Source organism: Exiguobacterium sp. EA-TM-5 (genome assembly GCF_053878415.1).
In genome coordinates, this window is sequence record NZ_CM132670.1 from 3,018,242 (window position 1) to 3,119,822 (window position 101,581).

Sequence of the window (101,581 nt, forward strand, 5' to 3'; positions counted from 1 at the left end):
TTGTGTTCCTGTTATAAGTAATGCCCCTAAAACAATGGTAGAAATTAGTTTTTTTAGCATATATCGTATTCCTCACTTATGTTTTTTCATATTTTATTATAGTATTCAAGTTTCTTTCATCTCTGAAATAGATTATAGCACCCTAATCATTTCAAAAAAATTTCATTTACATTTCAAATGCAAACGTTTTTTTGTAATATAAACATTTATTTTTTGAAAAGCACAAAAAAAGAACCGTTGCTAAGCAACGATTCTTCACTAATTAAAACATAGTCATCGGGTTTACTGAGTTAGCTGGACCCGTTGCACTATAGCTGTATCCACCAACGTGAATTTCGAAGTGTAAGTGTGGACCAGTTGAATTCCCAGTGCTTCCGCGTAAACCAATTTGTTGACCTTGGCTGACACGTTGACCTGCATGAGCATTTAATGCACTCATGTGCGCATACAATGTCGTATATGTCTTACCGTTCAATTGGTGAGCAATCATGATGTGGTTTCCGTAAGGTCCACCACCTGATGCTGTAATGACTGTTCCCGTTGCAGCTGCCACGATCGGAGTCCCAACTGGACCACCGAAGTCGATCCCGTTATGGAACGTATAACCGTTTTCTCCTCCAGCTGAACCATATCCTTGTGTGACAGCCCCAACTGTTGGGTGAATGAATAGACCACCTGATGCTGGTGCTGGTTTAGGTGTTGCAGGAGCTGACGGTGCTGGAGCAGGTGCAGCTGGTGCTGGTGTAGATGCTTTTGGTGTCGACTGTTTCGTCGAACCAGAAGATTTTGCTGATTGTGCTGCTTTTTCTTGCGCTGCTTGCTGAGCCGCTGCTTCTTTAGCAGCTTGTTGTTCTGCTTCTTTTTGAGCTGCCGCTTGCGCTGCTTCAGCTTTTGCTCGTGCTTTCGCTTCACGTGCTGCTTGTGCTTGACGCTCTTTTTCGATACGTGCTTCACGTTCACGTGCTGCTTTTTCAGCTGCAATCGCTTTTTCTTGAGCGATTAGAATTTGCTGGACTTCTTTTGCATCCATTAATTGTGTTTCGAATTTCTCTTTTTTCTTACGTAGTTCTTTTAAACGTTTGTTCCGCTCTTTTAATTGAGATTCAAGATCCGCTTGCTGACGTTTTAATTCCTGCTTTTCAACGACTAACTGCGCTTTCTTCTCTTTCACTTTTTGTTGCGCATCTGCTAATTGCTTTTGCGTATTTTGGTAATCCGTGATCATTTTATCATCTTGTTTTGAAATGGATTTCCCTGCCATGACACGGCTTACGAGGTCCCCAACGTTTTTAGCACCGAAGATAACTTCTTCCCATTTAATCGAGTTTCCGTCATTCTCTTGCATGACACGAAGACGATCACCTAGAAGTTTTTCTTGGCGTTTTAGTTTCGCTTTATATTTCTCAATTTCTTTTCCAAGTTCAACGATTTCTCGTTCTGTTGCTTTGATTTGACGATCTTTTGTTTCGACGGCAAAGATTTTTTCGTTCAAAGCTTCGTCTAGTCGATTGACTTCTTGTTGTGTTTTAGAGATTTTTTGACCTTCCTGATTAACGGAAGACTCTAAGTTTTTTTGCTTTTTAACATTGTCTTGTTGCTGTTGTTCGTTTTTGGCTTTCTGTTCACTTAAATCATCAGCTGCTGCAAAATGAGGTGCGGATGAAAGAACCAGTGCGGAAACGATAAGCGACGCGAACGTTTTTTTCATGTAGTATTCCCTCTTTTTCTATAATGATATGTTTTATGATTTATCGTAAAAATTTGCGTTAAATTTAAATTCTGTAATAGTTTTTCTTTTTTATAAGAACGTTTTTGATTATAGCATTCATTCCTCTTCCATAATATTTCAGTGATATTTCATTTTAAATAAATCTTTCCCCGACTATGTAATAGAAACATTTGGAAGATATCTCATCGTTGCAACTTTGATTCATTTTTGGGAAACTGAAGCGAATAGAAGGAGGATATCATATGAAATTAGATCATACTGGAATTGCTGTCCGTGACATGCAAGAAGCGATTTCATTCTATACAAAAGTGTTAGGTGGCACATTAACTCATGAATATTCGAATCCCGCTCCTGGTGTTGCTTCTAATATTGCAGTCATTGAGTTTGATGATGCGCATATCGAGTTATTAACACCAACCAGTCAAGATAGTCCGATTGCTCGGTTTTTGAAACAACGCGGAAAAGGTGTCCATCACATTGCTTACCGTGTAGAGGATTTGGATCAAGCTATTCTAGAAGCTAAACAACAAGGTCTAACATTTTTAGAGGATACGTATCGAACAACACCGTTCGGACGACGACTGATTTATATGAATCCTCGTCATTCACACGGTGTCATTACCGAACTTTGTGATTATCCTGAGAATGCATAAAAAATCAGCACTGCGACGTCGCAGTGCTGATTTTTTATGTCCTGATATTAGCCGAGTTTTGCTACGATTTCCCGATTAAATGCCGGAATATCATCTGGTTGACGGCTTGAGACGAAGTTGTCGTCGACAACAACTTCTTCATCCGTAAAGTCTACACCCGCATTTTCTAAATCGATCCGAATCGATTTATAACCTGTCATTTTTCTTCCTTTGACGATTTTTGCGTTAATCATCAACTGTGGTCCATGACAAATTGAGAAGATCGGTTTTTTCGACATATCGAATTCTTCGACGAATGAGACGAAACGATCATCTTCCCGTAGTAAATCCGGTGAGAATCCACCCGGAATCAAGAGCGCATCGTAATCTGCCGCTGAAGTCTCATCAATCGAGAGATCAACGGTGACTTTTGCCTCTTCCTGCTTCCCAACGAGTTCTGCACCTTTTTTGGAGCCAATAACAGTAATCTCGTGTCCTGCTTCTTTTAATGCATTAACCGGTCCTGTGAATTCTACATCTTCAAAATGATCGGCGAGTACAACGGCTACTTTTTTAGACATGTGATTCATCCCCCAAGTTGTTTAATTTAAATCGGATCTTCTCCGCGATCTCGTGGAGAAACCGTATCATCTGGCATTTCATCTTTTCCTTTTAGGATTTCCTTTTGTTGCTCCTCTGTCAGTTTCCGCTCTTTATCAGACAGACGATCCCGTTCATCTTCGAATTCTTCATTTGGACGATCGGTTTCTTTTGGTGCCATCGAAAACCCTCCTCAAGACCCATCACTTATAATGAATCGACGACTTTAACAGAAAGATCGACATCGATATTGCCACGTGTCGCTTTTGAATACGGGCAGAAGTTGTGTGTTTTCTCTAGTAACTCTTCTGCTTCTTCTTGCGATACACCCACGACTTCGACGACGAGTTTCGCTGCAATTTTCACACCGTTATCCGCTTCATCCTGTAAGAGGCTGACTTCTGAATTCGTCCGCGTCTCAACTCGTTTTTTTGCTTGGCGCGCCATCAAGTTGTAGGCACCATCAAAACAAGCGGCATATCCTGCTGCGAATAACTGTTCCGGGTTTGATGTCGGAATGTCTTCTTTGCCTTTTGTTCCTGGCATGACTAAATCGAGATTAATGACGTTATCGTCTGAAGCAACTTTCCCGTCGCGACCACCGACTGCAGATGCACGTGAAGTAAGAATGACGTTTGACATAATAAAAAACCCCTTTTCCTGTTGAATTGAAAAATGCTTTTTTTGCCACATAATCAGTAATACCCGTCACTGACGGAGATAAACACATAGAGTGTCAACTGCTTCAACTGCTCGATTTTGTTGATGGACAAAAAAAGACGATGAACTTCAAGTCCATCGTCTTTTGAATGCTATTTCTTATCCGATATCTTCTGTTTCAATTGCTTCTTGATCAGGCAACTGAAGATAAATTGATTTGACCTGGTGATTATCGACTTCCATCACTTTAATCGTGTACGCCTGATAGCGGAATTCTTGACCGCTCGACACTTCTGTATCCTGTGCCATGACCCAGCCACCAATTGTATCAATGTCTTCCTCTTCAATTCCAAGGTTAAAGCGCTCATTTAAGTCGTCAATCAAGACACGTCCTGAAATCCGATACAACCTCTCATGAATCTGCTCGATATCTGCTTTCTCATCTTTATCGAATTCATCTCGGATTTCTCCAACGATTTCTTCCAATATGTCTTCCATCGTAATCACACCAGCTGTACCACCGTACTCATCAATGACGAGCGCCATTGGCGTCCGCTCCACCTGCATTTTCAACATCGCGTCTTGAAGCGGTGAATACTCAGATACAATCGGCAAGTTGTGGATGTAATAACTTAATGCTTTCCCCTTGTTTGCCATATGATCCGTAAATAACTGCTTTGCATTGATGAAGCCAAGGATTTTATCCTTATCTCCCTCTTCCGCTACTGGATAACGTGTGAACTGATACTCTTCAACAAGGCGAATGATATCCTCCATCGATGCATCGTTCGAAATCGTGATTAAGTCCGTTCGCGGTAACATGATATCTTTTGCGATCCGCTCATCGAACGAGAAGATGTTCTGCATGTAGGAAAGTTCAGTCTGGTTGATTTCTCCACTCTTATAACTCTGTGTCATGATGATTTTAATCTCTTCTTCAGAATGGACTTCTTCGTGTCCCGCTGGCTCGACGCCAAACAAACGAAGAATCACGCGTGCTGAACCATTCAATGTCCAGATGAACGGTTTCATGATTTTACCGAACCAATAAAGTGGTGGCGCGAGTAACATCGTGATCGCTTCCGTTTTTTGAATGGCGAGAGATTTCGGAGCAAGTTCTCCAAGTACGACATGAAGAAACGTTACAATCGAGAATGCAAGAACAAACGAAATGATCGTCGAAACGGAATTCGGGATGTCAATCTCTTCGAACAACATACCGAGAATTGCGCCTACCGTCGATTCTCCTAACCACCCGAGACCAAGCGCTGTCACGGTAATACCAAGTTGACAGGCTGATAAATAATAATCCAAATTCTCAAGTAGCCGCTTCGCCACTTTCGCAGTCTTGCTTCCTTCTGTAATCAACTGATCGATTCGAGACATTCGCATTTTGACGACCGAAAATTCGGCGGCAACAAAAAAAGCCGTCAAGACGATAAGTAGTGCAATGACGAGTAGTCGAATAATGATCGTTGTCGTGTCGAATGTCTCCATTGAGTGTGTACTGTCCAATCGTTTCCCCGAAGAAAGGGGATTCACCTCCATTTAATATAAAGCCAGATGCCGAGGCATCTGGTGGTTTACAGCAAAAAGAAGCTTCAATCTTTCAAAGCTTCCCTACTTTTTCATATTCATACTATAACGGAACTTTCATAAAATGTGTACTTGAAGACATCATTTCAATCCATCATACAACATAGAGAATGAAGATCACGATCATGAGTAACATCGCGATTCCTTTTAATAATGCACTTGATAAAATTCCTAGGACAGTCCCAATTCCGACTGAAACTGAAGTTTGCCATGTCTTTTTACTAATGATTTTCTCCGTTAAGATGGCAAACACGAAGGGGAAAATCAATAATCCGATACCCGGCAATATAAATGGTCCTGCAATCAATCCAACTGTCGTCGCAATCTTAGCTGCTTGTGAGCCTCCCCGCCGATCAACGGTGTAGGCACTGACGAGGTAGTCGAGTGTAAATAAGAGGATGATAAAAATCGCTTGAATCACCCAAAAACTAATCGATAACTCAGAGAAGCCGAATCCAAATCCATAAATCAAAAAGCCCACTACTAAAATTGGTGCACTTGGGATGATCGGATATACGAGACCTACAAAAGCGACTAGAAAACAAACGACGATCAGACTCCATAACAAGATTGTCACTTTCTATCCCTCCCTTCCTGTGAAACTCTTGCCCATTATTACGTCGAAGGTGAGGCAAAGGTTTCATTCAACGCCCGATGTATTTGATTTTGTAGAAAATCGCGATCCCAGTCGTTCATTTTTTCAAAACGTGCTTCCGAACAGATGTATGGAATGAATCGTTGAATCGTCTCACAGTGACTTGGTAACCCATTTTTCTTCATTGTCCCGAGTGACTCGAGCATCGTTGCAAGAACAGAAATATCCTCTGCTCCGTAATGTCGCAGTTGATAAAACGTCGTATATAACAATTGTTGATAAGTTTCCCGGACGATGATATGTTGCTGTTCCTCTCCAACGACTAGTACACCATCCGGTATCACAGCATACTGGCGCATTAAATCACCTATGATCCGAATGGCATGTCTTGCTGTATTCGGATCATTGATTCCTGGAGAGATAGCACGTAATGCAACTTCACTTAACTTTTCAAGAATAAATGCAAAATCCTGTTCTGAAGATTTCGTCGGACCAATCAAGATGTTTCCATCGATATCTTTGCATGTTGCGCGTCCGATGACCTCTCCCTCTGTTACGAAAGAACCGACCGTTCGATGAATATACACGTTTTCTTTCTGATCGAAGGCATCATAATCAACCGCTTGAATATATCCAGTTTGTGTCGCCTGAATACGATGAGGATGATTTATCGTCATCTTCTTTTCTGTAATTCTCTGTTCTCCCGATTCCAAATGCTTGAGTTGACGTTTTAACAATTCATTCCCTTCACTGTGCAATCGATCGAGTAAAGTCGTGACGCGAATCGACTGGCTGACGATATGAATGAATGCGACGAATGCGACGATCGATATCAGCACAACGAGAACGGCTACAGCTGAAGCGACAACGCTCGTCTTTAAAGCCGGACGAAGGAAAAACAACATCGTCATGGAATAACTGACTGCTCCGATGAAAATACCGAAAATGTGTTGCACCTGTCGATTTTCAATGAAGTTAGGTAACGTGCGTGGTGAGAATTGTGATGAATAGGTCGTCAAGACGACAAGAATGGTCGAGAATGTAAATGTCATCATGGCGAGCAGTCCGGTAAAAACCGAACTGTGGATCGTCTGTGCTAAGCCAAGTGTCGTTTGCCACTCTTTTGGAAACCAGTCTGATACATACACATCTAACCACGTCACGACACCCGTCAGTCCTATACCGATAAGTCCGTAAAGTAACGGCCACCACCAATTAATTTCTCGTGATAGGACTTTCAGTTTCTTCAAAATAAAATTCCTCCTCTTTATAGTACTATATTGAATAAATTCCTGATTTAGAGCGCTTTAAAACCCTATTCCATTCATCAGTTTGAGCAATATATTTGGTCGAAGTGCACGGATGTGTTTTACTTCTTTTCATAACGTGAATAACTTAATTGTTATGAAAACGAATGGGAGATGAAATGATATGGCTCAACAAAACGAAGCAACATTGCATACAGATTTCACGAAAATTTATATTGATGGTCAGTGGCGCACAGGCGCAAGTGACAGCAACATGACGAATACGAATCCGTTCACGGGTGAAGAGCTTTTCACGATCTCTGCAGCGAATCAACAAGATTTAGATGATGCGTATGAAGCGGCTCAAGTCGCTCAAAAAGAGTGGGCGAAAGTTCCTGCTTTAAAACGCCAAGGTCTGATCGAAAACTTCTTGAAAGTCTTATACGAAGAAAAAGAAACAATCATCGAATGGTTGATTAAAGAGTCCGGCAGTACACGTATTAAAGCAGAAGGTGAATTCCTTGCTTCTGTCCTGATCGTCAAGGAAGCTGCTACATTCCCACTGCGGATGCACGGTGAAATTCGTCCATCGGTCGTACCAGGTAAAGAAAACCGAATCTACCGTAAAGCACTTGGCGTCATCGGCGTCATCAGTCCATGGAACTTCCCGTTCCATTTAGCTGTTCGTTCGATTGCTACTGCCATTGCCATCGGAAACGCAGTCGTCGTCAAACCGGCTACAGATACACCTGTCTCAGGCGGATTGATTTTTGCTAGCCTGTTCGAAAAAGCCGGATTACCAAAAGGCGTCTTGAATGTCATCGTTGGTCGCGGTTCGGAAATTGGCGACGCGATCGTTGAACATCCTGTACCACGCCTGATTTCATTTACAGGTTCCACTGAAGTTGGTCGTCACATTGGTGAGCTTGCCGGCAAACATTTGAAGAAAACGGCGCTTGAACTTGGCGGAAACAACGTCTTCGTCGTACTTGATGATGCAGACCTCGACCGCGCTGTTGAATCTGCTATCTACAGCAAGTTCTACCACCAAGGTCAAATCTGTATGTCAACGAACCGGATTCTTGTTGCCTCTTCGATTCATGATGAGTTCGTCGAGAAGTACGTTGCTCGTGTAAAAGAATTACAATACGGTGATCCATCACACGACCGGACACAAGTCGGACCGCTCATCAACCAATCACAAGTTGAACGGATTCTTGAAGACCTCGAGAAAACAAAAGCTGCTGGCGCAACCGTTCGTGTTGGTGGAGAAGCTAAAGATAACGTCATCGCACCTACAGTCGTGACAGGCGTTACGAATGATATGCCGCTTGCTAAAAATGAAATCTTCGGACCAGTCGCTGTCATCATCCCGTTCGATACGGATGAAGAAGCACTTGAAATCGCGAACTCACTCCCATACGGATTAAGTGGTGCTGTGCACGGTTCTTCTATTGAACGTGCGACTGCCTTTGCGCTTGAAGTTGAAACAGGTATGATTCACATCAATGACCAATCAGTCAACGATGAGCCACATATGCCATTTGGTGGTGAAAAAGATTCAGGACTTGGTCGCTTCAACGGTGAATGGGTACTTGAAGAATTCTCGACTGTCCAATGGTTGTCTGTCATGCATGATCGCCGTCAATACAAACCTTTCTTCGAATAATATAAGAGTAGGGTTCTCCCCTACTCTACATACTTTTATTAAGGAGTGATTTTATATGCCATTATTACGATTCGACGTTATTGAAGGACGTTCAGAAGAAGAGTTAAAAACCTTACTCGACACCGCACACGATGCAATGGTCGAAGCATTTGATGTCCCAGAACGTGATCGTTATCAAATTGTGCATACGCATAAAGCACATGAGATGGTCATTCAAGATACAGGACTTGGTTTTGAACGGAGTAAAGATATCGTCCTCATCAGTGTGACAAGTAAAACGCGGACGGAAGAGAAAAAACAACGTCTTTATCAATTACTTGCCGAACGTTTGCAAGCAAACTGTGGACTTGCACCGACTGATTTGATGGTTTCGATCGTCGAAAACGATGCTGCAGACTGGAGTTTTGGTCTCGGTGAAGCACAGTTTTTGACAGGCAAACTATAATTTCTCGCAAATAGAACGAAAAAAGGAAGTGTATTACCGATAAGGTTCGGTAGTACATTTCCTTTTTTGCTTACATTTCATTAAATAATCAACGAACATTCATATGATTTATTCCTCAGTCTCCTCCACCTTCTCACGTGGATTTTCTCTCTGTAATGGTGCTTTCCAACTAAACTGATCAGGTTCTGGAACGAAATCGAGACCACCTGGATGAAATGGTTGGCAACGGAGCAAACGACGTGTCGTCAAATAACTGCCTTTTACTGCACCATGACGTTCGATCGCCTCCATCCCGTAATGGGAACATGTTGGATAAAATCGACAGGTAGCTGGTTTCATGGGAGAGATAGCTTTCTGATAAAAGCGAATTCCTCCCATTAAGACACGTTTCATACTGTCCCTTCTTTCGTCTTTTTTTTCTAGTGTAACGCATCTTTCCATCATTTTCAGATGTTCTGCCTTATACTAAAAAGAGAATTAAAAGAAGGATGTGTTGAAATGAAGGCATTAACATTCCATGAATTCGGAACGTCCGATGTACTACGGTTCGAAGACCTGCCAACACCAACAATCACCGAACATGAAGTTCTGATTGAAATGAAAGCGATTGGTCTGAATTTCGCAGATATCTATCGTCGCAAAGGTAACTACCATCTAGAAGGTCAGCCTCCGTATATTTTAGGTTACGAAGGATCAGGCGTCATCACAGCGGTTGGTGCAACTGTTTCTACGTTCTACGTAGGTCAACGCGTTGCTTTTGCGGACGTCCCGCTTGCGAATGCTGAGTACGTAGCAGCACCCGTCGATAAATTGATTCCTCTTCCTGACGGTATCTCATACGAAACAGCTGCGTCTGTCTTATTGCAAGGGTTGACGGCACATTATTTGACCCGCGACAGTTATCGCGTCCAACCAGGAGATACCATCTTAGTACACGCTGCTGCAGGTGGCGTAGGTCAATTATTGACACAGCTTATTCGATTACTCGGTGCAACACCGATTGGGTTGACCTCTTCTTCTGATAAAGCACAGATTGCCAAAACAGCTGGCTGTGAGTCTGTCTATTTGTATTCAGAAAACTGGGTCGAGCAAGTGCTTTCACAAACGTCAGGTAAAGGAGTTGATGTTGTCTACGAATCAATCGGTTCGACATTAATGGATAGTTTCCATGTGACAAAAGTTCATGGAACTGTTGTATTCTATGGTATGGCAGGCGGTGACCCTACTCCTGTCGATCCTCGCTTTTTGATGGACACATCAAAAACATTAACGGGTGGTGATCTTTGGAACGTATTAACATCTTCTGAAGAACGAATCCGTAGATCCGGTGAATTGTTTGATTGGATTTTATCCGGTCACCTCACCCTGTCTTCTCCTACAACATTTGCTTTATCTGATGGAAAATCAGCGCATGACTTTTTAGAAAGTCGACGCAGCACAGGAAAATTACTTTTGCTTCCTTAACTCGTTTTTTTGAGACGACTCCCTGCGAGTCGTCTTTTTTTATGTGAAATCAAGATTATCGATTGCTTTTTTACAATGAAGAGAGTAAAGTAAATCTCATCAAAACCTAAAACTCAAATTAGTTTTGAGTTTTAGAAAGGGGATTTGTATTTATGTTTCGCTCAGAATGGAAGAAATTGAAGAGTCCGATGATGATTGTCGTCATTCTCGCCCTCATCCTCGTGCCATTTCTCTACAACTCCATCTTCTTATCTGCATTCTGGGACCCATACGGTCGGACAGAAGATATTAAGGTCGCTATCGTGAATGAAGACAGTGCGACGAAGTTTAAAGGAGAAAAAGTCGACATCGGGGATCAATTTGTCGATAAACTCAAAAAAAATGATGATTTTGATTGGCAGTTCTTATCTAAGAACAAAGCCGAAAAAGAATTACGTGACGGCAAAATCTATATGACGGTCGTTATTCCGAAGAATTTCTCTAAAAATGCAACGACACTACTCGACGATCATCCGAAGAAAATTGAGTTGGAATACTACTTAAATCCAGCCAAAAACTACTCTGGAACACAAATTTCGAGTACGGCTGCAAAACAATTAAACGAAAAGATCCGAAAATCCGTTACGAAACAATATAGTAGCGCAATCTTCGGTGCCTTAAAGAAAATCGCAAATGGCATGGAAAAGGCATCAGACGGTTCTTCTAAACTTGAGGACGGAAACCATAAAACAGCAGATGGTGCCAAAACGCTGGCAACGAATCTTGGAAAACTCGCGGATGGTAGTCTCACACTGTCCGAAAAACTCGGGGAAGCAAATCAAGGCTCTAAAAAACTCAGTGATGGGGCAACGACACTCGACGAAAAGACCGCCCTCTTCGCTCAAAAAACGGGTGAGTTATCTTCTGGTTTGAACACACTCGATGAAAACGGTGGCAAGTTACAGGCAGGTGCCGCGCAACTCGAAGACGGCGCAACAAAACTCAGTGGTGGCTCAACACAGGTCCGCCAAGGGGCAGAACAACTTGCTGCAGGTACGGCTCAACTCAATGAAAAAATCCCTCAATTGACGGATGGATTAAATCAATTGGACGAAAAGGCACAGGCAGCTAATGCGTTATTAAATCAATTAAATCAAGATGCTGCGCAATCTAAACAAGACTTACGTGCTCGTCGAGAAGCTCTTGAAGCAAATGCCGCTCAACTAAAACAAGTTATTTCCGCTTCTGATCAATTATCAGATGAAGAAAAGCAAAACTTACTAGGCACAATCGGAACTTTAGAAGAAAATATCAAGAATCTCGCTTCACAAGAAGGCGCAATTGATCAGAGTCTTGCTCAAGCTACGGAAGCAACGAAAAAAATCGGTCAACTCGCTGCTGGCGGAAAACAAGTCGAATCAGCTGTATCACAACTAAACGCTGGGCAATTAAAGCTCGTCGATGGTGCGAAACAAGTCGAGTCTGGCGCACAACAATTAGCAAGCGGACAACAGACATTTAATGAAAAACTTGGTCAATATACTGCGGGTGTGCATAAAGCTGCATCAGGCGGCGCACAACTTGCTGACGGTGCAAATCAGCTTTCAGATGGAACGCATCAACTTCAAACAGGTGCTAGCGCGTTAAATAGCGGGTTAGGACAATTGGCATCTGGTTCAACTACGATTACAGACGGAATTGGTAAAACAACCGACGGCGCTTCAAAAATCGCGGATGCCAACACGAAACTCGAAGATGGTGCTAAAACGCTAAAGGATGAGCTCAGCAAAGGAGCTAAAGATGTAACGGTTAAGCCGACAAAAGAACGGGATAATATGCTTGCAGAACCCGTCGTCTTAAAAGAACATGACTATTCGACAGTCAACAACTATGGCTCTGGTTTATCAGCCTATATTCTAAGTATTGCCTTGTTTGCAGGCGCATTGATGTTCTCTTCTGTTTATCAGATTCGTCCAGAACATGGTGAGAGTCTGAGCTGGCGCTTCCTTGTCGGTAAATTATCACTTATCTTACCGATTGGAGCATTGCAAGGTGTCGCAGCGGCTACAGCAATCGTTTATGTCCTTGATGCTGATGTTGCGAGTGTCCCTGCGCTCTATGGATTTGCTGCCTTAACAGGGATGACGTTTATTACAATCCTGTTCACGCTCGCGATGCTCCTCGGTCGCGTCGGACAGTTTATTGCCTTCCTACTACTCCTTCTCCAAATCGGTGGTAGTGGTGGTACGTTCCCAGTCGAAATGACACCAAGCTTCTTCCAATCGATTCACGCATTCTTACCAATGACGTATTCAGTCGGTGGATTCCGTGAAGCTCTTGGACTTGGTGTAACGGATGCCCTCGTTTCAAACAGTCAAGTTCTTGCGATTATCTTAGTCGTCGCCTTGATCATCAGCTTCGTTGGAGGGCTCGGAGCCAAACGGATTCTACTCTCAACGAAAGCGAGACGAAAACAACATGACACAGTCTGATAAAGAAACATTGATACTCGACTCAGCGATGGCTTGCTTTTCAGAACTCGGTTATAAAGGAACGACAATTGAGCGTGTCGCTCGACGCGCTCATGTCGGGAAACCGACTGTCTATCAGCTGTTTGAAAGCAAACTCAACTTATTTGAATCTCTCGTGACACGTGTGCTACAAGAGATGAAAGAAGAAGCGGAACGCGCTTATGTCGAACATGCGACAGTGGAAGAAAATAAACAAGCCATGATCGATGCCATTGTTTATCATCAGCAACAACATTTGTTCATTCTTCAAATCATCGAAGAAACACGTAACTTAAAATTACAAGAGATGCAGGAATTACGAACACGAATCGAACGACATGTCGTCGAATATCTTAAAACGCTACTTGAGACTCGCCTTGGACAAGACGATCGCGACGTACCCGTCGACGTCACGGCCTTTTTGATTTTCCGGACGTACATTGCGTTGATTGCCGAATGGCCATTGATTGCTCGTCCGCTCGAACTCGATACGATTCGTCGTGCCATGTTGCGTATCCTATGAATTAAAAAAACCGCCGATCAGCTGATTGGCGGTTTTTTCGATTCTTGATTCTTTTCTAAATCACGTGCTGTCTGGCTAGATGTGACTGTTTTTTCATCCTTCAGCGTTCCAAACAACCAATCTCCTACTGGATTCGAGACACCGAACCAATAGTGTTCATTTTTGAAATGATGCAACAGATGCGTCTTTTTCATCCATTTTCCAAAACGCGTTCTCGGTTTCAGCGGAACATGCGCCACATAATGCTTCCATTCGTAAACAAGTAACATAACGATCAATCCACTTGCCGCTGCAGCTGTCAAAACGACAGACTGTGTCAAAAGATATGTCAGACCTGTAAAAAATCCGAGATTCGGTAACGAATACCAAATCGGTAAAAATAACAGATGAAGTTCATTTGGATGTGCATGATGATCATAGTGGAGCCGTTTCAACAGTTTTCGTCCAAGCGCATTTTTAGGTGGTGGTAAATGGAACAAAAATCGATGCGTCAAGTATTCACTGAAGCTAAAGACGATTAATCCAAGGAAAAAGAACAGTAGAATCGACCAATGAAATGGTTGAGCAATGGCATAACCGCTTATTCCGATCAGTAGTAAGAGCATGATCAAAATATCTGGAAATAGGAAAAAACGACGATAGATATCTGACATAGATGCCCTCTCCTTTCTTTTTTGTTACTGCGTCTAATCGTACGTTCATGGATTCGTCACGTTTTTCAATTCATGTCATATAATCATTGTCGATCCTTCCCTTATACTAAATAGAGAATGGAGTGATGATCACTTTGAGTTTATCGACCGGAATAATCTTTGTTTTACTCGCTTATACACTTATGGCGCTTTACGACATGTGGCAAGTATATCGGACAACTAGTAAGCTCTGGATATTCGTTTTATTTCTTGCAACACTAATTAGTCTCGTGATTGCCTTTTTTGTGGCCCCTGTCCTTGCACTATTCTTCTACTGGTCACGCCATCCATTGAAACGAAATATCGGTATTGTGCTACTGATCGTTGTAAGTCTCGTATCAATCATGATGAAATTATCGGGTTGATCGACTCCCTTCATGAATGTTTCATGAAGGGTTTTTCATGTTCTACTACCGAAGAAGAGACGGCGCATCAACTCACGTTCCGGCATCTCCGTCGCATTGAGTACATCTAGAAATGGTCGGTCATCATATGGAATTGTCAGGATTTCTGAACGGACTTGATTCTTCTTCCAGTCGATGATTGCTATTGGAGCGATGGCTGTTTCCTGACATCCAAGTGCACCAGGATTGATATAGAGTGTCTGCCCCGTCTCGACTTGTTGCGTTGGATGATGGTGACCAAAACCAATGATTCGCGCCTCATTTTCCGTAAACAAGGCGGATAAGTTTTCTTTTGTTCCCTCTACTGCTGGTTTGAGCGGATCATCACCGATCTTCTTCGTTAGATCCGCATAGGCATAATGCGTCAGATGCATAATTTGTTCTTGATGCGTGATATTTAACACGCGCGGCAAGCTTTCCAGATACTTCTGATTCTCTTGCGTCAATGTGTCCGCGATCCATTGATGATGCTCTTTAGCATGTCGGTAGCTATCGGGATAAACTTCCTCATGGATCAAAGCAAGAACACATTCATCATGGTTCCCGGAAATCGTTTGAATATCTGATCGTTGTCTCAATAAATTGATAACCTCATTGTGTTCTGGTCCGATTCCAACGAGATCGCCAAGACAATATACGGCATCGATATCTGATTGTTGATCGAGGTAAGACAACACGGCACGCAATGCTGCAGCATTCCCGTGAATATCTGTAAAAATCATCACTTTCATGTAAACGCCTCCATTGTTGATAGGTTAGGATTTCCCGGGTGCTATGGTGAATTCCTGTAAGATTTCGGAAAAAATAAATTGTCAGAAAATATTGATTATTGTTTTTGAGCGTGTTAGGCTTAGAAAAATTCACAGAGAGGGGCACGATTTAATGATTTCGACACAACAACCATTTAACCAAGCTGGACGACTGATTATTCTATGCATGAGGGACTGAAAACTTTTCCGATGATGAAACGGAAATGATTTTTGGGCCCTTCTTTCGATGCATCGAATGAGGCGCCCGCACAGAATGAGTGGCGCCTATCCCAAAAACGGATAGGCTTTTTTCATGGCAAAAATAGAGATAGATAGAGAGGATGACAACGTTGAAAGAATATGCGATGGATCGAATGGTAAAAGTATCAGCTGGAATGGCAAATGCCGTTCTTGTAACACTTGGTGTCGGACTCCTGATTGAGACGCTCGGAAATCTTCTACATATCCAAATGTTACTGACGATTGGCGGTGTTGCAAAAGTACTACTCGCTCCAGCACTTGGTGCCGGTATCGCCTTTCAGCTCGGAGGAAACACACTCGTTTTGTTCAGTGCGATGATTGCAGCCACGATTGGTGGTGCCGCCCTTCAATCGACCGCTTCCGGACTTGTTCTTGTTCCCGGGCAGCCCATCAGTGCATTACTCGCTGCTGCAGTGGCTGTATACGTTGGAAAACGTATAACTGGAAAAACGAAATTTGACATGATGGTCATCCCGATGAGTGCCGTCTTAGCTGGTGGTATCACTGGAATCGGGGCTGCTGCCGTCACGACACCACTCCTTACAAAATTCAGCGCCATGATTACAGCGTCGGTCGAGTCGTCTCCTATTGCTACGTCTCTTGTCATTGCACTCATCTTTAGTGTCTTATTGATGTCTCCTGCTTCGTCCGCTGCACTTGCTATCGCTTTACAACTTGATCCTGTGGCGAGTGCCGCTGCACTCATTGGCTGTTCCGCTCAATTTGTCGGCTTTACGTTAATGGCATACCGTCAGACAGATCCAGGTGGTTTGATTGCTTCGTTCTTTGTGACTCCTAAAGTACAGTTCCCGAATATCGTTAAAAATCCACGTCTTGTCGTTGCACCGTTCCTTGCAGCGATGATCTCGGCGCCTGTAGCGACGCTTCTTCTCTCTTTGAAAGTACCGTATGAACTCGCAGGGCTTGGTTTAAATTCGATGATTGCTCCACTCAACATCTTCGTCAATCAAGGACCACAAGCTTTCTTTGTCTTTTTCTTGACGGGTGTTGTCTTACCCGGTGTCTTGACGTTCGTTTTCTATCGATTGACGACTGTCGCAGGGTGGACGAAGCGCGGTGATCTTCATCTCGAGATCCAATAAAAGGATTTACCTATCTTCTAACTATTCCTGATTGATTTCGGGAATAGTTTTTTAACGCAAAAAAAATCGCTCCTTCGAAAAGGAACGATTTCGGTATGATTCTGACTGGGCTCGAACCAGCGACCTCTACCCTGTCAAGGTAGCGCTCTCCCAGCTGAGCTACAGAATCATGCTGTGTTGTTACTGGGTATATTTTTATTATAGCAACATATCGAAAAGTGTAAAGCCTTTTTACAAAAAATTTTTATCTTTTTTTAAAAAGATCTTTTTCAATAAAAACAGTTTTAAAGTTGCGGGTTCTATGAGTGTCCTCTACTATGTAAATAAGCACATATAAATGAAAGGAGCGTTCACATGAACTTTTTAACCCGATTCAGTTTGAAGAACTCGGTTGCTGTCTTCATCATTGCAATCCTATTAATTTTAGGGGGCGTCTATTCCTTCTCACAATTAAAAGTCGATCAGTTCCCGGAAATCGAGTTTCCTCAGATTTCAATCGAAGCGGTTTATCCCGGTGCCTCACCTGACGATGTCGATAAACAAGTCGTCTCAAAGCTTGAAACTTCCCTTAAAGGTATTGAAGGTGCTACCAAGCTGACAAGCTCTTCTTATGAAAGTATTGGTATCTTAAATATCGAATTCCCGTTCGATACTGATATGGATAAGGTCGAACAACAAATCGATGCCGCTATCCAAGATGCAAACCTCCCGGAGGAAGCAACGACGAAATTAAATCGTCTATCATTCGGCTCATTCCCGATCTATAACATCTCCTTCTTTAGTAAGGATGGTAAAGATATCGAGAAAATTCTGAAGGAAGAGATTGAGCCTGAACTAAACAAAATTCCAGGCGTCAACAGCGTCTCCGTTGGTGGTTATAAGGACGATCTCGTTCAAATTACCGTCGATAAGGAGAAAGCGACGAAAGCAGGACTGTCACTTTCGAGTATCAAAGAACAAATCAATGGAAAATATGTCTCGTTCCCATCTGGACAATTATCGGAAAACGACTCGAAGATTCCGATTCGCGTCGAGGAAAAACTAGAAAATCTAGATAAACTAAAAAATCTTCAATTAACACCTGCTGCTGGTGCAACTGGTTCAACTAGTAACAGTCAAACAGGTGGTTCATCGGCTGGCGGTCCGCCGCAAGGTGCAACGCAAGGACCAACAAGTACAACAGGTGGAGCGACTGCAGATCAGGCATCTCAACCTGCAGAACCGATTCGCCTCGAAAATATCGCAAAAATCGAAGCGGTTTCGCAACAAAGCGAAAAAACACGTTACGACTTAAAAGACTCTTTATCGATGGCGATTACGAAAAAACAAGATGCCAATACGGTCGAAATCGCAGATGAAGTCACGAAGATCCTCAATAAATATGACGACCAAGTCGACTATACGATTGGTATCGATTCAGCGAAAGATATCGAGGAGTCCGTTGCGACACTTGTCAAAGAAGGATTACTGGGTGCCCTCTTCGCATCGCTCGCTGTGCTCTTATTCTTACGGAACATCCGTGCGACGATCATCGCTATCGTATCGATTCCGTTATCGTTGCTCATCGCAGCGATCTTCTTGAACTGGCAAGATATCTCATTGAATATCATGACGCTTGGTGGGATGGCTGTTGCAGTCGGTCGTGTCGTCGATGATAGTATCGTCGTCATCGAAAACATCTTCCGGCGCGTTCGAAAATCCGAATCCGGTATGACGGATGAGATCATCGAACAATCGACGAAGGAAATTCTAAAAGCAATTACCTCATCGACGTTGACGACCGTCGTCGTCTTCCTTCCAATCGGATTTGTCGGTGGAATTACTGGTAAGTTCTTCTTACCGTTTGCTTTGACAATCATTTTCTCGTTACTTGCTTCACTACTCGTTGCCATCACGATCGTACCGATTCTCGCGAAGTTTGCTTTCAAGAAGGTACCAGCTGAAGAAAAAGAAGGTGCTCTTCAACGGTGGTACGGTAAGCTGATTGAAAAATCACTCTCGCACAAGGCAATCATCTTGATTGTATCGTTCGTTCTTCTCGGTGGTTCTCTTGCGATCGTACCGCGTCTCGGCTTTACGTTCATTCCGAACGAAGCGTCGAAGACGTTAACGGCATCGCTTGAACTCCCAGCTGCCACATCACTTGAAAAGACAAGTGACGTTTCGTTTGAGATGGAAAAGATGTTCGATAAAGAACAAGCAATTGCTGACGTGACGACTTCTGTTGGTGCCCGTGACTTTACGACAGGCTTACGTCTTGACAATAAAGCAAGCTACTTCCTGAACTTGAAGGACGGCGCAAACGTCGAAAAGACAATCAAGTCACTTGAAACACAGATGGAAGACATCGCTCAAGGTGAAAATGTTGATGTTAAAATTAGTGTGGCTGAGCTATCGACAGGTGGTCCTCCATCGAATAACAACGTCGATGTCGACTTGTTCTCAAACGACCTTGAAGCCCTTCAAGAAGCAGCAAAACTCGTCGAAGATAATATGTCGAAAAACAATGATTTGAAATATATCACAAACAACTTCAGCGAAAAACAAAAGCAGTTCCTCGTTGAAATTGATCCAGAAAAAGCAAGTGATCGTGGACTATCTGGCTTCCAGATTCTCGGTACCGTTAACGATCAAACGAAACCGGTCACAGTTGGTACGCTAAATCTCGATAATAAGGATCAAGATGTACAATTATCTTACGAAGAAGGACTCGTCTCGAAAGAAGATCTCGAAGACGTCCAACTCTTCTCAGCAAACGGTCCTGTCGCTTTAAAAGATGTGGCGAACGTCAATGAAGTTGAGACATTCACATCGATTCAAAAGCTTGACGGAAAAGTCTATGCTCGCGTATCTGGACAAGTCAAAGGAGACGATGTCCAAAACGTATCGAATGCAGTGAAAGCTGACGTCGAAAAAATTGACTTACCAGACGGTGTTTCATTGACGAGTGGTGGCGGAAACGATGATACAATCGAAATCTTCCAATCACTCGGAATCGCAATCGTCGTTGCGATCGGACTCGTATACCTGACAATGTTGATCACATTCGGAAAAGCTCGTATTCCTTTCATCATCTTGTCATCTCTAATTTTCGTTCCAATCGGTTCGCTTGTCACGCTCTTCTTAGCAAAAGAACCGCTATCGGTCAGTGTCATGATTGGTTTCCTCATGTTGATCGGAATTGTTACCACGAACGCAATCGTTCTCGTTGACCGGATTGGTCAAAACGTTGGACGTGGTATGCCAATTCGTGAATCATTGATTGAAGCGGGTAAAACACGATTACGCCCAATTCTGATGACCGCATTTGCAACAATCATGGCATTGGTACCACTCGCATTGACAACTTCTTCAGGAACGTTGATCTCAAAAGGTCTTGCCTTAACGGTTATCGGCGGATTAACGACATCTACGTTGTTGACGCTCATCATCGTTCCAGTCGTCTATGAGTTGTTCTTCTTCAAAAAAGCAAAAAAAGAACGCACAACTAAATAACTGCACATCAAAAGGAGCCGATCGCGATTAAAGCGATCGGCTCCTTTCATTCAATAACGCTTACGATTCTAACTGTTCATCGGTTCGTTCTAATGTACCTTCATGTTGCGCTACTAATCCATCGAGAACGGATGGTTCAAACTCTTCACCAATAGCAATGATTCCTGTTTGTCCAGGTGGAATGACACCGAGTGTTCGTTTGAACGTCTCTTGGATTTCTTGATTTTCCTTCATATCCTTCGAACCACCGATCAGCATACCGGTCATTGAACCAAGCAAGATACCAAACGGTCCTCCTAGGATACCAACTGCCATTCCGATCAGCGAACCCTTGACGGCGCGATTCGATCCGCTTAAATCTGCTGCATCTTCAAATGAAAAAGCACCATTTTCATTCCGTTTAATAACAGCAATCTGTTCAAAATCGACTTGTCCTCGAGCATGATACTTCTTCAACTCACTAAATACTTGATAGGATGTCGCTTCTTCTTTGAACGTAAACGTCATGATATGATGTTTTGCATCTTTTTTTGCCATTCGTTCCACCTCTTTCATCTGAGACGAATAACCGACTAAGTCAACATCCTCTATTTACCATGTTTTTAAGAAGTCGAAACCTTTATTGGTTTCCAAGGTGCGAGGTGGAAGTACTCCTCCATCGTTAGTCCACTAACTTTCAGGCGAGCAGCAAGCGTTGTTCCAACATAACGATAGTGCCAGCTTTCATACGTATAACCCGTCCAAGACTCTTTGCCCGATGGGTAGCGAAGATGGAAACCATACCGGTGAGCATTTGCAAACAACCACTTGGCTTCTTTGGTTTTTGCAAAACTAAACATTGCATATTTTGAAGAGTCTGCTCCTCCGATATCAAAAGCGAGACCTGTTTGGTGTTCGCTTTTCCCAGGTTCTGCACTATAGGTACTCGCCTTCTCATACCCATCACGTGCGACATATTTATCAAACAACGTTTTTTGATAGGTATAGGAGCGATATGTACTAAATGAAACGAGCGTGATCCCCTCTTTTTTAGCGGCTACACGCATTTTCTCAAACGCTGCTCTTGCTTGTTGATTCTCACCAGGAGCGTACGTCGAGCGGAGCGCTAAGTTCTTATTCACGATGAGAGTCTGACCGATACGTTTTCCGCCGATTTGCTCATCCGTGAGGAGATATTTCGTGCTGGCATAACCAATCTTCGTACCATATTGTACTTTTGACCATGTACCGACTTTCGACAGTTCCGTCACATAAATTCCCGTCGAAATAACGGCAATACTCGGTTGTTCCATCGATGCGCCTTGACGTAAATGAAGGGGTGTCTTGGCTTGTCGATAAGAAGATGTCGATGCATCGACTGCTGGTATGTAAGTTGATGTACAAGTTACCGCTGTGGCCAAGGTCATTATAAATATCTGTTTTTTACCCATTTTTTAATTTCCACCCAATCCAATGATATTTATATTCCATATTTTAGATTAATGATACCATTGTTTTTTTAAAACAGGGTTCTTTCAGAATGCTTGTCATGAAAATGAAGTATTTTTGAAGTTTTCCAAATGTAGCTTAAGGACGAATTACAATGGGTAAATAACGATGTATGCGTTTTCGAAACATGATTCTGATGTAGAAAGGAGTAGCGTACGTGTCACTTTGGGAATGGATTTTCAGTATGGGTAGCATCTGCTGGATCGGTGAGATGATTCGTTTTCGGAATCGCTCCGAGTCTAAGTCAGGCGCAGCAGAACAGGTTAGTTTTTATTTGATTTTTCTTGTCCTAAGCGGAACGATCGCCTGCGCTTTCCTCTTTGCAAATGAAACGGTTTCTTCATTCATGCGCATCTCTTCATGCATTTTGTTATGGTGTGGTGTTTCATTACGGCTGTGGGGAATTCTTCACTTAAAACAGCAGTTTACGCGACATGTCGTCGTGGCATCTGGTGATCAGCTCGTCAGTAGCGGTCCCTATCGCTTTTTACGGCACCCGTTATACAGTGGATTGTTGTTGATTACGATGAGCTTTCCCCTTTTCACCGGTCAGTCCGGACTATTCATTCTTTCTGGACTTTTGATGTTCTTTTTCTTGCTCTACCGGATTCGAATCGAGGAAGCGATGTTAACGAAAGGTTTTGGACCTGCCTATACGGTATGGGCCGCAAAACGAAAACGATTGATTCCATTCATCTATTAAAGGAGAAGTGATTCATTTGAAGAAACGCGCAATCGTCATTGGAGCCGGTCTTGCCGGTATGTCTGCTGCCATTCGTTTAGCTGGAGATGGTTATGCAGTCACGATGCTTGAAAAGAATGCGAACGTTGGTGGGAAACTGAATCAACGTAGTGGAAAAGGATTTACTTTCGATACTGGTCCTTCCATCTTAACGATGCCTTGGGTACTGGAACAACTCTTCTCAAGCGTACATCGGAACTTAGATGATTACTTAGAAATCGAACGCATCGAGCCACAATGGCGCACATTTTTTGAGGATGGAACAAAAATCGATGTCAAAGGTGATTTACCTGGAATGCTTGAAGAAGTCGAGCACGTCTCGTCACGTGCTGATTTCGTCGAACTGTTCCGCTACTCAAAGCAAATGTATGATTTGTGCCTCGACAGTTTTTATAAGTACAGCCTTGAAGATTTAAAGGACTTAAAAAAATATCATACAATGTCTGATTTGTTGAAGATGGATCCGATGAATACCGTTGCAACCGGTACGAAAAAACATCTCAATGATCCGTATCTTGAACAACTGTTCAACTATATGGTCATGTATGTTGGTTCCAACCCTTATCAGGCACCTGCAGTCTTCAATCAGATGATTTACGTTCAAATGGGGCTTGGTATCTACTATGTTAAAGGTGGCATGTATCAAATCGCACGTGCCATGAAACGTTTACTCGATGAACTCCGTGTTACGGTCCATCTCAACTCACCAGTGGAACAAATCGTCCTTGAAAATAAAAAAGCCGTTGGTGTCCTATCGAACGGAACCTTCCATGCAGCAGACATCGTCGTCTCAAACCTTGAGGTCATTCCAACTTACGAACGGATCGTACCCGAGAAAAAAGCCCGGAAGCAGGCTAAAAAGTTACAAGCATCGTTCGCACCATCCGTCTCCGGACTCGTATTACTACTCGGTGTGAACCGTGAGTACAGCGGGCTAGCGCATCATAATTTCTTTTTCTCAGAAAATCCAGAGCGTGAATTCGCTCAAATGTTCAAAGAAGGAACACCACCTGAAGATCCGACGATTTATGTCGGTGTTTCCTCGAAATCCGACGCTTCTCAAGCTCCTGAAGGGAAAGATAATTTATTCGTCTTAACACACGTCCCTCCTTTAACACTTCAAAAAGGAGAAGTCGACTGGGATGCCTATCGTGAGGTTGTTCTGGATAAACTGGAACGAATGGGCCTTCACGGTCTTCGGGAATCAATCGAGTTCGAATATCGTTTTACACCGGAAGATTTGAAGGAACTATATGGTCCAAACGGTGGATCGATTTATGGAGTAGCAGCTGATCGAAAGAAAAACGGTGGGTTCAAAATCCCATCGAAGAGTGACTTATATGAAGGACTTTATTTCGTCGGTGGTTCTACACATCCAGGGGGCGGTGTCCCGATGGTTACTTTGTCCGGTCAATTAACAGCGGACTTGATTCGCAAGCATGAAGGCGCTGTTCCTACGACTTAATATTTCTTCAATCAAAAAAGAGATGGAACTGATACAATCATCAGTTCCATCTCTTTTTCACTTCGTATTATTCCAAAGTGGTACGACGCGAATACTCACTTCCCCCCCTGATTCTACCTCCATTCGGCACACGGCCGGCATCGGTAAAGACTTCCAAAACGTGTAATCAAAAGTTGAGTCAAATGTCTCTAAGAGCAACACCATGATATTGCCATGTGTACCAAAGACCAACGTCTCTTCCGGATACTTCTTCACCAGTTCGTCGATGAATTGCCGAATTCGCAGCGCCCCTTCTTCATTCGTCTCGCCACCGTACGGATTTACGTTCGGATGTTTCCATACATACGTGACGGCTTCTTGAAAATCATCCAGTTCCCCTGGCGCTAACAACCGCTCTCGTAACGCTTCTTCCTCGATGATCGATCTTTGACGATCCATAGCAAGCGGCGCAATCGTCTCGATCGCGCGTAGATACGGACTGCTGTAGAACCGGTCAATCGGTATCCCTTGAAACGTCTCAAGTAGACGTTTTGCATCTGCTTGTCCTTTGTCAGAAAGTGGACGTGTCCGTTCCTCTGGTGAGTACGTCGAATGGGCGTGCCTTACAAAATAGAGTGTCGTCATGGTTGAAGCTCCCCCTTATTATTGCATCCAGCGGTAGCCGATGCCGCGAACCGTTTCAAGATGTTGTTCGATCGGAAAATCGGCAACACGCAATTTTTCTCTTAAATGTCTAATATGCGAGTCAATCGTTCGTTCTTCGACAGACGCTTCCACTCCCCATAGCAATGTCGTTAATTGATCGCGTGTCCATATGCGTCTTGGCGAATCCAGAAAAACGCCTAACAACTCGAATTCTGTTTTCGTCAACGAAATTGTTTGTTGTAAGTAGCTACAACGATATCCTTTCCGATCATAGGATAGACCATCATATCGTTGCTGCAATAAAACTTCCATCCGTCCAATCAGCTCCCCTTCTTGAATCGGTTTTGATACGTAATCATTCGCCCCGACTTCTCGCGTCCGGATGATGTCCTCTCGCTGATTTCGTGCCGTTACCATTAAAATCGGAACGTTAGAATGTTCTCGAATGAGACGGCAACATGTCCAACCGTCCATCTCTGGCATAATGACATCGAGTAAAATCAGATCGAATATATTTTGACGACAGAGATCAAACGCTTGTTGCGCAGAATCCACAAGCTGACACGTATATCCATACGGTTGAATGTATAATTTCAGTAGTTCAAGCATTCTCGGTTCATCATCTACGATTAATACATGCGGCATTTTATTTCTCCTTCCACTGCAGTGTAACTTGTGTTCCTTGTCCAAGTTGACTCTTGATGATCAACTCTGCTCCATGTGCCTGCGCAATGGCTTCAACGATCGATAGTCCAATACCTGTTCCTCCATGCTTTCGAGAACGAGACGCTTCCGTTCGATAGAGTCGTTTCGTTACATGAGACAAGGATTCTGCAGCTATCCCTTCTCCTGTATCTTCGATTTGAATGAAAGCACCTGCTTCATTGACACCATAACGAACGATGATTTTCCCAGACGAAGTATGTCGACGCGCATTTTCGATGATATTCATGATCATCTGACGTAGCTGCTGCGCATCACCCATCACTTGTAATCGCTCACCTTCTATCTCGAGCAAAATATTTTCTTGTTCGATGTCCTTACGCACTAACCGGATCACCTGATGAATCAAATCTTCGATATCGATTGGCTTTCGTTCCATCGTAAAAGCATTGGCATCAATCCGCACTAGCCAAAATAATTGTTCGATCCACTCATTCATTTGCTGACTTTCTTCTCGAATGATTGTGATGTAGCGTTGTTGTTCATCCGGCGTCAACGTTTGACGTTCGAGAATATCCGCGTAGCCCTTAATATATGTTAAAGGAGTTCGTAATTCGTGGGATACGCTTGTTAAAAATTCGGAGCGTTCCCGATTCAAAAAATCGAGATCCTGTTTTAATTGTTGAATGGAACGCGCCAATTGTCCCAGTTCATCTTGCCGATCAATCGGCAACTCTCCTCCTTCTCCATCCAAGAGACGCGCCGTCGCGTCTTCCATCTGAATCAACGGACGTGAAATAAGACGGGTCGTCCAAATACTTGCTGCACCTGCTAATAAAAGTGCCAGTAGACCGACTTGGAAAAATTGCTGTTTCAAAGGATCAAGAACGTGATCCACTATTTTTTTAGAAGCGAACATAAACACATGACCACGATGTTCTCCCTCAATGGTAATCGGACTGTCCGTCATTAAAAAATTTCGCATCGTTACGACTTTACCTTGTTGACGATAATCAAAATCTGTATGTTCTAATACACTTTTCATTTCACGCGTTAAAAGACGTGACGCTTCAAGTTGTTTCCCACTCGCATCTGTGATGACTACCGTAAACGACGAGTTTGCTTCCATCATGTTGACATGTTGCATCGTTGCTTGATTATACGAATCGACAAGTACATCACGATGTGTATTTCCGCGGTTCAGCAACCCATCGACTACTTCTTGTGTCCGCGTTTGAGATAACTGATAATACAATGTTCCGAACAGCACACTGCCGCAAATTAAAAATGCCGCAAGAACGATTCCTCCGACCGAGTATGAAATACGACGCATGATGTTTCCTCCTTTTCCTCTCTCATTTAGTATAGCGAAGAAAAGCGTCATGAACGCAGGCGGGCAAAACTGTCACCTCGTCTGCACACGATTTGCACAAATGCTGGGTATAGTAAAAAAGACTTGAGATTTCAGGAGGAATGAAGGATGAAAAAATCATGTACGTTAACAGCTCTCGCTCTTAGTTCCATGCTTTGGCTCGGTGCTTGTGGATCCGATTCAAGTAATGATGGAAGTACGGGTACTTCACATGACATGTCTCACGGAGATATGATGCATTCAAGTGACGGAAAACTCCCATCTGGTTTAAAAGAAGCGAGTAATCCAACTTATCCGAAAGGAAGTGACGTCACGTTGACGACGGATCATATGGACGGTATGAACGGAGCAAAAGCAACCATTGCTGGAGCTTACGATACTGTTGTGTATGCAATCAGTTACAAACCAACCGATGGTGGGAAAACAGTGAAGAATCACAAATGGGTCATTCAAGAAGAACTTGATCCAGTACCAACTAAGCCTTTACAAGTCGGTGACGAAACAACCGTCAAAGCAGATCATATGAAAGGCATGGATGGTGCGAAAGCAACGATTGATGAAGTAAAAGAGACGACAGTCTACATGGTAGACTATACACCGACTGATGGTGGTGATCCGGTCAAGAATCATAAATGGGTCACAGAAGATGAGTTGAAGAAGTAATAAAAAAAGCCCGCTTTTCCATTAAAGGAAAAGCGGGCTTTCGGTATGATTCTGACTGGGCTCGAACCAGCGACCTCTACCCTGTCAAGGTAGCGCTCTCCCAGCTGAGCTACAGAATCATGTTTGCAGTACGTTATGTACTTGCTAGGACATGTATTAATATATCAAGAAACTAAAAGGCTGACAAGTGTTTTTCGAAAAAAAAAAGAAAAAAAGAAAATGGAGGAATCAAACCCCGCTTCCTCCATTTTGAATGACTTATAGGAATGTTGAGACTTGATCGATTGGTAAGCGTAACGCTGGACGTTTTTTCGCATCTTCGACCGCTTTACCTACAGCAATCAACATGACTGGTACGTACCGTGATTCTGTGATAAACGTTTCCGCAAAACGCTGATGATCGAATCCACCCATTGCGAGTGTTGATAATCCACGCGCTTCTGCAGCAAGCATCAACTGCATCGCAGCAAGGCTCGCATTCGACATCGCTGCATCGCGCCCGTATGCTTCGCTTTGGTAAGCACCCTCTACTTGCGCCTTGATTGAATCGAATAAATCCTCTGTCATACCGCCTGCTTCTACTGCTGGACCATAGACTGGATTATAGTTTCGATTCGCTTGAACGTCTCCCAAAATCGCGATGACTACTGAAGCTGAAGTAATAGCTGGCTGATTATAAGCAATCGGCGCAAGTTGTTGTTTTGCTTCTTCTGAATGGAAAACGGTAAAGTGCCAGTGTTGTAGATTCCAAGCACTCGGCGCTGCTGTCGTCCATTCTAATAGTTCTTCTACTTCCTGTTTTGAAAGTTTGAACGTTTCGTCGTAATGACGAACAGAACGTCGTTCAGTTAAGACACGCATTGTATCAAGTGTTGCTTGTGTCATGTATGAATCCCCCTTATCATTATCAGATTACTTAGGTATCGTAGCATGTCTCTTTTTTATTGTCCTGTATCAATACTCGACATTTATAAACTGTTATAAAACAATGATTAACATTAACAAACTGTACTAATACAATAAAAATAAGAAAATTGTCATTGCGTTTTATTTTGAAGGAGGAAAAACACATGGAACAGCCCCTTTATCAAGAAGCATCTGCTGAGTTTTATCGTGAACTTCCCGTAAAGACGTGTGCCCATTGCGGAAAAGAAATGGATGAGCAATGTGAATCCTATCAAACGGAATGCAGTGAATGCGCTGTAACAGAACACTAAAAATACTCGAGACAATCACTTATCAAAGTGGTTGTTTTTTTATTTTAGACAGACTATTTCTAATTAAATTGATATTTTTTAGAAAAATCGATTTTCGTCATCTTTTTGTCATCTGTTTGTTACAAACGAAACAGTCAAAATGTTACATTATCTGTATATGATATTTTTTGACAAAAGGAGCGACAGACAACGATGGATCCATTTACCTCAAGCCACGCTAGCGAACTCGGTCCACGACCGCGTACAAAAAAAAGAAAGTTTCTTCCACGGTTTTTCTTACTTCTCACACTCATCTTTCTTGGAGTTGGAGGATATGTTGCGTACCGATACGTTTTTGCACTTGATCAAAAATCGACCACTGCGGGTCAATCCATCACCGAAGTTCCTGTCGTCAGTATGGAAAAAGCACGTGTGGAAAAATGGAATGGTGTGACGAAAAAAGTCGCCTATTTGACGTTTGAGGATGGTCCATCTGCTTTAACGCCGGATTTACTTCGAACATTAGATCAACTTCATACCCGCGCCACTTTCTTTTATCTCGGAACACAGGTAGATGCTTTCCCGAAAGAAGTCAAAGCTGCTGCTAAAGCTGGTCACTACATCGGATTACATGGTGAAACACATGATTACGATACATTGTACGAAAAAGGTAAGTATGTCTCAGAGATGCAAAGTGTTCAGAACAAGATTCATGCATTGACACAATTAACACCTCATTTGACACGACCACCCTACGGTTCAACACCTGGCATTACGAAAAAGATGGCATCTGACATTCATGCATCAGACTTCCGTGTGTGGGACTGGTCAATCGATTCAATGGATTGGTATTACAAAGATAGTGCAAAAGAAGTAGCGAATACGGTCATTCGACGAGCAGAGCGCCCGTTCGAAATCATTCTCTTGCATGAACAACCACAAGCTATCAAAGCACTTCCGGCCATCGTTGCAGGACTTCAGAAAAAAGGATATCAGTTTGCAATTTATGATGAAGATTTCCACATTCCGTACAACTTCGCGCAATACTCGAATTTATAAGGAGTTACTATTCAGATGAAAAAATCACTCTTAGCGTTGCTGTTTCTATCAAGCTTCGGACTTGTTGCCTGCTCTAACGATTCACCAGCTTCTCTTCATGAAAAGCTAGAACAACAAGTGAAAGATGAGGAAAAAGCATTTACGCTAGCCGATCAACGTGCTCGTAAGGACGAAATTTCAGTTAATACGTACCAAGCCGTTCTTGATGCAGGGGCTGAAGAAATCAAACGCTCCCAAAATGAACGGGAGGAACTAGACGCCTTAAATGATGAACGTCTTGCCTTATTGAACCAAGAAGAAACGATACGTAAAGAAATATACACCGAACTCGACCTTGAAGAACTTAAGGATGTTGTCAGTAAGCTTGATGGAAAAGCAAAAACAGAAGGAACTGCGTTAATAGCAATCATTAAGGCGCGTCAGCAGACATTTCAAACGTTCTCGAAAACGTATCGTCAAGCGATGGACGCCGAAAAGAAAGTGCTTTCACACTTGACGAAAAAACCGGATTTCGTTAAGATTGATGAGTCAACGGCGGATTTAAATCGTTTAACACGGAAAGCTACCGCGTCTTTAAAGAAGTGGAACACGCTGACTGTTCAGTACAACCAAACGAAAACCCGACTGTATCGTTTGCTCGACACATCAACTCAATAAATCACACAGGTTGCAACCAAACCCTGTCCAAAAAACCTGGACAAGGCCCTGTTGCAACCTTTTTTGTGTGGTTTTTATTAAAAATGGAGGGAATTTATTCATGCATCGTTCAAAAGCAACCTTATTCGTTCTGATTGGCGCTATCAGTTATGGTGTCCTCTCAACGATCGTCAAACTCGCTTATGCCGCTGGATTTAACTCAGCAGCCGTTTCAGGTAGTCAATTTTTCTTCGGCTGGCTCATGATTTTCGGACTTGCCTTATTCACGAAAAACCTTCGTCTTGATATCAAGACAGCTGGTCTGCTCATGCTAATCGGTATCTCAAGTGGTACAACCGGTTATCTGTACTATCATAGTCTTCAGACCGTATCCGCATCCGTTGCGATCATTCTCTTATTCCAATTCACTTGGATTGGTGTCATCATCGACGCTCTCGCATTCAAACGTTTACCATCTCGCGCACACTTCCTGTCCGCGATTCTACTGATTGGCGGAGCAATTCTTGCGAGTGCTGCTTACTCGAGCCCCCTCGACCTACGCGGAACGTTGTTTGGTCTTGGAGCGGCTGTTAGTTTCTCGATTTTCCTACTCGCTAGTGGACGCATTGCCAACCATCTCCCCGTCATAAAGAAGAGTTTTTATATGATGACAGGTGGTCTTGCTTTCGTCATGATCATGTACCCACCGACGACGTTCTTATCTTCTACGAATTTCGAAAACGGTCTTCTTCTATATGCGATCCCGCTCGGTCTATTCGCCTTGATTTTGCCACCACTCTTATTTGCCGCTGGTGCGCCTCATCTGTCTCCAGCAAGCGTCTCTTTGCTCGGAGCAGCAGAATTGCCAACAGCTGTCATCTGTTCCGTGTTAATTTTAGGTGAACATCTGATGAGCTCTCAATGGATTGGGATCGTCATCATCTTGATTGGAATCTTTTATCCGATCTATCGCTCGAGCAAAACAGCATCTGTTGTGAACGTACAGCAAAACGACCTTTCCTGAGCTCAGGAGAGGTCGTTTTTTCTTTACTTCTGTCGTTTCATCGCATCCGCAACGAATTCGACATCCGTACCAATAATGATTTGAACACTTGTTGCCCCCATCTTCATGACACCTTTCGCTCCAGCCGCTTTAATCGCTGCTTCGTCAATGATGCTTGGATCTTTGACTTGTAAACGTAAGCGTGTCGCACAATTGTCAATCGATGTGACATTTTCTGTTCCTTGTAATCCAGCAAAAATCTGAGCAGCTTGTTGCTCATATTTATCGTCTGAATCCGTCAGAACGACTCCCGTGTCTGTGACGAGCGATTCATCTTCACGACCTGGTGTCTTCAAATCGAATTTCGTGATCATGAAGTAGAACAGGAAGTAATAGACGACCGCGAACGCGAGACCAACCGGAATGATAAGCAATGGTTTTTTTGCAATACCGAAATTCAAGGCATAATCGATAAAACCAGCTGAGAAGGAGAAGCCGTGTAAAATACCGAGCAAGTTAACGATTGCCATCGATAGACCTGTCAATACAGCATGGATGACATATAAAACAGGTGACAAGAACATGAACGAGAACTCGATTGGTTCCGTGATTCCTGTCAGGAAGGACGTGAGTCCAAGACCAATCATCGCTCCGGCAACCGCTTTTCGATTTTCTTTACGCGCAGCCATGACGATCGCGAAGGCTGCAGCAGGTAACGCAAACATCATGATTGGGAAGAAACCAGCTTGATAAATTCCTGCCGTCGGATCTCCAGCGAAGAAGCGCGCAATGTCTCCGTTCGCAACTGTACCATCTGCTTTTTCATATGAACCGAAGACAAACCAGAAAATATTATTCAAGACGTGGTGTAATCCAACAGGAATCAAGAGACGGTTAAAGAATCCAAACAAAGCAGCGCCTCCTGCACCAAGACCAACCATCCATTCACCAGCACCATTGATGCCTTGCTCGATGAACGGCCAAACATAACCAAAGATGAAAGCAAGCACGAGCATGACTGCTGATGTAATGATCGGAACGAAACGACGACCACCGAAGAAGGCTAACCAATCCGGTAACTTAATGTTATAGAACCGATTATATAGAAGCCCTGCGACGATACCTGCAATGATTCCGCCGAATACCGCCATATTAACGGTCGAACCGAGTGTCGCCTGATTCGCAATCGAACCAAGTGTCGCTCCGTCGACCTTGGTCGAGGAATCATTGACAATCGCAGCGATTGCATCATACTTCGCCTGAATCTGTGCACTCGAATAATCCTTGTTCATCGAGTCGACACCATTCTTTAAGACAAGATACCCAATGGCTCCCGCAAGACCCGCTGCCCCACTTGCATCAATCGATAGACCGATTGCGACACCGATGGCAAATATTAATGGAAGGTTATCAAAAATAGCCCCTCCTGCTGCTACCATCAACGGAATATCCAGCATATCCGCTGAACCTAATCGGAGCACGATTCCCGCAGCCGGCAATACTGCGATTGGTAGCATCAAGGCTTTACCAATTCGTTGTAGAAACTGCAACATACCTTTCACCCTTTCCTGAATAAACGATAATGACAGAACAATGTAAACGCTTTTACGTTTTTTATTATTCCACATAAACAACTAAATGACTAGACCTTTATACAAATTATTTTTATCTTTTTAGTTGATACAAAATTTCATTATAGCAGACACTAAAAACCGGACTAGAATAATTATCTAGTCCGGTCTTATTTATTTAGAACAATCTTAACGACGGTTTGTATCTTCAAAATTCTGTTGGACGTTTCCGACTGTTTTCTTCGCGTCACCTTTTAGTTGATCTTTTTTACCTTCGCGCTCTGTCGATTTATCACCTGTCGCTTTACCGAGTGCTTCTTTTGCTTTACCGGCTACTTTATCGACGATACCATCCACTTTTTTATTGAGACCACTGTTGTTTGACATACTCATTACCCCCATTTAAAAGTTTTTTTTGCGATAGTTGTATGTTCCCTTGTTACTGATTTTCAAACGTTTCTTCAATTAAAATCGACACTTCTCCAAACAAAAACAACAGTGAACGGACTGTCCACTGTTGTTCAATCGAAATCTATCCTAATTACTGAGCGACGGATACACCTAATACTTGTTCAATCCGTTCGAATGCCCAATCCAACTCTTCTTTTGTGATGACGAGAGGTGGTGCAAAACGAATGACTGTCTCGTGCGTCTCTTTACAAAGCAATCCTTTTTCTTTCAACGCTTCACAATATGGTCGCGCTGCTTCTGTCAATTCAACACCAATGAATAATCCGCGACCACGTACTTCTTTAATCATCGGGTTGTTGATTTGTTTCAATTTGTCCATGAAGTACGTACCGAGTTCGAGTGAACGTTCCGGTAGCTTTTCCTCTTCTAACACTTCAAGTGAAGCAATCGAGACGGCACATGCGAGTGGATTACCGCCAAACGTCGACCCGTGTGATCCTGGATTAAAGACAGAAAGGACATCTTTATTTGCAGCAACACATGAAATCGGGAATACGCCACCACCGAGTGCTTTACCGAGAATATACATATCTGGTGTTACTTCATCCCAGTCAGATGCAAACCATTTACCAGAACGACCAAGTCCAGACTGGATCTCATCAGATACAAGAAGTACGTTTTGCGTACGACACACTTCTTGCGCGTCTTTTAAGAAACCATCGTAAGGAATTAAAATCCCCGCTTCTCCTTGAATCGGTTCAAGGATAAAGGCTGCTGTATTTTCAGTGATCGCTTGTTTTAACGCATCGAGATCTCCGTACGGAATCGTCTTGATTCCAGGAAGGAGCGGACCAAATCCCCGTTGATATTCTGCTTCTGTCGACATCGAGACGGCTGTCATCGTCCGACCATGGAAGTTTCCTTCACAAACGATGATTTCAGCATCCCCCGGAATTTGTTTCACTTCATATGCCCAACGACGCGCTGCTTTAACTGCTGTCTCGACTGCTTCTGCACCCGTGTTCATCGGTAGTACCATATCTTTTCCAGTCAATTGCGCTACTTTTTCATAGAAAAAGCCCAGTTGATCATTGTGGAAGGCACGTGACGTCAATGTAATCTTATCTGCCTGACGTTTTAGTGCCTCGATAATCTTCGGATGACGATGCCCTTGGTTAACCGCTGAATAGGCACTCAGCATATCCATATAACGGCGTCCTTCAGGATCCGTGACAAAGACACCTTCTGCTTCTGAGATGACGATCGGGAGTGGATGGTAGTTATGTGCTCCGAACTGTTCTGTCTGTTGAATGATTTTCTCTGTTTGATTCATCGAGATTCCCCCTCATAACTCTTTAGAAAACGCTTTCAATATTATTATAGCAGATTCTTTCACAGAATCTTCATCTAAAAAATGTCTTATCGAAAGGATTCTAGTGCGTAAGAATTGAATATATTGGGAAAAGACAAGACAAGTGAACCGTCATCTCTTTTCATCATAAAGGAGCGTGCGCACGTAATGGACCGTTCGACCATTGATTCCTACGAAGTCGTCATTCAAGAATTTCCTTTACCCGCTTTCATACTCAATACTGATTTGACCATCCGCTCTTGGAATGAGCTTGCCGAAAATCATTGGGGCTGGACACAACAAGAAGTCGTTGGTCAGACTGTTCCACTTCTGGAACGGGAAGACATGGCATTTAGCCAACAGATTTGGCATGCCTTCTTGGAACGCCGTCAATCCGTCCAATTACCGAATGCCTCCTTATTGCATAAAACTGGTACTTCTGTAACGTCAACACTTCTTTTATCCCCTTTGCTTGATGATACAGGAACCGTTATCGCTGCTTTCGCCTGCTGTATCCCTTCGGCTGAGCAGCAAACAAACATGAAACCACTTTTTCAAGGATTGATGGATTTGCGTCATGCATTCGATCAGATCGCTTCTGTCGCTGTCTTCGACGCACGAGGGACGATCACGTACGTCAATGATCAGCTCATCGATGTGACGGGCTATTGCTCTGAGATGCTTCTTGATCAACCTTGGTCTCTTATTTTAGATTCATCTAGTCCTGTTGTTACAGAGATTCGGACACAACTGCGCGAACGCAAAGCTTGGTCTGGGCGCCTTAGTCTCACTTCACAAACAGGCGAACGAAAACATCTACAAGCGACTTTGATTCCAATCTACGATGCAAACGGGATTCGCTTCCAACATCTGTTCATTGGGAATGACATTACGGAAACAACTGCCCTTGAAGAAGAACTTGATTTTTTAGTGCATCATCACGAGATGACACATCTATTGAATAAACGAGGATTTTTGCGTGAAGGTGAAGCATTATTCCAATCTGCTGCTTCGCATGATCCGATTGCACTCATTTTGTTCGATATCGATCGCTTTAAAGTCATCAACGACTCGTTTGGCACACACGTCGGTGATCAACTTCTTCAAGCAATGGCAACTCGTCTTTTACAACATACGACAGATGTACTTGCTTTTCACCCGACGAGTGATCTTTTCGGTGTCTTATTACCTGCACCATCGAGCAACCTACTTTTCCAGTATGCTCGAAAATTACAACAAGCATTGCAACGCCCTTACTACATCAATGGTCACTCGCTCATCGTTTCTTGTACATTCGGCATTACCGTCTATCCATCCGAAGCGAAAACGCTTGAGGACTTATATCGCCGTTCGGAAATGGCTCTGTATGCAGGGAAATCAATTGGTACTGGAACGATTCAGTATTTAACGCATGAGATGGATGCACAATTTACACGAAAAATCCAACTCGAGCGTTCCCTCTTCACCGCACTCGAAGATCAATCTCTTTACCTTGCTTATCAACCAATCATTGAACTTCAAACACAAGTCGTTAAAGGCTTCGAAGCCTTATTACGCTGGAATCACACGGCGCTTGGAAGTATTCCGCCAGATGAGTTTATTCCCCTCGCTGAAGAGGCTTCGTTGATTACACCAATTAACAACTGGGTCATCATTGAAGCATGTGAACAGCTTGCAAAATGGCAACAGACGATGAATCCTGAACTGACGATGGCCATCAATATATCACCGCATCAGTTCCAAAGTGACTCCTTCATTCGGACATTACAGCACATCGTAACAGAACGACTTGCTTCGCCATCTTCGATTACGTTGGAGATGACAGAAAATATCGCGATTCTTCAAACACAACGAACGGTCGAACGCATGCACCTCATTAAATCGCTCGGTTTTCGCTTATCGATCGACGATTTCGGGACCGGTTATTCTTCTTTGCAGTATCTCAGTGCTTTTCCAATCGATGAACTAAAAATTGATAAAGTCTTTATTGATGGACTGGCGACAAACGACCATGCCTTGCTGGATTCTATTATTCAGCTTGGTCACAATCTTGAGTTGAATCTCGTTGCTGAAGGTGTCGAGACTGAACACGCGCTAGCTTATTTAAAAACAACATCTTGTCAGCATATGCAAGGATTCATTTTCTCTGAGCCACTCTCTGTACAAGATGTAGAAACGCGATTTTTAAATCCTTAATCAAAAAGAAGTCACGGTGGAAAAAAACCACCGTGACTTCTTTTCGTATCGTAGCATTTCTTACAACTGGATTTCTCCTACGACCATTCCGTAAACAGCTACTCCTGCTAATACGACAAGGATCATGCTCGCAATCCACTCGTAACGTGACATGCCTGTCCGTTGCTGTTCTCGTTCTGCTAACGCATAAGCGAGAATGCCTGGCGCATAGACCAATGCCGCAATGACGATATACCAAATTCCCGACGCATAAACGAGCCAGATGGAATACGCTGATGCGATAACAGAGAAGAGCAACATTTTTCGATTGTGTTCTTCTCGCGATGTCCGAATGCTGTACAACGCTGATAACAAATACGGTAACAATGCACAAATCCCGGCGATACTCGATAATACAAGATACGTTTGAGCCGAGAAAAGTGCGATACCGGCAACAACTTGTGTTGCAATTTGTGTAATGAGTAATGCGCCGACTGGTGCTCCTTTACGGTTCGTCTTAGCGAATACTTTTGGAAATGCGCCATCTTTTGCAACAAGATATGAAATCTCAGATGCTAAAATCGTCCATCCAAGAAGTGCCCCCGATAGTGAGATGATCAAACCAATCATGATGATTGTCGCGCCCACTGGTCCAATTGCTGCCTCTAGTACATACGCCATCGTTGGTTCCTTCAATCCAGCTAGTTTTTCTTGGCTGAGGACTCCAAGTGACAAGACCGAAATGAGGATGTAGATGACTAAAACGCCAACGAGTCCTGTTACCGTCGCCTTACCGACATCACTCCGATTTTTAGCACGGCTCGATAAAACGACCGCCCCTTCGATGCCGACGAAAGCCCAAAGTGTGACAAGCATCGTTCCTTTTACTTGATCGAAAATCGAACCGAGCTCTGTTCCATCTCCCCAAATATCCAAATTGAACGTCTTTACATTAAAGGCGATGCCAACGAGAAGAATGAAAATCAAGATTGGAACGAGCTTCGCAATCGTCGTAATCAGATTGACGAGTGTCGCTTCCTTAATCCCACTCGAGACAAGCCAGAATAATCCCCAAATGACGACCATACTCATGAGGAGCAGGAATATCCGATTTTCTGCTGCGAAAATCGGGAAGAAATAACTAATCGCATTGAAAACGAGCGTGATATTCGCAACCGTTCCGATCCAGGCTGATACCCAGTATCCCCATGCACTGTTGAAGCCGACAAAACGTCCGAATCCTTCACGTGCGTAAGCGTAAATCCCGCCTTCAAGCTCTGGTTTACTGTTTGCAAGGTGCTGGAAGACCAATGCAAGCATGATCATTCCTATTCCTGTAATACTCCAACCGATGAGGATAGGTCCTGCACTTGCACTTTGGGCCATTGCACCAGGAAGGTTAAAGGCACCTCCACCGACCATTGAACCGATGACCATCGCAGCAAGCGCAAAGAAACCGATTTTTTGCTGATTCATGATGAGACACTTCCTTTTTTCGTATATCTATTACATCTTACGTATATTCATTCGAAAGACACAAAAGTCATTATAACAAACCACCTTCTAAAGTAAAGAAAGGATTTGAGACGAATGAACTGGATTCATGTATTTCAGCTCGAGGACTTCTTAAAACTCCTATTAGCCGCTACACTTGGAATTTTCATCGGATTCGAGCGTGAAATCAAAAATAAACCGGTCGGTATACGCACTAGCCTCGTAATTACCCTCATCAGTTGTCTTTTAACCATCGTCTCCATTAAATCTGTCTTGCTCTATCATGATATGGCGACTCATGTTCAGATGGACCCCATGCGTCTTGTTGCTCAAATCATTACTGGAATCGGCTTCATCGGCGCCGGTGTCATTTTGCGTCGACCTCATGATATCGTCAGCGGACTAACAACAGCCGCCATTATTTGGAGTGCAAGCGGAATTGGAATCGCAGTCGGTGCCGGCTTCATCTGGGAGTCAATTTTTCTCGTTCTCTTCCTCTTTTTCCTATTGGAAGGCTTAACGTGGATGATGCGTCGCATTAATAATAGTCGCTTTGAGGCGAACGTTCTCGTTGCACACCTGTTACTCCCCTCCGGACTTGATCCAAAAGATATCGTTCTTGCCTTGGAGAGAAAAGGTGTACGTATCACGAATATGCGTTTACGTGGAGATCCGGTTCGATTGACTTTACGAATGTATTCCCCGCATGCACTGACCTTATTCCTACTTTATGACTATTTAAAATCACTCGGAATTGAGGATATAGACCTTGATCAGTAAGAATTATCTGAAAATTTATGTTGCATTTTTAATCACTTTCACTTAAATTAACAATATGTTCAAATTTTTCTGAAATATTTAACACTAACTCTCGGGGGGTCATCGTTCCATGAATAAACCATCGAAAATCGCTTTTGCTGGACTTTCTAGCATCGCGCTACTTGCCGTCGCTGCATGCGGGCAAGGAAATGACGAAAACACAAGCGGATCGGATTCAAAAAACAAGAAAAAGGAAGTCACGCTCGTTTCAACGACGGATGTACCTCAGTTAGATCCGACGAAAACGACGGACTCGACTTCCATCATCGTCACGAACAACGTCTTTGAAGGGCTGTATCGTCTAGATGGCGACAACAAACCGACACCTGGTATTGCAGAAAGCGTTGAAGTATCCGATGATAAAAAAACATATACGTTCAAACTGCGTAAAGATGCGAAGTGGTCAGATGGATCAGCCGTCACAGCAGATGATTTCATCTATGCTTGGAAACGTGCACTTGATCCAAAGACAGCAGCAGAATACGCGTACATTTTACAAGATTTAAAAAATGCCAACAAAATCATGGCGGGAGATGCTGAACTCGATGAACTTGGTGTAAAGAAAGTCGACGATCAGACACTCGAAGTACAACTCGAAGCTCCAGCCCCTTACTTCCTTGGTTTGACAAGCTTCCCAACCTATTTGCCATTAAAACAATCATTTGTTGAAGATAAAGGCGATAAGTTTGCAACGAGCGTTGATACAATGGTCTTCAATGGACCTTTCGTTCTCGACAAGTGGCAAGCGAACTCGGGTTGGACGTACAAGAAAAATCCAGATTACTGGGATAAAGCAAGTGTCAAGATGGATCAAATTAACGTTAAAGTCGTTAAAGAAATCTCAACAGGTGTCAACCTCTTCGAATCAAAAGAAGTCGATTTTGCACCGATTACATCTGAGTTTGTCTCGCAATATGAAAAATCAGATGATTACAAAACACGTCCAGATGCTCGAATTAACTTCCTCCGCTTTAACCAGAAGAATAAAGCATTAAAAAACAAAAACATTCGAAAAGCACTTGCACTTGGATTTGAGAAACAAGGGATTGCAGATGTCATCCTAAATGATGGATCAAAACCAGCGAACTTCATCGTTGCGAAAGATTTCACGTTCACACCGGACGGGGAAGACTTCCGTGCGAAGTACCCTGATCTTCAAAGCTATGATGCGGATGAAGCGAAAAAAGCTTGGGATGCTGGCTTGAAGGAACTCGGGGTTAAAACAGTAGAATTCAGTATGCTCTCACGAGATGAAGATGCGTTCAAAAAAGTTTCTGAGTACTTAAAAGGAGACCTCGAGAAACATCTTCCTGGTTTGACGATTAATATTAAACAACAACCATTCAAGAACTTCCTTGACCTTGAATCGAAGGGCGACTATGATATTTCTACTGCCGGATGGGGACCTGACTACCAGGATCCAATGACGTTCCTCGATATGTGGTTGACAGGTGGAAGCTTCAACCGGATGGAATATTCGAACAAAAAATTCGATGATCTCATCAAGGGAGCAAAACAAGAAGCAGATGAAGCAAAACGTTGGTCTGACATGCAAGAAGCTGAAAAAATGCTGTTGACAGAAGACTATGCGATTGCACCAATCTACCAAAAAGGTGAAGCTTACTTGCAACGGACGAACATCGATAAATTATACCGTCACCCATTCGGTGCCGATATGAGCTTTAAATGGATGGAAGTAAAGTAAAACCTTTAAATCAATCATGAACAAGTGGTGGACCTTGTCCGCTACTTGTTTTTTGTTTACAGACGTTCATTTCTAAAAACAACAAAGACCCCTTCTGACGGAGCCATCGGGGGTCTTTACTGTGCGATTTGTTTGTAAAAAGCAATCTCTTCATCTTGTCCTTCTTCCACGGCTCGAAAGAATTCCGCGAAGTATGCATAGAGTACGGTACGTTCTTCATACGTCGGTCTAGCTTGACGAATGACGGAAAATGCAAGATTTCGTAACTGACGCTTCGTCCGTCGATGTGTCGGTAGTGCATGGAACTGACGAGTGAATGAACGATAAACATCTGCAATCAAAGCTTCATGTCCTTCAAAATAGGATTTATCCATTAATCATGATCTCCTTTCTCATGTTGTTGTCCTACTATCTTCTACGGCATTCCGAGATAAAAGTTTCATCTTAAGTGAGATTTCTCACAAATGATATAGAACTTACTATAACAAGCTTTCTAAAATGATTCAACATCCAAACTATTAAGTTTCATTAAGGATTTCCAGCTCTTTTGTAAAGTATCTTATATTGATTCTAACGCACTACAATCGATATAAAAACGGTCTGAGTCCCGGAATGAGACTCAGACTCGCGACGGACATTAATCTGCTTGGACCGAAATATGTTGGAAATGTTTGACGTCGAATAATCCACTGTCGGTCAGTTTCAACTCTGGAATGACGGGCAAACAAAGGAACGACATCGTCAAATACGGATTGAAAGAACGATCGGCTTCTAACACATCGAGCGCATCATTCAACGCTTCGAGTGTATCTCCGACTTCTTGGAACGGACGATTCGTCATCAACCCAGCGATTTCGAGGGGTAACTCAGCAAGGACCTCTTGACCGTTGACAGCAATGACACCGCCACCTGCTTGAACGAGACGTTCTGCAGCGAGTTGCATCTCTTCATCCGATGCGCCGACGATGACGAGATTGTGCGAGTCATGAGCAACGGTCGCGGCAATCGCTCCCCGTTTCATCTTAAAACCTTTGACAATACCGACTGCTGAGAAGGCTGTCCCGTGATGACGTTCAATGACAGCGATCTTCAATAGATCCTGCTCTGGAACAGGGACGAAATGTCCGTCTTGAAGCGGGACGTCAAGAATCAAATGTTCCGTGACGATGCTTTTCGGAATGACTCCAATGACATGGGCACGTGATGATTCAAGCGGAAGTGCAAACACTTCCGGCGTAATCGGTTTCGTATTCAATGTTCCACGTAAGGATTCCGGGACATGCGCACGTCGCACTGGTCGAATCGTCTTCCCTGCTCGCGCGACACAGTTCCCTTGAATATAGACCTCGTCAATCACGACGTCATCTGCATCCGATAGTACAACGAAGTCCGCTCGACGTCCCGGTACGATGGCTCCACGATCGTCCAGACGATACGCATTCGTCGCGTGTAAGGACGCCATTGCATACGCTGTTTCGCGTTTAATTCCATGACGAATCGCATAGCGGATGTTGTAATCAATCGTTCCTTCACGCAATGTATCGTCCAGATGCTTATCATCCGTACAGAAGAGGAAACGACTCGCATTGCTTTCTGTCACGGCATCGAGTACTTCTTTTAAGTTTCGAGCTGCCGAACCTTCGCGTACCTCAACATATAGACCGCGACGTGCTCGGGCAATCGCATCCTCCTTACTGACAGACTCATGATCCGTTCGAATCCCAGCGACACCATAAATATTGATCTCGCGTGGTCCGAGTCCTGCTGCGTGACCATCGACGAGTTTTCCTGCGTCTTCAATTTGTTTGATTTTTTGAAGCATGTCACGATCAGCTCGTTCGACAGCCGGATAATCCATGACTTCTCCTAAACCGTGGACACCAGGATGATCGACGAACGCCGCAAGTGCTTCCGCGTCAAGCGATGCCCCTGCATGTTCAAACGAAGTCGCTGGTACACAGCTCGGTAACATCATGCGGACATCAAGTGCGAGTCCTTCAGCATCATCTAGCATGAAGGATAATCCTTCCACTCCTTTAACGTTTGCGATCTCATGCGGATCCGCGATGATCGTCGTCACTCCTAACGGTAAAATTGCTTGCTCATACTCACTCGGTGGTACCATCGATGATTCAATATGGACATGGGCATCGACGAAACTTGGCGCGATAAAGAGACCCTCTCCCGGACGATTCTCGATTCCTTCGTATCCTTCCCCGACAGCAGCGATATAGCCTGAATCAATCGCTACATCCGCTGTATAGGTCTCACGTGTCATGACATCAATGACTGAAATATTCTGATAGACGACGGCCGCTTTCTCTTTTTTCGCAGCAATCGCTATCAATCGTTCGCGCACTGTTTGTTCCATCCTGTCTCCTCCTGTTGTAAGCGTATTTTTACCATCTTACAATTAGTTTGGAAGCTGTTGCAATTTATTTTTTGTAACGTCAAGATGAAAGAGTATCGATTTAATGTCTGAGGGGGAAAAACGTATGAAGTATCGTGTGGGTTCACTTATTCCAAACGTCGATCCATCTGTTTATTTAGCGGATGGATCAAAGGTCATCGGCGAGGTTTCAATCGGGAAAGACTCATCCGTCTGGTTCAATACAGTCATCCGGGGAGACGAAGGTCCGATTCAAATCGGGGAACGTGTCAACATTCAAGATGGTTCGATGATTCATCAGTATGAAGGGTATCCGACCATCATTGAAGATGAGGTGACGATTGGTCATATGGCGATGATTCATGGCGGAATCATTCGAAAAGGAGCATTGATTGGGATGTCGGCGACGATTCTCGATGAAGCTGAGATCGGAGAAGGTGCATTCGTCGCTGCAGGGAGTCTTGTTCCACCAAAAATGAAAGTGCCAGCAGGAGCGATGGTCATGGGTGTTCCAGCAAAAATCGTACGGGATATCAGTGATCATGATCGCTTTATCATGGAACGCACAGTACGAAAATACGTCAAACGAGGTCAACAATACGCATCGAGTTGCGAGGTCGTTGAAGAGGATTTGACAAGTTTGTGAGAACGTTTACAAAGTTCACGGGTTCTTAACACCTCCCCTCTTCCGTCTTTACAATTCTTTCGTACACTAAGGATGTAAGAGATGAATCAAGACACAGAGAGGGGATTTTATATGATTCCAGTATACGAAGAACGCATCATGTCTGATTTATTTTCATCTACGAATAACCCAAGTTACGGTTTGCCGACGTTACCGGAAACGGAAACAGATTGGTTGACAGTCGAGGTTCAAGCACGTATCGTTAAAGATGCCGAGCACCGCCTTGGAACATTAAACCGAGAGGAAGAACGTGTATGATTCAGCAACGCACTGTTCGCGCTTGGCTCGCTAGTCGCATCAAAAAATAATTTAATCACTTGATTACGTATTTTCCAAAACGATATAGCGCGTCAGCGCGCATTCAAAAAGAGCCGAAGCGGATTCCCGCCTCGGCTCTTACTCATTATTTTGAGATCAATCCTTCTTCAATTAAGAAATCACGCGCAACTTTTTCAGGGCGCTGTTTCTCAACGTCTGCTTTGTAATTCAATTCTTGCATCTTTTCATCCGTAATTTTATCCTTCAATGTATTGAGGACTTTTTTCAGTTCTGGATGCTCTTCGAGTGTTTCTTGACGAACAAGTGGTACTGCATAATATGGTGGGAAGAATTTCTTATCATCTTCTAGTACCGTCAAATCAAATTTTTGCAACAAACCATCTGTTGAGAAACTATCGATGACGTTTGTCCGACCATTCGTCAGTGCTGTATAACGAAGTCCCCCATCTACGGGTTGTACATCTTTGAATTTCATGTCTGGGTACTTTTTCTTTAGACCAAGATAACCGTCTTCACGGTTTGCGAACTCGATTGTTGATCCGAGAATCAAACGATCACTGACTTTTGACATATCGGATACTGTCTTCAAGTCATATTTTTTGATATCTTCTTTTGTCATGGCAAGAGCGTACGTATTATTGAACCCGATTGGGTCAAGAACGTCGACTTGGCTTTTCTCAGGAATCATCTTCCCGACTTTTGCATAGACTGTTTCCGGATCCGTCTCGACTTTTTGCTTCAGAACATCAATCAACAAGGTTCCGGTATACTCGACGTACGCATCAATTTCACCTTTTTCAAGTGCCCCATAAGCGACTTTCGTCCCCCCAAGATTCAACTGACGTTCGACTTGTAAATCTGTCTTATCTTCGATTAAATCTGCTAACATATTTCCGAGAATCAATTGCTCCGTAAAGTTTTTCGACCCGATGACGATCTTATCTTCCTTGAGGAAAGAGTAAGCGACCGTACCACCGATCAATAGGAAGACGATACTCGAAATCGCAATCTTACGTCCAGCTGGCATCGCTTTCCGGCGCTTCCGTGCTTTATTCTTGATTCGACCATCTGCAAGTGGAATCCCGTTCGGTGCCACCGAATATTCAATCCGGCTGACGACAAAGTCGATGACGAGTGCTAAAATACCAGCTGGAATCGCTCCGGCAAGAATCTGATTATTATCGACGGTCTGAATACCCGAGAAGACGAGGTAACCAAGACCACCGGCACCGATGAACGCGGAAATCGTCATTAAACCAACGGCTGTAACAGCGGAAATCCGAATCCCTGCCATCATGATCGGCAAGGCAAGTGGAATCTGGACTTTACTGAGAATTTGACGATCCGTCAAACCAATTCCTTTGGCTGCTTCGAGCGTATCCCCTGGAATACTCGACAGACCGGTATAGGTATTTTTGACGATTGGCAATAGTGAATAGAGTACGACCATGATGATCGCTGGTGTTGATCCGATACCGATGAACGGAATCAAGAAACCGAGTAAAGCAAGACTCGGAACCGCTTGAACAACGCTCGTCAATGCGAGGACCGGCTTTGCAAACTTTTGATAGCGGGTGATTAATATCCCGATTGGAATCCCAAGGACGACAGCGATGACGACGGCAAAGACCGTCAACTGTAAGTGCTCAAGCAATAAGTCACCGATCTGATCGGTGTTGTTTTTTACATAATCAAAGAATCCGTTCATTGGACTTCCTCCTCATGAATGAATTGCTCACTCAGGACGGAAAGTAAGCTACTACGTGTAATCAATCCTCTTAGTTTTCCAGTCGCATCCGTTACCGGAAGATAGCCTGTCTCTTCCTGATTCATGACCTCAAGGACATCGAGTAACGAATCATGTTCATTGACGGCAATGATTTCACCTTCCATGACTTCTTCGATCCGTTGACTCTTATCGGGAATCGTCTGGATGTTCTTCAACTTAATTAGACCTTGTAAGACACGGTCACGATCGGTGATCAACAGGCTGTCGACTTTTCGACCGCGCATGATTTCAATTCCTTGTAGCAACGTTCGTTTGCCACTGATTGAAACCGGATCCTCGATCATGATATCTTCTGCCTTGATGAATTCTGGACTACTCCAGATTTTATTTTTCCCGATGAACGATTCGACATATTCATCTTTTGGATGACGGAGAATCTCTTCTGGCGTATCGAACTGAACGATTTCCCCGTCACGCATGATACATATCCGATCCGCTAACTTGATCGCTTCATCCATATCATGGGTGACGAAAACGATCGTCTTTTTCACTTCTTCTTGTAAGTTAAACAATTCTTCTTGTAGATCGTTACGAGTAACAGGATCAAGTGCACTGAACGGTTCATCCATCAAAATGACATCTGGATCGTTCATCAAAGCTCGCGCGAAACCGACACGCTGTTGCTGCCCACCACTGAGTTCGCTCGGGTATCGATCGATGAATTGCTTTGGATCAAGTCCGACCATCGTCAATAATTGTTCTGTCCGTTGATCCATCTCATCGTGATCTTTCCCCTCAAGTCCCGCAATCAACTGGATGTTTTCCCGGACCGTCATGTGAGGGAACAAACCTGTTTGTTGAATGACATATCCCATATGACGTCTTAATTCGATCGTATCCGTCTTCATGATATCCTTCCCATTGACTAAAATCGTTCCTGAAGAAGGTTCGATCAGTCGATTGATCATCTTAAGTGATGTCGTTTTCCCACAGCCACTTGGTCCGATGAAGACAACGAGTTCACCCTTTTGAATCTCGAGCGATAAACCTTTCAAGACAACATTATCCTTGAACTGCTTACCGACGTTTTTGAATTCGATCATTCCTTCTCACTCCTTTTTACTATTTCCATATATTATGATTTCCCAAAAAGATTACGGTTTAAACAAATTTTCTGTAATTTAGTTTTATTTCTTTGTAAAACGGGAATTTGTTAGTTCTTTTTTAAAAATAAAGGGAATACCTTAATAAAGAGTACTCATAAAGCATGTTTTTGATGAAGGAGGTATCAGACGATGAACATCAAGAAACCCACCATCATGATGATCGGATTGCTTCTCCTTAGTCCATTTTCGATTTCTTCACAGGTTGATGCAGCGAGCTCTACGTTTGTGACAAAAGGAACGACGACACAAAAAGTCGTCGCATTGACGTTTGATGACGGTTCAGACGGAACGAACATTTCAAAAATCTTAAGTATCTTAAAAAGTAACCAAGTGAAAGCAACTTTCTTTTTAACAGGCAGTGGCACAGCCAACCATCCCCAATCGATTAAGAACATCACAACCGCTTCTCCTACACACCAAATCGGCAATCACTCCTATTCACATCCGGATTTCACGACATTAACAGCAAGCCAAATGACGAGTGAATTATCTCGGACTGAATCGCTCATTCGATCCTTGACCGGAAAAACGACGAAACCGATTTTCCGGGCGCCGTTTGGTGCAAGCAACAGTAACGTGTTAAGTGCCGTCGGAGCCGCAGGATATACGAAAACAATTCAATGGAATATTGATACGACGGATTGGAAGGGCATTTCTTCAACAGCTATCTTGGATCGTGTGTTACCAAAAGTCGTTCCTGGTTCGATCATTCTGATGCATACCGGCGCTGGTGCGAAAGGAACACCGACCGCCTTGCCAACGATGATTTCGAAACTTAAAGCAAAAGGCTATTCGTTCGTCACGATTTCGGAATTACTCCGTTCACCGACTCCAACGGGTACGACGTATACCGTTAAAGCGGGCGATACACTCTATTCGATTGCCCGTAAATACAACGTCTCAGTCTCTGCCCTTGCGAGTGCGAACAACATCACGAACTGGAATCTATTGAACGTCGGTCAAGTCTTGAAAATCCCGACAACGACTTATACGGTTAAAGCCGGTGATACACTTTACTCGATTGCAACACGCTACGGCGTTACGGTCACGGCATTGATGCAGGCGAACGGTATCACGAATCCGAATCTCATCCTCGTAGGACAAGTCTTAAAAATCCCGAAATGAATATTTTGATAGCAACAAAAAAACGATTCCTCTCACTTATGAGAAGAACCGTCATATGTCGCATTCATGAAACCGACGTGATGGCGTCGGTTTTTTTATCTTTCACCGCTTGACCCTTATCTCTTATGACTCTGATCGGACCCCGTTAATCCCAAGATCACACTGAATCAAATCCGCATACGTTTGTCGGCGGACGGCTTCGCGGGATTCCCCGTCCCGGACGAAGACAAGCGCCGGACGTAAGAACTGGTTGTAGTTGCTTGCCATCGAGAAGTTGTATGCCCCTGTTCCAAACACAGCGAGCGTATCGCCACCATTCGGTTCAACCAACTGCGCTTTTTCAGCGACAAGATCACCTGATTCACAAGCTGCTCCGACGACCGTCACTTCCGTCGTCTCCCCCTTCATCCGGTTCGCGATGACCGTCTCATAGACTGCCCCATAAAGTGCTGGACGAATGTTATCCGTCATCCCACCATCGACGGAGAGATACGTCCGAACGCCTTCGATTTCTTTGATTGCTCCGACCGTATAAAGTGTCGTGCCTGCATTCGCGACGACCCAGCGTCCTGGTTCGATACCGATTCGTGGACGTTCGATACCAAGTCGCTCCGTTTCCGTATCGATCACGTCCATGACGCGTGCAATCGTTGCTTCAAAATCAAGCGGTTGATCGTCCTGTGTGTAGGCAATTCCGAATCCACCGCCAACGTTGACTTCGCTGACCGTAAAACCATGATGGGCACGAATCGTTTCAACGAAGCTCATCATCGTCCGAGCCGTCTGTTCGAAAAGTGACGGATCTTGAATTTGCGAACCAACATGACAATGGATGCCGATTAATGACAGATGTTCTGATGCTAAAATCGCTTCGATCGCATCTAAGTAATCTGATGCATGCGTCGAGAAACCGAATTTCGTATCGACACCACCTGTCTGGATTTTCGCATGTGCCCCACCGATGACTTGTGGCACGATCCGAATCAAGACATGAACCGTTTGACCGGCTTGTGCCGCGATCGCTTCGAGTTGTGCAATCTCTGCAAAGTGATCGATGACGATTCGTCCGACACCTTCCTCAACGGCATACTGAAGATCAGCCGTTGATTTATTCGAACCATGGAAATAGATTCGTTCTGCTGGAACACCCGATTGACGGGCGATGAAGAGCTCCCCACCTGTGACGACGTCAATTCCGAGACCATGACGCACAACTTGTTCGTATACAGCACTGACAGTCAGTGCTTTTGAAGCGAAGGAAGCATAAGTATTTGGATACTTATCAAGGAAGTGTTCCCGGACGGTCGCCAGTCGATCCGTCAGCTCCCGTTCTGCCATCACGTACAACGGTGTTCCGTACTGTGCTGCAAGATCGGTCGCTGCGACACCATCGATGTGCAACGCATTGTTTTCTTTTGTCAGGTATTGACTTCCATACATAATAAGTTCCTCCTTATAGATACTGATGCGTCAAACGCCACGACCGGGCACACATCTGCTCTGAGTTATTCGCTGCTCCTGTCCGAGTGATGTCATCAATTTCAACGCCATCCCCGTATAGCACGACTTCGTCTCCGACCTCAACCGTCCCATCGACGGCGACGAATGTATGACTCATGAATAGTTTATTGATGACGGGATAAGGCTTCCCTTGAATGTGAACCGGTAAAGCGGCACGTCCACGGACGACACCGTCCCCATATCCGACTGGTAAGATAGCGATCCGCATCGGTTCCGTACTCGTAAAGTTCGTTCCGTATCCTACATGTTCACCCGGTCTGATTTCGCGAATTTCAACGACTTCGGTCGTCATTCGAAGTGACGGCACGAGCCAGTCCATCTTTTCGATCGGCGAATAACCGAACAAGAAAATTCCGGGACGAACATAGTTACAAAACGCGAGACGCGGATCGTGTTTGACAATCGTCGCACTGTTTTCCGAATGGATATACGTAAACGTATGGCGCTTTCGTAACACATCCGCAATGGCAACAAAACGTTCAACTTGCCCATCATGATCCGCATCCGGTTCGTCGGCAAGCGGAAAGTGTGTATATAAACCTGTTAAAGCGATTGAGTCGGCTTGCACAAGCGCAAGGACAGCTTCCGCTTCCTGAAGCGAACTGACACCAAAACGGTTCATCCCGACGTTGATCTTCAAATGTAACTCGATTCCCTGCAGCTGTTCACTGTTTAGGGCGAGCCATTCTAGCGATGAGACACCGAGTGCAATTCCGAAACGTCGTGCTGTTTCAAAATCCTCCGTTGGATTCATCACCAGTACATAACTGTCTGGAAAATTCGTTTTGATTTCAATGGCTTCGTACAACTCGGCGACAGCAAAATGATGAACATCAGACGCCATCAGCGTCTCGACCATCTCAAGCATACCTAAGTTATACGCATTGTTCTTGACCACGGCGAAAATACGTTTACGTGACCGAGCGAAGACCGATGCGACATTCTGTCGCACCGCCTTCCGATCGATCGTGACGAGTGTACGCGTCGTCATTCCGCGACAGCTGGTGTCACATACGTCAACCAGTCCGCATATTGCGGCAATTGACCTGTGACGGCTTGACGATAAAGACCGAGCAACTCATCAGCGACGTTCCGTGTTCCGCCATTGATCGAGATATGATCGATTTCACCGACACTCGTGATTTCAGCAGCTGTTCCTGTTAAGAAGATCTCATCAGCGACATACAACTCGTCGCGTCCGATATGACGTTCAACAACAGGATAGCCTTGGTCTTGTGCCAAGCGGATGATGACTTGGCGTGTAATACCGTCGAGTACTGAACAATCGAGCGACGGTGTATGAATCGTTCCGTTTTTCAGAAGGAAGAGGTTCGCAACACTCGCTTCACTGACGTTTCCGTTCATGTCGAGTGCGATTGCTTCATCAAATCCATCACGAATCGCTTCACCTTTTAAAAGTTGTGAGTTCATGTAGTTAGCAGCCGCTTTCGCTTGCATCGGCATCATCGTTGATGAGACACGGCGGTATGATGCGACTTTGGCACGAATGCCGGCACCTTTATCGAAGTATTCCCCAAGCTCCCAGCAAGAGATTCCGACATGAACTGTCGTATCTTTCGCCATCAATGCTTGCCATGGCGTACCGAGGAACACGAATGGACGGATGTAACACGATTCAAATCCGTTTTTCGCAACCAAATCAATCGTTGCTTGAACAAGTTCGTCGACAGTATACGGAATCGTGACATGATAATACGCACAACTGCGGAAGAGACGTTCGATATGTTCCTTCAATTGGAAGATCGCCGGTCCGTCCGGTGTTGCGTATGCACGAATTCCTTCAAAGAATCCACTACCATAGTGAATCGCATGTGACATGACGCTTGTGTTTGCATCTTTCGGATCATGAAAAACTCCATCTAACCAAATTGCTTCTCCATACTGTGTATCCACTGCCATGTGTTTTCCTCCTCTTCGACGTCAATCAGAGTGAACGTAAATCATCCACCAATTGCGTCTTCTCTTCTGTTTTCGCATCTTTCTGTTTGATGACACGTGCAGGTGTTCCAGCAACGACACTTCCAGCAGGTACGTCTTCTGTGACGACACTACCAGCAGCGACGACGGCATCTTTACCGACTTTGACGCCTTCAAGAATGACTGCATTTGCACCAATCAAGACACCGTCTTCAATGATGACAGGTGTTTTTGAAGGTGGTTCGAGGACACCCGCGACCACGGCACCTGCGCCAACATGAACGTTTTTCCCAATCGTCCCACGTGCACCGACGACAGCGTTCATATCAATCATTGTACCATCTCCGATTGATGCACCGATATTGATGATGGCACCCATCATGACGACCGCGTTATCACCGATAACGACATGATCGCGAATCCAAGAGCCTGGCTCGATACGCGCATTCAAGTGACGTGTATCAAGCATTGGTACCGCACTGTTGCGACGGTCATACTCCACGTGAACATCCGTGATGCGATCTGAATACTTTTCTAAGAAAGTAGACGCAAGTCCTGCATCTGCGAAGAAAATCTTTGATTCATCTGATCCAAATGCTGTTGCACCTTCGATCGTCAAGCCTGCCAAATCGCCGTTGACGTAAAGTTTAACAGGTGTTTGTTTTTTAGCATCTTTAATGAATTTAGCAATTTCGTAAGCATCAGTGAGTAACATGTGAATCCTCCTGTGTGTAGAGCGTCTCTAATGTATAGAGTCCCGCTGTTTTTTGAATGAGTGCTTCAGCTGCTTTGATTGCACCAGAAGCAAATACTTTTTTCGATAACGCCGTATGTTTGATTTCAATCAATTCGTCGACACCGGCGAATAAGACTTCGTGTTCTCCAAAGATCGTTCCGCCGCGCATCGCGTGCATCCCGATTTCGTTCGTCTCCCGCTTCTGCCGCGTTTGCGACCGGTCATACACCGGTGTCACGTTACGCGCTGTCTGAATCGTTTGCAACAGCAACTCGGCTGTTCCGCTTGGCGCATCGACTTTTTGATTATGATGTTTCTCGAGCAATTCGATATCATACGCCCCTGCTAGTGGCACGAGTGTCTTTAACAGTTGCTGGACCATCGCGATACCGTACGACATGTTGTACGACTGAAAAATCGGAATTTCTTTCGCAGCATCTTGGATCGACGCAAGTTCTGCTTCAGAAAAACCAGTCGTTGCGATAACGAGTGGCGTTTTTGTCGCTAGTCCATAAGCGAGTAGATCCGGTAGCAAACTCGGATGTGAAAAGTCGATGATCGCATCAACTTTCTCTGACATCTCTGTTAGCTCCGCGTATGAAGAAATCGTATCGGATGACTTCGTCCGGTCAACGATTGCAACAACACTTTGTGGCGCTAGTTCGACGACATACTGTCCTGTCGCACCATAACCGTGTAACGCGAGTTTCATCGAACCACTCCTTTGTAAGCATGCATCGTTTCGAGTAAATGCGCGTGACCCGCTTCCGATTGACGGACGAGCGGCAAGCGCGGCGCACCAACTGCAAAACCAAGTTCTTCAAGCGATGCTTTGACTGGAATCGGATTGACGTCACTGAACAAAGCACCGATGACTGGTAACAAGTCGGCTTGAATCCGACGCGCCGTCACGAGATCTTGTGCCAGTAAGGCTTCAGCCAGCGCTTGTGTCTCTGCCGGGTACGGATTCGAGAGGACTGAGATGACACCTTGTGCGCCCCATGCCATGTACGGCAGGATTTGATCGTCATTTCCACAGAAGACCGCGAAGTCTTCCGGAATCGCTGCCATCAGTTCTCCCATGAAGCTGACGTCTCCACTTGCTTCCTTAAAGGCTTGAATCCGTGGATGACGTGCTAACGTCACCGCTGTATCGACAGCGATTGCGACGCCAGTTCGTGATGGAACGTTGTATAGCATGATCGGCAATTCTGTTGCATCGGCGACTGCCGTGAAGTGCGCGACGAGACCGGCTTGTGATGTTTTATTGTAGTAAGGTGTGACGAGCATCGCTGCGTCCGCACCGAGACGTTCTGCAAGTAATGTCTTCTCGATCGTTGCTGCCGTGTTGTTCGAACCCGTTCCAGCAATGACCGGTACGCGTCCTGCCGTGATTTGAACGGCAGTCGTCAGAAGTTGCTCGAATTCAGCATTCGTTAAGGTCGACCCTTCTCCTGTTGTACCCCCGACGACAAGCGCCTGAATACCTGCTGCGAGTTGTTGCTCGATCAAGCGTTCAAATACGTGTAGATCTAACTCGCCTGCTTCATTAAATGGTGTAACGAGCGCTGTACCTGCTCCTTTGAACATGAAGAACTCCTCCTTTGTTATGAATGAATCGACTGTTCGATCGCTTGACGTGCGACTTGCACGGCATTTGACGCAGCACCTTTTCGGATATTGTCGGCGACACACCAGAGATGGAATGTGTTCGCAAGACTATCATCTTGTCGAATCCGTCCGACGTAGACATCGTCCGTTCCACTTGCATCGAGTGGCATCGGGTAACGCGTGTTTGCGACATCATCAACGAGGACGACGCCTGGTGCACCTTCTAACGCTTCACGGATGGCTTCAACCGTCGTCGGTTGCGTAAACGTAACGTTAATCGCAACCGAGTGAGAATTCGTGACTGGAACACGAACACACGTCGCACTGACCGGTAATGCTGGAAGATTGAAGATTTTCCGTGTTTCGTCAATCATCTTCTGCTCTTCTTTCGTATAACCGTTTTCTAGGAACACGTCGATATGCGGCAAGATGTTATCGTGAATCGGATGCGGATAATTGACGGGTTCTTCTCCGCGTGCCCCGCGTGCCAAGTCCTCGATCCCTTTTTGACCTGAACCAGATACAGCCTGGTACGTCGTATAGTTAACACGCTCGAATCCCAGTGACTGGAGTGGCGCTAATGCAACGACCGATTGAATCGTCGAACAGTTCGGATTCGCAATCAAACGGTCTGTCGTTTGAATCGCTTGTGGATTGACTTCTGGTACGACGAGCGGAATCGTCTCCTGCATCCGGAAAGCACTTGAATTATCAACGACGAGTGTTCCGTTTTCAGCTAATAACGGTGCATATTGCTCACTGATCGTCCCGCCCGCCGCAAACAACGCAACGTCGATCCCGTCTTCCGTGATACTTGGTGTCAGTGCTTGGATCGTAATGTCTTCTCCCTTGAACTGTACCGTACTCCCTGCTGAACGAGCAGAAGCGTAAGCGGACAAGCGGCTGACCGGGAAGTCCAGTTCTGCTAGTACTTGTAACATTTTTTGACCGACAGCGCCGGTTGCTCCGATGACTGCTACATGATACATCCTGTTCTCCTCCTTATAACTCGAACGCGTTTGCAATCGCTGCAACCGTTCGTTCAATGTCTGCTTGTGCAATCGTGTATGAGATACTAATTTCTGATGTCGTAACTTGATAGAACGGAATATTCTCTGCTCGGAAGATTGCGAACAACTTCGAAGCAACACCTGTTGCATCCCGCATCCCGATTCCGACGACAGATAATTTCGCGTGTTGGTTATGACGGTCGACCTTCACTGTCGTAAAGCGATCCATGATATCTTTTAAGGCTTCATCGAGAAATTCTTCCTCATCGAGTGGACATGAGAACGATAAGAAAATGTCACTGTCGAACGTCGTTTGACTGATCATATCGATGTTGACGTGGCGATTGGATAACAGTTCGAAGATATCGGCTACTGCTGCATTTGTTTGCGGTACGTGTTTGATTGACACCGTCAAGACGTTCTTCGTGACGCTGACACTCGTCACCGCTTTTTGTTCCATTGTTTCCGTCGCTTCCATGATCCATGTTCCCCTTTTCGATTCAAGTGTTTTCCCGACGAAGATGTGCACGCCGTATTTTTTTCCTAACTCGACACTCCGCATTTCCATGACCTTCGACCCGAGGGCGCTCATCTCCATCATCTCGTCATATGAGATGTAGGGAATCGGTTGAGCCGCGGCATGGATCCGTGGATCAGCAGTATAGACACCGTCGACATCAGTATAGATTTCACAGCGTTTATCAAGGACTGCTGCTAAGGCAACTGCCGTCGTATCCGATCCGCCTCGTCCAAGTGTCGTCACGTCACCAAGTTCGTTGACACCTTGGAAACCGGCAACGATGACAACATCGTACGTTTCGAGTTTTTGTCGTAATAGATCTCCATCGATCTGTTTGATCTTACTTTTCGTATGCACACCCATCGTGCTGATCCCTGCTTGTGCGCCTGTTTGCGATAACGCCTTGACGCCGAGTGAGTTGAGGGCGATGCTGAGTAATGAAATCGTCTGTTCTTCTCCGATGGCAAGCAGCCGATCGAGTTCTCGCCGCTCAGGGCGATCCGTGATGGCTTGCGCCTGAGCGATCAAAGAATCTGTCATCTTGCCCATCGCCGATACGACGACGACGAGTTTTTCACCTTCGGCTGCGCGACTCTTCAAATAATTCGCAATAGACTGAATCTGTTCGACAGTCGCAACCGAGCTTCCACCAAATTTAAGTACAGTTGTCACAATCCTATCTCCTTTGTCCCGATACAGAAAAAAACGACGGGCCGGTAGGAGCGTTCCTACGGCCCGTCGTTATCACGATCGGACAAACGAAGACAAAGTCATTCGTTCTTTTACGTAAGATAGCGCTCCGAAACATCGGTTTCGGCAGTACAACGGATCTTAACCGTTGTACCAGCAAACAAGAGTAAGCATCTTCTCGTTCACTTCGGCGGACTTCCCCTTTCACATCATTCGGCATGCTTGCCTTCAAGAATGATGCTACTCATGTCATCCGCGCCTCTATCTGTCGGTTGTTAGTTACAGTTATAGCAGACATCTTTTGTTAAATCCAGTCATTTGGCTGATTTTTTTCAAAATTCGTCAATTTGCAAGATGTTGTTTGGCAATTTCGAGTTGCTCTGAAACAGCAGCAAACCCTGTACCGCCGTAGCTTGTCCGGCGTGCAACTGCTTGAACCGGATCGAGGAGCGGATAAACGTCTTCTGTGATATTAGGATGGAATGTTTGATACGTCTCGAGGTTCAAATCTTTCAAGAAACAGCCATTCTGTACACAGTAAAGGACAGCCTTCCCAACGATTTCATGTGCTTCCCGGAATGGTATGCCTTTCGTCACAAGGTAGTCGGCGAGTTCCGTTGCATTCGAGAAGTCTTGCATTGTCGCCTTCTTGAGCGCTTCGGTCTTAAACGTCGCGGATTCAATCATTCCGGTAAAGATTTGAACGGACTGAAGGACGGTATCTGCAGTATCAAAGACCCCTTCTTTATCCTCTTGCATGTCTTTATTGTAAGCGAGTGGTAATGCCTTCATCGTCGTCAAGAAGCCCATCAGATTACCGTAGACACGCCCTGTTTTCCCACGAATCAATTCAGCGAAATCCGGATTTTTCTTTTGTGGCATCATGCTCGATCCTGTCGAAAAGGCATCGGACAACTCGATGAAGCCAAATTCTTGCGACGCCCAGATGATGATCTCTTCACAAAAACGTGATAGATGCATCATGACGGTCGAGGCAATCCCGAGGTATTCGATGACAAAGTCCCGATCGGAGACGGCGTCTAAACTGTTCGGATAGATCGACTCAAACCCGAGCAACTCCGCAGAACGGAAACGATCAATCGGGAATGTCGTCCCGGCGAGCGCTCCTGCACCAAGCGGTGATTTCCGGATTCGTTTTTGGTTGTCCGTCAACCGTTCGACGTCACGTTCGAACATCCAGAAATACGCAAGCAAGTGATGGGCAAGAGAGATGGGTTGCGCCCGTTGCAAATGTGTATAACCCGGCATGACCGTCTCGATATGTTGTTCAGCTTGTTCCGTGATGACCGATTGGAGCTCACGCAATGCCGTCGTCAATGCTTCGACATGTTGCTCCATCCATAGATGCAAATCGGTTGCGACCTGGTCGTTTCGACTCCGTGCCGTGTGCAGTTTACCTGCGACTGGACCAATCTGTTCCGTCAATAGACGCTCGAGATTCATATGAATGTCTTCATCTGCTAGCGTATACACATGATCCGCTACTGTCGCTTCCAGTTGCTTTAATCCTTGCTCGATTTGCGTCCATTCGTCTTGAGCGAGGATTCCTTGTTCACATAACATCTGCGCGTGAGCGAGACTCCCTTTCAAGTCGACACGCGCTAACTTTTGATCGAACGTGATCGATGCTCCGAAGGCTTCCGCTTGAGCGGAAGCACTTTCCGTAAAACGTCCACCCCAGAGTTTGGTCATTTCGTCACACCCGCCTGACGATGTACGCTCGCATGCGTCGAAACAGCAAGACCGTGTAATTTGATGAATCCTTTTGCAGCTTCATGATCAAACGCATCTTCTTTCGTGTACGTGGCAAGCTTCTCATCATAAAGCGAGACAGCAGACTGACGACCTGTCACGGTAGCATTTCCTTTGAACAACTTGACCCGAACTTCTCCTGTGACGTCCTGCTGTGTTGCTGTCAAGAACGCTTTCAGACCTTTCGTCAATGGTGCGTGGAAGAGACCGTTATAAATCGTTTCTGCATATTGTTTGCTAAGCAACGGTTTAAAATGCGCGACGTCTTTCGTCAATGTGATCGTCTCGAGTGCGGCGTGTGCTTTCAGTAAAACAGTCGCGCCAGGGCACTCGTACACTTCACGTGATTTGATTCCGACGAGACGGTTCTCGACGTGGTCAATCCGTCCGACACCATGCGCCCCAGCAATGATGTTCAGTTCCGTGATCAGTTTCGCGAGTGGATACGTCGTGCCGTTAATCGAAACTGGAACTCCTGCTTCAAAGCCGATGATGACTTCTTCCGCCTGATCTGGAGCGTCTTCTGGTGCTACCGTCAACGCGTAAGCATCTTGTGGTGGTTCTGTCCAAGGGTTTTCTAAGACGCCACACTCATTACTCCGTCCCCAAAGATTCATATCGATCGAGTAAGGGCTGTCGAGGTTGATTGGAATCGGCACATTGTTTTCTTTCGCATAGGCGATCTCTTCTTCCCGTGACCACTTCCACTCCCGAACTGGTGCGATGACTTCGAGTGATGGATCAAGTGCTGCGACCGAAACTTCGAACCGGACTTGGTCGTTCCCTTTTCCGGTACATCCGTGTGCGACAGCCGTTGCACCATATTCATGCGCGACTTCGACGAGCTTTTCTGCGATTAACGGACGCGAAAGCGCTGAAATCAACGGATAGGCATTTTCATAATGCGCCCCATATTGAAGTGCTGGTAAGACGAAATCTTTTGCAAATTCTTCTTTCACATCGAGAACGATCGATTCAATCGCACCGACGAGAAGTGCCTTTTCTTTGATGACAGTTAAATCCTTTCCTTCACCGACGTCCATACATAATGCAATGACGTCGTAGTCCTTGCTCAACCATTTGATGGCTACTGATGTATCGAGTCCCCCAGAGTACGCTAAGATCAATTTTTGTTTCGACATGTATAATTCCCTCCTGGTTTTAAATTCATCTGTCTGTATAAAAATTCATTATGAATTATATATATACATAGAAAACAAAAAAAAGAAACCCTTTTTGCAGGATTTCTTTCAAAATTGATTACATTTTCTTCTCCATCGTCCGGTGCGGGATACCTGCATCGTCGAATTCATCGGAGACGATTGTATAGCCCAGCCCTTGATAAAATGGGATCGCTTGAACTTGCGCACCGAGCGTTAGCAATTGTTTACCTTCACGACGTGCGACACGTTCCATCGCCTGCATCAACTCGCCACCGTATCCTTTTCCTCGCGCTGTTGAAAGCGTCGCGACACGCTCTACCTTCATGCGTTGGTCGTCATATGGACGTGTGCGCCCCGTCGCGACTGGACGGCTCTGCTCATCTAAGACAAGCAGATGAATCGCTGTCTCATCGTGTGTATCGTATTCAAGATGGCGTGGTACACCTTGTTCCTCAACGAAGACACGTTCACGAATCATCCGAACGGCTTGATGTTGTTCTGCTGTACGTACTTGAATGACTGTCATAACTGATATTCCTCCCGTAATCGATCGACATATGCCATCGCATCATCCCGATTCGTAAATTGCGCTTGTGCTTGGATCGCACTTCCACCGCCGCGTCCATTAAATGATTGGACATGTGATTTGGCGAATTTTCCGAGATGTGGTTCACCTGGACTACTCATTAATAACTTATTCGACGTTTCGTTCCAAACGACACCAATGCGTCCCGCTTCTTGAATCACTTTAGCGAGTTGCTCAGAAACCTTGATTTCTTCATCTAGATGTTCAAACACAAGAATCCCTTCTTGTTGTTCTAGAGCGTTAGCAAGTGTGAGAGCAGCAAGCTGCTCTTGCGCTTGTTCGACTTGTTTCGTGAATCTTTTCTGATCGTCCTGTAACGCTTGGACGGCTTCTAGGATCTGAACTGGTTTAATCGATAAGGCTTGCGCCGCTTCCCGCAAGGCATGGCGTTCTGCTTGCAGAAGTTGATAAGCCCGTTCTTTTGCAACATAAGAAAGACGAATGTTCCCACGAATTCGTTCGACTCCAGTAAAGAGAATTAACTCGAGCTGTGCCGTTGAATCAAGATGCGTCCCACCACAGGCACTATAATCGAGTGTGCCGATTTGAACAACTCGAATCCGTCCCTCAACTTGTGGTGTCTTCCGTAATGGTAATTGAAGTGCTTCCGCCTCATCATACTCTGTCGCCGTGATCGGCAACCCTTGTTCAATCACTTGACGTAATCGTCGATCTAACTGTTCTTGTTGCACAGCTGTCCATTCGGATGTCTCGATATCAAGCGTCGAAACCTCACTTCCCGTCCGAAAGCTGAGTGTTTTGATCTGAGACTCATCTTGTAAAATCGCAGAGATGACATGTTGCGCCGTATGCTGTGCTGCATGGTCGATCCGGACAGCATCATCCACGATCCCTGTGACGTCACCTGTAAGTGGCGTCGCCAGTTGATGCCAGACGACACCGTCTTCGATTTCAACGTCAAGGACAGGTTGATCGTTTAAAGTACCACGATCCGCTGGTTGTCCACCGCTCTCCGGATAGAAGTAACTTTTCTCTAAAGCAACCCAATATCCATCTACTTGTTTTGTCGTGCGAATGGATGTCTGAAAGGTTCGGACATCGGATTCTATTTGTTCGGGGCGCATGCCTCGACCACCTTTCTCTGTCAGTTTCACTCTGTATTATGCCATATTTCATCCAGAATCGTTTGTCGGCTTGGCTTTTTCCTAGTACACTAGATGAAAGACTACCGATCGCGAAGGGACGAAATGCCGTGATTCAGCATATCAATAAAAATTCACCACTCCCCATTTACTATCAAATCGAAGCTGCCTTAAAACAACAAATCGAAAGCGGTGTTCTTCAACCTGGCGATCTAATTCCGTCCGAGCGCGAATTTGCGGAAGCACATCAAATTAGCCGAATGACGGTCCGGCAAGCCATTTCAAACTTGGTCAACGCCGGTTACTTGATTCGTCAAAAAGGACGTGGAACATTCGTCGCGAACAAAAAAATCGTCATGCAACTATCGGGATTAACAAGTTTTTCAGAAGAGATGGAACATCTCGGACTTGAGCCAACAAGTGCGCTTCTCTCCTATCAAATCATCGACGCCTCGATGACGATTGCGAATAAGCTCCGGATTCGCGAAGGGGCATCGGTATATGAATTAAAACGTTTACGAATCGCCGATGAGCAAGCGCTTGCTCTTGAGACCGTCTACATCCCGGAACAACTCCTACCCGGACTCGATCAAGACGTCGCGACCGCATCGCTCTATGCCTTTGCTGAAGCGAGCGGATTAAACCTCGGACGCGCGAGTCAAACGTTCGAATCACGTCTCGCGACGAAGGAGGAAGCAGGTCATCTTGGTCTATCGACCTCTTCGCCCGTCCTATCCGTCGAGCAACTAACGTATCTCGCGACGGAACAACCATTTGAATACGTCATCTCCGCTTACCGGGGAGACCGATATACCTTCACAGTCGAAATGGAACGTCAACGCTAAAAATCCCCTTGTATCGTCGTATAGTGACGATACAAGGGGATTTTTAGTGTGTATTACTGTGCAGGAACGGCTTCTGTCTCCGTCACTGGTTCTTCTGTCGTACTTTGTGCTGGGTCTGTATCTTCCTTGATCGGTTCGACTTCTTGACCTTGCATCGCTTTTGCTAAGTTACTTTTCACTTGCTCCAATTGATTCGGATCGAGATGGTATTCCCATTTCCCGCTGATCCCGATGTAGCCTTCTCCAGCGAGTTGATACTCCGTCGTATTCCGTAATGCTGCTGTGAAGTCTGCTAAGCGTGTGTAATCATTCGGACCTAAGTTCGTTTCGACGTTATCACCGACAGCATCTAAAATATCACGGTATGCACTGAGGGAACGGAAACTTGCCGCTTCTTTGGCGACCGCTTGAATGACTTGCATCTGTTTTTGTCCGCGTCCGATATCCCCAAGCGGATCGTCATGACGGTTCCGGACATAAGCCAGTGCCTGTTCCCCTGTTAGATGTTGCATCCCTTTATTGACGGTGACGGTACCTGCTTTACGTTTAGAGTCTTGCTCTTTGAACGCATAACGCACATCAATGTCGACGCCATCCAACGCATCGATCAATTGAACGAATCCTTGGAAATTGACTTTGACGACGTGATCGATTTGAATGCCAAGTAGGTTTTCTGTCGTTTCGCGCGCTAATTTAATCCCATTGTACGAATTCGATTTATCCATCGAACCGAAATAATGCGCATGTGTGATTTTATCTTGCTCGACACCTGTCTTGCCATACGGGACATCATATTTCGAATAATCAATGTTCACAAGCGAATCACGCGGTATACTCGTCAACACTAATTGTTCCGTTTTTTTATTTAAAATTCCGACGATCATGACATCCGATCGTGCCGGTTCATTGCGTTCTTTACTTTTTTTCGTTTCATCCGTTCCAAGAATCAAGAACGATTCAGACGGTACATCATCATATTTAGAGCTCACTTTTGAGCCGGGAATCTTAATTTGCGTCTTTGCCAATGTTTCTTGCGTTTTAATAAAAACAGCTCCAGCGTAACCAGAACCGATGATTGTGACAAGCAGGACGAGTGCAGCGACGACTTTCATGAACATCTTGCCAGCACTTGGCTGTCTCTTTCGTGCGGATCGCGTTTCCATCATGTAAACCCTCATTTTCATGTAAATTTTCCGTAAAGTTCGCTAATCTCCATTATCCGTACATTTAATGAAATGTCAATTTACGTTTCGATTAAAGAAATCGAATAGAATCGTTGTACTGAAGAAATCCTTGATTCCGAGTGCTTCGCATCATGAGAAGGAGTGGTTCCGCTATATGTCATAATGATTCCATTCTGTCAAAATAATAAATCGCATGAGACTAGGCTCAACAGAATCAGAAAAAGAGATCGAGTCAATCCAAAGATTGTCTCGATCTCTTTTGATTCATTGCTCTCTAACGTCATACTTTCATGAAATTCAGATAAGCTGCTCGTCCTGTACGTTTAGCGTCATCTGACAATAAAGAAGCGGCTTCTTCATCCAAGATCACCATGACATCGGCATGACGTTTGAGAACGGTCGCTGGACAATCCGTCGTCGCGATGCCTTCCATCATATCACGGACTGCTTCCGCCTTTCGTTCACTTGAAGCGACGAGAAGGATCTTTTTCGCCTCCATGATCGTGCCAATTCCCATCGTGATGGCTTTTGTCGGTACTTCTTCGAGTCGATCAAAGAATCGTTGGTTCGCTTCTCGTGTCGACTCTGTCAATTCTGTTACGTGTGTTTTAGCATCGAACGGTGTACCTGGTTCATTGAAGGCGATATGTCCATTTGCTCCAATTCCGAGTAATTGGATATCGATTCCCCGCTCCCGGACGAGCGCCTCATATCGCTCACTTTCACGAACCGAATCTTCCGTATTCCCAATCGGTAAGAATGATTCTTTAAAGGCAACATCCTTGAATAGATGCTCTTGCATGAACGTGTGGTAACTTTGTGGATGTTTCGGACTAAGACCGACATATTCGTCTAGGTTGACCGTCGTCACATGTCGACAGTCGAGTGAGTCCTTCCGCCATTCTTCATAAACGCCGACTGGTGAACTGCCTGTTGCAAGTCCTACTGTTAACCCTTCCGGATGGCGCTCAATTTCCTGTTTCAAAAATTGATAGGCCACCTGTGCTAATTCTTCTCCCTTTTCTACGATCATCCATTTCATGAGGTAGACTCCTTTCCGTTCGTGATCCGGTATCGCGTACCACGATGAATCGTTTCTTGAATGCGTAATCCCTCGTCGAGCAACACGATATCCGCATCCTTACCGACCGAGAGACTTCCCTTTTGTGTCAATTGAAGCTCTCTTGCCGCATTGACCGATGTCATGCGGACGGCTTCTTCGAGCGTACAACCTGTAAAGGCGATGATGTTTCGTAAAGCAGCGTCCATCGTCAGGACGCTTCCGGCTAAACTGCCGTTCTCAAGGCGTGCCGCACCGTCTCGAACGAATACAGCCTGCCCTCCTAACTCATATTCACCGTCTGCTAACCCTTTCGCACGCATCGCATCCGTGATGACGATCAATTGATCTGCGCCCTTCATCCGATAGGCGAAATCGACCATTTCCGGTGCACTATGAATCCCGTCCGGAATGATCTCGGCATAGACTTCCGGCGTCAAGAGACAATACCCGACCGTTCCCGGTTCGCGGTGATGAAGTGCACGCATTTGATTGTAGAGATGGGTACCATGCGTGACATGACCCGCTTGGTTTTGGGCATACGTCGCGTCCGTATGTCCGGCAGACGGAATTGCACCCGTTAATCGCACTGCCTCCTCGAACGCACGCGCACATGGACGTTCTGGGGCATAGGTCACGAGTTTGATCGTGTTGCCAGCCGCTTCTTGCCATTTCAGGAACTGTTCGACATCCGGCTCGACGATATGTTCGTGCGGTTGCGCACCCGCATAATCCGGGTTGATGAAAGGTCCTTCGAGATGAACACCGACGATCGTCGTATCGTCTTGTGCTACGACTTCTCGGACCGTCTCAAGTGCTCGTGTGATGTTTGCCCAATCTTGGGTAATCGTCGTCGCTAAGAAGGATGTCACGCCTTCTTGTAACATCTGATGACTGAAGTCACGAAGACTATTCGCATTCCCATCCATGACATCGACATCATATCCCCCATGAATGTGTACATCGATCATTCCAGGGATGAGCGATTGATGCTGCGCATCGATCATCTCTTCTCCTACAATCGTTTTAAATTCCGACATCAAACCAACCGCCTCGATCGTTCGACCGTAACGAATGAATCCATCCTCGATCGTCTGCTCTCCCGTATAAATCCGGGCGTTGATGATTACTGTCATCTGTCGTCATCCTTTCTCTATCCGTTCCGTGACTTGATTCCGTATTTAGTATAACGCGATTAACTATAGTTGTATAGACCTTTGTACATTTCGGTGAATTTTAAAAAGGACGATCCCGTTTGTCCGCAGACAAAGGGTCGCCCTTTCTATACCCATCGACTGTCATCTTCATGCGTCAGTCGATCATGGCAATAAAATCCGGTCTTTTTTTCGAGAGATCAGACGCGTCGCTTTTAGGATCGCCATCGGTAACGATTGCCGCTTCCGGTAAGCAAGGTAACGTCCTTCCCATTTCGGATCGTATTTCTCTTTGTATCTTCGCAGACCGGTGAAACTATACATGTAGCGAATATTATTGAAGACATCTGCCGCCACACGTTCTTGCCAGAAGGACGTCTCATCCTCACCGACGGACGAGAGTGGCGCCATCCCCATGTTGAATGTCCGGTATCCTTCTTCCTTCGCATACTCGAACAGTCGGATGAACATCGCATCCATGATCCCGTTCGGTCCGTCTGGTCGAAAACGCATCAGGTCAATCGACAGGACCCCGTCTTGGTAAGCAGGCATGAATGTCATGAATCCGATCAACCGCCCTTCGGCTTCACGCATGATACCGATTGGTGCCTGGTTTAAGTAAGGTTCGTGGAAGTAACCGAGCGAGAAACCTTTTTCAGATTTATCACCTAACCATTCATCCGAGACCTCTTGCAGTTCTGCTAACAGCGGATTTGAGAAAGGTGGCTCGACCACTTCGAACGTCATCCCTTCGCGTTCAAAGCGATTTTTAATCGAGCGAAGTCCAGCCCGTTTTTTTCCTGATACGGTGAAAGACGGAATATCGACGATCGCCTCTTCTCCAAGTTTAAAGAAGTTGAATCCAAAATCATGATACAGCGACATGTTTTGCGCTTGAATTTGATAGATGTTCGGAATGTATCCGAGATCTTCGACGCGCCGCAGGAACGAGGCGATGACTTGTGAATGCTCCTTTGGATCGCCACTTGGATCACCGAGCACCATAATTCGATTACCGGTCTGACTGAACTGGATGAACGAACGACCCGTTTCGGAAAAGAAGAAGCGCTTATCTCCAAGAAACGCCAAATGGCTCAAATAATTGCCACCCTGTTCGCGTAATACCGTTTCGATTTTTTCAGCATCGAAACGCTCCCCGAGTACCGGTTGATTAAAGGTATTGAACAAGCGGATGAAGACGAGGACATAAACGAGCGTAAAGATAGAGGCACTCGCTGCAAACATGAAAATTTCGTGTGCCGGATATACTTTTGTTCCATCTGCTGATCCGAGCGTATAGAAGGCATATCCGAAAAAGACGAATCCGCCAATGTACAATAGACCAGCAAATGCAACACGAATGAAGCGTGACGTCGTAATGAGTGTTCGTTCCCGATGAAACGCATTGCGAGACATCAATAACAGAGCAAGAACGATGACGACAGCAAGGAACGAGATTAAGTTGAATCCACGAAGAGCCATCCCGACCAAGGCGAAGAATGATGCGCCATACATCATATACAACGACCGTTTCGTTCGACGATAAAGTGCCGTCGATAGGAGGACAAACAATAAGCCGCCCATCAAGAAGAAACTATTCGCGAGCAAAAGCGCTTCGTGTGGTAATTTAGATTCCAAATATTCATACTGCGTTGAGACCGGCGGTAAAATCGCTAGTCCCCAAATCGTGATACCGGCAACGAGCGTGATCAACGCTAAAGTAAAGTGGCGAATCTTACTAAGGAATCGTAATTGCAAACGCCAAATGACGCCTCCGACTTCAACCGACGGACCGACGATTGGTTTGTCTTCGATCATCTTGACGACTGGACCACTAAACTCTCGTGCTGAGAAGACGACACCGATCAAGAACGGAATCAAGTAGTAGACAAGACGGTAGATCAATAATCCTGTCAAAACGATGCCTTCTTCAACTCCGGCACGTTGCATGCCAATCAAAAAAACTAAGTCGAACGAACCGAATCCGCCGGGTACCATCGAAATCAATCCGGCTGTCGCAGCGATGATGAAGACACCGATGACTTTTGCAAAACTGACATCCGTTCCAAGTGCCGCCAAAATGAGATAAACGACGACACCAGCACTGAACCATTCCGCTAATGAAACGAGCGAGTATAGAGCGATTGATTTTGGATGAATACTGCTGCTACCACGTCGAAACGAGAACAAAAGATAGAGCGGGAAGAATAAGGCAACACCGATGATGACGGGCCACAACCATTTCTTCATTTCAAGCACTTCAAACGCTGGGAAGATGTGTAGGAGTGACAAAGTCGACAGAATCGACAAGCCGCTAATTAATGTCGGTGCCATCCAGCCGATTGCTTTTAACAAACGTCCACCTTCGACGAATGGTCGGTACAGAGCAGACCGGATTGCCATTCCCGCAAGACCACCGAAACCAATGATCCCGTTAAAGGAGTTTGCAATCCAGGACGCCCGGAAAATCAGTCCGACCGGTGCTTTTGCTTCTAGCGAGCGCAACAGGAAGAAGTCATAAAAGAACATCGTCGAGACTGCTGCGAGACCTGAAAGAATCAACAGGATGAACTGCCAAGACGGCACTTGACGGATGGCTTGAATCGATTCCTTCAGAGACAGACTTCGCAATTCGTTTTGTCCTTGATAAAAAATGAATCCAATCAAGACAATCGGCAAGATGATTTTCGCAATCGTCATGATTCGTTGTTTTGAGAATTTCAAGTTGCCAGCCTCCTTGACTTACGGATTAAGTACATTAAACGAACAAGCAAGAGTGTTGCTCCGACTGCAAGACCGATGATCAATCCCCACCAGTAGCCGTCTGGTCCGAGCGCTGTGTAGCGTTCGAGATAAAAACCTAATGGTAGTCCGATGACCCAGTAGGCTGCGATCGTCAACAAGAAAGTAACGTTAACGTCCTTAAATCCGCGTAGTGCACCTTGCGTTGGTGCAGCGACGGCATCCGACAGTTGGAAGAAAATCGCGAGAATCATGAAGTGTGCGGCTGCTTCGATGACTTGTGGATCTCGACTATATAACGCCGCCAGTTCTTCATTTTTTAAATACAACAAGATACCGGAGAATAAGGAGACTGCGACACAAATCGTTAACCCGATAACAACGTACTGAACCGCGTCCTTGATTCGTTTGGCTCCGACCTCAAAACCGACTGTGATTGTCAACGCAGACGCAGCGGATAATGGGATCATATAGACGAAAGAAGCGAAGTTGATCGCGGCTTGATAGGCACCGATGATGACATCACCATATGCTCCAAGCAACAAGGTGACAGCTGAAAAAATACTGACCTCTGAAAAAATTGCGAGACCGATTGGTGCACCAAGTAGAATCAATTCCTTGATCCGCTTTATGTCCGGACGGTAAAAACGACGGAGAATGCCAAGACGTTGGAATAACTCTCCTTTCATCACGACAGCGATGATCGCTAAACAGAGAATCCAGTATGTGATGGCAGTCGCAACTCCTGCACCGACACCACCTAGTTCCGGAAAACCGAAGTTTCCGAAGATGAATAGATAATTGAAAAGGATGTTAATGGGTAAAGAGATTAGTAGTAAGACCATCGTGATGTTCGATTTCCCCAACGAATCGACAAGTGTTCGTAAGACAAAGAAAACGAACATCGGCACGATTCCTAACGCTAGCATCACGAGATAATTCCGTGCGACTTCACGTGCTTCTGCCGATAACTCCATCCGTTCGAGAATGGGATTGACGGCGAGGAGTCCGATGACGACTGTCAACCCAATGATCACGATAGCGACATACAATGCCTGCATGACGATCCGTTTGACTTCTCGTTCTCGTTTTGCGCCCATCGCTTGAGAAACGAGCGGTGCAACAGCAAGTAGAATACCGGTCAGTCCTGTGTAGACGGGCGCCCAGAGGCTTGCTCCGACACCGACTCCCGCTAAATCAGCAGAGCCATAACGACCGGCCATGACTGTATCGAAAAAACTAATTAAGTAAAACGCGACTTGCGTTACGAGAATCGGAAAGAAGATTTTCATGAACTGTTTCATCTTTCCTGAGAACGTAACTGTTTCTAACATGTTTCCACCACATTTCAGGAGGAGTCCTCCTTAATTTTAAAACGTATCATTCTTGAACTCTTACGAAAATAATCCGAGGAGGGATTCATCTCATGAACCATCGAGATACTGAAAAGTTGACCTTTGAGCTACTCGAGACGTGGTCTACCTTCAATCATTATGCCAAAGAGGCACAAACATTCGAAAATCCGGAAGACGTTCATCAAGCCCGGATTCGCTTACGAAAACTGATCACATTCGCTCGATTGGTCGATTTAACGGAGGAACCCGTCTATTTGATTTGGAAGCGTCTAATGCATGCCTTCGGTGAAGTGCGTGATCTCGACGTACAACTCGAAGCAACTTCGAAAAAAACGGAAATCGATCAGTTGTTTGCGAACCATGTCGCTCTGCAACTCCAGGGCAAGCGTTCGACCTTGATCGAGACGATGCATCTCTTGATCTCAAATGAACTGGATCGATCCGTCCGTCGATTTTTAGCGAGCCCGATGACGAAACGGCTCAAGCGGATGTCCGAAAAAGAACTGATTCATGCTGCGGAGAAACGCTATGAAAAAAAACGTGAACAATTTGAAAAAGTACAACACAAGGATGGTACGAAGCGTGTCGAACGAATGCATGAGTTACGGCTCGCGACGAAAGCATACCGTTATACGGTCGAGTACCTCCGTCCCTATACGAATCAACCAAAGTCTGCTGTCGATCGTCTAAAAACAACCCAGACACGACTCGGACAGATCAATGACACGTATCAACGCTTAGAAAGATGGCGGTCATTTGAGGTTCCGACTGCTTATCAAGAAGAGCGGTTACGTCAGATCAAGCGCTTAGAGGACGAGTTGCGTACCTCTCTTGATCAAGTCGAAATCGCTCATGGATGACGTTGAACGAGCAGTTCAAGCATCTTCGTACCCGCAATCGAATTGCCTTTTGCATCAAGAGAAGGACCAAACACACCGATTCCAAGATCAGCCATATCAAAATCACTTCGACCACAAGCAACGACCGCACCGGAGACACCACTTTTTCCAGGAAGTCCGACTTGGACAGAAAATTCTCCGGATGCATCGTACATGCCACACGTCGTCATGATCGCTCGGATGATCCGCGCGTTACGACGCGAGATGACTTGTCGTCCGGATGGCGTCTTGCCAGATGTACTCAAAATTTTACCCATCATAGCAAGTCCTTTACAGTTCGTCAAAATCGCACATTGTTTTGTGTAGACGTCGATGATTTCTTCAACATTTCCTTCGATGACACCGTGATAGCGCATGAAGTAGAGTAATGCCCGATTTAAATCCGTCGTTTCAAATTCTGATTCAGCAACATCTGCGTCATATTTTACCATTTCTACTTCAATATCCAATAGTTTTGCGATAAATTGACGTAATTGAAGTAATTTATCGGCAGCATCCGTTCCCGGTAACATGCTCGTTACGGCTAGTGCTCCTGCATTGATCATTGGATTGAGCGGTTTTGTCGGAATCGTCTCTTCAAGTTTCGCGATCGAATTGAACGCATCGCCCGTCGGTTCCATCCCGACTTTTGAAAAGACATAATCTTCTCCGAATGTCTCGAGGACAAATGCGAGCGTAATGATTTTCGATACACTCTGTAGTGTAAACATCGTATCCGCATCACCTGCCGAAACGAACGTCCCATCGGCATTACAGACGGCGATTCCAAGTTGTGTCGGATCAACCTTCGCAAGCTCTGGAATATAACTGGCGACTTGTCCAAGCACCGTATACGGACGGCATTCTTCAATCAACTCCTCGAGTTGGGCTTGTGTAACATTCATGGCGTTCCCTCTTTCTCTTTTTTTCTAGCTTATCACGCATCTGACGAATACGGATATGGTTCTTCCGTAAACGCTAAAAGGAGTCGACTCGTTTCAGCCGAGTCGACTCCTTTTTTCTAGCATCTGCTTTATCCGTGTACGACGAGTTCACCGTCTTCTACGTCAATCGCAATCCGGGCACCATCTTGAATCGCCCCACTGATCAAGGCACGGGCAAGTTTCGTCTCAATCGTCCGTTGCATATAACGATTGATTGGACGCGCGCCGTATTGTGGTTCAAATGCCTCTTCGAAAATCAACGTCTTCGCAGCATCCGTGACATCAATCGTAATACCACGTCCGGATAAACGTGAACTCATTTTCTCAACCGCTTTGTCGATGATCCGTTCAATTTCTGTCCGGTGAAGTGGATGGAACAAAATCGTATCATCGATCCGGTTCAAGAACTCTGGTCGGAAGTGACGCTTCAGTTCTTGGCGAACGGCTTCTTCTTCCGCTGCATCAATGACGCCATCTTTGGCTGCTTCGAGCAGAATTGGTGCGCCAATGTTTGATGTCATGATGACGATCGTGTTCTTGAAGTCGACGACACGTCCTTGGGCATCCGTCAAACGACCATCGTCAAGCAACTGTAGCAAGATATTAAAGACGTCGCCGTGAGCCTTTTCGATCTCATCGAACAAGAGTACCGAATATGGGCTCCGTCGGACAGCTTCTGTCAGTTGACCGCCTTCTTCATATCCGACGTATCCTGGAGGCGCACCGACAAGACGAGAGACATTGTGTTTTTCCATATACTCCGACATATCGATCCGAACGATATGGTCTTCACTGTCGAACATCGCCGCTGCTAAGGCTTTTGCGAGTTCTGTCTTCCCGACCCCTGTCGGACCGAGGAATAAGAACGAGCCAATCGGGCGATTCGGATCCTTGATTCCCGCGCGCGCGCGAATGACAGCGTCCGCAACAAGACGGACCGCTTCGTCTTGCCCAAAGACACGCTCATGAAGCGTATCCTCGAGATAGAGCAATTTTTCCCGTTCGCCTTGCGCAAGACGCGTCACCGGAATACCGGTCCATTTGGAAACGATATCGGAGATCTCTTCTTCCGTCACTGCCTCGCGTACGAGCTCATGTGAGATGTGTTCAGATGATTCTTCCGCGACTTTCAGACGTGCCTCAAGATCTGGAATTTGACCGTACTTGATTTCCGAAGCGCGGTTCAAATCATAACGCCCTTCCGCTTCTTGTAACGCTAGTTTTGCCTTCTCAAGATCCGCACGTAACTGCTGAACACTTTGCGAACTCTCTTTTTCTCGTTCCCACCGTGTCCGTAGTGCGCTTTCATCTTCTCGGACAGAGCTGAGTTCTTGCTGTAAGACGGCAAGTCGTTTTCGGGATGCCTCATCTGTTTCCTTCTTCAATGCTGCCTCTTCGATCTCGAGCTGCATGACCCGACGGACAAGCGAATCGAGTTCGGCTGGCATTGATTCCATATCCGTCCGAATCATCGCGCATGCTTCATCAACGAGATCGATCGCCTTATCCGGCATGAAACGATCCGTAATGTACCGATCGGACAACATCGCTGCCGCGACAAGCGCATTGTCATGGATTCGTACACCATGGTGAATCTCGAAACGTTCTTTTAGTCCACGCAAAATCGAGATCGTATCCTCGACATCCGGTTCAGCGACCAGTACTTGTTGGAAACGTCGTTCGAGCGCTGGATCCTTTTCGATGTACTTCCGGTACTCGTCAAGCGTCGTCGCACCGATACAGTGCAATTCACCACGCGCAAGCATCGGCTTGAGCATGTTTCCAGCGTCCATCGCTCCGTCTGTTTTCCCAGCACCGACGATTGTGTGTAATTCATCGATGAATAAGAGGATTTGGCCTTCGGCTTCTTTGACTTCATTCAAGACTGCTTGCAAACGTTCTTCGAACTCACCCCGGTATTTCGCACCAGCGACGAGGGCACTCATGTCTAAGCTGAACAGCTGTTTATTCTTCAGACTTTCCGGCACATCGCCTCGAACGATCCGTTGTGCTAACCCTTCAACGATGGCGGTTTTCCCGACACCGGGTTCTCCGATCAAGACGGGATTATTTTTCGTCTTCCGACTCAAAATCCGAATGACACGTCGAATCTCATCATCACGACCGATGACCGGATCCGTTTTCCCAGAGCGGAAATCCGCTACGAGATCGCGTCCGTATTTTTTTAGGACATCAAACGTCTCTTCTGGATTTTTCGTCGTGACCTTCCGATTTCCCCGCATGTTGACGATTGCTTCCCGCAGGGTCTCTTCCGTGATGCCTTGACGGCGTAGATACTGCGCTGTTGGACTCGATTGTTTGATCAGTGACAATAACAAGTGTTCGACAGAGACATAATCGTCCTGCATGAGACGGGCTTCCGTCTCCGCTTCCGTCAATACGTTCAGCAACGAGCTACCAATCCGTGGCGTCGTTGCCTGTGATAAGGCAGGAAGTTTCCCAATTGCCTCGTCAATCGCTGCATTCAACGTATCAATTCGTTGATTTAGCTTTTCAAAAACGACCCGTGCGATTCCCTCTTCTTGAGCAAGTAAGGCAAGTAGCAAATGCCACTCTGTGATTTCACTGTGACGACGTTGTTTCGCAATCGCTTGGGCAGAGACGATTCCCTCATGTGCCCGATCCGTTAAACGTTCAAAATCCATCCTTGATCACTCCTTCACTGCAAGTTGACGTTCCCACTCTTCATAAAAGGCGCGGTCCATCTCCGGTAACTTCACTTCGAGTTGGACAAGTAATGCCCCACGATGACCATTTGATTGACTCAAACCACGATTTGGAATGCGTAATCGCGCCCCTGGCTTTGTTCCTGGTTTGACCTTCAGTTTGATTCGTTTTGCTTCAAGCGTATCTGCGACGACTTCTCCTCCGAGTACAAGTGTCGTCGGATGAACACGGACGGTTGAGATGACGTCTTGATCGACCCTTCGGAACTGATCATCATCCTTCAGATGAATCGTCACGTAAACATCTCCGGCAACACCTTGCCGGTTACGCATCGAACTTTTTCCACGTAATCGTACTTTTTTACCGTCATAGACGTCTTTTGGAAGGGTCAGTTGAATCGAACCGGTCGCAAGACGTACCGTAACTTTTTCATTTGTACTGAGATGACTCAGTGGTATCGTCAATTCAAGCTCTTCATCCGTTGAAGCCTCTTCCTGACTGAAGAACGAACCGAACATGTCTTCAAATCCGAACGATTGACCAGGTCGTGTCCGTCCACCACCGCCTCCAAATTGTCGGAATAGATCTTCGTAATCTCCAGCGCCACCGGCTCCAGCACCTGCCATCTGATCGAAGTTACTGCCATACCGATCGTACTTTGCTCGTTTTTCCTCGTCTCCAAGCACATCGAAGGCTTCTTGGATATCCTTAAAACGCTGATCCGCACTCGCTTCTTTATTGACGTCTGGGTGATATTGCTTCGCCAATTTGCGGTACGCACGCTTAATATCTTGATTTGATGCATCCTTTGCGACACCGAGTGTTTGGTAGTAATCTTTTGCCATTCGAATTCACTTCCTTTTCCTATGCTTCATTACCTTAATTATAAAAGTCAGGTCTTAATTGGTCAAATATAGTCAAACTTTTTTCTGACATTCTGTTCTCTTTTCACTTTACGTCCTTGCGACAAACAAGTTTCACCGACTGAACCATGTTATACTGATACCCAAACAGGAAATGAACGATGGGAGGATCTACAGATGGATGGCAAAACACGCAAAAATATCACACCTGGTCTTAAAGTCAGTATCGTGTTGAAGCAAGATCAACGAACAGGGAAACGAACAGAGGGGATCGTCAAAGATCTTCTTACGAAATCACCGCAACATCCGCACGGGATTAAAGTACGCTTAGAAGACGGACAAGTCGGTCGTGTGCAAGAAATTTTAGGTTAAGCAGAACAACAATCGCTCGTCTTGAGTCCTTTTCGGAATCAAGACGAGCGATTGTTTCATACTTCAGTAGCTTGTTCTAAATACCGCCATGTTGCTTCGACGAGAATACGCGCCGCGTCGAGCATCGCCGGCTCCTTAAAATCAAACTGTGGATGATGATGCGGTGGATACGAAGCATCCCCGGCTCCTGTAAAGAAGAACGCGCCCGGTACGTGTTGCAGATAGTAAGCGAAGTCCTCGCCCCCCATCGTTGGTTCGATTTCGAACACATGATCGTCCCCTAATACATCACGCGCAACGGACTCAATCAATGCGGTGGGTGCAGCATGGTTAACGACAGCCGGATATCCTTTTTCGTACGTAAACTGATACGTCGCTCCGACCGCCTCACAGATCCCTTTGATCGTACGCTCCATCCGCTCAATGATCTCATCCGCTGTCGCTTCATTAAATGTCCGGACTGTTCCTGTCAACGTCGCTTGATCCGCGATGACATTAAACGTATTTCCGGCATGTAACGTTCCGACGGTTACGACTGCCGGCTCGAGTGGATTGAGTTGGCGACTGACAATCGATTGTAATTCCTTAACGATCGTTGCTCCGAGTAAGACAGCGTCAATCGTCTCGTGTGGTTTCGCACCGTGTCCACCTTTTCCAAACAAAGTCAGCTCGAACTTATCAGCTGCCGCCATGATCGGACCAGTCCGAACACCTACATGTCCTAAATCGATCGTTGACCAAAGATGCGTTCCGAAGACGATATCGACGCCTTCGAGACAACCGTCGGCAATCATATCACGCGCCCCACCTGGAACGACTTCCTCCGCATGTTGATGAATCAAGACGACATTCCCCGGTAACGATTCCTGTTGCTGCATCAATATCTCTGCGACGGCGAGTAACGTCGCTGTGTGACCATCGTGACCGCATGCATGCATCACACCTGGAACCGTCGAGCGATACGCAACATCTTTTCCATCCGTAATCGGTAACGCATCAAAATCAGCGCGTAACGCGACGGTCTTCCCTGGTTTTCCCCCACGAATATATCCGACGACACCACGTCCGCCAACCTCTGTCTTGACCTCGACTCCAAGTGCTTCTAAATGTTGGGCAATATAGCGAGGTGTCTCGACTTCTTGAAACGATAACTCTGGATGCTGATGGAGATAGCGACGTCGCTCGACCATCTCCGGATACAACGCGTCTAGTCCAGCTGTTCGTTCTGACATATATGTATCCCCCTTATTTCTTTTGATGCAATGTCTTGACGCTCTCCCGTGTATATTGAAGACGTTCGAGTGTGTCTTCATAATGTCCCGCAGCATACGATAAGAACAAGACATCGATCGCAAACAATTGGGCAAGTCGTGAGCTGAGCGCTGCACTACGAAGCGGTGCTTCCGGTGCACGTGACGTCCAAAGGGCGATATCCGCTAGTTGACTGATTCGGTTGTCCCCGAAACGTGTCAGACTGATGACTTTTAATCCTTGGATTTTTGCCAAACGAATCAACTCGACGACTTCTTCCGTTTCCCCACTGTAGGAAATCGCAAAAAAGACATCTTCCGGACGCGCATTCGCTAAGATGGTCGCAAGCAGATGCTGATCTGTTTCTTGAATCGCTAGTTTTCCGACACGCGTCCATTTTTGAGCGGCATCTTCTGCAACGACATGTGATGCTCCGATTCCGTAAAAATAAATCGCCCGTGCTTGATCGATGACATCAATCGCATCGGCAATCCGTTCATCATTTAGTTGCTTCGCTGTATCCTGTAAGGCTTGAATGCTGTTACTCAGCGTTTTTTCAATCAAGTCAACCGGACGTTCATCCTTTTCGATGTCATGATAGCCTTTTAGATCCGTCCGTGCCGTATCAGCAGAAATACGCATCCGCAGTTCTGGATATCCCTTTAATCCGAGCGCACGGCAGAAGCGGACGACTGCAGCGGCACTTGTATCCGACTCCTCTGCGAGTTGGTGGATCGTCATACGCGCGATTTGGTTCATATGCGTCAATACATAGTCTGCAACTTTTCGTGAGGACGATGGTAGTTCCTCTCGAACTGCACCGATTTGTGAATAGATACCGCCTTTCATCTAAATCTCCCCTTTATCATCTTCTTTTTTAAAAGAACTGACGATTCATCAATTACCGCGTCGTCCCTGTATATAGAACTGTTCTTCTTCCATTATGCTCTCTCCTACTGACTTTCGTAAATCTAAAAAATGGGAAAGTAAAATAAAATTCCATCCTTCTTCCATATTCCTCCTTCCCCATTCATCTATTTTTCTCTTAATAGCGTTTATCATACAAAAAAAGCGACATTCCTCTAAACGAGAAATGTCGCTTCGTAAAGTTGATAGAGACTAGCAAAAATAAAGGAATCAGCGAATCTTAACGATCGGTTTTTTTGTATCCGGATCGAGGAACAGCATCGCTTCTGTGTCACCATTCAAATTCGTCACGGTAATCGTCGTCGGAATGTTTCGGTTGTACTCCCAACGGTTTTCAAGTAGATAAGTCACGTACTGAACGAACGCGACGAGCTCTGCTTTCCCGTAAAATTGAACGGGAATTTTCATCTCAAGCTTTTTGAGTTCATCTTCTTGGTAGAATCCTTCTCCCATCATACCAGTGTAATTCGGGAAATAATCTTCTAATCGGTCTTTAAACAAATCAAATTTCGCTGCATCGTCACGCACGTCGTTCGTTGCACGTGCTGATGGATAGTAGTAATACCGCTCATTATAGTTCTTCCAATCGTTTGCGCTAATTTGATTCCCTCGACCAATGAAGGCAGACGAGAGATAGTGACCAGAAACCGGTGAACCTTCTTTTTCCTGAAGATACAGCGCGACGTGAATCGGTGTCGTCTTCATACCTTGTGTCTTACGCATCTTCTTGACTAAATCGTTCGCCATCCGTTTTCCTTCAGCGACGACTTTCTTTTCATCCAGTTTAACGGTATACGTTGGTCCGTAGTTTTCATCTTGGAAGACATACTCACTGTTTAGGACAAGCGCAATCGATGTGCCACCCAGTTCAAGTTTCTTATCTTCTTCCAGCATATAGTCTTGCTCTAAGATATGCGATAGAATCATAGGTGACTTTTGGTTTTTTTCTTTATACGACTTACCAGACGTATAGCCCGGGTTCAGACCTTGTGGATCGCTGACGCCATCGCCTGCTTTTCCTTTTCGTAACAACCATTTCGCGATTTGGTCAGCTTCGAGTAACTGACCTTCTTGATAATAGTATTTTTCCGGATCAAAAAACTGTGTCGAGTGACGCATTAAACCTGTTTCAATTTCATCGAGCTCAAGACGTGAACTGACACGTTTTTGTGTCATTCCACGTGCAACACTCGGGCGAAACGGTAAAACAGTCCGATAATACGAATCTGTCGTGTCAATGGCTGGACTTACGACGGCTTGGACTTCCTTACCTTGTTCACTTTCAGTAATGACTTCTTTTGTATCGCTCGTTGGCGAAAGGTCGAACGAACAAGCACCTAAAAATAACGTACTTGATAACGTCAACGCTACTGCTGTTTTATAGTTCATCTCTATTTGCACCCCATGTTTTCAAATCGTTCTCTTTATCATAACAGAATCGTTTTCCATCGGGGAAGGACAAGTTTTTCCCTGATTTTCAAAAAAGATGATGCGCCCTTGCGTATTCGAAAGGACTTTTTCTCATGACACGTCGTAAATTCATCGGTCTGCTTTTTCTACTCGCAGGCATCGCTCTGATCGCTTGGCCCTTCATCAGTGACTATCAGCGCGAACAGGAGGCAGCCAATTTAAAAGAACAATGGAAGAAAAGTCTAAAGACCGTCGATGCGAAGGAGACGAAACAACCGCTCGCGAAATCAGGTGTTGGACTGCTCTCGATTCCAAGCATTGATTTCGAACAAGTCATCTTAGAAGGCTCGACGACAGCGGTCCTAGACCGAAGTATCGGTCATATCCCAAAGACTGGCTCACCCGGGAAAGGAAATTACGCACTCGCCGGACACCGCAGTTTTACGAAAGGTCTCCACTTCAATCGCCTGCCTGATGTCAAAAAAGGTGATACCGTCATCGTCACGACAAAAACGCATCGCTATACGTACCGGATTACTTCGAGTCGCCTCGTCACACCGACGACGTTGTCCGTCCTCGACCAGTCCGTCTCTTCTCCAACGATTACATTGATCACGTGTGATCCGCCGGAAACAGCAACGAATCGTCTCATCAAGCAAGGTACTTTGATCCGGAGCGAGACGGTCGCTTCGTGACAAGTTCTCTAACACGAAAAAAGGAAGGCGGAATCCCGCCTTCCTTTTTTATTTGATCGTTCTCATTCATTCTTCTCACACTTCGTGTTTCGCTAGTTCTTCTAACAGACGGGCTTCGTCCCAAATTTCAATGCCAAGAGATTCCGCTTTCGTCAGTTTAGAGCCTGCCTTTTCCCCTGCGACGAGGACATCCGTCTTTTTACTGACGCTTCCTGTCACATCAGCTCCGAGTGCTTCGAGTCGTTTCCCGGCCTCTGACCGTTTTAAGCTCTCGAGCGTCCCCGTCAAAACGATTGTTTTTCCGCCGAGCGGTGCATTCGTCTGATCGACCCGTTCACCAAGGAAACGTTGATTGACGCCGAGTTGTTCCAAATCACGAATCAAAGCCTGTGCTTCAGGATGCTCGAAGTACTTCACGATCGAATCCGCGATTTTCCCACCGATGCCATCAATTGCCACAATATCATCGTAGCTCGCTCCAGCAATCCCCGTTAACGAATCAAAACGTTCCGCTAAGAGATATGCCGCTTTTTGTCCGACAAGTCGGATTCCGAGACCGAACAGGAGACGCTCGACCGAGTTCTGCTTCGAAGCATCAATCGCTGCAAGCAACTTATCAACGGACGTCTCACCCATTCGTTCAAATGTCAATAACTCCTCGCGGTCGAGTCGATATAAATCGGCAATCGTCCGGATTGCTTCATGATCATACAATTGACGAACGACTTTTTCTCCGAGACCATCGATGTTCATCGCTTGACGCGAAACGAAATGAATGATGCCTTCCATCAATTGTGCTGGACATTCCGGACTGACACAACGAATATCGACTTCGCCTTCGAGACGGACAAGTTCCGATTGACAGGCCGGACAATGCGTCGGGAAGACGATTGGTGTCTCTTCCCCCGTTCGCTCTGCTGTGACGACTTGTACGACTGCTGGGATGACATCGCCCGCTTTTTTAATGATGACCGAGTCCTGAAGGCGAATATCTTTTTCCGCGATGAAGTCAGCGTTGTGTAGTGTTGCATATGTCACTGTCGAGCCCGCGACGACGACCGGTGCAAAACGAGCGCGTGGTGTGACTTTTCCGGTCCGACCAACACTGAAATCGACATCTTCGACTGTCGTCATGACTTCTTCCGCTGCAAATTTATACGCTGTTGCAAAGCGTGGACTTTTCGCTGTAAATCCGAGTTCTTCCTGATCATCATAGCGATCGACTTTCAAAACGATTCCATCGATCTCGTATGGCAGACTCGCACGTGCTTCTGTCCAGTGTGTAATGTAAGCAAGAATCTCTTCCACCGTCTCACACGTCTGCATGTGTTGATTGGTCGGCAGTCCTAGTGAGGCTAGTTGTGCCATCGCTTCACTATGTGAACGCGCCGTTAACGTATTGACGCCGACACCATAGACGAATAACGACAGATTACGCGACGCCGTGATCGACGAATCAAGCTGACGCAGACTACCTGCTGCTGCGTTACGTGGATTCGCGAACAACGTCTCTTCTCGACTTGCACGGTCTTCATTCAGTCGTTCGAAGGATTGCTTCGGCATGTAAGCCTCACCACGGACCTCGACCGTCTCTTCTGCTTGCAAACGAAGTGGCAGGGCTTTAATCGTTCGTAGATTCTGCGTGATGTTTTCGCCGACCGTTCCATCTCCCCGCGTTGCTCCACGGACGAATCGACCGTCTTCGTATTTCAACGAGATGGCCAGTCCGTCGAATTTCAATTCGGCGACATAAGTCGTCGAACGTCCAAGCGACCGCTCAATCCGAGCGACCCATTCGCGAATTTCTGTCTCATCAAAGACGTTTCCGAGCGACAGCATCGGTAAGTCATGCGTCACCTTCTCGAACGCTTCAAGAGGTGCTGCTCCGACGCGTTGCGTTGGCGAATCCGGTGTAATCAGTTCCGGATGCTCTGTTTCTAACTCCGTCAGTTCACGAAGCAATTGATCGTACGTCGCATCCGGTACCGTTGGTTGATCCAGTACGTAATATTCGTAGCTGTATCGGTTCAATGTTTGACGAATCTCATCTATACGCTGGCTTGCGTCCATCTGTGGACCTCCCATCATACCTTTTTAATCGGTGCGAATTTCGCAAGCAATCTTTTAATGCCGACTGCTGGGAATGCGATATCAATTTCAAGATTATCCCCTTCACCACGAGTCTGGACGACTGTACCGAGTCCCCATTTCCCGTGCTCCGCCTTATCTCCGACGGACCAACCAAGTGCCTCAGCACCTGATGTCTTCATTGCTGTTGGTTTGCTAATCGAACGACCAATGACCGCTTTGCCTTGTGGAACAGGACGGTCTTCCCATGGGAGTGGCTTCGCTTTTTTACCGGTCCGTTCAATCACGACTTCCGGAAGTTCTGCTAAGAACCGTGATTCTTGGTTCGCATTCGTCCGTCCGTACAGAGAACGCATCCGTGCATGTGACAAGTAAAGACGTTTCTCAGCACGGGTGATTCCGACATACGCAAGGCGACGTTCTTCTTCCATCTCGTCTTCATCTTGAAGCGAGCGGCTATGCGGGAACAATCCTTCCTCCATCCCGATCAAGAAGACGACCGGGAACTCGAGTCCTTTTGCCGAGTGGAGTGTCATCAACGTGACTTGTTCTTCCGGATCTGCCTCGTCGAGTGAATCGACATCAGCAACGAGTGTCAAATCGGTTAAGAAGGCAATGATCGTCCGGTCTTCCGGATCGGCTTTTGCCGTTTCCTTCTCGAAGTTTTGCGCAACGGTAATGAACTCGTTGATATTCTCAAGACGACTCTGTGCTTCAAGCGTCTTATCTTCCTTCAGTACTTGACGGTAGCCTGATTTCTCGAGTACTTCTTCGACCAGTTCTGAAAGACTGATGAATTCTTGCATTTGACTAAGTCCGAGAATCATCGTCCGGAAATCCGTCAGTTTCGCTGCCGTTTTCGGTGCGATACTCGACAATTCGATATCGCGAATCGCTTCCATCAATGACACGCCTTGTAGGTCAGCGAAATCACGCAACTTATCAATCGTTGTTGCGCCGATGCCTCGTTTTGGTTCATTGACGATTCGCGCAAAGGACAGGTCTTCGTTCGGATTCGAGATTAAACGAAGATAAGCAAGCACGTCCTTGATTTCCTTACGATCGTAGAACTTCGTGCCGCCAATCATTTTATACGGAACGTTCGACTTAAGAAGCGTTTCCTCGATCGCACGCGATTGTGCGTTCGTCCGGTACAAAATCGCGATATCGCTCAGTTTCATTCCGTAGCGAAGTGAATTCCGGATCTCTTGGACAATATAAAAGGCTTCTTCCCGCTCATTCTCTGCCGTATGGACGACGAGCTTCTCGCCTTCGTCATTATCCGTCCAGAGTTTCTTATCTTTACGGGTCGAGTTATTTTGGATGACATGGTTCGCTGCTTCTAAGATTCGTTTGGAAGAACGGTAGTTTTGCTCAAGTAGAATGACGGCTGCATTCGGATAATCCTCTTCGAACGAGAGGATGTTCGCGATGTCAGCACCACGCCAGCGATAGATCGACTGATCCGAGTCACCGACGACACAGAGATTCTGATGTCCCGATGCTAGCAAGTTAACAAGGTCGTACTGGGCTTTATTCGTATCTTGATACTCATCGACGTGAATGTAACGAAACTTCTTCTGATAATATGCCAAGACATCCGGACTCTTCTTGAATAGTTCTGTTGTTTTTCCGATCAGATCATCAAAGTCAAGCGCGTTGTTTCGACGTAAGACTGCTTCGTATCCTTTATAGATTTCAGCAACCGTCTTCTCATACGGGCTCGTCACGATTGAAGCGTAGAATTCAGCACTGCGCAATTCATTCTTTTGCGACGAAATGATTGTCAGCATCGAACGCGGATCCCATTTTTTCGGATCCAAGTTTTGTTCTTTTAAGACGAGCTTAAGCGCCGATTGTTGATCACTCGAATCAAGAATCGTGAAGTTCCGATCATATCCAAGCTGATCGATATCGCGGCGTAACATGCGAACACACATCGAGTGGAAGGTCGAAACCCAAATATCATTTGCGACGCCACCGACCAACCGACCAATCCGGTCCCGCATTTCTCGAGCGGCTTTGTTCGTGAACGTAATCGCTAGGATATTCCATGGTGCGACTTGTTTAGCCGCCATCAAATAAGCGACCCGATGTGTCAGGACGCGTGTCTTCCCGGAACCGGCTCCTGCCATGATCAGCAATGGTCCTTCCGTATGCTTGACTGCTCTCGCTTGTTCAGGGTTTAGTCCGCTGACGAGCTGTTCACTCAAATTAAACATATTAATAGCCTCATTTCTCATATTACGAACTTTTGTTCCTATATTTTATCGTGTCGCTGCGACTGTCGCAAGCGCTGCTTTTAAATCCTCATAAATGATGTTCCCGACGACGATCGTATCTGCATATTTCAACATCTCACGTGCTCGCTCCTCGGAATCGATGCCTCCACCGTAAAACAGGCGTGCCTGCTTCAACACATCACGGACGGCTGCTACTCGTTCCGGTTCCCCGTAAACGCCACTGTATTCTAAATACACGACCGGCAAACGGAAGACGCTATCGGCTAACTGTGCATAAGCGACAGTCTCATCTAACGTTAACGGTTTTGCTTGCGTCACGTGCGCAACCTTCGCATCAGGATTGAGGACGATATACCCTTCCCCGACAAGGTCAGCGTGCGCGAGCATATGACCGACTTGTTCTAGTGCCTCGACCTGTTTTTCAACGACATACTCTAACGTACCGGCATTCAGGACCGTTGGTGTCAAATACGTATCGAATCCCATCGTTGCGGCTTCGAGTTCTGAAATTTCGAGTGCTACTGCAACGGGATACCGCCGTAAACGCATCAAGAGATCAAGCGTCGCATCGAGGGTGATATCATCTGTTCCACCGACAAGGATCGCATCCGTCCCGGACGTCGCAATCGCCTGTAGGCTCGCATCATCGATTGGTTTTGCTGGATCTAGTTTAAAGACATGTCGCCATTCATTAAAAGGTAATAACACGGTTCGTCCCATCCTCTCTTTCTCATTCCACATTCAGTATAAAACAAAAAACCATCTCGCGCAGGGCGAGATGGTTAGACGTGTGTCCGTCGCTTCGTCAAGAGTGACGCGAGTAACAAGGCAAAGACAGCATATACCGGGACGAACGCCCACGGTTCTGCTAAAAAGAAGCCGAGTACCGGAACATCTAGTAACGATGAATCCGGCGAACAAAGCGCTCGCCCGTTGACGAGCGCCAAAAACGGTAGGACAGGAACAGCAAAGATGTACGCGAAGTTGATCCAAAAGGCACGTTTCATAAAAAGAGCCTCCTTATCCGATGATGACAGATTCCTTCGGATAGTTATAGTTACGCTTCGGCTGGTTCGCCTTTAAGAGCAGAACGAACGAAATGACACCGATTCGACCGATGAACATCAGGACAGACAACGTCCATTTTCCGATATCCGATAGTTGATCCGTAATGCCAAGTGATAAACCGGTTGTTCCGAATGCCGAACACGCCTCAAAAAACAGTACCAGGAATGGCGCATCCTCAACGATCAATAAGACGATTAACCCAACCATCGTCACCCCGGTCGAGACGACGATGACGACGAAGGCCTTCCAAATATCCGATTGACCGATTTCACGACCGAAGATTTTGATGCCGTATTCCCCTCGAATGAAGGCAATGACACTCAAGACGGCGACGGCGAACGTCGTCGTTCGAATTCCCCCACCGACGGAAGACGGCGACGCCCCAATGAACATCAAGAGCGATAAGACGAAAATCGAGGCTTGTGAGAAGGACGTAATGTCGATCGTCGTCAATCCACCATTTCGGGTCGTGACAGATTGGAATAAGGCATCGACGAGTTTCTCATCGATTGGTAAGCCTTTAAAGGACTGGTTCCATTCAAATAGCAATAATGCTACTGTGCCAAACAGAACGAGAATGAAGAACGTCGACGCCGTCAATTTCGTAAAGAGTGAAAAATGATACGGTTGACGTGTCGCCTGACGTGTCGCCCGGTAGGAAATATAACGCCGGACTTCGACTAGTACAGGAAACCCGATCGCACCGAGCGTCAACAGTAAAATTTGCATGAAGACGACGAATAGATCACCGCGAAACGGTAGTAACGATTCACCGGTGATATCAAAACCAGCGTTCGTCGTCGCACTGACTGACCCGAATAACCCTTGAAGCATTGCTTCACCTAGCGTCGGAAAATACTTCGTGTAGTACAGCCCAAGAATCAATGCTCCGATCAATTCAATCGAGACGATGATCAGGATGACTTCCCGAATGTATTTGACGACACCTTGCATCGTCGTCTGGTTCTGATCTCGGACGACGAGCTGACGCTCCCGAAAACCGATTCGTTTTCCGAGAATGACCCACATCGCGATATGAAGTGACATCAAGCCGATCCCGCTGACTTGTACTAAAATCATGATCATGAAGTACCCGAACGTCGTAAAGGTATCCGAGACCGAGACCGTCGTCAGACCGGTGACACTAACACAACTGACCGCCATGAAGACAAGGTCCGTGAAGTCCCAATCATAATTTCCTTTCGTCGACCACGGTAAGCCGAGCAGAATGATCCCAATGATGACAGCAACGAAGTAGATGATGACGAGCGACTGGATAGGCGTCAGCTTTCGAATGAAATGTTGAATTCTTTGTTGTAACGCAAAATCCATCTCGGTGCGCCCCCCTTCATAGAAGTAGCGGATAACATTAGTTATCCGCTACTTCTTGCTCTACAAGACCTAAACGGGCGAGTGCTAAGTCATAACCACCAGAACCGTAGTTCAAGCAACGTTTGACACGTGAGATCGTTGCAGTTGAAGCACCGGTCGCCTTTTCGATTTTGTGATACGTATTGCCTTCACGTAATTGACGTGCGACTTCAAGACGTTGGGCGAGCGCCTGGATTTCGTTGACGGTCGCTAAGTCTTCGAACAACGTATAACAATCTTCTAATGAATCCATCTTCATGATGGCTGTAAATAACTGATCTAATTCTTTTCCACGCAATTTATCGAGTTGCATCTTGTGACTCCCTTTCCCATTCAATTGCTCTTTAATAGTTTAAAGCGCGACGTTTTAAAATTCAAGCGTCATCGCAAAATCGCTGGGAAAAGGACTTTTTTCCGAAGGACTTCATATATTCCCTGCGGTGTAATCCGCACATATGGCAAGTGAGTTGACGCTAGGAATAGCAACGTATAGACAGGATCTTCAAATGCATAACCGCGTTCGAACAAGGCTTCCCGTAAAGCGGTTTCCTGAACGATCAAATCTTCGAGTGGCAAGTCGGACGTCTGCCCCATTAAGGTCAATGGAACTTCAGCGATGACTTCCCCGTCTTCAACGAGAACGATTCCACCGCCGAACGCTTTCATTCGATCAAACGCGACTTGCATATCTCGTTTCGATTTACCAATCATTAAAATATCACCACTGATTGAGTACGAACTGACAAGACCGCCGACTTGTGTCGCAAAGTTTTTCAGAACGGTATTTAAACGCCACTTTCCTTCCCGATCGAGTAACATCAAGAATGATTCATCGCAACCTGCTGGTAAAACAGGCACACTCGTATCGTGCTCGACTTGGTACAGCTTCATGATGACGGAATTGACCATTTCAAGACCAACCGGCATGCTGAACGAAAAATCCTGTTCCGTTAACGAAACTTGGACTTCCGATCGTGGCATGAGTGCATAGACAGCATCGAGCGCTTCTGCCGGGTAACACGGAATATCCGCTTGGCGCACCCATGTCCCGCGCGCAAGCACAGCGACTGGTGTCGGAGCATCTTTTGCTTCGAGGAAGTTGAGATGGGCAATCCGTCCTGGTGCGATACTTCCGAGTAGATGATCGAGATTAAAATGACGTGCTGCATTGTACGAAGCAATTCGGTATGCTTCTTCGACCGGAATTCCTGCCTCAAGCATCAGTCGGATTGTCTCATCCATCATGCCCGCTTTATAGAAGGACGGTGTCGAACCATCCGTCGTCACTAGCACTTTATCGAACTGCGTCAATCCTGCTTCGACGAGACCTTTAAAGATATCCGGTAGGTCCGGACGAATCGAAGAATAACGAATCGTCGTCGTATAGCCGAGTTCAAGACGCGTCATCGCCTCTTCGACGGTCATCGCTTCATGGTCACTCGTCACGCCATAAAGCGCCATCTTCGTCAATGTCTTCGCTGATGCGCCAGGGAAATGACCCTCGATTGGTTTTCCAAGTTTGATCGCATCCTGCATCCAGTGGAGCAGTTCATCGTCTCCTTGCGAGAGACGTGGCCATCCCGTCAACTCACCCGCTTGGATGACTTGTGGATGCTTGAGCCACGCTTGAATCCGGCGATTATCAATCGAGATACTGTCGGCATCAAGTTCCGTCTGCGCATCGAGTCGTGCCCACCAGTACATCGAGGTCGGTAAGTCCGCTAACGCCTCAACTTGAGCAAACGCTTGCTCCGTCGGCTCTAGTAACAGCAACATGTTATCGTTGACGAGTGTCGACGTTCCCCGCTCCGCCGCAAACTTCGCAAGACTCGCTGGGTTATAGAGCTGGAACGGATGAGCATGAGGTTCAATGTAACCAGGTACGATATATTGACCTGTTGCATCATGGTACGCATCGGCTTGTTCCGGCATCTCTGGACCGACGTAGACGATCCGGTCACCGCTAATCCAAATATTCGCTGTCCGCCAGGCTTTGACTCCATGATTCAGGTATGTGGCATTCTGTATGACAAGTGTCGGTGCAAGCTTTCCGCTGATGACCGCTTGGTGTGTCCGTACTTCAGATTTCGTCCAAGGGGATCTTCCACAATTTTTTTTCACGAAAGCTCGACCTCCTTTGTTTTATTGAAAACGCTTTCTTATAGTTCTTATACTAAAATGTTACTAAGTAAGTTTCAAGAAGTTTTGACCCGTTCCGGATTCATTTGGTCAAAATAACACAAATTCGCCATGGAAGACAAATCTTTTCGTGCACTTCGCCAAGAAACAAAAAACCAGACGCGACTCTTTCGAGCACGTCTGGTTCAACTATTACGATTCATGTGAAGTACGAAAGGCTTTTTGCGCGATATCAGTCCGGTAGAAGAACGGTTGATCTGTCACGTCTGGCAAGTTGGCATAAACCTGTTCGACCGCTTGATCGATCGTCTCAGCACGGCTGACACAAACGAGGACACGTCCACCTGCTGAGACAAGTTGATCGGATCGTTCTGCCGTGCCGGCATGAAAGACGAGAAGGGCATCCCCAATCTGGTCAAGTGGAATCGCTTGTCCCGTTTGAGGCGCTTCCGGATATCCCTTTGCTGCGACGACGACACCAACAGCTGCTTGGTCCGTCCAAACGACTTCTGGCGTCTGTCCGTCCATTAGTGGCATGATGACATCAAGCAACGGTGTCTCTAAGCGTGGGAGAATGACTTCTGTTTCCGGATCACCAAAACGGGCATTGAACTCGATGACGAATGGTCCTTGTTTCGTCAGCATCAGACCGGCATAGAGGAAACCGGTGAACGGAATGCCTTCAATAGCCATCTGATCGACGAGCGGTTGGATGATTCGTTCGACAGCTTCTGTCGTCAATGCTACTTCATCCCACTGCGGAAGCGGAGAATAAGCGCCCATTCCACCGGTGTTCGGACCAAGATCACCGTCGAAGGCACGTTTATGATCTTGTGATAACACCATCGGAATGACAGTCTCTTCGTGAACGAATGCCATTAACGAGCACTCTTCCCCGACCAGACACTCTTCGATGACGACACGGCTTTGCTGCCCGTATTCCCCAGCAAACGTATCGTGGATTGCTTCAAGTGCCTGATCGACTGTTTCTGCGACTGTGACCCCTTTTCCGGCAGCGAGTCCATCCGCTTTGATGACAATCGGTGCCCCCGCTTGACGAACATACGCTATCGCTTCTTCTGCTGAAGTGAAGACAGCGTGAGCAGCTGTCGGAATACCAGCACGCGCCATCAATTCCTTCGCGAACTGCTTACTCCCTTCGATGGCTGCTGCTTCTCGCGTTGGACCAAAGATCTTCAGTCCAGCTGCCTGAAACGCATTGACGACCCCAAGAACGAGCGGTCCTTCTGGTCCAACGATTGTCCAATCGATCTGTTCGTCTTTTGCGAACGTTACGAGTTCATCGATGGCATCTTCGGCGATTGGAACACATGTTGCTTGTGTCATCCCGGCATTCCCGGGCGCAGCATATACCGTCTCGATCCGTTCATCCTGTGCAAGCTTCCAGACGAGCGCATGTTCACGCCCTCCTTTACCAATCACCAATACCTTCATTCAAATCGCCTCCGCTTAGTGTTTGAAATGTCGAACGTTCGTAAAGATCATCGTAATGCCGTGTTTATTACACGCATCGATCGACTCTTGATCGCGAATCGAGCCACCTGGTTGAATGATTGCCGTAATGCCGGCCGCTGCCGCTGCTTCGACTGTGTCCCCCATTGGGAAGAAAGCATCTGAAGCAAGGGATGCGCCAATCGCTTTTTCTCCGGCTTGCGTGATCGCGATGTTTGCCGAACCAACACGGTTCATCTGTCCTGCACCAACACCGACGGTTACTTCGTCTTTCGCGAGAACGATCGCATTCGACTTGACGTGTTTAACAGCGCGCCATGCCAGTTTCAAATCTTCCCATTCCGCCGCTGTCGGTTTGCGGTCTGTGACGACGCGTGCTGCCGCATCATCAAGCGTTTCATCGTCACTGTCTTGGACGAGCATACCGCCGGCAACTGCCGTATAGCGGATCGCTTGGACACGTTTGACGTCAAGTTCGAGCAGACGAATGTTCTTTTTCGCTGACAATAAGGCAAATGCTTCTTCCGTGAAGGACGGGGCAATGATGATTTCAAGGAAGATACCGCTTAGTTGTTCTGCTGTTTCAAGATCGACTTCGCGGTTCAAGGCGACAATCCCACCGAAGATCGAGACAGGGTCTGCTGCATGCGCGCGGCGGAATGCCTCTCCGATTGTTGGACCGACGGCAACGCCACATGGATTCATGTGTTTGACGACGACGGCTGCTGCTTCGCGGAACTCATCGAGAATTTCAAGAGCCGCATTCGCATCTTGAATGTTGTTATACGACAACTCTTTACCATGCAACTGCTTCGCAGAAGCAAGGGAAGCCCCACGGTAAATCGGTGTTTTATAAAAGGCTGCTTCTTGGTGTGGGTTTTCTCCGTAACGGAGGTCTTGAACCTTCTCAAGCGTAATCGTCAACTGATCCGGGAACTTCTCCCCAGTTTGCGTCAAGAAATAATCCGCGATCAACGCATCGTACGCTGCTGTATGACGGAATGCTTTCGCCGCAAGACGTTGGCGTGTCTCAAATGTCGTTCCACCTTCACGAACCTCCGTAACGACTGTTTCGTAATCGGCTGGATCGACGACGACCGTCACAGCCGCGTGGTTCTTCGCTGCAGAACGCAACATACTTGGACCACCGATATCGATGTTCTCAATCGCATCCGCATACGCAACGTCTTCTTGTAAGACTGTCTGCTTAAACGGATACAGGTTGACGACGACGAAATCAATCGGTTCGATGTGTTGCGCCGCCATCTGTTCACGATGGGATTCGAGATCACGACGGCCAAGTAGTCCACCGTGGACCATCGGATGAAGCGTCTTGACACGTCCATCGAGCATCTCTGGGAATTGTGTGACTTCACTGATACCAATGACCGGAAGCCCAGCTTCCTCTAATGCTTGATGTGTTCCGCCTGTCGAGACAAGCTCGATACCTGCTTCGTGAAATGCTCGTCCTAGTTCGATGATCCCTGTTTTATCCGACACACTAATTAACGCTCTCATACGTTTGCCTCCTCTTTCATCCACTCTTCGATGACTTGCGGATACAGTCTATGTTCGACACGCTGAATCGCTTGTTGCAACGTTTCACGCGTCATCTCTTCTGTAATCCGAACGGCTTCTTGAGCCATGATCGGTCCTGTGTCCATTCCTTCATCGACTATATGAATTGTAACACCTGTGATTTTAACTCCGCCACGAAATGCTTGTCCGATCGCATCTTTTCCTGGGAACGCCGGAAGCAGCGACGGATGAATGTTGACGATCCGCCCTGCGTATCGTCCGAGCAACTCTTCCCCAATCAAACGCATATAACCGGCAAGAATGATCCGTTCAACACCTTTTGCTTCAAGACGAGCAATGATATCGCGCTCAAAACTCGGCTTATCCGGATACTCCTTTGCCCGAAAGACGAAGACCTCACATCCCCATCGTTTTGCTCGTTCGATGACTGTTGCGTCTGGTTGATCGCAGACGATCAGTTCGATCGAGGCATGTAACGTCCCTGCCTCGATTGCTTCAAAAAGTGCTTCGACATTACTACCGCTTCCTGATGCAAAACAGGCAATCTTCATGCGTCGACTCCTTGAATCCGGACACCTTCTTGATCGGTCACGTTACCAATCACGTACGCTGTCTCATTTTCACGAGCGAGACGTGCTGTTACTTCCGCGACATCTTCCGGTTTGACGATCAACATGAAACCGATGCCCATGTTGAAGACGTTATACATATCATGTCGCGGCAGGTCACCTGCTTGTTCAAGCCAGTCGAAGACTGGTAACGTCGGCCACTTTTTCGGATCGAACGATGCACCAAGACCTTCTGGCAAGACGCGTGGTACGTTTTCGTAGAAACCGCCACCTGTAATATGGACCATCGCTTGAATCTTTTTCGTCTCAAGGGCAGCTTTGACCGCTTCGACGTAGATACGTGTCGGCATGAGCAGGGCATTTCCGAGTGTATGACCGAGCATCATGACTTCATCTTCGTAGCTAAGGCCACTCTCAGCGACGATTTTACGGACGAGTGAGAACCCGTTCGAATGAACACCTGACGAAGCGAGACCAAGAATGACATCGCCTGCTGTGACTTTGTCACCGGTGATCAATTTTTGTTTTTCAACGGCACCAACGGCAAAACCAGCGATATCGTATTCGCCATCCGCGTACATCCCTGGCATTTCTGCCGTCTCGCCACCGATCAACGTACATCCGGCTTGGACACATCCTTCAGCAACACCGGCGACGATCCGTTCGATCTTTGCAGGAATCGCCTGACCGAGTGCGATGTAGTCGAGGAAATAAAGCGGTTCTGCGCCTTGGACGATGATATCGTTCACACACATCGCGACACAATCGATACCGATCGTATCGTGTTGTTCCAGTGCGAAGGCAAGCTTGAGTTTCGTACCGACACCGTCTGTTCCACTGACGAGAACCGGTTCTTTCAACTGCAATTGGCTGAGGTCGAACATCGCACCAAAGCTACCGAGTCCCGTTAATACTTCTTTGCGCATCGAACGGGCGACGTGTTTTTTCATTCGAGTGACGGACTCATATCCTGCCGTCAGACTCACACCTGCTGCTTCGTAATGTTTGCTCATGTTCTTCCCCCATCTATCAAAGTTTAGCTTCTAACTCGAGCGAGCCGAGCGGTGTCGGATACTCTCCTGTGAAGCAAGCGGTACATTGTCCTTTTAATGGTCCTTCAAACGGGCGATCGATTGCATCGACCATACCCGGTACAGTTAAGAACTCTAGTGAATCAGCACCGATTTCTTGACGGATCTCTTCCGGCATCAACCGGGCAGAGATCAGCTCGTCTTTTGACGATGTATCAATCCCGTAATAACATGGATTCGTAATCGGTGGTGCCGTGATGCGAACGTGAACTTCCGTCGCACCGGCTTCACGTAACAAACCGACGATCCGGCGACTCGTCGTCCCCCGAACGATCGAATCATCGACCATGATGACACGCTTGCCTTGTACGACGCCGCGTAGCGCGGACAACTTCATTTTGACCCCACGTTCCCGCAACTCCTGTGACGGCTGGATGAACGTCCGTCCGACATAACGGTTCTTGATCAATCCCATTTCATACGGAATGCCACTCGCTTCCGCGTAACCGATTGCTGCCGAGATACTTGAATCCGGTACCCCTGTGACGACGTCTGCTTCGACCGGTGCTTCTTCATACATCTTTTTCCCGAGTGCTTTTCGAGCCGTATGGACGTTGACACCGTCAATGATTGAATCCGGACGTGAGAAGTAGATATATTCCATTGAACACATCGCCCGTTCACGTGGTTCCATGTATTGACGAGACGACATGCCGTGTTCTGTAATCGTTACGAGCTCCCCCGGCTCAATATCACGAATGAACTCTGCACCAACGATATCAAAGGCACACGTCTCTGACGCAAATACGATGCCGCCGTCCGGTGTCTTCCCGAGTGACAATGGACGAAGTCCGTGTGGGTCAACCGCCACGAATAACGTATCTTCCGTTAAGAAGAGGAACGCGAACGCCCCGACGAGACGAGCGAGACTGTCTGCAATCCGGTCTTCAAGTGTCTCGAGCTTACTGCGTTTGACAAGGTGAGCGACGACTTCCGTATCACTCGTCGTCTGAAAGATCGCACCTTCTGCTTCTAGTAGATGCTTCAGCGAATCGGCGTTAACGAGGTTCCCGTTATGCGCGAGAGCAAGATCTCCCGTCCGCGATTTGAAATGAAGCGGTTGGGTATTCTCAAGCGTGTTTCCCCCTGCTGTCGAATACCGGACGTGTCCGATCGCATGATGTCCTTTAAGACCTGTCAGTGTCTCTTCCGAAAAGACTTCCGTCACGAGTCCTTGCCCGCGGTGCGGGAAGAGGTCGTCGCCGTCACTCGTGACGATGCCTGCCCCTTCCTGTCCCCGGTGTTGCAAACTATGCAAGCCGTAATAGGCGAGTTGCGCTGCATTCGGTTGTCCGAAGATCCCGAAGACGCCACACTCCTCATTTAGTCCTTTGATGTCATATAACACGCGATTGCTCCTTCCCAGTCTCCCTGTAAGGTCGAACGGTCTGCTTCGATCCGTGTCTCTGCCGTCTCGATGACAAGAAGCTCATCGTTCGTGACGACACCGATCGCTTGAGCACCGGTCCGTTGTTCGAATGCTGCAGCGTGTGCTTGTGGCACAGTAACGACGAAACGTGATTGCGATTCACTGAACAGGTGTAACGTTGGTCCATCAAACTGAACCGTCAACCCGAGGTTCGTCCCAAATGTCATCTCAGCGAGAGCGATTGCAAGACCACCTTCTGAAACGTCATGCATCGCATTGACTTCACCTGCTTGTACTGCTTGTTGTAACAATTGTAAGCGTGCGTGTTCGACTGCTAAATCGATTTGTGGTGCGCGACCGAATGATTTACCGAATTGCATATATTGAAGCTCACTACCACCAAACTCGGCTGTTGTTTCGCCTAACAGATAAATCTGATCACCTGCTTGTTTGACGTGTTGCGTCGTAATCCATTCTGTCTGCTCGTGTAATCCGACCATTCCGACAACCGGTGTCGGGTGAACCGCTTGACCAGCTGACTCGTTGTAGAGTGAGACGTTCCCACCGATGACGGGTGTCTCAAGGACACGACATGCTTCCGCCATACCAGCTGTTGCTTGCTGCAACTGCCAGAAGCCTTCTGGTTTATCCGGATTTCCGAAGTTCAGGCAATCCGTGATGGCAAGTGGTGTCGCACCACTCGCGACGATATTACGGGCTGCTTCCGCAACGGCAATCTGTCCACCGACGTATGGATCCAAGTAGACGAAGCGACTGTTACAGTCGGTCGTCATCGCGAGTGCTTTGTTCGTACCGCGGACGCGGATGACGGCTGCGTCTGATCCCGGTGCGACGACCGTTGATGTCTGGACCATATGATCGTACTGATCGTAGACCCAGCGTTTTGACGCGATCGTCGGCTGACGAAGTAGTGCCCGCCATGTCTCAACAACGTCCTCGACGACTGGAAGTGTCTCTTCCATCGCTTGGAATTCTTCATAATACGCAGGAACGCGGGATGGTTTTTCATAGACTGGTGCTTCTTCTGCTAATGCGTCAACCGGAACTTCCGCTACGATATCCCCATGATGGATCAAACGTAAGACTTTCTCTTCAATGACTTCTCCAACGTGAACGGCATGGAGTCCCCATTTGCTGACGATTTCTTCAATCTCTGCTTCGCGACCACGCTTAACGACGAGTAACATCCGTTCTTGTGATTCTGAAAGCATCATTTCGTAGGCAGTCATCCCTGTTTCCCGTTGCGGGACGTCATCGAGGTGCATCTCAATGCCCATGCCTGCTTTTGAAGCCATCTCTGCTGAAGACGATGTCAGTCCAGCAGCGCCCATATCCTGCATCCCGACAAGTGCTGGATGACCCACGATCTCAAGACAAGCTTCAATCAACAGCTTCTCCATGAATGGATCACCGACTTGAACAGCCGGACGTTTTGCTTCCGTATCCTCTCCGAGATCCTCCGAGGCAAACGTCGCACCATGAATACCGTCGCGTCCAGTAGCTGCACCGACGTACATGACTGAGTTGCCGACACCTTTCGCCTGACCTTTTTGGATATCCGCATGGTTGATCAAACCGATACACATCGCGTTGACGAGTGGATTGCCTTCATACGAGCGATCAAATCCGATTTCGCCACCGATTGTTGGGATACCGACACAGTTGCCATAACCCGCGATCCCAGCGACGACTTGTTCGAACAGTTGATTGACACGCGGTGTACCAAGATGACCGAAACGGAGCGAGTTCATGAGCGCGACCGGGCGGGCGCCCATCGAGAAGATGTCACGAATGATTCCGCCGACGCCTGTTGCAGCGCCTTGGTACGGTTCAACAGCGGATGGGTGGTTGTGGCTTTCAATCTTAAAGACGACAGCCTGCTCATCGCCGATATCAACGACTCCTGCTCCTTCACCCGGTCCCTGCAAGACGCGTGGTCCAGTCGTCGGGAATTGACGAAGGACAGGTTTAGATGTCTTGTACGAACAATGCTCAGACCACATGACCGAGAACAGTCCTGTTTCCGTGTAGTTCGGTTGGCGTCCGAGTAAATCGACGACCATCTGATACTCCGTATCACTTAATCCCATCGTGGCATAAACGCGTTGCTCTTGAATCAATTCTGGTGTTGGTTCAGACTGTTGTTTTAGCATGGTGTGCCCCCTGTTTGACGAGTGAAGTAAAGAGTTTCAATCCATCTGTTCCGCCAGTCAATAGCTCGACCGCTCGTTCTGGGTGTGGCATCATCCCAAGAACATTGCCGGCTTTGTTCGTGATCCCAGCGATATCGCCGCGTGAGCCGTTCGGATTGTCGACATATGTGAAGGCGATTTGTCCGTTCGTTTGGAGCATTGCGTAAGTCGCATCGTCGCAATAGTAGTTCCCTTCACCGTGCGCGATCGGAATCGAAATCGTCTCGCCTGGCAGATAATCCGATGTAAAACGTGTCTTCGTATTTTCAACCTTCAGTTCGACCGTCCGGCACATGAACTTCAAGCCGTTGTTCCGGTGCAAGACACCTGGTAAGAGTCCCGCTTCGACAAGAATCTGGAATCCGTTACATACCCCGAGAACCGTTTTCCCTTCTGCCGCGAAGCGTTTAACTTCTTCCATGATGGGTGAGAAGCGTGCAATCGCGCCGCAACGGAGGTAATCTCCGTAAGAGAAGCCACCCGGTAACAGGACGCCATCGTAGCCTTCAAGTGAGGTTTCGGTATGGAAGACGTATTCAGCTTCTTCTCCGAGCGCATCCTTGACCGCATGATACATATCTAAATCACAGTTCGATCCTGGAAAGACGATGACCGCGAACTTCATGCTGGCGTCACCTCTTCAATCGTAATCTGGTAATCTTCCATCACCGTGTTAACGAGTAGTTTTTGACACATCTCATGAATCATCGCTTCTGTCGTTTTCGTTTCAACGAGCAGTTCAATCTGTTTTCCGATTCGGACACTCTCAACACCCCTAAAACCAAGCTGTTGCAATCCGCCTTTTACAGCAACTCCTTGTGGATCTAAAATGCTTTCCCGTAATGCGATCGATACGATGACTTTTTTCATTGTGTGTTTCCCCCTAGGCGATTGAATAGTGTTTGGTATGTCTCTGTCAGTGAACCGATATTGCGTCGGAAAACATCTTTATCGAGATGTTCTCCAGTTGCTTGATCCCACAGGCGGCATGTATCGGGTGAAATCTCATCAGCTAGTAGAATCGTTCCGTCTGCCATCTTTCCGTATTCCAGTTTAAAATCAATCAACGTGATTCCGTTTTGACGGAAGTAAGGTTGTAAGACTTCATTCACGCGAAGTGCTTTGTCCGACAGCTCTTCTAGCTCTTCCGAAGTCGCAATCTTCAGTAAATTAATATGTGATGAGGTGACGAGTGGATCGCCTAACGTATCATCTTTATAGTAGAACTCAACGATTGGTGTTTCGAGCACCGTACCTTCTTCGATACCGAGCCGTTTACTCAAGCTTCCCGCGACGACGTTTCGGACGACGACTTCGAGTGGAATGATAGTGACACGACGTACGAGCTGTTCGCGCTCCGAGACACGTTCAATGAAATGTGTCGGAATGCCCGCTTGTTCGAGGATTTCAAAGAAATGACTCGTCAACCGGTTATTCAATTCGCCTTTTCCAGCAAATACTTCTTTTTTCTCGCCGTTGAATGCCGTGGCCTCGTCTTTATAGACGATCCGGAGCACATCCTGCTCCTGCGTCGTGTACAATCGTTTTGCTTTTCCTTCATAAAGTGGTTGCATCGCTTTCGTCCCCCATGATCCTAAGATGTAGACGGGGCAAGTGCCCCGTCTCAGGTTGATTAGTTCAAGCCACACCGTTCAAAAATTTCATCGACACGACTCGTATGGTACGTCGGATCGAAACACGCATCGAGCTCTTCTTCTGTGAACAGCTGTTGAATGTCCTGTTCTTGCCACAATAAGTCACGGAACATGATTTGCTCTTCCCACGCCTGCATCGCACGCGGTTGAACGAAATCATACGCTGCTTCACGTGACCAGCCTTTTTCGATTAAAGCGAGTAAGACATGTCCCGAGAAGATGACCCCAAACGTCCGGTCCATGTTTCGCTTCATGTTGTCCGGGAAGACCGTCAAGTTCTTCACGATATTTCCGAAACGGTTCAACATGTAGTTGAGTAGCCCTGTTGCGTCAGGAAGAATGATGCGTTCTGCCGAAGAATGCGAGATATCGCGTTCGTGCCAGAGTGAGACGTTCTCGTACGCCGTCACCATATGTCCACGGATGACTCGGGCAAGACCCGTCATGTTCTCAGAGCCGATCGGATTCCGTTTGTGTGGCATCGCCGATGATCCCTTTTGACCTTTAGCGAAGAACTCTTCGACTTCTCGTGTTTCTGTCTTTTGGAGACCACGAATTTCTGTTGCCATCTTTTCGATTGATGTTGCGATCAAAGCAAGCGTCGACATATAGTGTGCATGACGATCGCGCTGTAACGTCTGTGTTGAAACGGGTGCTGGTTTCGTTCCTAACTTTTCGCAGACGTACTTTTCAATGTACGGATCGATGTTCGCGAATGTTCCGACGGCACCTGACATCTTGCCGTATTCGACTGTCTCACGCGCTGCCTCGAAACGGACTTTGTTCCGCTTCATCTCTTCATACCAAAGCGCTAGTTTCAGACCGAACGTCGTCGGTTCTGCATGTACGCCATGTGTGCGTCCCATCATGACCGTATATTTATGTTCGTTCGCTTTGACCTTTAAGATGTCGATGAACCGATCGAGATCCGCTGCGAGAATATCGTTTGCTTGCTTCAACAGATACGAAAGTGCTGTGTCAACGACGTCCGTTGACGTTAATCCGTAATGGACCCATTTGCGCTCTTCTCCAAGTGTCTCAGAGACGGCACGCGTGAAGGCGATGACATCATGACGTGTCTCTTGCTCGATCTCAAGGATGCGGTTGACATCAAAAGAGGCATTGTCCCAAAGTAATTGAACGTCCTCTTTCGGGATGACTCCTAGTTCACTCCATGCTTCACATGCAAGAATCTCGACTTTTAACCAAGCCTCGAATTTGTTTTGTTCGGTCCAGATCGCTTTCATCTCAGGACGTGTATACCGTTCGATCATTGAACTGTCTCCTTCCATATCGACAGGCGTTCGACTTCTGCCAAAGCATCGTCGACGGTGTCCGCAAGGATGTTTAAATGTCCCATCTTGCGACCTGTCTTGGCTTCTGCTTTTCCATATAAGTGAACTTTCGTCCGAGCGTTTAATCTCGGTAGTTCCTCGTATAATACTGTGACATGCTGACCCAGGATGTTCGCCATGACGACCGGTGTCGTCAGACGGGTATCACCGAGTGGGAGACCACTGATGGCACGGATATGTTGCTCGAATTGGGATGTTTCACAAGCATCAATCGAATAGTGACCCGAATTGTGTGGTCGTGGTGCTAGTTCATTGACGATCAGTCGAGAACCAACGACGAACAGCTCGATTGCTAGTGTGCCGATCAGCCCAACGGCATCCGCGATCGATTCAGCGAGAGCAATCGCTTCTTGTTCGAGCGATTCCGAAATGCGAGCCGGTACGATCGATAGATGCAAAATGTTCTTCTGATGAATGTTCTCGCTAACAGGGAAAACACGAGTCTCTGTTGCGCTTCGAGTCACGATGACGGAAATTTCCTGATCAAACGGTAACCATTGTTCTGCGACATACTCAGTCGGTTCGAATTGTTTGATTGCCGCTTGGAACTCTTCTTCCGTCCGAATGACGGTCTGTCCTTTTCCGTCGTATCCGAATCGTGCTGTCTTCAAGACGAACGGTAATCCGAGTTGTTGCTTCGCTTCTTCTAAATCAGAAGGAGTTGTCACCGGATAGTATGGAGCGACAGAATGCCCGATGCGTTCAATCATCTCTTTTTCCCGAACCCGATGTTGCGTTTGAAAGAGGAGATCCGTTCCATGGATCAGTTTCGTTCCGATCGCTTCAGCGACTTCCGTCGAGATGTTCTCGAATTCGTAGGTGACGACATCCGATTCAGCTGCGAGTTGCTTCGCTGCCTCGACATCCGTGAAAGCTGCTTGAATGTGTTGATCCGCCACTTGAGCACACGGTGCGTTGTCTGTTGGATCAAGCGTCAGAATCTCAAAGCCCATCTCACGGGCGGACAGTGCCATCATTCGACCGAGTTGACCGCCACCTAATATTCCGATTCGCTTCATAGTAGATTCCCTCCGGATGCAATGACGTCCCCTTCGAGTTCAACACGCATATGATCAAGCTTGCGGGCAAGTCGTTCATCTTGAATCGAAAGAATTTGAGCAGCTAGCAATCCAGCGTTTTTCGCCCCTGCCTCTCCAATCGCGACTGTTGCGACCGGTACACCACCTGGCATTTGAACGATTGAGAGCAAGGAGTCGATTCCTTGTAGCGCTCTACTCTTCACAGGAACACCGATGACCGGCAATGTCGTTTTAGCAGCGACCATGCCTGGTAGATGAGCGGCACCGCCTGCGCCGGCAATGATGACCTTTAACCCTCGTTCACGTGCTGATTCAGCATAACGAAACATTAGATCCGGTGTCCGGTGTGCGGAGACGACCTTCTTCTCAAACGGAATTTCGAGTTGCTCCAACACATCACATGTATGTTTCATCGTTTCCCAATCCGATTGACTTCCCATGATGACGCCGACTTCTACATTTCCCATCGCTGTTTCCTCCTTTGTACATAAAAAAAGCCCAAACCACGGCTAAAAGGGTGGCTTAGGGTATAAAAAGGTACGCCAAAGAAATATCGACGAACATCCATATACCCCATAGTCCAACGATTTAGGGTCGTTGGGTAGAAACTTGCAAGCCATATCCCTGCTATTATACGAGGTGTTTATATTCAATCATCCTGTCACGACTTCATCTTAACAAGTCCATCCCAAGGCGTCAACCAAAGGCGAACAATTTAATTGTCTGAAAATTTATCGTTCGGTTTTAAAAGGTGTTTTTCTGATTTCATCTCGTGTCCATTCGGAGTTTATTTTTTGATATACCCCAGAAGTGTTGAAGCATAAAAAAAAGCACCCTCCTGTTACCTTGGAGGGTGCTCGCGACGTAGTTATTCGCTTTCTTTCACTTTACAATCAAAGACAATTTGCTGACGGATTGGATAGGGTTCGCCATTGGCGTCTAATCCAAAGATCGGCTCTTCTCGTCGGACCGTCGGGCGGTATCCCATGGCATCGATACGATCCAAACAAGCACCAATCGTCTCGTTCTCTTCGACGGCTACGCGTAGTTTCGTTTTTTTCGCCATATCCCTGTTCAGTCCCTTCATTAAAGTAGATACATGTCTTTCTACAAAAAGACACAAAAAAGCGGCGGCCCTTGAGCGTATGCTCCAGAACCACCGTTT

Annotated in this window: 94 protein-coding genes, 2 tRNA genes and 2 riboswitches (1 of these 98 only partly in view); of the genes, 26 read left to right on the forward strand and 70 right to left on the reverse strand. The window is 46.2% G+C overall.

The window, feature by feature from the left end; all coding sequences use genetic code 11:
- Both ACV3PA_RS15845 and ACV3PA_RS15850 read right to left on the reverse strand, forming a co-directional pair.
- Positions 1 to 60, reverse strand: the start of a protein-coding gene (locus ACV3PA_RS15845) for a murein hydrolase activator EnvC family protein (protein ID WP_456125200.1). Its footprint begins 1,218 nt before the window's first position; the window shows 60 of its 1,278 coding nt (coding positions 1-60); it begins with the start codon at positions 58 to 60; the stop codon falls past the left edge of the window.
- 202 nt (positions 61 to 262) lie between these two features.
- Positions 263 to 1,708, reverse strand: coding sequence for a murein hydrolase activator EnvC family protein (locus ACV3PA_RS15850; protein ID WP_456125201.1), 1,446 nt, complete (start codon positions 1,706 to 1,708; stop codon positions 263 to 265).
- Positions 1,709 to 1,971: 263 nt separating this feature from the next.
- Between ACV3PA_RS15850 and mce the strand changes: the two genes are divergently transcribed.
- Positions 1,972 to 2,382, forward strand: a complete 411-nt coding sequence (mce, locus tag ACV3PA_RS15855; protein WP_456125202.1) for a methylmalonyl-CoA epimerase — start codon at positions 1,972 to 1,974, stop codon at positions 2,380 to 2,382.
- Positions 2,383 to 2,429: 47 nt separating this feature from the next.
- Here mce and ACV3PA_RS15860 read toward each other — a convergent pair whose 3' ends face one another.
- From ACV3PA_RS15860 to ACV3PA_RS15885, 6 genes are all read right to left on the reverse strand, one after another.
- Positions 2,430 to 2,942, reverse strand: a complete 513-nt coding sequence (locus ACV3PA_RS15860) for a type 1 glutamine amidotransferase domain-containing protein (protein ID WP_053452279.1) — start codon at positions 2,940 to 2,942, stop codon at positions 2,430 to 2,432.
- 26 nt (positions 2,943 to 2,968) lie between these two features.
- Positions 2,969 to 3,142 carry a hypothetical protein gene (locus ACV3PA_RS15865; protein WP_023467179.1) on the reverse strand — a complete coding sequence of 58 codons (174 nt, stop codon included), beginning with the start codon at positions 3,140 to 3,142 and terminating at the stop codon, positions 2,969 to 2,971.
- Between the two features lie 26 nt (positions 3,143 to 3,168).
- The gene (locus ACV3PA_RS15870) at positions 3,169 to 3,603 is read right to left on the reverse strand and encodes an organic hydroperoxide resistance protein (protein ID WP_035412467.1); all 435 of its coding nucleotides are present in this window, start codon (positions 3,601 to 3,603) and stop codon (positions 3,169 to 3,171) included.
- A 177-nt stretch (positions 3,604 to 3,780) separates the two neighbouring features.
- Complete coding sequence (locus ACV3PA_RS15875) at positions 3,781 to 5,118, reverse strand: hemolysin family protein (RefSeq protein ID WP_053452280.1); 1,338 nt, start codon at positions 5,116 to 5,118, stop codon at positions 3,781 to 3,783.
- Between the two features lie 193 nt (positions 5,119 to 5,311).
- Complete coding sequence (locus ACV3PA_RS15880; RefSeq protein WP_456125203.1) at positions 5,312 to 5,794, reverse strand: DUF456 domain-containing protein; 483 nt, start codon at positions 5,792 to 5,794, stop codon at positions 5,312 to 5,314.
- Between the two features lie 38 nt (positions 5,795 to 5,832).
- Positions 5,833 to 7,062, reverse strand: coding sequence for a DUF2254 domain-containing protein (locus ACV3PA_RS15885; protein ID WP_053452281.1), 1,230 nt, complete (start codon positions 7,060 to 7,062; stop codon positions 5,833 to 5,835).
- Positions 7,063 to 7,243: 181 nt separating this feature from the next.
- On the opposite strand from ACV3PA_RS15885, the gene ACV3PA_RS15890 reads away from it, so the two are divergent.
- Both ACV3PA_RS15890 and ACV3PA_RS15895 read left to right on the forward strand, forming a co-directional pair.
- Complete coding sequence (locus ACV3PA_RS15890) at positions 7,244 to 8,728, forward strand: aldehyde dehydrogenase family protein (protein WP_456125204.1); 1,485 nt, start codon at positions 7,244 to 7,246, stop codon at positions 8,726 to 8,728.
- A gap of 55 nt (positions 8,729 to 8,783) precedes the next feature.
- Positions 8,784 to 9,173 carry a tautomerase family protein gene (locus ACV3PA_RS15895; protein ID WP_029340806.1) on the forward strand — a complete coding sequence of 130 codons (390 nt, stop codon included), beginning with the start codon at positions 8,784 to 8,786 and terminating at the stop codon, positions 9,171 to 9,173.
- Between the two features lie 108 nt (positions 9,174 to 9,281).
- Here ACV3PA_RS15895 and yidD read toward each other — a convergent pair whose 3' ends face one another.
- Positions 9,282 to 9,566: a membrane protein insertion efficiency factor YidD gene (gene yidD, locus ACV3PA_RS15900; RefSeq protein ID WP_053452282.1), complete on the reverse strand. Its 285-nt coding sequence runs from the start codon at positions 9,564 to 9,566 to the stop codon at positions 9,282 to 9,284.
- 105 nt (positions 9,567 to 9,671) lie between these two features.
- On the opposite strand from yidD, the gene ACV3PA_RS15905 reads away from it, so the two are divergent.
- The 3 genes from ACV3PA_RS15905 (at position 9,672) to ACV3PA_RS15915 (ending at position 13,649) form a co-directional block, all read left to right on the forward strand.
- On the forward strand, positions 9,672 to 10,637 hold the full coding sequence (locus ACV3PA_RS15905; RefSeq protein ID WP_456125205.1) for a quinone oxidoreductase family protein: 966 nt from the start codon (positions 9,672 to 9,674) through the stop codon (positions 10,635 to 10,637).
- A 152-nt stretch (positions 10,638 to 10,789) separates the two neighbouring features.
- Positions 10,790 to 13,108 (forward strand): YhgE/Pip family protein, encoded by a 2,319-nt coding sequence (locus tag ACV3PA_RS15910; protein ID WP_456125206.1) that lies wholly within the window; start codon positions 10,790 to 10,792, stop codon positions 13,106 to 13,108.
- Positions 13,095 to 13,649: a TetR/AcrR family transcriptional regulator gene (locus tag ACV3PA_RS15915; RefSeq protein WP_029340803.1), complete on the forward strand. Its 555-nt coding sequence runs from the start codon at positions 13,095 to 13,097 to the stop codon at positions 13,647 to 13,649. The genes ACV3PA_RS15910 and ACV3PA_RS15915 overlap by 14 nt, the downstream gene beginning before the upstream one ends.
- A 17-nt stretch (positions 13,650 to 13,666) precedes the next feature.
- Here ACV3PA_RS15915 and ACV3PA_RS15920 read toward each other — a convergent pair whose 3' ends face one another.
- Entirely contained in the window at positions 13,667 to 14,302 is a 636-nt protein-coding gene (locus ACV3PA_RS15920) for a sterol desaturase family protein (protein WP_053452285.1), read from the reverse strand.
- 125 nt (positions 14,303 to 14,427) lie between these two features.
- Between ACV3PA_RS15920 and ACV3PA_RS15925 the strand changes: the two genes are divergently transcribed.
- A complete protein-coding gene (locus ACV3PA_RS15925) occupies positions 14,428 to 14,706 on the forward strand; it encodes a hypothetical protein (RefSeq protein ID WP_053452286.1) in 279 nt (92 codons plus the stop codon).
- 35 nt (positions 14,707 to 14,741) lie between these two features.
- On the opposite strand, the gene ACV3PA_RS15930 is transcribed toward ACV3PA_RS15925, so the two are convergent.
- Positions 14,742 to 15,476 carry a metallophosphoesterase family protein gene (locus ACV3PA_RS15930; RefSeq protein ID WP_456125207.1) on the reverse strand — a complete coding sequence of 245 codons (735 nt, stop codon included), beginning with the start codon at positions 15,474 to 15,476 and terminating at the stop codon, positions 14,742 to 14,744.
- A 359-nt stretch (positions 15,477 to 15,835) separates the two neighbouring features.
- Between ACV3PA_RS15930 and ACV3PA_RS15935 the strand changes: the two genes are divergently transcribed.
- On the forward strand, positions 15,836 to 16,858 hold the full coding sequence (locus tag ACV3PA_RS15935) for a PTS sugar transporter subunit IIC (protein ID WP_053452288.1): 1,023 nt from the start codon (positions 15,836 to 15,838) through the stop codon (positions 16,856 to 16,858).
- A gap of 96 nt (positions 16,859 to 16,954) precedes the next feature.
- Here the strand turns inward: ACV3PA_RS15935 and ACV3PA_RS15940 are convergent.
- Positions 16,955 to 17,027 (reverse strand) — tRNA-Val (locus tag ACV3PA_RS15940).
- A gap of 185 nt (positions 17,028 to 17,212) precedes the next feature.
- Between ACV3PA_RS15940 and ACV3PA_RS15945 the strand changes: the two genes are divergently transcribed.
- Positions 17,213 to 20,353 (forward strand): efflux RND transporter permease subunit, encoded by a 3,141-nt coding sequence (locus ACV3PA_RS15945; protein WP_053452289.1) that lies wholly within the window; start codon positions 17,213 to 17,215, stop codon positions 20,351 to 20,353.
- A 60-nt stretch (positions 20,354 to 20,413) separates the two neighbouring features.
- Here ACV3PA_RS15945 and ACV3PA_RS15950 read toward each other — a convergent pair whose 3' ends face one another.
- Positions 20,414 to 20,890, reverse strand: coding sequence for a hypothetical protein (locus tag ACV3PA_RS15950; RefSeq protein WP_053452290.1), 477 nt, complete (start codon positions 20,888 to 20,890; stop codon positions 20,414 to 20,416).
- Positions 20,891 to 20,955: 65 nt separating this feature from the next.
- Positions 20,956 to 21,759 carry a M15 family metallopeptidase gene (locus tag ACV3PA_RS15955; protein ID WP_152910949.1) on the reverse strand — a complete coding sequence of 268 codons (804 nt, stop codon included), beginning with the start codon at positions 21,757 to 21,759 and terminating at the stop codon, positions 20,956 to 20,958.
- A gap of 239 nt (positions 21,760 to 21,998) precedes the next feature.
- Here ACV3PA_RS15955 and ACV3PA_RS15960 point away from each other — a divergent pair, with 239 nt between their 5' ends.
- Together ACV3PA_RS15960 and ACV3PA_RS15965 are read left to right on the forward strand one after the other, a co-directional pair.
- Entirely contained in the window at positions 21,999 to 22,544 is a 546-nt protein-coding gene (locus ACV3PA_RS15960) for a methyltransferase family protein (RefSeq protein WP_053452292.1), read from the forward strand.
- Positions 22,545 to 22,560: 16 nt separating this feature from the next.
- Positions 22,561 to 24,048 carry a phytoene desaturase family protein gene (locus tag ACV3PA_RS15965; protein WP_053452293.1) on the forward strand — a complete coding sequence of 496 codons (1,488 nt, stop codon included), beginning with the start codon at positions 22,561 to 22,563 and terminating at the stop codon, positions 24,046 to 24,048.
- Positions 24,049 to 24,105: 57 nt separating this feature from the next.
- On the opposite strand, the gene ACV3PA_RS15970 is transcribed toward ACV3PA_RS15965, so the two are convergent.
- Genes ACV3PA_RS15970 through ACV3PA_RS15980 form a run of 3 tightly spaced genes read right to left on the reverse strand, consistent with a single transcriptional unit; the run spans position 24,106 to position 26,689 of the window.
- Positions 24,106 to 24,672, reverse strand: a complete 567-nt coding sequence (locus ACV3PA_RS15970; protein ID WP_456125208.1) for a histidine phosphatase family protein — start codon at positions 24,670 to 24,672, stop codon at positions 24,106 to 24,108.
- A gap of 18 nt (positions 24,673 to 24,690) precedes the next feature.
- Positions 24,691 to 25,338 carry a response regulator transcription factor gene (locus ACV3PA_RS15975; protein ID WP_456125209.1) on the reverse strand — a complete coding sequence of 216 codons (648 nt, stop codon included), beginning with the start codon at positions 25,336 to 25,338 and terminating at the stop codon, positions 24,691 to 24,693.
- 1 nt (position 25,339) lies between these two features.
- On the reverse strand, positions 25,340 to 26,689 hold the full coding sequence (locus ACV3PA_RS15980) for a sensor histidine kinase (RefSeq protein WP_456125210.1): 1,350 nt from the start codon (positions 26,687 to 26,689) through the stop codon (positions 25,340 to 25,342).
- 147 nt (positions 26,690 to 26,836) lie between these two features.
- Here ACV3PA_RS15980 and ACV3PA_RS15985 point away from each other — a divergent pair, with 147 nt between their 5' ends.
- Positions 26,837 to 27,391, forward strand: coding sequence for a YdhK family protein (locus ACV3PA_RS15985; RefSeq protein ID WP_456125211.1), 555 nt, complete (start codon positions 26,837 to 26,839; stop codon positions 27,389 to 27,391).
- Positions 27,392 to 27,437: 46 nt separating this feature from the next.
- On the opposite strand, the gene ACV3PA_RS15990 is transcribed toward ACV3PA_RS15985, so the two are convergent.
- Positions 27,438 to 27,510, reverse strand: a tRNA-Val gene (locus ACV3PA_RS15990).
- A 139-nt stretch (positions 27,511 to 27,649) separates the two neighbouring features.
- Positions 27,650 to 28,276: a nitroreductase family protein gene (locus tag ACV3PA_RS15995; RefSeq protein ID WP_053452298.1), complete on the reverse strand. Its 627-nt coding sequence runs from the start codon at positions 28,274 to 28,276 to the stop codon at positions 27,650 to 27,652.
- 185 nt (positions 28,277 to 28,461) lie between these two features.
- Here ACV3PA_RS15995 and yhfH point away from each other — a divergent pair, with 185 nt between their 5' ends.
- The 4 genes from yhfH (at position 28,462) to ACV3PA_RS16015 (ending at position 31,306) form a co-directional block, all read left to right on the forward strand.
- Positions 28,462 to 28,608, forward strand: a complete 147-nt coding sequence (yhfH, locus tag ACV3PA_RS16000) for a protein YhfH (RefSeq protein ID WP_082318487.1) — start codon at positions 28,462 to 28,464, stop codon at positions 28,606 to 28,608.
- Positions 28,609 to 28,800: 192 nt separating this feature from the next.
- Positions 28,801 to 29,646, forward strand: coding sequence for a polysaccharide deacetylase family protein (locus ACV3PA_RS16005; RefSeq protein WP_456125212.1), 846 nt, complete (start codon positions 28,801 to 28,803; stop codon positions 29,644 to 29,646).
- A 15-nt stretch (positions 29,647 to 29,661) separates the two neighbouring features.
- Positions 29,662 to 30,303 carry a YkyA family protein gene (locus ACV3PA_RS16010; protein ID WP_456125213.1) on the forward strand — a complete coding sequence of 214 codons (642 nt, stop codon included), beginning with the start codon at positions 29,662 to 29,664 and terminating at the stop codon, positions 30,301 to 30,303.
- Between the two features lie 100 nt (positions 30,304 to 30,403).
- Positions 30,404 to 31,306 (forward strand): EamA family transporter, encoded by a 903-nt coding sequence (locus tag ACV3PA_RS16015; protein ID WP_456125214.1) that lies wholly within the window; start codon positions 30,404 to 30,406, stop codon positions 31,304 to 31,306.
- Between the two features lie 23 nt (positions 31,307 to 31,329).
- Here the strand turns inward: ACV3PA_RS16015 and nagE are convergent, their stop codons facing one another.
- From nagE to ACV3PA_RS16030, 3 genes are all read right to left on the reverse strand, one after another.
- On the reverse strand, positions 31,330 to 32,838 hold the full coding sequence (gene nagE, locus ACV3PA_RS16020) for an N-acetylglucosamine-specific PTS transporter subunit IIBC (RefSeq protein WP_053452302.1): 1,509 nt from the start codon (positions 32,836 to 32,838) through the stop codon (positions 31,330 to 31,332).
- A 207-nt stretch (positions 32,839 to 33,045) separates the two neighbouring features.
- On the reverse strand, positions 33,046 to 33,243 hold the full coding sequence (locus ACV3PA_RS16025) for a CsbD family protein (protein WP_053452303.1): 198 nt from the start codon (positions 33,241 to 33,243) through the stop codon (positions 33,046 to 33,048).
- Between the two features lie 154 nt (positions 33,244 to 33,397).
- Positions 33,398 to 34,600 carry an ornithine--oxo-acid transaminase gene (locus ACV3PA_RS16030; protein WP_053452304.1) on the reverse strand — a complete coding sequence of 401 codons (1,203 nt, stop codon included), beginning with the start codon at positions 34,598 to 34,600 and terminating at the stop codon, positions 33,398 to 33,400.
- 186 nt (positions 34,601 to 34,786) lie between these two features.
- On the opposite strand from ACV3PA_RS16030, the gene ACV3PA_RS16035 reads away from it, so the two are divergent.
- Positions 34,787 to 36,814 carry a sensor domain-containing protein gene (locus ACV3PA_RS16035; protein WP_456125215.1) on the forward strand — a complete coding sequence of 676 codons (2,028 nt, stop codon included), beginning with the start codon at positions 34,787 to 34,789 and terminating at the stop codon, positions 36,812 to 36,814.
- A gap of 60 nt (positions 36,815 to 36,874) precedes the next feature.
- Here the strand turns inward: ACV3PA_RS16035 and ACV3PA_RS16040 are convergent, their stop codons facing one another.
- Positions 36,875 to 38,272 carry a basic amino acid/polyamine antiporter gene (locus ACV3PA_RS16040; protein ID WP_456125985.1) on the reverse strand — a complete coding sequence of 466 codons (1,398 nt, stop codon included), beginning with the start codon at positions 38,270 to 38,272 and terminating at the stop codon, positions 36,875 to 36,877.
- Positions 38,273 to 38,383: 111 nt separating this feature from the next.
- On the opposite strand from ACV3PA_RS16040, the gene ACV3PA_RS16045 reads away from it, so the two are divergent.
- Together ACV3PA_RS16045 and ACV3PA_RS16050 are read left to right on the forward strand one after the other, a co-directional pair.
- On the forward strand, positions 38,384 to 39,067 hold the full coding sequence (locus tag ACV3PA_RS16045) for an MgtC/SapB family protein (protein WP_456125216.1): 684 nt from the start codon (positions 38,384 to 38,386) through the stop codon (positions 39,065 to 39,067).
- 109 nt (positions 39,068 to 39,176) lie between these two features.
- Complete coding sequence (locus ACV3PA_RS16050) at positions 39,177 to 40,811, forward strand: peptide ABC transporter substrate-binding protein (protein ID WP_053452308.1); 1,635 nt, start codon at positions 39,177 to 39,179, stop codon at positions 40,809 to 40,811.
- A 116-nt stretch (positions 40,812 to 40,927) separates the two neighbouring features.
- On the opposite strand, the gene ACV3PA_RS16055 is transcribed toward ACV3PA_RS16050, so the two are convergent.
- Together ACV3PA_RS16055 and ade are read right to left on the reverse strand one after the other, a co-directional pair.
- On the reverse strand, positions 40,928 to 41,185 hold the full coding sequence (locus ACV3PA_RS16055) for a hypothetical protein (protein ID WP_053452309.1): 258 nt from the start codon (positions 41,183 to 41,185) through the stop codon (positions 40,928 to 40,930).
- 263 nt (positions 41,186 to 41,448) lie between these two features.
- Positions 41,449 to 43,182: an adenine deaminase gene (gene ade, locus ACV3PA_RS16060; RefSeq protein WP_456125217.1), complete on the reverse strand. Its 1,734-nt coding sequence runs from the start codon at positions 43,180 to 43,182 to the stop codon at positions 41,449 to 41,451.
- A 124-nt stretch (positions 43,183 to 43,306) separates the two neighbouring features.
- Between ade and ACV3PA_RS16065 the strand changes: the two genes are divergently transcribed.
- Positions 43,307 to 43,846 (forward strand): gamma carbonic anhydrase family protein, encoded by a 540-nt coding sequence (locus ACV3PA_RS16065; protein WP_456125218.1) that lies wholly within the window; start codon positions 43,307 to 43,309, stop codon positions 43,844 to 43,846.
- A gap of 111 nt (positions 43,847 to 43,957) precedes the next feature.
- Positions 43,958 to 44,143 (forward strand): hypothetical protein, encoded by a 186-nt coding sequence (locus ACV3PA_RS16070; RefSeq protein WP_456125219.1) that lies wholly within the window; start codon positions 43,958 to 43,960, stop codon positions 44,141 to 44,143.
- 145 nt (positions 44,144 to 44,288) lie between these two features.
- Here the strand turns inward: ACV3PA_RS16070 and ACV3PA_RS16075 are convergent, their stop codons facing one another.
- Both ACV3PA_RS16075 and ACV3PA_RS16080 read right to left on the reverse strand, forming a co-directional pair.
- The gene (locus ACV3PA_RS16075; protein WP_456125220.1) at positions 44,289 to 45,872 is read right to left on the reverse strand and encodes an ABC transporter permease/substrate-binding protein; all 1,584 of its coding nucleotides are present in this window, start codon (positions 45,870 to 45,872) and stop codon (positions 44,289 to 44,291) included.
- Positions 45,869 to 46,996 (reverse strand): ABC transporter ATP-binding protein, encoded by a 1,128-nt coding sequence (locus ACV3PA_RS16080; RefSeq protein WP_053452313.1) that lies wholly within the window; start codon positions 46,994 to 46,996, stop codon positions 45,869 to 45,871. Before ACV3PA_RS16080 ends, ACV3PA_RS16075 begins: the two co-directional genes overlap by 4 nt.
- A 192-nt stretch (positions 46,997 to 47,188) precedes the next feature.
- On the opposite strand from ACV3PA_RS16080, the gene ACV3PA_RS16085 reads away from it, so the two are divergent.
- On the forward strand, positions 47,189 to 48,184 hold the full coding sequence (locus tag ACV3PA_RS16085) for a LysM peptidoglycan-binding domain-containing protein (RefSeq protein ID WP_456125221.1): 996 nt from the start codon (positions 47,189 to 47,191) through the stop codon (positions 48,182 to 48,184).
- A gap of 123 nt (positions 48,185 to 48,307) precedes the next feature.
- Here the strand turns inward: ACV3PA_RS16085 and lysA are convergent, their stop codons facing one another.
- The 12 genes from lysA to ACV3PA_RS16145 form a co-directional block, all read right to left on the reverse strand.
- Positions 48,308 to 49,624, reverse strand: a complete 1,317-nt coding sequence (gene lysA / locus ACV3PA_RS16090; RefSeq protein WP_456125222.1) for a diaminopimelate decarboxylase — start codon at positions 49,622 to 49,624, stop codon at positions 48,308 to 48,310.
- A gap of 13 nt (positions 49,625 to 49,637) precedes the next feature.
- Positions 49,638 to 50,696 carry an alanine racemase gene (gene alr / locus ACV3PA_RS16095; RefSeq protein WP_456125223.1) on the reverse strand — a complete coding sequence of 353 codons (1,059 nt, stop codon included), beginning with the start codon at positions 50,694 to 50,696 and terminating at the stop codon, positions 49,638 to 49,640.
- Positions 50,693 to 51,625: a branched-chain amino acid transaminase gene (locus ACV3PA_RS16100; RefSeq protein WP_029340775.1), complete on the reverse strand. Its 933-nt coding sequence runs from the start codon at positions 51,623 to 51,625 to the stop codon at positions 50,693 to 50,695. Before ACV3PA_RS16100 ends, alr begins: the two co-directional genes overlap by 4 nt.
- Positions 51,626 to 51,650: 25 nt before the next feature.
- Positions 51,651 to 52,358 carry a 2,3,4,5-tetrahydropyridine-2,6-dicarboxylate N-acetyltransferase gene (gene dapD, locus ACV3PA_RS16105; protein ID WP_410502478.1) on the reverse strand — a complete coding sequence of 236 codons (708 nt, stop codon included), beginning with the start codon at positions 52,356 to 52,358 and terminating at the stop codon, positions 51,651 to 51,653.
- The gene (gene dapB / locus ACV3PA_RS16110; protein ID WP_456125224.1) at positions 52,345 to 53,091 is read right to left on the reverse strand and encodes a 4-hydroxy-tetrahydrodipicolinate reductase; all 747 of its coding nucleotides are present in this window, start codon (positions 53,089 to 53,091) and stop codon (positions 52,345 to 52,347) included. Before dapB ends, dapD begins: the two co-directional genes overlap by 14 nt.
- Positions 53,088 to 53,969 carry a 4-hydroxy-tetrahydrodipicolinate synthase gene (gene dapA, locus ACV3PA_RS16115; protein ID WP_456125225.1) on the reverse strand — a complete coding sequence of 294 codons (882 nt, stop codon included), beginning with the start codon at positions 53,967 to 53,969 and terminating at the stop codon, positions 53,088 to 53,090. Before dapA ends, dapB begins: the two co-directional genes overlap by 4 nt.
- Before the next feature lie 17 nt (positions 53,970 to 53,986).
- Positions 53,987 to 54,979, reverse strand: a complete 993-nt coding sequence (locus ACV3PA_RS16120) for an aspartate-semialdehyde dehydrogenase (RefSeq protein ID WP_456125226.1) — start codon at positions 54,977 to 54,979, stop codon at positions 53,987 to 53,989.
- A 13-nt stretch (positions 54,980 to 54,992) separates the two neighbouring features.
- A complete protein-coding gene (locus tag ACV3PA_RS16125; RefSeq protein WP_456125227.1) occupies positions 54,993 to 56,192 on the reverse strand; it encodes an aspartate kinase in 1,200 nt (399 codons plus the stop codon).
- Between the two features lie 112 nt (positions 56,193 to 56,304).
- Positions 56,305 to 56,482, reverse strand: a riboswitch (Lysine riboswitch).
- Between the two features lie 70 nt (positions 56,483 to 56,552).
- On the reverse strand, positions 56,553 to 57,923 hold the full coding sequence (argH, locus tag ACV3PA_RS16130; RefSeq protein ID WP_456125228.1) for an argininosuccinate lyase: 1,371 nt from the start codon (positions 57,921 to 57,923) through the stop codon (positions 56,553 to 56,555).
- Positions 57,920 to 59,125, reverse strand: coding sequence for an argininosuccinate synthase (locus tag ACV3PA_RS16135; protein ID WP_456125229.1), 1,206 nt, complete (start codon positions 59,123 to 59,125; stop codon positions 57,920 to 57,922). Before ACV3PA_RS16135 ends, argH begins: the two co-directional genes overlap by 4 nt.
- A 118-nt stretch (positions 59,126 to 59,243) precedes the next feature.
- A complete protein-coding gene (locus ACV3PA_RS16140) occupies positions 59,244 to 59,672 on the reverse strand; it encodes a GNAT family N-acetyltransferase (RefSeq protein WP_029340768.1) in 429 nt (142 codons plus the stop codon).
- On the reverse strand, positions 59,669 to 60,817 hold the full coding sequence (locus ACV3PA_RS16145; RefSeq protein ID WP_456125230.1) for an alanyl-tRNA editing protein: 1,149 nt from the start codon (positions 60,815 to 60,817) through the stop codon (positions 59,669 to 59,671). Before ACV3PA_RS16145 ends, ACV3PA_RS16140 begins: the two co-directional genes overlap by 4 nt.
- A 128-nt stretch (positions 60,818 to 60,945) precedes the next feature.
- On the opposite strand from ACV3PA_RS16145, the gene phnF reads away from it, so the two are divergent.
- Entirely contained in the window at positions 60,946 to 61,680 is a 735-nt protein-coding gene (gene phnF, locus ACV3PA_RS16150) for a phosphonate metabolism transcriptional regulator PhnF (protein WP_456125231.1), read from the forward strand.
- Between the two features lie 53 nt (positions 61,681 to 61,733).
- Here phnF and ACV3PA_RS16155 read toward each other — a convergent pair whose 3' ends face one another.
- From ACV3PA_RS16155 to ACV3PA_RS16175, 5 genes are all read right to left on the reverse strand, one after another.
- A complete protein-coding gene (locus ACV3PA_RS16155) occupies positions 61,734 to 62,846 on the reverse strand; it encodes an LCP family protein (protein WP_456125232.1) in 1,113 nt (370 codons plus the stop codon).
- A gap of 298 nt (positions 62,847 to 63,144) precedes the next feature.
- Positions 63,145 to 63,906: a glucosamine-6-phosphate deaminase gene (gene nagB / locus ACV3PA_RS16160; protein ID WP_456125233.1), complete on the reverse strand. Its 762-nt coding sequence runs from the start codon at positions 63,904 to 63,906 to the stop codon at positions 63,145 to 63,147.
- Entirely contained in the window at positions 63,903 to 65,060 is a 1,158-nt protein-coding gene (gene nagA, locus ACV3PA_RS16165) for an N-acetylglucosamine-6-phosphate deacetylase (RefSeq protein WP_456125234.1), read from the reverse strand. The genes nagB and nagA overlap by 4 nt, the downstream gene beginning before the upstream one ends.
- Positions 65,061 to 65,243: 183 nt before the next feature.
- The gene (gene mprF / locus ACV3PA_RS16170; RefSeq protein WP_456125235.1) at positions 65,244 to 67,802 is read right to left on the reverse strand and encodes a bifunctional lysylphosphatidylglycerol flippase/synthetase MprF; all 2,559 of its coding nucleotides are present in this window, start codon (positions 67,800 to 67,802) and stop codon (positions 65,244 to 65,246) included.
- Positions 67,799 to 69,154 carry an MATE family efflux transporter gene (locus ACV3PA_RS16175; RefSeq protein WP_456125236.1) on the reverse strand — a complete coding sequence of 452 codons (1,356 nt, stop codon included), beginning with the start codon at positions 69,152 to 69,154 and terminating at the stop codon, positions 67,799 to 67,801. The genes mprF and ACV3PA_RS16175 overlap by 4 nt, the downstream gene beginning before the upstream one ends.
- Positions 69,155 to 69,246: 92 nt before the next feature.
- Between ACV3PA_RS16175 and ACV3PA_RS16180 the strand changes: the two genes are divergently transcribed.
- Positions 69,247 to 70,035, forward strand: coding sequence for a CHAD domain-containing protein (locus ACV3PA_RS16180; protein ID WP_456125237.1), 789 nt, complete (start codon positions 69,247 to 69,249; stop codon positions 70,033 to 70,035).
- Here ACV3PA_RS16180 and glsA read toward each other — a convergent pair.
- From glsA to ACV3PA_RS16195, 3 genes are all read right to left on the reverse strand, one after another.
- The gene (gene glsA, locus ACV3PA_RS16185) at positions 70,026 to 70,958 is read right to left on the reverse strand and encodes a glutaminase A (protein WP_023467099.1); all 933 of its coding nucleotides are present in this window, start codon (positions 70,956 to 70,958) and stop codon (positions 70,026 to 70,028) included. The two genes, ACV3PA_RS16180 and glsA, sit on opposite strands and share 10 nt — an antisense overlap.
- Before the next feature lie 128 nt (positions 70,959 to 71,086).
- The gene (clpB, locus tag ACV3PA_RS16190; RefSeq protein ID WP_456125238.1) at positions 71,087 to 73,663 is read right to left on the reverse strand and encodes an ATP-dependent chaperone ClpB; all 2,577 of its coding nucleotides are present in this window, start codon (positions 73,661 to 73,663) and stop codon (positions 71,087 to 71,089) included.
- Between the two features lie 6 nt (positions 73,664 to 73,669).
- A complete protein-coding gene (locus tag ACV3PA_RS16195) occupies positions 73,670 to 74,530 on the reverse strand; it encodes a DnaJ C-terminal domain-containing protein (RefSeq protein WP_456125239.1) in 861 nt (286 codons plus the stop codon).
- A 195-nt stretch (positions 74,531 to 74,725) separates the two neighbouring features.
- On the opposite strand from ACV3PA_RS16195, the gene ACV3PA_RS16200 reads away from it, so the two are divergent.
- A complete protein-coding gene (locus ACV3PA_RS16200; protein WP_023467094.1) occupies positions 74,726 to 74,920 on the forward strand; it encodes a YwbE family protein in 195 nt (64 codons plus the stop codon).
- Between the two features lie 56 nt (positions 74,921 to 74,976).
- Here ACV3PA_RS16200 and ACV3PA_RS16205 read toward each other — a convergent pair whose 3' ends face one another.
- The 3 genes from ACV3PA_RS16205 to ACV3PA_RS16215 all read right to left on the reverse strand — a co-directional run bounded on the left by ACV3PA_RS16205 (position 74,977) and on the right by ACV3PA_RS16215 (position 78,487).
- Positions 74,977 to 76,152 (reverse strand): M20 metallopeptidase family protein, encoded by a 1,176-nt coding sequence (locus ACV3PA_RS16205; RefSeq protein ID WP_456125240.1) that lies wholly within the window; start codon positions 76,150 to 76,152, stop codon positions 74,977 to 74,979.
- A gap of 13 nt (positions 76,153 to 76,165) precedes the next feature.
- Positions 76,166 to 77,020 (reverse strand): MurR/RpiR family transcriptional regulator, encoded by an 855-nt coding sequence (locus ACV3PA_RS16210; protein ID WP_029340757.1) that lies wholly within the window; start codon positions 77,018 to 77,020, stop codon positions 76,166 to 76,168.
- Positions 77,021 to 77,308: 288 nt separating this feature from the next.
- Entirely contained in the window at positions 77,309 to 78,487 is a 1,179-nt protein-coding gene (locus tag ACV3PA_RS16215) for a CamS family sex pheromone protein (RefSeq protein ID WP_456125241.1), read from the reverse strand.
- 134 nt (positions 78,488 to 78,621) lie between these two features.
- On the opposite strand from ACV3PA_RS16215, the gene ACV3PA_RS16220 reads away from it, so the two are divergent.
- Positions 78,622 to 79,203, forward strand: a complete 582-nt coding sequence (locus ACV3PA_RS16220) for a class D sortase (protein WP_456125242.1) — start codon at positions 78,622 to 78,624, stop codon at positions 79,201 to 79,203.
- 75 nt (positions 79,204 to 79,278) lie between these two features.
- Here ACV3PA_RS16220 and ligA read toward each other — a convergent pair whose 3' ends face one another.
- The 20 genes from ligA to ACV3PA_RS16320 form a co-directional block, all read right to left on the reverse strand.
- Positions 79,279 to 81,273: an NAD-dependent DNA ligase LigA gene (gene ligA / locus ACV3PA_RS16225; protein WP_456125243.1), complete on the reverse strand. Its 1,995-nt coding sequence runs from the start codon at positions 81,271 to 81,273 to the stop codon at positions 79,279 to 79,281.
- Between the two features lie 14 nt (positions 81,274 to 81,287).
- Positions 81,288 to 83,513, reverse strand: coding sequence for a DNA helicase PcrA (pcrA, locus tag ACV3PA_RS16230; protein WP_456125244.1), 2,226 nt, complete (start codon positions 83,511 to 83,513; stop codon positions 81,288 to 81,290).
- A gap of 45 nt (positions 83,514 to 83,558) precedes the next feature.
- A complete protein-coding gene (pcrB, locus tag ACV3PA_RS16235) occupies positions 83,559 to 84,254 on the reverse strand; it encodes a heptaprenylglyceryl phosphate synthase (RefSeq protein WP_456125245.1) in 696 nt (231 codons plus the stop codon).
- Between the two features lie 62 nt (positions 84,255 to 84,316).
- Complete coding sequence (locus tag ACV3PA_RS16240; RefSeq protein WP_456125246.1) at positions 84,317 to 84,541, reverse strand: hypothetical protein; 225 nt, start codon at positions 84,539 to 84,541, stop codon at positions 84,317 to 84,319.
- A gap of 13 nt (positions 84,542 to 84,554) precedes the next feature.
- A complete protein-coding gene (locus ACV3PA_RS16245; protein WP_313586747.1) occupies positions 84,555 to 85,934 on the reverse strand; it encodes a TrkH family potassium uptake protein in 1,380 nt (459 codons plus the stop codon).
- Positions 85,935 to 85,971: 37 nt separating this feature from the next.
- Positions 85,972 to 86,286, reverse strand: coding sequence for a YerC/YecD family TrpR-related protein (locus tag ACV3PA_RS16250; protein ID WP_238238767.1), 315 nt, complete (start codon positions 86,284 to 86,286; stop codon positions 85,972 to 85,974).
- 68 nt (positions 86,287 to 86,354) lie between these two features.
- Positions 86,355 to 88,094, reverse strand: a complete 1,740-nt coding sequence (locus ACV3PA_RS16255) for an adenine deaminase C-terminal domain-containing protein (protein WP_064300875.1) — start codon at positions 88,092 to 88,094, stop codon at positions 86,355 to 86,357.
- A 210-nt stretch (positions 88,095 to 88,304) separates the two neighbouring features.
- Complete coding sequence (gene purD, locus ACV3PA_RS16260; RefSeq protein WP_456125247.1) at positions 88,305 to 89,567, reverse strand: phosphoribosylamine--glycine ligase; 1,263 nt, start codon at positions 89,565 to 89,567, stop codon at positions 88,305 to 88,307.
- Between the two features lie 15 nt (positions 89,568 to 89,582).
- The gene (gene purH, locus ACV3PA_RS16265; protein ID WP_456125248.1) at positions 89,583 to 91,103 is read right to left on the reverse strand and encodes a bifunctional phosphoribosylaminoimidazolecarboxamide formyltransferase/IMP cyclohydrolase; all 1,521 of its coding nucleotides are present in this window, start codon (positions 91,101 to 91,103) and stop codon (positions 89,583 to 89,585) included.
- Complete coding sequence (gene purN, locus ACV3PA_RS16270; protein ID WP_456125249.1) at positions 91,100 to 91,675, reverse strand: phosphoribosylglycinamide formyltransferase; 576 nt, start codon at positions 91,673 to 91,675, stop codon at positions 91,100 to 91,102. Before purN ends, purH begins: the two co-directional genes overlap by 4 nt.
- Entirely contained in the window at positions 91,672 to 92,706 is a 1,035-nt protein-coding gene (purM, locus tag ACV3PA_RS16275) for a phosphoribosylformylglycinamidine cyclo-ligase (protein WP_456125250.1), read from the reverse strand. Before purM ends, purN begins: the two co-directional genes overlap by 4 nt.
- A gap of 16 nt (positions 92,707 to 92,722) precedes the next feature.
- Complete coding sequence (gene purF, locus ACV3PA_RS16280) at positions 92,723 to 94,132, reverse strand: amidophosphoribosyltransferase (protein WP_456125251.1); 1,410 nt, start codon at positions 94,130 to 94,132, stop codon at positions 92,723 to 92,725.
- Positions 94,108 to 96,327 carry a phosphoribosylformylglycinamidine synthase subunit PurL gene (gene purL / locus ACV3PA_RS16285; RefSeq protein WP_456125252.1) on the reverse strand — a complete coding sequence of 740 codons (2,220 nt, stop codon included), beginning with the start codon at positions 96,325 to 96,327 and terminating at the stop codon, positions 94,108 to 94,110. Before purL ends, purF begins: the two co-directional genes overlap by 25 nt.
- Positions 96,308 to 96,991 (reverse strand): phosphoribosylformylglycinamidine synthase subunit PurQ, encoded by a 684-nt coding sequence (gene purQ / locus ACV3PA_RS16290; RefSeq protein ID WP_050678983.1) that lies wholly within the window; start codon positions 96,989 to 96,991, stop codon positions 96,308 to 96,310. Before purQ ends, purL begins: the two co-directional genes overlap by 20 nt.
- A complete protein-coding gene (purS, locus tag ACV3PA_RS16295) occupies positions 96,988 to 97,236 on the reverse strand; it encodes a phosphoribosylformylglycinamidine synthase subunit PurS (protein WP_456125253.1) in 249 nt (82 codons plus the stop codon). The genes purQ and purS overlap by 4 nt, the downstream gene beginning before the upstream one ends.
- A complete protein-coding gene (gene purC, locus ACV3PA_RS16300) occupies positions 97,233 to 97,940 on the reverse strand; it encodes a phosphoribosylaminoimidazolesuccinocarboxamide synthase (RefSeq protein WP_456125254.1) in 708 nt (235 codons plus the stop codon). Before purC ends, purS begins: the two co-directional genes overlap by 4 nt.
- 59 nt (positions 97,941 to 97,999) lie before the next feature.
- Positions 98,000 to 99,295 carry an adenylosuccinate lyase gene (purB, locus tag ACV3PA_RS16305; protein WP_456125255.1) on the reverse strand — a complete coding sequence of 432 codons (1,296 nt, stop codon included), beginning with the start codon at positions 99,293 to 99,295 and terminating at the stop codon, positions 98,000 to 98,002.
- The gene (gene purK, locus ACV3PA_RS16310; protein ID WP_456125256.1) at positions 99,292 to 100,395 is read right to left on the reverse strand and encodes a 5-(carboxyamino)imidazole ribonucleotide synthase; all 1,104 of its coding nucleotides are present in this window, start codon (positions 100,393 to 100,395) and stop codon (positions 99,292 to 99,294) included. The genes purB and purK overlap by 4 nt, the downstream gene beginning before the upstream one ends.
- Positions 100,392 to 100,883 (reverse strand): 5-(carboxyamino)imidazole ribonucleotide mutase, encoded by a 492-nt coding sequence (gene purE / locus ACV3PA_RS16315; protein WP_238238748.1) that lies wholly within the window; start codon positions 100,881 to 100,883, stop codon positions 100,392 to 100,394. Before purE ends, purK begins: the two co-directional genes overlap by 4 nt.
- An 89-nt stretch (positions 100,884 to 100,972) precedes the next feature.
- Positions 100,973 to 101,074: riboswitch (purine riboswitch) on the reverse strand.
- Between the two features lie 210 nt (positions 101,075 to 101,284).
- Positions 101,285 to 101,482 (reverse strand): NETI motif-containing protein, encoded by a 198-nt coding sequence (locus tag ACV3PA_RS16320; protein WP_029340738.1) that lies wholly within the window; start codon positions 101,480 to 101,482, stop codon positions 101,285 to 101,287.
- Between the last annotated feature and the right edge of the window lie 99 nt (positions 101,483 to 101,581).

Excerpts from the sequence above, each read along its gene's own strand:
- ACV3PA_RS15850 (WP_456125201.1), bottom strand. The coding sequence starts at position 1,708 with ATGAAAAAAACGTTCGCGTCGCTTATCGTTTCCGCACTGGTTCTTTCA.
- mce (WP_456125202.1), top strand. The coding sequence starts at position 1,972 with ATGAAATTAGATCATACTGGAATTGCTGTCCGTGACATGCAAGAAGCG.
- ACV3PA_RS15860 (WP_053452279.1), bottom strand. The coding sequence starts at position 2,942 with ATGTCTAAAAAAGTAGCCGTTGTACTCGCCGATCATTTTGAAGATGTA.
- ACV3PA_RS15865 (WP_023467179.1), bottom strand. The coding sequence starts at position 3,142 with ATGGCACCAAAAGAAACCGATCGTCCAAATGAAGAATTCGAAGATGAA.
- ACV3PA_RS15870 (WP_035412467.1), bottom strand. The coding sequence starts at position 3,603 with ATGTCAAACGTCATTCTTACTTCACGTGCATCTGCAGTCGGTGGTCGC.
- ACV3PA_RS15875 (WP_053452280.1), bottom strand. The coding sequence starts at position 5,118 with ATGGAGACATTCGACACGACAACGATCATTATTCGACTACTCGTCATT.
- ACV3PA_RS15890 (WP_456125204.1), top strand. The coding sequence starts at position 7,244 with ATGGCTCAACAAAACGAAGCAACATTGCATACAGATTTCACGAAAATT.
- ACV3PA_RS15895 (WP_029340806.1), top strand. The coding sequence starts at position 8,784 with ATGCCATTATTACGATTCGACGTTATTGAAGGACGTTCAGAAGAAGAG.
- yidD (WP_053452282.1), bottom strand. The coding sequence starts at position 9,566 with ATGAAACGTGTCTTAATGGGAGGAATTCGCTTTTATCAGAAAGCTATC.
- ACV3PA_RS15905 (WP_456125205.1), top strand. The coding sequence starts at position 9,672 with ATGAAGGCATTAACATTCCATGAATTCGGAACGTCCGATGTACTACGG.
- ACV3PA_RS15910 (WP_456125206.1), top strand. The coding sequence starts at position 10,790 with ATGTTTCGCTCAGAATGGAAGAAATTGAAGAGTCCGATGATGATTGTC.
- ACV3PA_RS15915 (WP_029340803.1), top strand. The coding sequence starts at position 13,095 with ATGACACAGTCTGATAAAGAAACATTGATACTCGACTCAGCGATGGCT.
- ACV3PA_RS15920 (WP_053452285.1), bottom strand. The coding sequence starts at position 14,302 with ATGTCAGATATCTATCGTCGTTTTTTCCTATTTCCAGATATTTTGATC.
- ACV3PA_RS15925 (WP_053452286.1), top strand. The coding sequence starts at position 14,428 with ATGATCACTTTGAGTTTATCGACCGGAATAATCTTTGTTTTACTCGCT.
- ACV3PA_RS15930 (WP_456125207.1), bottom strand. The coding sequence starts at position 15,476 with ATGAAAGTGATGATTTTTACAGATATTCACGGGAATGCTGCAGCATTG.
- ACV3PA_RS15935 (WP_053452288.1), top strand. The coding sequence starts at position 15,836 with ATGACAACGTTGAAAGAATATGCGATGGATCGAATGGTAAAAGTATCA.
- ACV3PA_RS15945 (WP_053452289.1), top strand. The coding sequence starts at position 17,213 with ATGAACTTTTTAACCCGATTCAGTTTGAAGAACTCGGTTGCTGTCTTC.
- ACV3PA_RS15950 (WP_053452290.1), bottom strand. The coding sequence starts at position 20,890 with ATGGCAAAAAAAGATGCAAAACATCATATCATGACGTTTACGTTCAAA.
- ACV3PA_RS15955 (WP_152910949.1), bottom strand. The coding sequence starts at position 21,759 with ATGACCTTGGCCACAGCGGTAACTTGTACATCAACTTACATACCAGCA.
- ACV3PA_RS15970 (WP_456125208.1), bottom strand. The coding sequence starts at position 24,672 with ATGACGACACTCTATTTTGTAAGGCACGCCCATTCGACGTACTCACCA.
- ACV3PA_RS15975 (WP_456125209.1), bottom strand. The coding sequence starts at position 25,338 with ATGCCGCATGTATTAATCGTAGATGATGAACCGAGAATGCTTGAACTA.
- ACV3PA_RS15980 (WP_456125210.1), bottom strand. The coding sequence starts at position 26,689 with ATGCGTCGTATTTCATACTCGGTCGGAGGAATCGTTCTTGCGGCATTT.
- ACV3PA_RS15985 (WP_456125211.1), top strand. The coding sequence starts at position 26,837 with ATGAAAAAATCATGTACGTTAACAGCTCTCGCTCTTAGTTCCATGCTT.
- ACV3PA_RS15995 (WP_053452298.1), bottom strand. The coding sequence starts at position 28,276 with ATGACACAAGCAACACTTGATACAATGCGTGTCTTAACTGAACGACGT.
- yhfH (WP_082318487.1), top strand. The coding sequence starts at position 28,462 with ATGGAACAGCCCCTTTATCAAGAAGCATCTGCTGAGTTTTATCGTGAA.
- ACV3PA_RS16005 (WP_456125212.1), top strand. The coding sequence starts at position 28,801 with ATGGATCCATTTACCTCAAGCCACGCTAGCGAACTCGGTCCACGACCG.
- ACV3PA_RS16010 (WP_456125213.1), top strand. The coding sequence starts at position 29,662 with ATGAAAAAATCACTCTTAGCGTTGCTGTTTCTATCAAGCTTCGGACTT.
- ACV3PA_RS16015 (WP_456125214.1), top strand. The coding sequence starts at position 30,404 with ATGCATCGTTCAAAAGCAACCTTATTCGTTCTGATTGGCGCTATCAGT.
- nagE (WP_053452302.1), bottom strand. The coding sequence starts at position 32,838 with ATGTTGCAGTTTCTACAACGAATTGGTAAAGCCTTGATGCTACCAATC.
- ACV3PA_RS16025 (WP_053452303.1), bottom strand. The coding sequence starts at position 33,243 with ATGTCAAACAACAGTGGTCTCAATAAAAAAGTGGATGGTATCGTCGAT.
- ACV3PA_RS16030 (WP_053452304.1), bottom strand. The coding sequence starts at position 34,600 with ATGAATCAAACAGAGAAAATCATTCAACAGACAGAACAGTTCGGAGCA.
- ACV3PA_RS16035 (WP_456125215.1), top strand. The coding sequence starts at position 34,787 with ATGGACCGTTCGACCATTGATTCCTACGAAGTCGTCATTCAAGAATTT.
- ACV3PA_RS16045 (WP_456125216.1), top strand. The coding sequence starts at position 38,384 with ATGAACTGGATTCATGTATTTCAGCTCGAGGACTTCTTAAAACTCCTA.
- ACV3PA_RS16050 (WP_053452308.1), top strand. The coding sequence starts at position 39,177 with ATGAATAAACCATCGAAAATCGCTTTTGCTGGACTTTCTAGCATCGCG.
- ACV3PA_RS16055 (WP_053452309.1), bottom strand. The coding sequence starts at position 41,185 with ATGGATAAATCCTATTTTGAAGGACATGAAGCTTTGATTGCAGATGTT.
- ade (WP_456125217.1), bottom strand. The coding sequence starts at position 43,182 with ATGGAACAAACAGTGCGCGAACGATTGATAGCGATTGCTGCGAAAAAA.
- ACV3PA_RS16065 (WP_456125218.1), top strand. The coding sequence starts at position 43,307 with ATGAAGTATCGTGTGGGTTCACTTATTCCAAACGTCGATCCATCTGTT.
- ACV3PA_RS16070 (WP_456125219.1), top strand. The coding sequence starts at position 43,958 with ATGATTCCAGTATACGAAGAACGCATCATGTCTGATTTATTTTCATCT.
- ACV3PA_RS16075 (WP_456125220.1), bottom strand. The coding sequence starts at position 45,872 with ATGAACGGATTCTTTGATTATGTAAAAAACAACACCGATCAGATCGGT.
- ACV3PA_RS16080 (WP_053452313.1), bottom strand. The coding sequence starts at position 46,996 with ATGATCGAATTCAAAAACGTCGGTAAGCAGTTCAAGGATAATGTTGTC.
- ACV3PA_RS16085 (WP_456125221.1), top strand. The coding sequence starts at position 47,189 with ATGAACATCAAGAAACCCACCATCATGATGATCGGATTGCTTCTCCTT.
- lysA (WP_456125222.1), bottom strand. The coding sequence starts at position 49,624 with ATGTATGGAAGTCAATACCTGACAAAAGAAAACAATGCGTTGCACATC.
- alr (WP_456125223.1), bottom strand. The coding sequence starts at position 50,696 with ATGACGACGCGTACACTCGTCACGATCGATCGGAAGGCGGTGCGACAG.
- ACV3PA_RS16100 (WP_029340775.1), bottom strand. The coding sequence starts at position 51,625 with ATGGCAGTGGATACACAGTATGGAGAAGCAATTTGGTTAGATGGAGTT.
- dapD (WP_410502478.1), bottom strand. The coding sequence starts at position 52,358 with ATGTTACTCACTGATGCTTACGAAATTGCTAAATTCATTAAAGATGCT.
- dapB (WP_456125224.1), bottom strand. The coding sequence starts at position 53,091 with ATGAAACTCGCGTTACACGGTTATGGTGCGACAGGACAGTATGTCGTC.
- dapA (WP_456125225.1), bottom strand. The coding sequence starts at position 53,969 with ATGTTCAAAGGAGCAGGTACAGCGCTCGTTACACCATTTAATGAAGCA.
- ACV3PA_RS16120 (WP_456125226.1), bottom strand. The coding sequence starts at position 54,979 with ATGTATCATGTAGCAGTCATCGGAGCAACCGGCGCTGTCGGTCAAAAA.
- argH (WP_456125228.1), bottom strand. The coding sequence starts at position 57,923 with ATGACCAAACTCTGGGGTGGACGTTTTACGGAAAGTGCTTCCGCTCAA.
- ACV3PA_RS16135 (WP_456125229.1), bottom strand. The coding sequence starts at position 59,125 with ATGTCGAAACAAAAATTGATCTTAGCGTACTCTGGGGGACTCGATACA.
- ACV3PA_RS16140 (WP_029340768.1), bottom strand. The coding sequence starts at position 59,672 with ATGACAGTCATTCAAGTACGTACAGCAGAACAACATCAAGCCGTTCGG.
- ACV3PA_RS16145 (WP_456125230.1), bottom strand. The coding sequence starts at position 60,817 with ATGCGCCCCGAACAAATAGAATCCGATGTCCGAACCTTTCAGACATCC.
- ACV3PA_RS16155 (WP_456125232.1), bottom strand. The coding sequence starts at position 62,846 with ATGATGGAAACGCGATCCGCACGAAAGAGACAGCCAAGTGCTGGCAAG.
- nagB (WP_456125233.1), bottom strand. The coding sequence starts at position 63,906 with ATGAAATGGATGATCGTAGAAAAGGGAGAAGAATTAGCACAGGTGGCC.
- nagA (WP_456125234.1), bottom strand. The coding sequence starts at position 65,060 with ATGACAGTAATCATCAACGCCCGGATTTATACGGGAGAGCAGACGATC.
- ACV3PA_RS16175 (WP_456125236.1), bottom strand. The coding sequence starts at position 69,154 with ATGTTAGAAACAGTTACGTTCTCAGGAAAGATGAAACAGTTCATGAAA.
- ACV3PA_RS16180 (WP_456125237.1), top strand. The coding sequence starts at position 69,247 with ATGAACCATCGAGATACTGAAAAGTTGACCTTTGAGCTACTCGAGACG.
- glsA (WP_023467099.1), bottom strand. The coding sequence starts at position 70,958 with ATGAATGTTACACAAGCCCAACTCGAGGAGTTGATTGAAGAATGCCGT.
- clpB (WP_456125238.1), bottom strand. The coding sequence starts at position 73,663 with ATGGATTTTGAACGTTTAACGGATCGGGCACATGAGGGAATCGTCTCT.
- ACV3PA_RS16195 (WP_456125239.1), bottom strand. The coding sequence starts at position 74,530 with ATGGCAAAAGATTACTACCAAACACTCGGTGTCGCAAAGGATGCATCA.
- ACV3PA_RS16200 (WP_023467094.1), top strand. The coding sequence starts at position 74,726 with ATGGATGGCAAAACACGCAAAAATATCACACCTGGTCTTAAAGTCAGT.
- ACV3PA_RS16205 (WP_456125240.1), bottom strand. The coding sequence starts at position 76,152 with ATGTCAGAACGAACAGCTGGACTAGACGCGTTGTATCCGGAGATGGTC.
- ACV3PA_RS16210 (WP_029340757.1), bottom strand. The coding sequence starts at position 77,020 with ATGAAAGGCGGTATCTATTCACAAATCGGTGCAGTTCGAGAGGAACTA.
- ACV3PA_RS16215 (WP_456125241.1), bottom strand. The coding sequence starts at position 78,487 with ATGAACTATAAAACAGCAGTAGCGTTGACGTTATCAAGTACGTTATTT.
- ACV3PA_RS16220 (WP_456125242.1), top strand. The coding sequence starts at position 78,622 with ATGACACGTCGTAAATTCATCGGTCTGCTTTTTCTACTCGCAGGCATC.
- ligA (WP_456125243.1), bottom strand. The coding sequence starts at position 81,273 with ATGGACGCAAGCCAGCGTATAGATGAGATTCGTCAAACATTGAACCGA.
- pcrA (WP_456125244.1), bottom strand. The coding sequence starts at position 83,513 with ATGTTTAATTTGAGTGAACAGCTCGTCAGCGGACTAAACCCTGAACAA.
- pcrB (WP_456125245.1), bottom strand. The coding sequence starts at position 84,254 with ATGGGACGAACCGTGTTATTACCTTTTAATGAATGGCGACATGTCTTT.
- ACV3PA_RS16240 (WP_456125246.1), bottom strand. The coding sequence starts at position 84,541 with ATGAAACGTGCCTTTTGGATCAACTTCGCGTACATCTTTGCTGTTCCT.
- ACV3PA_RS16245 (WP_313586747.1), bottom strand. The coding sequence starts at position 85,934 with ATGGATTTTGCGTTACAACAAAGAATTCAACATTTCATTCGAAAGCTG.
- ACV3PA_RS16250 (WP_238238767.1), bottom strand. The coding sequence starts at position 86,286 with ATGCAACTCGATAAATTGCGTGGAAAAGAATTAGATCAGTTATTTACA.
- purD (WP_456125247.1), bottom strand. The coding sequence starts at position 89,567 with ATGAAGGTATTGGTGATTGGTAAAGGAGGGCGTGAACATGCGCTCGTC.
- purH (WP_456125248.1), bottom strand. The coding sequence starts at position 91,103 with ATGAGAGCGTTAATTAGTGTGTCGGATAAAACAGGGATCATCGAACTA.
- purN (WP_456125249.1), bottom strand. The coding sequence starts at position 91,675 with ATGAAGATTGCCTGTTTTGCATCAGGAAGCGGTAGTAATGTCGAAGCA.
- purM (WP_456125250.1), bottom strand. The coding sequence starts at position 92,706 with ATGAGCAAACATTACGAAGCAGCAGGTGTGAGTCTGACGGCAGGATAT.
- purL (WP_456125252.1), bottom strand. The coding sequence starts at position 96,327 with ATGCTAAAACAACAGTCTGAACCAACACCAGAATTGATTCAAGAGCAA.
- purQ (WP_050678983.1), bottom strand. The coding sequence starts at position 96,991 with ATGAAGTTCGCGGTCATCGTCTTTCCAGGATCGAACTGTGATTTAGAT.
- purS (WP_456125253.1), bottom strand. The coding sequence starts at position 97,236 with ATGAAAAAAGTCATCGTATCGATCGCATTACGGGAAAGCATTTTAGAT.
- purC (WP_456125254.1), bottom strand. The coding sequence starts at position 97,940 with ATGCAACCACTTTATGAAGGAAAAGCAAAACGATTGTACACGACGCAG.
- purB (WP_456125255.1), bottom strand. The coding sequence starts at position 99,295 with ATGATCGAACGGTATACACGTCCTGAGATGAAAGCGATCTGGACCGAA.
- purK (WP_456125256.1), bottom strand. The coding sequence starts at position 100,395 with ATGAAGCGAATCGGAATATTAGGTGGCGGTCAACTCGGTCGAATGATG.
- purE (WP_238238748.1), bottom strand. The coding sequence starts at position 100,883 with ATGGGAAATGTAGAAGTCGGCGTCATCATGGGAAGTCAATCGGATTGG.
- ACV3PA_RS16320 (WP_029340738.1), bottom strand. The coding sequence starts at position 101,482 with ATGGCGAAAAAAACGAAACTACGCGTAGCCGTCGAAGAGAACGAGACG.